This window comes from Mesorhizobium sp. USDA 4132 (assembly GCF_056279545.1).
In genome coordinates, this window is sequence record NZ_JBWCCP010000001.1 from 1 (window position 1) to 114,881 (window position 114,881).

At 61.4% G+C, this 114,881-nt stretch carries 97 protein-coding genes, 3 tRNA genes, 3 rRNA genes and 2 pseudogenes (1 of these 105 running past the window's edge); 70 read left to right on the plus strand and 35 right to left on the minus strand.

Translation table 11 applies throughout. The annotated features are described in order from the left end of the window. Positions 1-406 precede the first annotated feature (406 nt). The 7 genes from ACZ9IU_RS00005 to ACZ9IU_RS00035 all read left to right on the plus strand — a co-directional run bounded on the left by ACZ9IU_RS00005 (position 407) and on the right by ACZ9IU_RS00035 (position 7,960). Positions 407-1,887 (plus strand): 16S ribosomal RNA (locus ACZ9IU_RS00005). Between the two features lie 322 nt (positions 1,888-2,209). Next, a tRNA-Ile gene (locus ACZ9IU_RS00010) sits at positions 2,210-2,286 on the plus strand. 77 nt (positions 2,287-2,363) lie between these two features. Further along, a tRNA-Ala gene (locus tag ACZ9IU_RS00015) sits at positions 2,364-2,439 on the plus strand. Positions 2,440-2,957: 518 nt separating this feature from the next. Beyond that, positions 2,958-5,860 (plus strand): 23S ribosomal RNA (locus tag ACZ9IU_RS00020). A 235-nt stretch (positions 5,861-6,095) separates the two neighbouring features. Then, positions 6,096-6,210: ribosomal RNA gene (gene rrf, locus ACZ9IU_RS00025) — 5S ribosomal RNA — on the plus strand. Together the 16S, 23S and 5S rRNA genes with 3 tRNA genes alongside form the textbook arrangement of a ribosomal RNA operon. A 295-nt stretch (positions 6,211-6,505) precedes the next feature. Continuing rightward, positions 6,506-6,582, plus strand: a tRNA-Met gene (locus ACZ9IU_RS00030). 454 nt (positions 6,583-7,036) lie between these two features. Continuing rightward, on the plus strand, positions 7,037-7,960 hold the full coding sequence (locus ACZ9IU_RS00035; RefSeq protein ID WP_051899904.1) for a LysR family transcriptional regulator: 924 nt from the start codon (positions 7,037-7,039) through the stop codon (positions 7,958-7,960). A gap of 34 nt (positions 7,961-7,994) precedes the next feature. Here ACZ9IU_RS00035 and ACZ9IU_RS00040 read toward each other — a convergent pair whose 3' ends face one another. Beyond that, complete coding sequence (locus ACZ9IU_RS00040) at positions 7,995-8,966, minus strand: hypothetical protein (protein WP_038549873.1); 972 nt, start codon at positions 8,964-8,966, stop codon at positions 7,995-7,997. A gap of 309 nt (positions 8,967-9,275) precedes the next feature. On the opposite strand from ACZ9IU_RS00040, the gene ACZ9IU_RS00045 reads away from it, so the two are divergent. The 15 genes from ACZ9IU_RS00045 (at position 9,276) to ACZ9IU_RS00115 (ending at position 24,502) form a co-directional block, all read left to right on the plus strand. After that, the gene (locus ACZ9IU_RS00045) at positions 9,276-9,950 is read left to right on the plus strand and encodes a glutathione S-transferase family protein (RefSeq protein WP_038547498.1); all 675 of its coding nucleotides are present in this window, start codon (positions 9,276-9,278) and stop codon (positions 9,948-9,950) included. A gap of 425 nt (positions 9,951-10,375) precedes the next feature. After that, positions 10,376-11,035 carry an aspartate/glutamate racemase family protein gene (locus ACZ9IU_RS00050; RefSeq protein ID WP_038547500.1) on the plus strand — a complete coding sequence of 220 codons (660 nt, stop codon included), beginning with the start codon at positions 10,376-10,378 and terminating at the stop codon, positions 11,033-11,035. A gap of 4 nt (positions 11,036-11,039) precedes the next feature. Further along, complete coding sequence (locus ACZ9IU_RS00055) at positions 11,040-12,410, plus strand: dihydroorotase (RefSeq protein WP_038547502.1); 1,371 nt, start codon at positions 11,040-11,042, stop codon at positions 12,408-12,410. A 2-nt stretch (positions 12,411-12,412) separates the two neighbouring features. Then, complete coding sequence (locus ACZ9IU_RS00060) at positions 12,413-13,339, plus strand: dihydrodipicolinate synthase family protein (RefSeq protein WP_038547505.1); 927 nt, start codon at positions 12,413-12,415, stop codon at positions 13,337-13,339. A 123-nt stretch (positions 13,340-13,462) separates the two neighbouring features. Further along, positions 13,463-14,299, plus strand: coding sequence for an ABC transporter substrate-binding protein (locus ACZ9IU_RS00065; protein ID WP_038547508.1), 837 nt, complete (start codon positions 13,463-13,465; stop codon positions 14,297-14,299). A 17-nt stretch (positions 14,300-14,316) separates the two neighbouring features. After that, positions 14,317-15,024, plus strand: a complete 708-nt coding sequence (locus ACZ9IU_RS00070; protein ID WP_051899908.1) for an amino acid ABC transporter permease — start codon at positions 14,317-14,319, stop codon at positions 15,022-15,024. 25 nt (positions 15,025-15,049) lie between these two features. After that, positions 15,050-16,147: an NAD(P)H-dependent amine dehydrogenase family protein gene (locus ACZ9IU_RS00075; protein ID WP_038547511.1), complete on the plus strand. Its 1,098-nt coding sequence runs from the start codon at positions 15,050-15,052 to the stop codon at positions 16,145-16,147. Positions 16,148-16,151: 4 nt separating this feature from the next. After that, positions 16,152-17,648, plus strand: coding sequence for an amino acid ABC transporter permease/ATP-binding protein (locus ACZ9IU_RS00080; protein ID WP_051899910.1), 1,497 nt, complete (start codon positions 16,152-16,154; stop codon positions 17,646-17,648). 131 nt (positions 17,649-17,779) lie between these two features. Further along, positions 17,780-18,496 carry a GntR family transcriptional regulator gene (locus ACZ9IU_RS00085; RefSeq protein ID WP_051899911.1) on the plus strand — a complete coding sequence of 239 codons (717 nt, stop codon included), beginning with the start codon at positions 17,780-17,782 and terminating at the stop codon, positions 18,494-18,496. A gap of 29 nt (positions 18,497-18,525) precedes the next feature. Continuing rightward, positions 18,526-19,821, plus strand: coding sequence for an NAD(P)/FAD-dependent oxidoreductase (locus ACZ9IU_RS00090; RefSeq protein ID WP_038547514.1), 1,296 nt, complete (start codon positions 18,526-18,528; stop codon positions 19,819-19,821). 51 nt (positions 19,822-19,872) lie between these two features. Continuing rightward, the gene (locus tag ACZ9IU_RS00095; RefSeq protein ID WP_038547517.1) at positions 19,873-20,253 is read left to right on the plus strand and encodes a cupin domain-containing protein; all 381 of its coding nucleotides are present in this window, start codon (positions 19,873-19,875) and stop codon (positions 20,251-20,253) included. Between the two features lie 58 nt (positions 20,254-20,311). After that, positions 20,312-21,193, plus strand: a complete 882-nt coding sequence (locus ACZ9IU_RS00100; RefSeq protein ID WP_038547520.1) for a creatininase family protein — start codon at positions 20,312-20,314, stop codon at positions 21,191-21,193. A gap of 155 nt (positions 21,194-21,348) precedes the next feature. Next, positions 21,349-22,164 (plus strand): chromate resistance protein ChrB domain-containing protein, encoded by an 816-nt coding sequence (locus ACZ9IU_RS00105; RefSeq protein WP_038547522.1) that lies wholly within the window; start codon positions 21,349-21,351, stop codon positions 22,162-22,164. Position 22,165: 1 nt separating this feature from the next. Beyond that, entirely contained in the window at positions 22,166-23,566 is a 1,401-nt protein-coding gene (gene chrA / locus ACZ9IU_RS00110) for a chromate efflux transporter (RefSeq protein ID WP_038547525.1), read from the plus strand. 114 nt (positions 23,567-23,680) lie between these two features. After that, entirely contained in the window at positions 23,681-24,502 is an 822-nt protein-coding gene (locus tag ACZ9IU_RS00115; RefSeq protein ID WP_038547528.1) for a bifunctional allantoicase/(S)-ureidoglycine aminohydrolase, read from the plus strand. 49 nt (positions 24,503-24,551) lie between these two features. Here the strand turns inward: ACZ9IU_RS00115 and ACZ9IU_RS00120 are convergent, their stop codons facing one another. From ACZ9IU_RS00120 to ACZ9IU_RS00145, 6 genes are all read right to left on the minus strand, one after another. Then, complete coding sequence (locus tag ACZ9IU_RS00120; protein WP_038547531.1) at positions 24,552-25,388, minus strand: GNAT family N-acetyltransferase; 837 nt, start codon at positions 25,386-25,388, stop codon at positions 24,552-24,554. Continuing rightward, positions 25,385-26,131 (minus strand): aspartate/glutamate racemase family protein, encoded by a 747-nt coding sequence (locus ACZ9IU_RS00125; RefSeq protein WP_038547534.1) that lies wholly within the window; start codon positions 26,129-26,131, stop codon positions 25,385-25,387. The genes ACZ9IU_RS00120 and ACZ9IU_RS00125 overlap by 4 nt, the downstream gene beginning before the upstream one ends. A gap of 5 nt (positions 26,132-26,136) precedes the next feature. Further along, on the minus strand, positions 26,137-26,955 hold the full coding sequence (locus ACZ9IU_RS00130) for an ABC transporter permease (RefSeq protein WP_038547537.1): 819 nt from the start codon (positions 26,953-26,955) through the stop codon (positions 26,137-26,139). Positions 26,956-26,974: 19 nt separating this feature from the next. Continuing rightward, positions 26,975-27,889: an ABC transporter permease gene (locus ACZ9IU_RS00135; protein WP_038547540.1), complete on the minus strand. Its 915-nt coding sequence runs from the start codon at positions 27,887-27,889 to the stop codon at positions 26,975-26,977. Between the two features lie 173 nt (positions 27,890-28,062). Beyond that, positions 28,063-29,352 carry an ABC transporter substrate-binding protein gene (locus tag ACZ9IU_RS00140; RefSeq protein ID WP_038547544.1) on the minus strand — a complete coding sequence of 430 codons (1,290 nt, stop codon included), beginning with the start codon at positions 29,350-29,352 and terminating at the stop codon, positions 28,063-28,065. A 37-nt stretch (positions 29,353-29,389) separates the two neighbouring features. Then, positions 29,390-30,481, minus strand: coding sequence for an ABC transporter ATP-binding protein (locus ACZ9IU_RS00145; protein ID WP_038547547.1), 1,092 nt, complete (start codon positions 30,479-30,481; stop codon positions 29,390-29,392). A gap of 240 nt (positions 30,482-30,721) precedes the next feature. On the opposite strand from ACZ9IU_RS00145, the gene ACZ9IU_RS00150 reads away from it, so the two are divergent. After that, positions 30,722-31,450, plus strand: a complete 729-nt coding sequence (locus ACZ9IU_RS00150; protein WP_157885196.1) for a GntR family transcriptional regulator — start codon at positions 30,722-30,724, stop codon at positions 31,448-31,450. Here the strand turns inward: ACZ9IU_RS00150 and ACZ9IU_RS00155 are convergent. The 3 genes from ACZ9IU_RS00155 to ACZ9IU_RS00165 all read right to left on the minus strand — a co-directional run bounded on the left by ACZ9IU_RS00155 (position 31,447) and on the right by ACZ9IU_RS00165 (position 35,210). Beyond that, entirely contained in the window at positions 31,447-32,004 is a 558-nt protein-coding gene (locus ACZ9IU_RS00155; protein ID WP_038547550.1) for a nucleoside 2-deoxyribosyltransferase, read from the minus strand. The two genes, ACZ9IU_RS00150 and ACZ9IU_RS00155, sit on opposite strands and share 4 nt — an antisense overlap. Positions 32,005-32,113: 109 nt before the next feature. Next, positions 32,114-33,217: an NADH:flavin oxidoreductase/NADH oxidase gene (locus ACZ9IU_RS00160; protein WP_038547553.1), complete on the minus strand. Its 1,104-nt coding sequence runs from the start codon at positions 33,215-33,217 to the stop codon at positions 32,114-32,116. Positions 33,218-33,335: 118 nt separating this feature from the next. After that, complete coding sequence (locus tag ACZ9IU_RS00165; RefSeq protein ID WP_038547555.1) at positions 33,336-35,210, minus strand: adenine deaminase; 1,875 nt, start codon at positions 35,208-35,210, stop codon at positions 33,336-33,338. A gap of 267 nt (positions 35,211-35,477) precedes the next feature. Here ACZ9IU_RS00165 and ACZ9IU_RS00170 point away from each other — a divergent pair, with 267 nt between their 5' ends. The 12 genes and pseudogenes from ACZ9IU_RS00170 (at position 35,478) to ccoS (ending at position 47,485) form a co-directional block, all read left to right on the plus strand. Then, on the plus strand, positions 35,478-36,518 hold the full coding sequence (locus tag ACZ9IU_RS00170; protein WP_038547558.1) for an ABC transporter substrate-binding protein: 1,041 nt from the start codon (positions 35,478-35,480) through the stop codon (positions 36,516-36,518). A 90-nt stretch (positions 36,519-36,608) separates the two neighbouring features. Next, positions 36,609-37,433: an ABC transporter permease gene (locus ACZ9IU_RS00175; RefSeq protein ID WP_038547561.1), complete on the plus strand. Its 825-nt coding sequence runs from the start codon at positions 36,609-36,611 to the stop codon at positions 37,431-37,433. Next, positions 37,430-38,221: an ABC transporter permease gene (locus ACZ9IU_RS00180; RefSeq protein WP_038549887.1), complete on the plus strand. Its 792-nt coding sequence runs from the start codon at positions 37,430-37,432 to the stop codon at positions 38,219-38,221. The genes ACZ9IU_RS00175 and ACZ9IU_RS00180 overlap by 4 nt, the downstream gene beginning before the upstream one ends. Before the next feature lie 6 nt (positions 38,222-38,227). Then, positions 38,228-39,287 (plus strand): annotated as a pseudogene (locus ACZ9IU_RS00185) (ABC transporter ATP-binding protein). A gap of 137 nt (positions 39,288-39,424) precedes the next feature. After that, positions 39,425-41,047 (plus strand): cytochrome-c oxidase, cbb3-type subunit I, encoded by a 1,623-nt coding sequence (gene ccoN / locus ACZ9IU_RS00190; RefSeq protein ID WP_038547567.1) that lies wholly within the window; start codon positions 39,425-39,427, stop codon positions 41,045-41,047. Positions 41,048-41,059: 12 nt separating this feature from the next. Next, positions 41,060-41,791 carry a cytochrome-c oxidase, cbb3-type subunit II gene (gene ccoO, locus ACZ9IU_RS00195; RefSeq protein WP_038547570.1) on the plus strand — a complete coding sequence of 244 codons (732 nt, stop codon included), beginning with the start codon at positions 41,060-41,062 and terminating at the stop codon, positions 41,789-41,791. A gap of 12 nt (positions 41,792-41,803) precedes the next feature. Further along, positions 41,804-41,956 (plus strand): CcoQ/FixQ family Cbb3-type cytochrome c oxidase assembly chaperone, encoded by a 153-nt coding sequence (locus ACZ9IU_RS00200; protein WP_038549889.1) that lies wholly within the window; start codon positions 41,804-41,806, stop codon positions 41,954-41,956. A gap of 2 nt (positions 41,957-41,958) precedes the next feature. Further along, the gene (gene ccoP, locus ACZ9IU_RS00205; RefSeq protein WP_038547572.1) at positions 41,959-42,822 is read left to right on the plus strand and encodes a cytochrome-c oxidase, cbb3-type subunit III; all 864 of its coding nucleotides are present in this window, start codon (positions 41,959-41,961) and stop codon (positions 42,820-42,822) included. 145 nt (positions 42,823-42,967) lie between these two features. Continuing rightward, complete coding sequence (ccoG, locus tag ACZ9IU_RS00210; RefSeq protein ID WP_038547574.1) at positions 42,968-44,548, plus strand: cytochrome c oxidase accessory protein CcoG; 1,581 nt, start codon at positions 42,968-42,970, stop codon at positions 44,546-44,548. Continuing rightward, positions 44,545-45,054, plus strand: a complete 510-nt coding sequence (locus ACZ9IU_RS00215) for a FixH family protein (protein WP_051899915.1) — start codon at positions 44,545-44,547, stop codon at positions 45,052-45,054. Before ccoG ends, ACZ9IU_RS00215 begins: the two co-directional genes overlap by 4 nt. Next, positions 45,051-47,342, plus strand: coding sequence for a cation-translocating P-type ATPase (locus tag ACZ9IU_RS00220; protein WP_038547576.1), 2,292 nt, complete (start codon positions 45,051-45,053; stop codon positions 47,340-47,342). Before ACZ9IU_RS00215 ends, ACZ9IU_RS00220 begins: the two co-directional genes overlap by 4 nt. Next, positions 47,339-47,485 (plus strand): cbb3-type cytochrome oxidase assembly protein CcoS, encoded by a 147-nt coding sequence (gene ccoS, locus ACZ9IU_RS00225; protein WP_007757373.1) that lies wholly within the window; start codon positions 47,339-47,341, stop codon positions 47,483-47,485. Before ACZ9IU_RS00220 ends, ccoS begins: the two co-directional genes overlap by 4 nt. A gap of 107 nt (positions 47,486-47,592) precedes the next feature. On the opposite strand, the gene ACZ9IU_RS00230 is transcribed toward ccoS, so the two are convergent. Both ACZ9IU_RS00230 and ACZ9IU_RS00235 read right to left on the minus strand, forming a co-directional pair. Beyond that, entirely contained in the window at positions 47,593-49,515 is a 1,923-nt protein-coding gene (locus tag ACZ9IU_RS00230) for a hybrid sensor histidine kinase/response regulator (RefSeq protein ID WP_038547579.1), read from the minus strand. An 11-nt stretch (positions 49,516-49,526) separates the two neighbouring features. After that, the gene (locus ACZ9IU_RS00235; RefSeq protein ID WP_038547582.1) at positions 49,527-50,282 is read right to left on the minus strand and encodes a cyclic nucleotide-binding domain-containing protein; all 756 of its coding nucleotides are present in this window, start codon (positions 50,280-50,282) and stop codon (positions 49,527-49,529) included. Between the two features lie 119 nt (positions 50,283-50,401). Here ACZ9IU_RS00235 and ACZ9IU_RS00240 point away from each other — a divergent pair, with 119 nt between their 5' ends. Beyond that, entirely contained in the window at positions 50,402-51,127 is a 726-nt protein-coding gene (locus tag ACZ9IU_RS00240) for a response regulator (RefSeq protein WP_038547584.1), read from the plus strand. Here the strand turns inward: ACZ9IU_RS00240 and ACZ9IU_RS00245 are convergent, their stop codons facing one another. From ACZ9IU_RS00245 to ACZ9IU_RS00275, 7 genes are all read right to left on the minus strand, one after another. Next, on the minus strand, positions 51,128-52,279 hold the full coding sequence (locus ACZ9IU_RS00245; RefSeq protein ID WP_038547586.1) for a CapA family protein: 1,152 nt from the start codon (positions 52,277-52,279) through the stop codon (positions 51,128-51,130). 8 nt (positions 52,280-52,287) lie between these two features. Then, complete coding sequence (locus tag ACZ9IU_RS00250; RefSeq protein WP_038547588.1) at positions 52,288-54,192, minus strand: CocE/NonD family hydrolase; 1,905 nt, start codon at positions 54,190-54,192, stop codon at positions 52,288-52,290. Between the two features lie 109 nt (positions 54,193-54,301). Then, positions 54,302-55,876 (minus strand): ABC transporter substrate-binding protein, encoded by a 1,575-nt coding sequence (locus ACZ9IU_RS00255; RefSeq protein ID WP_038547590.1) that lies wholly within the window; start codon positions 55,874-55,876, stop codon positions 54,302-54,304. A 20-nt stretch (positions 55,877-55,896) separates the two neighbouring features. Then, positions 55,897-56,952, minus strand: a complete 1,056-nt coding sequence (locus ACZ9IU_RS00260) for an ABC transporter ATP-binding protein (protein ID WP_038547592.1) — start codon at positions 56,950-56,952, stop codon at positions 55,897-55,899. Further along, positions 56,949-57,920, minus strand: coding sequence for an ABC transporter ATP-binding protein (locus ACZ9IU_RS00265; protein WP_038547593.1), 972 nt, complete (start codon positions 57,918-57,920; stop codon positions 56,949-56,951). Before ACZ9IU_RS00265 ends, ACZ9IU_RS00260 begins: the two co-directional genes overlap by 4 nt. A 5-nt stretch (positions 57,921-57,925) precedes the next feature. Continuing rightward, a complete protein-coding gene (locus ACZ9IU_RS00270; RefSeq protein WP_038547596.1) occupies positions 57,926-58,825 on the minus strand; it encodes an ABC transporter permease in 900 nt (299 codons plus the stop codon). Further along, positions 58,822-59,796: an ABC transporter permease gene (locus ACZ9IU_RS00275; RefSeq protein ID WP_038547599.1), complete on the minus strand. Its 975-nt coding sequence runs from the start codon at positions 59,794-59,796 to the stop codon at positions 58,822-58,824. Before ACZ9IU_RS00275 ends, ACZ9IU_RS00270 begins: the two co-directional genes overlap by 4 nt. A 210-nt stretch (positions 59,797-60,006) precedes the next feature. Here ACZ9IU_RS00275 and ACZ9IU_RS00280 point away from each other — a divergent pair, with 210 nt between their 5' ends. From ACZ9IU_RS00280 to scpA, 7 genes and pseudogenes are all read left to right on the plus strand, one after another. After that, a complete protein-coding gene (locus tag ACZ9IU_RS00280) occupies positions 60,007-60,903 on the plus strand; it encodes a LysR family transcriptional regulator (RefSeq protein WP_038547602.1) in 897 nt (298 codons plus the stop codon). Positions 60,904-61,037: 134 nt separating this feature from the next. Then, complete coding sequence (locus tag ACZ9IU_RS00285; protein WP_038547604.1) at positions 61,038-62,570, plus strand: acyl-CoA carboxylase subunit beta; 1,533 nt, start codon at positions 61,038-61,040, stop codon at positions 62,568-62,570. Between the two features lie 7 nt (positions 62,571-62,577). Further along, positions 62,578-63,435: an Abi-alpha family protein gene (locus ACZ9IU_RS00290; RefSeq protein WP_038547607.1), complete on the plus strand. Its 858-nt coding sequence runs from the start codon at positions 62,578-62,580 to the stop codon at positions 63,433-63,435. A gap of 24 nt (positions 63,436-63,459) precedes the next feature. Beyond that, positions 63,460-63,561: pseudogene (locus ACZ9IU_RS00295) on the plus strand (propionyl-CoA carboxylase); the annotation flags it as partial. A gap of 52 nt (positions 63,562-63,613) precedes the next feature. Further along, positions 63,614-63,988 (plus strand): hypothetical protein, encoded by a 375-nt coding sequence (locus tag ACZ9IU_RS00300; protein ID WP_038549891.1) that lies wholly within the window; start codon positions 63,614-63,616, stop codon positions 63,986-63,988. Next, positions 63,988-66,000 carry an acetyl-CoA carboxylase biotin carboxylase subunit gene (locus tag ACZ9IU_RS00305; protein WP_038547610.1) on the plus strand — a complete coding sequence of 671 codons (2,013 nt, stop codon included), beginning with the start codon at positions 63,988-63,990 and terminating at the stop codon, positions 65,998-66,000. Before ACZ9IU_RS00300 ends, ACZ9IU_RS00305 begins: the two co-directional genes overlap by 1 nt. Before the next feature lie 480 nt (positions 66,001-66,480). After that, entirely contained in the window at positions 66,481-68,619 is a 2,139-nt protein-coding gene (scpA, locus tag ACZ9IU_RS00310) for a methylmalonyl-CoA mutase (protein WP_038547616.1), read from the plus strand. A gap of 3 nt (positions 68,620-68,622) precedes the next feature. On the opposite strand, the gene ACZ9IU_RS00315 is transcribed toward scpA, so the two are convergent. After that, the gene (locus tag ACZ9IU_RS00315; protein ID WP_038547619.1) at positions 68,623-69,561 is read right to left on the minus strand and encodes a sugar-binding transcriptional regulator; all 939 of its coding nucleotides are present in this window, start codon (positions 69,559-69,561) and stop codon (positions 68,623-68,625) included. A 150-nt stretch (positions 69,562-69,711) separates the two neighbouring features. Here ACZ9IU_RS00315 and ACZ9IU_RS00320 point away from each other — a divergent pair, with 150 nt between their 5' ends. The 11 genes from ACZ9IU_RS00320 to ACZ9IU_RS00370 all read left to right on the plus strand — a co-directional run bounded on the left by ACZ9IU_RS00320 (position 69,712) and on the right by ACZ9IU_RS00370 (position 81,185). Then, entirely contained in the window at positions 69,712-71,037 is a 1,326-nt protein-coding gene (locus ACZ9IU_RS00320; RefSeq protein ID WP_157885197.1) for an extracellular solute-binding protein, read from the plus strand. Continuing rightward, a complete protein-coding gene (locus ACZ9IU_RS00325) occupies positions 71,024-72,016 on the plus strand; it encodes an ABC transporter permease subunit (RefSeq protein ID WP_157885198.1) in 993 nt (330 codons plus the stop codon). The genes ACZ9IU_RS00320 and ACZ9IU_RS00325 overlap by 14 nt, the downstream gene beginning before the upstream one ends. 2 nt (positions 72,017-72,018) lie before the next feature. Beyond that, positions 72,019-72,939 carry an ABC transporter permease subunit gene (locus tag ACZ9IU_RS00330; RefSeq protein ID WP_038547622.1) on the plus strand — a complete coding sequence of 307 codons (921 nt, stop codon included), beginning with the start codon at positions 72,019-72,021 and terminating at the stop codon, positions 72,937-72,939. Between the two features lie 16 nt (positions 72,940-72,955). Next, on the plus strand, positions 72,956-73,708 hold the full coding sequence (locus ACZ9IU_RS00335) for a glycerophosphodiester phosphodiesterase family protein (protein WP_038547624.1): 753 nt from the start codon (positions 72,956-72,958) through the stop codon (positions 73,706-73,708). Continuing rightward, positions 73,695-75,218, plus strand: coding sequence for an alkaline phosphatase D family protein (locus ACZ9IU_RS00340; RefSeq protein WP_038547626.1), 1,524 nt, complete (start codon positions 73,695-73,697; stop codon positions 75,216-75,218). Before ACZ9IU_RS00335 ends, ACZ9IU_RS00340 begins: the two co-directional genes overlap by 14 nt. Before the next feature lie 23 nt (positions 75,219-75,241). Then, positions 75,242-75,925, plus strand: a complete 684-nt coding sequence (locus ACZ9IU_RS00345; RefSeq protein WP_051899917.1) for an HAD family hydrolase — start codon at positions 75,242-75,244, stop codon at positions 75,923-75,925. Positions 75,926-76,038: 113 nt separating this feature from the next. Further along, entirely contained in the window at positions 76,039-77,172 is a 1,134-nt protein-coding gene (locus tag ACZ9IU_RS00350; protein WP_038547628.1) for an ABC transporter ATP-binding protein, read from the plus strand. Between the two features lie 42 nt (positions 77,173-77,214). Continuing rightward, entirely contained in the window at positions 77,215-78,348 is a 1,134-nt protein-coding gene (locus tag ACZ9IU_RS00355; protein ID WP_038547630.1) for an ABC transporter substrate-binding protein, read from the plus strand. A 173-nt stretch (positions 78,349-78,521) separates the two neighbouring features. Then, positions 78,522-79,343 (plus strand): ABC transporter permease, encoded by an 822-nt coding sequence (locus ACZ9IU_RS00360; protein ID WP_038547632.1) that lies wholly within the window; start codon positions 78,522-78,524, stop codon positions 79,341-79,343. Then, positions 79,340-80,164, plus strand: a complete 825-nt coding sequence (locus ACZ9IU_RS00365; RefSeq protein WP_051899919.1) for an ABC transporter permease — start codon at positions 79,340-79,342, stop codon at positions 80,162-80,164. The genes ACZ9IU_RS00360 and ACZ9IU_RS00365 overlap by 4 nt, the downstream gene beginning before the upstream one ends. A 7-nt stretch (positions 80,165-80,171) precedes the next feature. Further along, positions 80,172-81,185, plus strand: coding sequence for a LacI family DNA-binding transcriptional regulator (locus ACZ9IU_RS00370; RefSeq protein WP_038547634.1), 1,014 nt, complete (start codon positions 80,172-80,174; stop codon positions 81,183-81,185). Here the strand turns inward: ACZ9IU_RS00370 and ACZ9IU_RS00375 are convergent. Genes ACZ9IU_RS00375 through ACZ9IU_RS00385 form a run of 3 tightly spaced genes read right to left on the minus strand, consistent with a single transcriptional unit; the run spans position 81,182 to position 83,345 of the window. Further along, a complete protein-coding gene (locus ACZ9IU_RS00375) occupies positions 81,182-82,057 on the minus strand; it encodes an amidohydrolase family protein (RefSeq protein ID WP_038547636.1) in 876 nt (291 codons plus the stop codon). The two genes, ACZ9IU_RS00370 and ACZ9IU_RS00375, sit on opposite strands and share 4 nt — an antisense overlap. A 25-nt stretch (positions 82,058-82,082) precedes the next feature. Beyond that, positions 82,083-82,538 (minus strand): MarR family winged helix-turn-helix transcriptional regulator, encoded by a 456-nt coding sequence (locus ACZ9IU_RS00380; protein WP_038547639.1) that lies wholly within the window; start codon positions 82,536-82,538, stop codon positions 82,083-82,085. 12 nt (positions 82,539-82,550) lie between these two features. Next, complete coding sequence (locus tag ACZ9IU_RS00385; RefSeq protein ID WP_038547642.1) at positions 82,551-83,345, minus strand: crotonase/enoyl-CoA hydratase family protein; 795 nt, start codon at positions 83,343-83,345, stop codon at positions 82,551-82,553. 133 nt (positions 83,346-83,478) lie between these two features. On the opposite strand from ACZ9IU_RS00385, the gene ACZ9IU_RS00390 reads away from it, so the two are divergent. The 9 genes from ACZ9IU_RS00390 (at position 83,479) to ACZ9IU_RS00430 (ending at position 93,892) form a co-directional block, all read left to right on the plus strand. Further along, positions 83,479-85,335, plus strand: a complete 1,857-nt coding sequence (locus ACZ9IU_RS00390) for a feruloyl-CoA synthase (RefSeq protein ID WP_038547644.1) — start codon at positions 83,479-83,481, stop codon at positions 85,333-85,335. Next, the gene (locus ACZ9IU_RS00395; RefSeq protein ID WP_038547647.1) at positions 85,332-86,093 is read left to right on the plus strand and encodes an SDR family NAD(P)-dependent oxidoreductase; all 762 of its coding nucleotides are present in this window, start codon (positions 85,332-85,334) and stop codon (positions 86,091-86,093) included. The genes ACZ9IU_RS00390 and ACZ9IU_RS00395 overlap by 4 nt, the downstream gene beginning before the upstream one ends. Before the next feature lie 6 nt (positions 86,094-86,099). Then, on the plus strand, positions 86,100-87,707 hold the full coding sequence (locus tag ACZ9IU_RS00400) for an acyl-CoA dehydrogenase family protein (protein ID WP_051899921.1): 1,608 nt from the start codon (positions 86,100-86,102) through the stop codon (positions 87,705-87,707). Between the two features lie 83 nt (positions 87,708-87,790). Beyond that, on the plus strand, positions 87,791-88,699 hold the full coding sequence (locus ACZ9IU_RS00405; protein WP_038547650.1) for a LysR family transcriptional regulator: 909 nt from the start codon (positions 87,791-87,793) through the stop codon (positions 88,697-88,699). A 181-nt stretch (positions 88,700-88,880) separates the two neighbouring features. Beyond that, positions 88,881-90,218, plus strand: coding sequence for an FAD-dependent oxidoreductase (locus ACZ9IU_RS00410; RefSeq protein ID WP_038547653.1), 1,338 nt, complete (start codon positions 88,881-88,883; stop codon positions 90,216-90,218). A gap of 10 nt (positions 90,219-90,228) precedes the next feature. Beyond that, positions 90,229-91,500, plus strand: coding sequence for an aconitase X (locus ACZ9IU_RS00415; protein ID WP_038547656.1), 1,272 nt, complete (start codon positions 90,229-90,231; stop codon positions 91,498-91,500). Continuing rightward, positions 91,500-91,940, plus strand: a complete 441-nt coding sequence (locus ACZ9IU_RS00420; RefSeq protein ID WP_038547658.1) for an aconitase X swivel domain-containing protein — start codon at positions 91,500-91,502, stop codon at positions 91,938-91,940. Before ACZ9IU_RS00415 ends, ACZ9IU_RS00420 begins: the two co-directional genes overlap by 1 nt. Before the next feature lie 91 nt (positions 91,941-92,031). Next, entirely contained in the window at positions 92,032-92,772 is a 741-nt protein-coding gene (locus ACZ9IU_RS00425) for an SDR family oxidoreductase (RefSeq protein ID WP_038547661.1), read from the plus strand. A 73-nt stretch (positions 92,773-92,845) separates the two neighbouring features. Further along, positions 92,846-93,892 carry an NAD(P)-dependent alcohol dehydrogenase gene (locus tag ACZ9IU_RS00430; protein WP_038547663.1) on the plus strand — a complete coding sequence of 349 codons (1,047 nt, stop codon included), beginning with the start codon at positions 92,846-92,848 and terminating at the stop codon, positions 93,890-93,892. Here the strand turns inward: ACZ9IU_RS00430 and ACZ9IU_RS00435 are convergent, their stop codons facing one another. From ACZ9IU_RS00435 to ACZ9IU_RS00485, 11 genes are all read right to left on the minus strand, one after another. Beyond that, positions 93,893-94,597: an AAA family ATPase gene (locus ACZ9IU_RS00435; protein ID WP_038547666.1), complete on the minus strand. Its 705-nt coding sequence runs from the start codon at positions 94,595-94,597 to the stop codon at positions 93,893-93,895. A gap of 116 nt (positions 94,598-94,713) precedes the next feature. Next, complete coding sequence (locus tag ACZ9IU_RS00440) at positions 94,714-95,796, minus strand: protein-glutamate methylesterase/protein-glutamine glutaminase (RefSeq protein WP_038547669.1); 1,083 nt, start codon at positions 95,794-95,796, stop codon at positions 94,714-94,716. A gap of 3 nt (positions 95,797-95,799) precedes the next feature. Beyond that, entirely contained in the window at positions 95,800-96,663 is an 864-nt protein-coding gene (locus tag ACZ9IU_RS00445; protein ID WP_038547672.1) for a CheR family methyltransferase, read from the minus strand. Positions 96,664-96,701: 38 nt separating this feature from the next. Next, positions 96,702-97,193: a chemotaxis protein CheW gene (locus tag ACZ9IU_RS00450; protein ID WP_038547675.1), complete on the minus strand. Its 492-nt coding sequence runs from the start codon at positions 97,191-97,193 to the stop codon at positions 96,702-96,704. After that, positions 97,193-99,118 carry a methyl-accepting chemotaxis protein gene (locus ACZ9IU_RS00455; RefSeq protein WP_038547678.1) on the minus strand — a complete coding sequence of 642 codons (1,926 nt, stop codon included), beginning with the start codon at positions 99,116-99,118 and terminating at the stop codon, positions 97,193-97,195. Before ACZ9IU_RS00455 ends, ACZ9IU_RS00450 begins: the two co-directional genes overlap by 1 nt. 174 nt (positions 99,119-99,292) lie before the next feature. After that, the gene (locus tag ACZ9IU_RS00460; RefSeq protein WP_038547681.1) at positions 99,293-101,104 is read right to left on the minus strand and encodes a methyl-accepting chemotaxis protein; all 1,812 of its coding nucleotides are present in this window, start codon (positions 101,102-101,104) and stop codon (positions 99,293-99,295) included. Between the two features lie 186 nt (positions 101,105-101,290). Then, positions 101,291-102,997, minus strand: coding sequence for a methyl-accepting chemotaxis protein (locus ACZ9IU_RS00465; RefSeq protein WP_038547683.1), 1,707 nt, complete (start codon positions 102,995-102,997; stop codon positions 101,291-101,293). Positions 102,998-103,021: 24 nt separating this feature from the next. Further along, positions 103,022-103,537: a chemotaxis protein CheW gene (locus tag ACZ9IU_RS00470; protein ID WP_038547686.1), complete on the minus strand. Its 516-nt coding sequence runs from the start codon at positions 103,535-103,537 to the stop codon at positions 103,022-103,024. Next, positions 103,534-105,573: a chemotaxis protein CheA gene (locus ACZ9IU_RS00475; RefSeq protein ID WP_038547689.1), complete on the minus strand. Its 2,040-nt coding sequence runs from the start codon at positions 105,571-105,573 to the stop codon at positions 103,534-103,536. The genes ACZ9IU_RS00470 and ACZ9IU_RS00475 overlap by 4 nt, the downstream gene beginning before the upstream one ends. Then, positions 105,570-105,938 (minus strand): response regulator, encoded by a 369-nt coding sequence (locus ACZ9IU_RS00480; RefSeq protein WP_038547692.1) that lies wholly within the window; start codon positions 105,936-105,938, stop codon positions 105,570-105,572. The genes ACZ9IU_RS00475 and ACZ9IU_RS00480 overlap by 4 nt, the downstream gene beginning before the upstream one ends. Beyond that, positions 105,935-106,264, minus strand: coding sequence for a hypothetical protein (locus tag ACZ9IU_RS00485; protein WP_051899923.1), 330 nt, complete (start codon positions 106,262-106,264; stop codon positions 105,935-105,937). The genes ACZ9IU_RS00480 and ACZ9IU_RS00485 overlap by 4 nt, the downstream gene beginning before the upstream one ends. A gap of 335 nt (positions 106,265-106,599) precedes the next feature. Here ACZ9IU_RS00485 and ACZ9IU_RS00490 point away from each other — a divergent pair, with 335 nt between their 5' ends. The 7 genes from ACZ9IU_RS00490 to ACZ9IU_RS00520 all read left to right on the plus strand — a co-directional run bounded on the left by ACZ9IU_RS00490 (position 106,600) and on the right by ACZ9IU_RS00520 (position 114,439). After that, complete coding sequence (locus ACZ9IU_RS00490) at positions 106,600-108,333, plus strand: methyl-accepting chemotaxis protein (RefSeq protein WP_051899925.1); 1,734 nt, start codon at positions 106,600-106,602, stop codon at positions 108,331-108,333. A gap of 173 nt (positions 108,334-108,506) precedes the next feature. After that, positions 108,507-108,914: a 30S ribosome-binding factor RbfA gene (gene rbfA, locus ACZ9IU_RS00495; RefSeq protein WP_038547695.1), complete on the plus strand. Its 408-nt coding sequence runs from the start codon at positions 108,507-108,509 to the stop codon at positions 108,912-108,914. Positions 108,915-108,926: 12 nt separating this feature from the next. After that, the gene (gene truB / locus ACZ9IU_RS00500) at positions 108,927-109,856 is read left to right on the plus strand and encodes a tRNA pseudouridine(55) synthase TruB (RefSeq protein WP_038547697.1); all 930 of its coding nucleotides are present in this window, start codon (positions 108,927-108,929) and stop codon (positions 109,854-109,856) included. Positions 109,857-110,007: 151 nt separating this feature from the next. Then, on the plus strand, positions 110,008-110,277 hold the full coding sequence (gene rpsO, locus ACZ9IU_RS00505; protein WP_038547700.1) for a 30S ribosomal protein S15: 270 nt from the start codon (positions 110,008-110,010) through the stop codon (positions 110,275-110,277). Between the two features lie 334 nt (positions 110,278-110,611). Then, complete coding sequence (gene pnp / locus ACZ9IU_RS00510) at positions 110,612-112,744, plus strand: polyribonucleotide nucleotidyltransferase (RefSeq protein ID WP_038547703.1); 2,133 nt, start codon at positions 110,612-110,614, stop codon at positions 112,742-112,744. A gap of 89 nt (positions 112,745-112,833) precedes the next feature. Beyond that, on the plus strand, positions 112,834-113,841 hold the full coding sequence (locus ACZ9IU_RS00515; RefSeq protein ID WP_038547707.1) for a class I SAM-dependent methyltransferase: 1,008 nt from the start codon (positions 112,834-112,836) through the stop codon (positions 113,839-113,841). Between the two features lie 16 nt (positions 113,842-113,857). Then, complete coding sequence (locus tag ACZ9IU_RS00520) at positions 113,858-114,439, plus strand: hypothetical protein (protein WP_038547710.1); 582 nt, start codon at positions 113,858-113,860, stop codon at positions 114,437-114,439. A gap of 3 nt (positions 114,440-114,442) precedes the next feature. On the opposite strand, the gene fabI is transcribed toward ACZ9IU_RS00520, so the two are convergent. Further along, positions 114,443-114,881, minus strand: partial view of an enoyl-ACP reductase FabI gene (gene fabI, locus ACZ9IU_RS00525; protein WP_038547712.1) — the 3' portion only. Its footprint extends 368 nt past the window's final position; the window shows 439 of its 807 coding nt (coding positions 369-807); the start codon falls outside the window, past its right edge — the gene reads right to left on this strand; its stop codon occupies positions 114,443-114,445.

The window sequence follows — 114,881 nt, forward strand, 5'->3', positions numbered from 1 at the left end:
CTGTTGACTTCAAACTGGGGTCGGCACTATAACCCGCTCACTGAACGAGGGCGGCGGCGCTGCTGGCGACGACGACTTTCGTTCTACAGAAATCACTGATTGATTGGCGCATGCTGGTTGGGACCGAGTTTCGGTTTGGTCTCTTGGGGTGTTGCTGTTTCGAGAAGTTTTGACGGTTTGGCCTTTTGGGTTTTGAAGCGTCGGTTATTTGACAATTGAAGATGAGAAGAAAGAGAAACGTGGTCGGCGGTTTTCGCGGATCGGGGTTTAGGCCTTGATCTATGGAAGACAAATGACGGTCACGTTTTGAACAAGAGAACACCTGGTTAGGTGCGCAGTGATGCGGACCTGATCATAGTGAGTTCTCGTCGATTCAGAACAAGAGTGATTAGTCGGATTGGATTCTCAACTTGAGAGTTTGATCCTGGCTCAGAACGAACGCTGGCGGCAGGCTTAACACATGCAAGTCGAGCGCCCCGCAAGGGGAGCGGCAGACGGGTGAGTAACGCGTGGGAATCTACCCATCCCTACGGAACAACTCCGGGAAACTGGAGCTAATACCGTATACGCCCTTTGGGGGAAAGATTTATCGGGGATGGATGAGCCCGCGTTGGATTAGCTAGTTGGTGGGGTAAAGGCCTACCAAGGCGACGATCCATAGCTGGTCTGAGAGGATGATCAGCCACATTGGGACTGAGACACGGCCCAAACTCCTACGGGAGGCAGCAGTGGGGAATATTGGACAATGGGCGCAAGCCTGATCCAGCCATGCCGCGTGAGTGATGAAGGTCTTAGGATTGTAAAGCTCTTTCACCGGAGAAGATAATGACGGTATCCGGAGAAGAAGCCCCGGCTAACTTCGTGCCAGCAGCCGCGGTAATACGAAGGGGGCTAGCGTTGTTCGGAATTACTGGGCGTAAAGCGCACGTAGGCGGATATTTAAGTCAGGGGTGAAATCCCAGAGCTCAACTCTGGAACTGCCTTTGATACTGGGTATCTTGAGTATGGAAGAGGTAAGTGGAATTGCGAGTGTAGAGGTGAAATTCGTAGATATTCGCAGGAACACCAGTGGCGAAGGCGGCTTACTGGTCCATTACTGACGCTGAGGTGCGAAAGCGTGGGGAGCAAACAGGATTAGATACCCTGGTAGTCCACGCCGTAAACGATGAATGTTAGCCGTCGGCAAGTTTACTTGTCGGTGGCGCAGCTAACGCATTAAACATTCCGCCTGGGGAGTACGGTCGCAAGATTAAAACTCAAAGGAATTGACGGGGGCCCGCACAAGCGGTGGAGCATGTGGTTTAATTCGAAGCAACGCGCAGAACCTTACCAGCCCTTGACATGCCCGGACAGCTACAGAGATGTAGTGTTCCCTTCGGGGACCGGGACACAGGTGCTGCATGGCTGTCGTCAGCTCGTGTCGTGAGATGTTGGGTTAAGTCCCGCAACGAGCGCAACCCTCGCCCTTAGTTGCCAGCATTCAGTTGGGCACTCTAAGGGGACTGCCGGTGATAAGCCGAGAGGAAGGTGGGGATGACGTCAAGTCCTCATGGCCCTTACGGGCTGGGCTACACACGTGCTACAATGGTGGTGACAGTGGGCAGCGAAGGAGCGATCCCGAGCTAATCTCCAAAAGCCATCTCAGTTCGGATTGCACTCTGCAACTCGAGTGCATGAAGTTGGAATCGCTAGTAATCGCGGATCAGCACGCCGCGGTGAATACGTTCCCGGGCCTTGTACACACCGCCCGTCACACCATGGGAGTTGGTTTTACCCGAAGGTAGTGCGCTAACCGCAAGGAGGCAGCTAACCACGGTAGGGTCAGCGACTGGGGTGAAGTCGTAACAAGGTAGCCGTAGGGGAACCTGCGGCTGGATCACCTCCTTTCTAAGGAAGCTGTGGAACGGTAAGACGACCGGCTCGTGTCTTCGGACATGCCCCGGTATGAACCTTCCCGTGCTTTTTAGAACAATAGATGGCACCAGTCAGGTGACCATCGAAACGCAATACGCCACGGAATGCTTTAAGCATCGGATGGTATGGCGAACCCGCCGACTACGTTTCTCTTTCTTCAAAAGGATATGAACCATTGAGCGCGCTCACGGGCTGTTCGCACCTTCGGTGCGGCCCTCCGCGAGGGCGCCGGACGACCGGCGACGGCCTCTGGCCTGTACGGGTGCCTGCTTTTAGGCGCTTCGCTCGGCGAGATGGGCCCGTAGCTCAGTTGGTTAGAGCACACGCTTGATAAGCGTGGGGTCGGTAGTTCGAGTCTACCCGGGCCCACCATTCTTGGTTCGCCACTGTTGGTTTGCTTGTTGGTTTACCTGATCCTGGCGTTTGTACGTCAGGTGTTTGTGATGGTTGGGGCTGTAGCTCAGCTGGGAGAGCACCTGCTTTGCAAGCAGGGGGTCAGCGGTTCGATCCCGCTCAGCTCCACCAATTCACTTTGGTGTCGAGACGAGCGGCAAAACATATCCTTTGAAGAAAATACAAGTTTGCATCACTTCGATGAAGTGCTGCCTGTTCTGCAAAAATCGTGAAGAGAAGATTGATCTGGAGGCTTCCAGGTATGGGTTTAGGCCCATGTCCGAAGCCGGTTCCAATGATGTCGTTGATGGCCTAGCCGGCCGGATACGAAAGAGGGATCGGAATAGGAAGGAAGCTTGTCACTCTGGTCGGTCGTTGTTGTCATTTTGAGGGACTTGTCCTGAAGAATGGCTCTGATGACTTACTGATGGCCGTTGCCTGACCGCGCGGTCCTGGATCACATCTCGAGAAGCTGGTCTTAAAGACAAGTTTGTGAAGCGGGTCGCTCGGCGTGACCCCAATCAAGCAAGCTTGTCGAACACGTCGATGGCATCATGAGAAGGGCTGGTTGTAAAAGGTAACCGGTCCGCCACGCATTGGGTCTGAAAGCCCGATGGGTGGCTATATTGATGAGCATTGGCAATGAGAACGATTAAGTGTCGTAAGGGCATTTGGTGGATGCCTTGGCATGCACAGGCGAAGAAGGACGTGATACGCTGCGATAAGCCGTGGGGAGCTGCGAATGAGCTTTGATCCATGGATCTCCGAATGGGGCAACCCACCTTAGATGCTTGGGAAATCATTTTGGTTGTCGAACCTTTGGTTCGACGTTGCGGCGAACGATCGCCGACGGCCTCTGGCCTGTATGGGAACTTCCCAATACAGCGCGGAGCGCGTCGCCGGTCGTCCGGCGTTAAAACCAAAAATGGTTTCCAAGCATTGTTAAAAGGTATCTTACCTTCGAATAAAATAGGGGTAAGAAGCGAACTCGGGGAACTGAAACATCTAAGTACCCGAAGGAAAGGACATCAACCGAGACTCCGTAAGTAGTGGCGAGCGAACACGGACCAGGCCAGTGGCAATCAGGAATAAAGCCGAACGCTTTGGAAAAGGCGGCCGTAGCGGGTGATAGCCCCGTAGGCGTAGAACACTGATTGTCCTAGAGTAGGGCGGGACACGTGAAATCCTGTCTGAACATGGGGAGACCACTCTCCAAGCCTAAGTACTCGTGCATGACCGATAGCGAACAAGTACCGTGAGGGAAAGGTGAAAAGCACCCCGACAAGGGGAGTGAAATAGAACCTGAAACCGGATGCCTACAAACAGTCGGAGGGGGCAACCCTGACGGCGTACCTTTTGTATAATGGGTCAACGACTTAGTGTAACTAGCAAGCTTAAGCCGGTAGGTGTAGGCGCAGCGAAAGCGAGTCTGAACAGGGCGTTCAGTTAGTTGCATTAGACCCGAAACCGAGTGATCTAGCCATGAGCAGGTTGAAGGTTGGGTAACACCAACTGGAGGACCGAACCCGCATCTGTTGCAATAGATTGGGATGACTTGTGGCTAGGGGTGAAAGGCCAATCAAACTCGGAAATAGCTGGTTCTCCGCGAAAACTATTTAGGTAGTGCGTCGATCGAATACCCCGGGGGGTAGAGCACTGGATGGGCTATGGGGACTCACCGTCTTACTGATCCTAACCAAACTCCGAATACCCGGGAGTACTAATCGGCAGACACACGGCGGGTGCTAACGTCCGTCGTGAAAAGGGAAACAACCCTGACCTCCAGCTAAGGTCCCCAAGTCATGGCTAAGTGGGAAAGGATGTGAGGATCCCAAAACAACCAGGATGTTGGCTTAGAAGCAGCCATCATTTAAAGAAAGCGTAACAGCTCACTGGTCTAATTAAGGGTCTTTGCGCCGAAAATGTAACGGGGCTAAAGCCATGCACCGAAGCTGAGGATGTACACGCAAGTGTATGTGGTAGCGGAGCGTTCCGTAAGTCTGTGAAGGAGGACCCGTGAGGGCCTCTGGAGATATCGGAAGTGCGAATGTTGACATGAGTAACGATAAAGAGGGTGAGAGACCCTCTCGCCGAAAGACCAAGGGTTCCTGCTTAAAGTTAATCTGAGCAGGGTTAGCCGGCCCCTAAGCCGAGGCAGAAATGCGTAGGTGATGGGAACCACGTTAATATTCGTGGGCCTGGTGGTAGTGACGGATCGCAAAAATTGTTCAACCTTATTGGATTGGTTGGGCAGTGGGGCGGTTCCAGGAAATAGCTCCACCGTATAGACCGTACCCGAAACCGACACAGGTGGTCAGGTAGAGTATACCAAGGCGCTTGAGAGAACTATGTTGAAGGAACTCGGCAAATTGCACGCGTAACTTCGGAAGAAGCGTGACCCCATTTTGGGCAACCATAATGGGGTGGCACAGACCAGGGGGTAGCGACTGTTTATCAAAAACACAGGGCTCTGCGAAGTCTAAAGACGACGTATAGGGTCTGACGCCTGCCCGGTGCTGGAAGGTTAAGAGGAGAGGTGCAAGCTTTGAATCGAAGCCCCAGTAAACGGCGGCCGTAACTATAACGGTCCTAAGGTAGCGAAATTCCTTGTCGGGTAAGTTCCGACCTGCACGAATGGCGTAACGACTTCCCCGCTGTCTCCAACATAGACTCAGTGAAATTGAATTCCCCGTGAAGATGCGGGGTTCCTGCGGTCAGACGGAAAGACCCCGTGCACCTTTACTATAGCTTTACACTGGCATTCGTGTCGGCATGTGTAGGATAGGTGGTAGGCTTTGAAGCGGGGACGCCAGTCTTCGTGGAGCCATCCTTGAAATACCACCCTTATCGTCATGGATGTCTAACCGCGGTCCGTCATCCGGATCCGGGACAGTGTATGGTGGGTAGTTTGACTGGGGCGGTCGCCTCCGAAAGAGTAACGGAGGCGCGCGATGGTGGGCTCAGACCGGTCGGAAATCGGTCGTCGAGTGCAATGGCATAAGCCCGCCTGACTGCGAGACTGACAAGTCGAGCAGAGACGAAAGTCGGTCATAGTGATCCGGTGGTCCCGCGTGGAAGGGCCATCGCTCAACGGATAAAAGGTACGCCGGGGATAACAGGCTGATGACCCCCAAGAGTCCATATCGACGGGGTTGTTTGGCACCTCGATGTCGGCTCATCGCATCCTGGGGCTGGAGCAGGTCCCAAGGGTTTGGCTGTTCGCCAATTAAAGCGGTACGTGAGCTGGGTTCAGAACGTCGTGAGACAGTTCGGTCCCTATCTGCCGTGGGTGTAGGAATATTGACAGGATCTGTCCCTAGTACGAGAGGACCGGGATGGACATATCTCTGGTGGACCTGTTGTCCTGCCAAGGGCATAGCAGGGTAGCTATATATGGAATGGATAACCGCTGAAGGCATCTAAGCGGGAAACCAACCTGAAAACGAGTATTCCCTATCAGGGCCGTGGAAGACGACCACGTTGATAGGCCGGGTGTGGACGTGCAGCAATGCATGAAGCTTACCGGTACTAATCGCCCGATTGGCTTGATCGTTCTCATTGTTCATGCTCATCAAGCTTTGCTTGATGATGCCAAAGACCTTTGTCCTGACGCTGTCGCATCCTTCGGATGCTGCGCTGCGGACGGCTCGCCAAACGATTGGCGACGGCCGCTGGCCTGTATGGGTGCCTCAAGCGCTCGTCAGGTCCGGAAAGGTTCAAAGACGTGTTCAAAGACTAAAAAATGAGGTTCGCCTCAACCAGCTTCTCACAATGTTGCGCTTCGCTGACCTGGTGGTCATTGCGGGGCGGCCGCACCCGTTCCCATTCCGAACACGGCCGTGAAACGCCCCTGCGCCAATGGTACTCCGTCTCAAGACGCGGGAGAGTAGGTCGCTGCCAGGTCTGCCAAACGCAACATATCTTCTCAATCCACGAAAACAAACGGCCCTTGGCCGAAACCAAGGGCCGCCCACAAGCGGCCTTTCGTCGTTTGAAAACCTGAAATACGAGGAAATCGCACCCCATATCTTCCAGTGCGACCCTCACAGGAGACAACTCGGCTTCGCCAAGTTGCTCAGGCAGAAGACATAACCGCTCGAAGCGGTTACGCCACCGCGACAAAACCTTCGGTTTTGCGCATCGCTATTTTGCCGCAGGCAAAAAGCTCTCAGGACGACGGTTCCCGTCGCCTGTACAACGCGGGGTGGAGCAGCCCGGTAGCTCGTCAGGCTCATAACCTGAAGGCCGCAGGTTCAAATCCTGCCCCCGCAACCAAAATTTGGCAGACTTCTCAAATGATTAAGCCCTCCTCGCCGGAGGGCTTTTGTGCGTTTGGAGGCTGGCACAAAACCTATGAAGTGCTCCCAATTTTGGGCAAGCGGGAGCTGGAATTTTCCGGGGCAGTCTCGCGCACGTCCAAGGTAAATAGGCCCTCAGGGCCAGCCGGCGCGTCGTCCACGGCTGATTGATCGGCAACGCCCGAGAAGGCGTGTCTGATGACCGGTACAATTGGAACACGCCGCCACTGGCCGCTTTCCCCAGATCGAGAGCGCAGCCATGCCACACGCCAAAAAATACATTCGCGGCCCCCTACCAGAGCAGAGCGGTCGATCCCGTAACGGACTTCGCAGTTAAATGTTATTGCTCTTGCCGGGCGTTAAGGCGCGATTGGCAATCGGATGTCCAATAGCCTTTGCTGGCAGCAACCATAGCATAACGGATACTTCACTTGAGCCAAAGAATTTCAGATTTTGACGTTGGCCTCCTCGTTACATTGGAAGCGCTTTTGGCGGAAAAGAACGTGACGCATGCGGCGGCGCGGCTGAACATAACGCAATCGGCACTATCCGCCCGACTGACGCGCTTACGACAGCTTCTGAACGATCCGCTTTTCATTCCGGCAGCGTCCGGTCGTGGAATGGTCGCGACGCCACATGCGTCTGCGCTGGAGCCGGAACTTGCCCGGCTGCTCGAAAGATTTAATGATTTCGTCAACACGGCTCACTCGTTTGATCCGGCCACCACCAAAAGGATTTTTCGGATAGCCGCGACAGACAACCCGGCGGCTATCTTGGCCCCGGATCTCATTCCGGTACTGCAAGCGAAAGCGCCATTCGCGAAAATTGCATTCACCTTGCCGAACAAGGCGCGGATCGCGGAGCACCTGGAGAAAGGAGATATCGATCTTTTCGTGGGAGCAGCGGAGGATGCGGCAGAAGAATTGATCGGGCAGACACTTTTCCAGGAAGAATTTGTAACCGCGCAGCGGCGCGGACATCCGCGCGGAAATAAGCCATTGACGATGGAAGAGTTCTGCGACGCCGACCACCTGCTGATTTCGACCAGCGGCGGCCATTTCGCCGGAATGATCGATGACGCTCTGGCCGAAATGGGGCGGGAACGTCGGGTCTCGGTATCGATTCAGAGCTACGGGCTTGCGCCTTTGGTGCTGGCTAACACGGATTGCATTTGTACTTTGCCAAAGCGCTTCCTAGAGAGATTCGAGGATACCCTCGACCTTTTCCCGCCGCCCCTTCCGATATCAACATTCAGTATGAATCTATTCTGGCATCCCAGGGTTCGAACGGACCCGGCACATATGTGGTTCCGCAAACTCGTCTTGTTGACCGCCAAGGCCACAACGGCGGAGTAGACGGGCCAAAGCGCCGCTCCGGCCCATTGAAATGTCAAAATTTCTGCAGCGTGAAGTCGCTCACCTTATCGGCCTTCGGATTGAAGAGGGTGTCGAGCCGCGAGTTCAGCACCCAGACGGCATTCCCGACCTTGGTTGGGGCAGTTGGCATGGATTGAACGCTCTTCACTTCGCGAGCGACTTTGGCCGTCTTCCAGTCGTCAGTCGACACCAGCTCAATCGTCTTATCGATCCCAAGGTTGACGGCCACATAAAGACGCTCACCGTCCGGGAGGCTGAACCCGTCCGCGCCCTTCAGCGATCCTGCAAGTTCGACCCGTCGGATATCTGTCGGATTCGAAATCGTCACCTTGAACAGGTCACCGGAATTGTATTTTCCGACAAGAAGATAGCCGCCCTTATGGTAGGCGATGCCGTTGAGGTTGAAACCTTCTGCATCTTTAAACAACGGGCTCTGCGCAAAGATGCTCGTTTTGCCGGTGGTATCGATCTTGTAGATGACCGGAGCGAAGCTGTCCGTGACATAGGCATTGCCTTCATCATCGAGCGCCAGGTCGTTCGCGAAGTGTGGTCCCTCGGTCAAGGGGCCGAGGTCGTAATATGCCAGGCGCTTGCCGGTGATTGCATCGTATTTGGCGATTCCCGCGAGCGTGCCTTGGGTCGCAGCGGCTGTGCGTGTGCCCGCACCCGGATCGGAGTTGGCAACCCAGAGTGTGTCGCGTGCATCATCGACCAGAATGCCGATAGTCGAGACAAGCTTGTCGTCCTCGATGAACGGCTTGTACTTGCCGTCCTGCGTTACGGTACCAACGGTCCCGTGGGTGACCGATCCAACAAAGAAGCGGTTCTGCTTAGACGACCAGCTCGCGCTTTCTGAGTAGTTCTTGTCGGCAGTGAAGACAATCTCAGACTTGCCGACGGGTGGCGCGGCACTTCCTGCGAAAGCCATGCTGGAGATAAGGATGGAAATTGCCGCGACGCCGGCGAGAAGTGTACGCGAGATCATGATTTGCTCCTTTCGATACTCGATAGCCAGCATCTACCGGGTCATCCGATCCCGCGGAAATCGTCTCTTGCGATCGCAGGCATCGACAAAAATCATACGTCTGTGAGGCTGAAAGCGTAGCCGGTGGGCTCGATCGCACACATCCCGGGCCGAACTGACAAAGAGTTCGGCCCGGGATGTGTGCGAGAAATCGAGCCGCATCATATGACCGATCGACCAAATCGATTGGTCGATCGGACGGCTGCCATGCATTTTTGTCGATGGCGGCCATCAGGCGATGGCGGTGCTCTCAATCAACGGATGCCTGAAATGAACCTGTTCTTCCACGCGACACCGAACTCCATGAAGGTTGCAGTATTGCTGCATGAACTTGACGAATCTTTCGACGTAACACCCATCGACATCTCCAAGGGAGAACAGCATACGCCCGAATTCCGCGCGGTTAATCCAAACGGTAAGGTGCCTGCACTCATCGATGGCGATGTCACCGTGTTCGACTCCCACGCTATCCTGCTTTACGTCGCGGAGAAGCGTGGCAAGTTCGTTCCCATGACTCCTGCAGGGAAGGCGGTAATGCTGTCCTGGCTTCAACTGGTTGCGACAGGGCTGTCGCCCTATTCGGGTCAGGTCATACATTTCATTCATTATGCGCCGGACGACCTGCCCTATGCCAAGAACCGTTATTTGAACGAAGTCATCCGGACCTATCGAGTTCTGGACGAGCGGCTGAGCAGGTCATCTTGGTTGGCAGGCGACGACTACACGATCGCCGACATGGCTTTGTGGGGTTGGGCGGCTTCGGCGGGCTACATCTTCGGAGAAAAGGGGCTCTCCGACTTTCCGGCCGTCAAGCGCTTCATGGAGACTATGGCGGCACGTCCGGCGGTGCAAAGGGCGTTGACGTTGAAGGCCTCGCATGCCTTCAAGACAGACGTGGACGAAGAGACTCGGAAGGCCTTTTTCCCGCAACAGTACGGCAAATAGTCTTCTCGACCGGCATCACTTAAAGCGCTCCGGCTGTATCCCCTGGGTCCAAGCCGGCCTTGCCGTCCTTAAGAGAAGTGAGCGTCTGTGGGACGAGGTGCGAGAACTGAACCGCCTCCGCGCGCCAGCCTCGTCTCGCGCGAACGGAACAGACGTATCATTGCTCGGCCCAACGGAGACGCGGCCTATCTGCAGGGTGCGACACCGGCGGCGCATAGCGTGGCCGAGAACCGCAGGCACGGGAAACTTGAAAAATCCTACGCCTGGTTAATTCACATAAGCATGATTTAAGGCACTTGCTCAATCAGCAACCACCTAAGCGCATGAAAAAGCGTGCATCTTTCGAAAAACCTCCTATAAAAATATCAGTTGACATATTACAGAAGATACCGGAGGCTCGTTGCGGTTATCGAGATAGGGTTCTGATGAAAATTCTTGTTCTCAATCCGAATAGTTCGGCGAAGGTGACCGAGGCAATCGCGGCGAGCATCGCGCCGTTGCAGGCGGTGACGAAGCACATGATCGTATGCGATCGCCTACCCGATGCGCCGATCGGCATCGAGACCGATGAGGATGTGGCGCTTGTCGCGCCTATGGTCGTCGATGCGATCGCTGCAAGCGATGCGGATGCCTTCGTCGTAGCCTGCTTTTCCGATCCCGGTGTTGCTGCGTCGCGATCGGCGACGAACCGACCGGTGGTTGGCATCGCGGAGGCTGCATATTATGCCGCGCTGCAGCTTGCGCCGCGCTTCGGTGTCGTCTCGCTCGGGGCTTCTTCGGTTGCTCGCCATGCGGCCCATATCGAACGGCTGGGCCTGACTGCGCGTCTCGCAGCGGACAGGGCCGTCAACATGTCCGTGGCGGAAGCGAACGACCTGAACCTGGCCGGCACATCGGTCGCGCGCACCGCCAAGCTGATGGCGGAAACGGACGGCGCCGGTGTCGTGATCCTCGGCTGTGCCGGCATGGGCGGTCATCGTCCCGTGCTGCAGCAGGAGTTGGGCGTGCCGGTCGTCGATCCCGTTCAGGCGGCCGTTGCGGCCGCGATCAACGCGCTCGATCTCCAATATTTTGCCAAGGGTTGATCCGATGGAGCTTGTCGTCAAGGGTCGCGTTGTGGTGCCGGATGGCACCCTTGAAAACGGCTGGGTAGCAATCTCCGGCGGTCGCATAGCCGCTGTCGGTACGGGCGAAGCGCCCTCAGCCGCGCGCATCGACGACCGTGGGAATGCGCTCATCCTCCCCGGTGCGGTGGATGGCCAAACCCATGCAACAAGCTACAAGGGCCTCCCCGGCATCGCCGACACGACGCGGTCGGCGATCGCAGGAGGGGTCACCACGCTGGTCGACATGCCTTATGACAATCCGGAGCCGCTTGATCGGCCGGAGCGTCTGGATGCCAAGGTCGCAGCGATCGCAGCGCATTCTCATGCCGACATGGCGCTTTATGGAACGGCGACCCGTGAGACGGGCACGGCCAACCTGGCGGCGCTGATCGAAGGCGGCGTGGTCGCCTTCAAAATCTCGTCGTTCGAGAGCAATCCCGTGCGCTTCCCGCGGATCGCCGAGGACCTCACGCTCGACCTGATGGAGTCGCTGGCTTCGACGCACATTCCGCTCGGGCTGCACAATGAGGATCAGGAGATCGTCATGGCCCGCATCGCACAGGCGAAGGCGGCTGGCCGCAACGGGATCGTCGCGCATGCGCAAGCACGGCCGGAGGCGGCCGAGCTGGCGGCGACCGGCCAGTTCCTGGCTCTCGGCCTTGCAAGCGGGGCGCATGTCCATCCGGTCCATCTGACGACGGAAGCGGGCTTTCGCCTGACCGGAGTGGTCGCCGGACTTGGTGCGGCGGCAACAGGCGAGCTTTGCGTCCATTATCTCTGGCTGGATGCCGCGCGCGACGGCGATCGGCTCGGAGCGAGGATGAAGGTGAACCCGCCCATCCGTTCGGCTGCGATCGATGGCTTGTGGCAGTCGATTTCCGACGACCTCGTGGCATTCGTTTCCTCCGATCATTCGAGCTGGCCGATCGACAACAAGTTGACCGACTCGATCTTCGATGCAGGTGCAGGCGTTCCCGGCCTCGAGACGCTCTTCCCGGCGTTCTTCACGGCTGCCGAAGCGCGTGGCTTCGACGCTGCGCGCCTCAGTGCCGAATATCTGGCTGAGCGTCCCGCCCGCTTCTTCGGCATCGACGACCGCAAGGGCGCAATCGTCGTCGGCCGCGATGCCGACCTGGTCGCACTCGAACAGGGTTCGTTCGTCTGGGACGAGGCGGCCTCTCATGACGGCCTGAACTGGAGCCCCTTCCACGGCGAGACCTTCACGGTCCGCGTGGCGGCAAGCTGGCTGCGCGGGCAGCTCGTCTGGGACGGCAAGGGCATTCTCAACAGCCCCGGCAGCGGACAATTCGTACCGCGCGCCACCGCCGGCTGGTATGCGACCGAAAGGGGCTAACGATGGCGCTTCTTGACGAAAAGGTGCGCGGCGTCTTCGTGATCTCGGTCACGCCGTTCCAGGATGACGGATCGCTCGATCTGGATAGCCTCGACCGCGTGACAGACTTCTACCTGGAGGCAGGTGCCGATGGTCTGACCGTTCTTGGTATGATGGGCGAGGCGCCCAAGCTGACGGGCACCGAGTCCCGACAAGTCATCCAGCGCGTCATCGCACGGGCGCAGGGCAAACCGGTCGTGGTCGGCGTCTCGTCGCCCGGTCTTGCAGCTCTCGCCGAAGTCAGCCACGAGGCGATGGCACAGGGTGCTGCTGGCGTGATGATCGCGCCGCCGATGAGCCTTCGCACGGACGCGCAGATCCTGAATTACTACCGCCAGGCCTGTGGCTTCCTGGGCAGCGACGTGCCGGTCGTGCTTCAGGACTTCCCGCTGGCGACGACAGTGCAGATCAGCGACGAACTGCTTGGCCATCTGATCGACGACCTTCCGCAGATCGTCATGCTCAAGCACGAGGACTGGCCGGGCCTGTCGAAAATCTCCAAGCTTCGCGGTGCGGAAAAGAAGGGTCGTCGGCGTATTTCCGTGCTTTGCGGCAATGGTGGCGTTTTCCTCCCCGAAGAGGTCGCGCGCGGCGCCGATGGCGCCATGACCGGCTTCGGTTTCCCGGAAATGTTGGTGCAGGTTACTGATCTGGCGGGCCGCGGCGAGATGGATCGTGCCCAGGACCTCTTCGATGCCTACCTGCCGCTCGTCCGTTACGAGCAGCAGCCGGGCGTCGGGCTTGCGGTTCGCAAATACGTGCTGGCCAAGCGTGGCGCCATTGCCTCGGCCGCGCAACGCCAGCCCGGTGCTAAATTGGATGCGCTGGCGCAGGCCGAAGTGGAGCGGCTGCTTCGCCGGCAGGAAAAGCGCCTCGCGGAGCTGGGCTGATGGACTACGGATTTACCGGACGCAAGGCGCCGGTTCCTGGTGCAAGCCGCGGCTTGGGCGCGGCGCGCAATACGTGGAAATAAATCGGCAAGTAAAATCGAACCAACAAAAAAGGGGAATGACATGATGAAAAAAACACTGTGCCTTGCTTTCCTTGCCATGACGGCGACCTCCGCGCTGGCGGAACCGACCCTCACCAAGGGAAAGATCTCGTTTGCCGCAGATTTCGCCGCGGCTCCGAACCAGTTCATCCGTACCGATGGCCAGAAGGACGGCCTCAATGTGGACATGTGCGGTGAGATCGGAAAACGCCTCGGGCAGGAAGTCGAATGGACCAACCTTGCGTTTCCCGGCCTGGTCCCCGGCCTCCAGGCAAAGCGCTTTGACAGCCTCTGCACCGCGATCTTCATCAACCCGGACCGCCTGAAGATCATGAACATGATTGCCTACGTCCAGTGGGGTGAAGGCATGATGGTGCCGAAGGGCAATCCGGGCGGTATTTCGTGCGAAGGCAAGATCGGCATGCCGGCCAGCTACAATGCCTGCTTTGATGGCCTGGCCGGCAAGGTCGTCTCGGTCGCAGCTGGCGGCACGACCAACAAGAACCTGCAGGCGCAGAGCGACCGCATGGTCGCCGCCGGAAAGAAGGCGATCGACATCCGCGCCTTCGATTCCAACTCGGAAGCCATTCAGGCGGCCGTGACCAAGCAGGTCGATGCGGCCTACCTGAACGACCCGCAGGCAGCCTATTACATCTCCACCAGCAAGGCGCCGTTCGAAATGGCGTTCACCGGCAACGCGGCCAACCGCCTTGCGATCACGACGCTGAAGGACAATACCGATCTGGCGAACATGATCGTCAAGGCGCTCGAAGCGATGCGCGCGGACGGCACCTACAACAAGATCGTCGAGAAGTGGGGCGTGGCTCCGGTCGATGCATTCGTCCTCAACCCGCAGTGATCTGATATAGGTTGACGATGCAGTTCTCGGTCGAGACATTCCTGCATTATCTGGCTCAGCCACGGTTTGCCACCGTGGCTGGCGTCACCCTGCTGGTCGCGATCGCAGCGCAGGCGATCGGAACCGTCATAGGGCTCATCTTGGCCCTGTGCGCCCTGTCGCGATCCAGAGCCTTGCGGATATTCTCCGGAACCTGGGTATGGTTGTGGCGTGGCACTCCGCCGCTGGTCCAGCTTTTCCTTCTCTATTTCGGCTTGCCCCAGCTCGGCATCCGGCTCGGGGTGCTGGAGGCCGGACTGATCGGCCTCGGCTGCTACTCCGGCGCCTACATGTCCGAGATCATACGCGGTGCACTGCAGAGCGTGCCGCCTGACCAGATGCAGGCCGCCCGGGCGATGGGCATGAGCTGGCTCGGCGCCATGCTGCACGTGATCCTGCCGCAATCGGTGCGGTTGATCCTGCCGCCGTTCGGCAACGAATTTTCGTCCATGATGCGCACCACATCGCTTCTGTCGGTCATTTCCTTCAGCGAACTTCTGCGCGTCACGCGAACCGCCATCAACGAAACCTACGCTGTCGTCGAGCTCTATGCGGTCGCCGCTTTCTGGTACCTGCTGATGTATTCCGCCTGGATCATCGTGCAGAGCCAGCTCGAGCGCTACGCCGCAGCCGGCAGCGTCAAACGAAACATGACCAACGTCGCGACCCCGGTGGCGAAAGGTTGAGACACTCGTATTCCGGAGAAACTGAATGAAGACCGCTGTTCTGTTCGGCGTCGGCGCCATGGGCGGGCGACTGCTGCGCGTACTCGAAGCCGACTATCCGTCCGTCGAGATAGTTGCCGCCATCGATACCGATGCCGCCAAGATAGGCCGCACGCTGGCCGACGTCACGGGCTACCAGCGTTTCGGCAGCTTAAAGATTGTCGGCGATCTCGCTTCGGCGCTCGCCGGAATTTCAGAGAAACCGGACGTGCTGGTGCACATGACGGAGTCCAAGCCTCACCTTATTAAGGAGCAACTGCTCGATGCCCTGAATGCGGGCCTCAACGTGGTGTCGGCTGCTGAATCCATGTTCTATCCCGGCCTTCGCTATGGCGAGTTTGCTGAAGCGCTGGACACCGCGGCGCGGGCTAACGGCGTGTCGATCACCGGCACCGGCATCAATCCCGGGTTTTCCTACGATGTGCTTCCGCTGGTTCTGGCGCGCGGCACCAGCGCCGTGAAGCGCCTGACCATCCATCGCTGCATCGACGTCACCGGCACGGGGCCGGGGGATATCGAGCATGTCGGATACGGTCTGACGCCCGAGGAGTTCAACCGCCGCATCGCCAATGGTCGCGTCGAGGGTCACATGGGTGCTCCGGAATCGCTGACCCGCATCGCAGATGCCCTCAATCTGGAAATCGACGAGATCACCGAGGCCTGGGACCTGGAAACGGCTGATTTCGAGGTCGACAGCGGCGATCCGACGCTCGGCATCCTGCCGCCCGGCCGCGTCATCGGCATCACCCAGCGCGCCCGGGCGCTACATCAGGGCAGGGAGGTGCTCAGCACCTCGCTTGCCATGTACTACCAGCCGGAAAAGTTCAACCTCGTCGAGGAAGACCGGATCGAGATCGATGGCGCTATGCCTGTCAAAATGTCGATCAAGCCTGCCATGCAGTCGCTATTCGGCGCGGCCAACATCATGGCCAACACGATCGTGCCGCTGGCCGATGCCGAACCGGGTTTGGTGTCTCCGCTGGATCTGCCTACGGGCGGCACCGTGCGCGGCGTTTCGCGCTACGCGGTGGATCCGTCGCGCCAGACCAGGCCCGGTTACCTGCCGGTTGTGAGAAGGGTCTGATTTCGTGGGTTTCGACACCGGCATATTCCTGGATATCCTTCAGTCGCCTCTGTTGCTGAAGGCGGCCTGGGTGACAATCTGGGTTGCCGTCGTCGCTCAGACGATTGGCACGGGTCTTGGCTTCGTCCTGGCAGGCATGCTGGCGGCGCCCAGGCTGCTGCGCTGGCCGGCACTCGGCTTCCTTTGGCTGTTCAAGGGCACACCGCTGCTCGCGCAGATCCTGTTCTTTTATTCCGCGCTGCCGCAGATGGGCGTTCCCTTGAGCCTGATCGCCACCGGCCTGCTGTCACTGGGCCTGAACGAAGGGGCTCGCATGGCCGATATCGTGCGCGGCGGCCTGATGTCCGTCTCGCGCGATCAGCGCGAGGCCGGCCTGGCGCTAGGGCTGCATCATTGGCAGATTTTCCTCAAGGTGGTGTTCCCGCAGGCGATACGGGCAATCATACCGCCGCTCGGCAACAATTTCAGTTACATGATCAAGGCCACGTCGCTGCTCGCTGCCATCTCTTTCGCCGAGCTCCTGCGCGTCTCCCAGCAACTCGCCCAATCGACCACCCGCGCGCTCGAAGTCTATCTGGCCGTCGCGCTCTGGTATCTCGTCATCCTGACGATCTGGACGCTCATACAGCACCGGATCGAAAAGGCGGTCGCGCTGAAGACGTCCAGTCACGTATCCGCACCGCCGCCGATCGTCGAGCGCACCGTAGTGCGAGGCGATCCGGGACCAGATGCGCCTTCTCGTCGCGCCCCGGTGCTCGAGGCGCACAACCTCACCCGCAGCTTCGGGCCGATCAAGGGACTGGACGATGTCTCGCTTTCTGTCGGCAGGGGTGAAGTCGTGGTGGTCCTCGGTCCATCGGGGTCGGGCAAAAGTACGTTGCTGCGCGCGCTGAACTGGATCGAGCCTGCGGATAGCGGTGATGTCCTGCTTGCGGGCGAAAGCCTGCCCTGGGCCGATGCGGTCCGTTGTATCGCTCGCCCGGAGCACATGCTGGACAAGCGTCGCCGTCGCCTCGGCATGGTGTTCCAGAGTTTCGCGCTGTTTCCCACGATGACGGCTCGGCAGAACGTGGCTTTAGGCCCTCGCAGGCTGCTCGGCATTCCGAAGACGCAGGCGCTTGCTGCCGCGGACAGACTGCTCGACAAGGTCGGGCTCAAGGACAAGCTGCACTCCTATCCCGTGGAATTGTCCGGTGGACAGCGCCAGCGCGTCGCCATTGCGCGGGCGTTGTCGATGAAGCCCGATGCCGTGCTCTTTGATGAACCGACATCCGCTCTGGACCCGGAATCCGTCGGAGGCGTCCTGGGCGTGATGGCGGATTTGGCCGGACAAGGTTTGACGATGGTGATCGTGACACACGAGATTGGATTTGCCCGACGAATCGCCGACCGCATCGCCTATATGGAGCGCGGCCGCCTGTTGATGGATTTGCCGCGCGATCAGGCTTTTGGCGATGATGCGCCGGATTACTTCCGCGCTTTTCTGTCTCGCGAAGGATAATCAGGGATAAGCCATGTGGAATTGGCCATCGGGTAAAAACGCCGCCTTTCGATTGTGTTTTGTACATGCATATCTGCCGGAGCGATCGTCGGATTGCGGGCTGAAAGGCCGACTTACAGATAGGAGAGCCCATGGCTGAGGTATCAGCAATCAGGAAGAAGCGTCGGGTGGTGCAACCGGCAAAGCCGGCATCGCTGATGGAACAGGTTCACGATGCGCTGCGAACCCAGATTCTGACATGCGCAATCCGTCCGGGTCAGGAACTGAACGAAGCTGAAATCGCGGAGCGCTTCAATATATCCAAGACGCCGGCCCGCGAAGCGTTGGCCGCCCTGCGGCAGGAGGGACTGGTCAGATCTTTTCCGCGCCGCGGCTACCAGGTCACGCCGATCACGTTTGCCGACATGGACGAACTGTTCGACGTGCGAACCATTCTGGAAGCAGGCGCCGCCGAACTCGCCTGCACCCGGCTGACGGGGGAGCAGATAGAACGTCTGAACTCCCTTGCAGATGCCACCTATAATCAAGGCGAGCAGCTCAGCCTCGCTACGTTCATAAGGTCCAACCGTGAATTCCACCTGGCGATTGCGGAAGCGACCGGCAATGGAAGGCTCGTCCAGCTGCTGACCCATCAGATCGATGCGCTTGAACGTTTCTTCTATCTCGGCGCCCAGCTGCGAGACGTGAACAACGAGACCAGCGTCTCACACCACCAGATCGTCGAAACCCTGGCCCGTCGTGACCAGGCGGCTGCACGGGAAATCATGATCCGTCACAACGAGCAGACCCGCCAGGGACTGTTCCAGGCGCTTGCGACAGGGCGGGGATACGATCTGATTAACCTCTAGCGCTGGGCCAAGGTCCCGCATGAACAGGAATGATGATGGAGATCGGGTCATTGTGGGAGGCGATCACGCCAGCTGCGCCCAGATGCGCAAAGCTGGCGGACGCGATCACCGCTGACGTGGTGGTGGTGGGTGCGGGGTTCCTCGGCCTTTCATCCGCCCTGCATGCCGCCGAGGCGGGGCTTGACGTGGTTCTGCTCGAAAGTCATCAACCTGGCTTCGGTGCATCCGGGCGCAATACCGGCTTCGTGGTTCCGAGCCTCAAGACATCGCTGGGGCCTGCCGAGGTCGTGGCGGCACTCGGCGCCGATCATGCGGGACGCCTGCTGAAACTCGTCGCCGAATCTGGCAAGGCGGTGTTCGACCTGATCGAGCGCCACGAGATCGACTGCGACGCCGTGCAGAACGGCTGGCTGCAGCCGGCGCATTCGCGTGCGGCGGAAGGGGTGCTTCATGGCCGTATGCCGCGGCTGCTGGACGCCGGCGTCGACGCCGAATGGCTCGATCGCGATGCCATGCTCAAGCGCACTGGACTTCCATCGCTGCATGGCGGAATCCGTGTGGCTTCCGGTGGCCAGATCACGCCGCTGGCCTATGCATACGGGCTCGCGCGTGCCGCCATATCGGCGGGCGTGCGACTGTTCGGCGACAGTCCCGCAAAGAGCATCGAACCCGATGGGCAGGGTTGGCGCGTGCGGACTGCCGCTGGCGAGGTTCGCGCCCGCCGCGTGCTCATGGCCACCAACGCGCTGATCGGCAACCTGTTGCCGGAGTTGCGTGCGTCGATCATTCCCGCTCGTGTGTTCCAGATCGCTACCCAGCCGCTGCCGCGGCCTCTTCGCGAGACACTGTTGCCTGACATGGCCCCGGTTGCCGATACGCGCCGTCATACGTTCGCATTGCGCTGGTCTCCGGACGGCCGACTGGTGACCGGGGGCATGGTGCCACCGCTGCCCGGACGAATGGCATTGGCCCGTAGGCTTTTTGCAAATCGTCTTCGCCGCATGGTTCCGGATCTCCCGGAAGTCAGAGTGGAATATTCATGGACCGGGATGATTGCCGGTACACCGGATTTCCTGCCGCGGATGATGCGCATCAAGCCGGGCATCGATGCGGTGATCGGCTGCAACGGCCGCGGCGTAGCGCTGACGACGGCTCTCGGACGAGAAATTGGTCCCTGGCTTGCCGGCCGGATGGCGGATGCGGACCTGACCTTGCCGCTGACCGCGCCGCGACCGGTTCCCTTCAGCCGCATATCCGGACTTGGACCGCATCTCATCCTGCCGGTCTGGGAGGCCCGGGACGCTTTCGAAGCGCGGTTCCGATAGAGCCGCCACACGTCTGGAAATTCAATTTTCTGCGAACCAAGGAGTCATGACATGAGCGAAGAAGCGGTTGGCGGCAAGATCAAGTGGTCGCGCCAGGAACAGGTCGCGCTGACCTGGGTGCATCCGGGCCAGGAGTTCAGCCACCGGCTGGTCACAAAGAAGCTGCACGGCTCGTCGATTTCCTTCCACATCACCACTTACATGCCGCACTTCGACACCATGGTCGAGGGTGATGGCGTGCATGAGGTGATCCTCTATTGCCTGCATGGCTGGTCCAAGCAGATCGTTGAGGAGACCGGCGAGGAGCACATCTTCAAGCCTGGCGATGCGATGTACCTGCCCGTCAATTACCGCTACCGCCACATCATCGGCGAGGCCGGCCTCGTGATCGCCGTCTGCGCCAACCCTTCGAAAGAAGCGGGCGACATGTAATTTCCGTGCGGGCGGGGATAAGCTACCGCCCGCTACTCCAGCCGCGAGGGTTCCGGACATGACAGGCATTGCACCCAGGCATTTTGCGCCGTCTTCATTCATATGGGCCGAATTGACGCGTGCAGAGCTGGCGGCGAAGCGGGATGCCGGTGCTTTGGTCGTCGTGCCGACGGGTGCGATCGAGCAGCACGGCGACTTCCTTCCCGTGGAGACCGATACGCTGCTTTCGGCCGCGGTTGCCGAACTCGCAGCAAGCCGCGTAACCAGGGTGGAAATTGTCGTGGCGCCCGCTGTTTCCGTTGGCTTCTCGCCGCATCACCTCAGCCATCCGGGCACGATCAGCCTACGGCTGGAAACCTATCTGGCGGTTCTTTCCGATACCGCGCGATCAATCCTGGATTCTGGATTTCCGCGCGTCGTCTTCGTCAACGGTCACGGGGGCAACTCGGCGCCGTTGCGCTCGCTCTGCGCCCAGATGGTCACCGACGGATATGCGGTTGGCATGGTCGATTATTTCGCACCGGGCGAGAGGGACTGGTTGCCGCTTCTGAAAGGCGCACTGCCGCGCACCGGCCATGCCTGCGAACAGGAGGCGGCGTTGACGATGGCATTGGCCTCTCCGGAAGCGAGCGAACGGGTCCGATCGGCAATCAAGGGGCTTCCGGCGCGCCTGGTGCAGCCCTGGATCGCGCCAGGTCCCACGGACGATCCGATCACCGCGTTCGGGGCAGGCTGGCCGCCGATCTTCCAAGCGGACGACTGCGGTTATTTCGGCGATCCGGCAAAGGCTACCATGGAAAACGGCGCCTTGATCCTCGAAGCGACGGTTGCGGGTCTGGCGGCATTTTTGGAAGCATTCGCCCGTACACCGTTGCGGCTGGGAATCGCTCGTGACGCCGCCTCGCCGAGGCTGGCGAGAGAAATTCGAGAGCGGACGTAAGCAAGAATGACCGTGTCAATATCGCGGCCAGACGTGGTAGTCGCTTGACAGTCGTCGCGCACGCGGTCACCATCTCACAATGGGGTTGCGATCACCCCACGAGGCGTCAGCCGAAGAATCGCGTCCATTCAACCCAAAACCAGGGAGGACGCGTTATGCCGTCATTTCTCGAAATTTCTCCTGAAAAACTCAACCGCCTTGTCGGTACGCCCGGCGCACCGCTCATCATCGACGTCCGCACGGACGAAGACTTCGCGCTCGATCCGCGGCTGGTACCGGGATCCGTCCGCCGCAAGCACGAGAATGTCACAGAATGGAGCGGAGCCGTCGACGCTGAATCTGTCGTTGTCGTCTGCCAGAGGGGTGGCAAGCTTAGCCACGGCGTCGCCGCCTATCTCAGGCACGAAGGGGTGGTGGCCGAAAGCCTGGAAGGCGGCTTCGAGGCCTGGGCCGCCGGAGGGATGGCGGTTCCGGAGGACAAGCTGCCTCCCCGCGACGACCACGGTCGAACCGTCTGGGTGACGCGCGCCCGGCCGAAGATCGACCGTATCGCCTGTCCCTGGTTGATCCGGCGTTTCATCGATCCGGACGCAGTGTTTCTTTATGTGCCGGCTTCCGAGGTTTCGATGGTTGGCAGCCGGTTCGGTGCGACACCCTTCGATATCGAGGATGTATTCTGGAGCCACCGGGGCGAGCTCTGCACGTTCGACGTCATGGTCGAGGAGTTCGGGCTGACCTGTGATGCGTTGCTGCGTCTTGCAACCATCGTCAGGGCGGCCGACACCGCGCGACCCGACCTTGCCCCAGAGGCGCCAGGGTTGCTGGCGGCGTCGCTCGGTCTGTCGCGGATGTATAACGATGACCTTGAGCAGCTTGAGGCTGGCATGCTTCTCTACGACGCCTTCTATCGCTGGTGCCGCGATGCTACCGAGGAGACCCATAACTGGCCTTCGGTGAAGAAGGGAGCTTAAAATGGCGGTCATCAGAGATGCGTCCGCGGATCGCGAGAAAAGCGAATATATCCATGGAGTCTCCTTCGGCGAGGCCTTCAAGGTTTGGGTCCGTATCGCCGCTCTCAGTTTCGGTGGACCGGCTGGACAAATCGCCGTCATGCATCGGATCATTGTCGACGAGAAGCGGTGGATCGGCGAAAACCGCTTCCTTCATGCCCTCAACTACTGCATGCTTCTGCCCGGACCGGAAGCCCAGCAGCTCGCGATCTATATCGGCTGGCTGATGCATCGGACCGCGGGCGGACTGGTTGCAGGCATCCTGTTTGTGCTTCCCGGATTTCTGGCCATCCTTGGCCTGAGCTACATCTACGCCGCCTTCGGAAGCGTAGGCGTTGTCGCCGGACTGTTCTTTGGTCTGAAGGCGGCCGTTCTCGCGGTCGTTGTCCAAGCCGTCTTCCGGATCGGCAGCCGGGCCCTCAAGAACAATGCCATGGTGACGATCGCTGCTGCCGCCTTCGTCTCGATCTTCTTCCTGCATGTCCCGTTTCCGTTGATCGTTCTGACTGCGGGCATCGTCGGTTATTGCGGCAGCAGGTTCGGTCTTGCGTCTTTCAAGGTCGGGGGCGGCCACAAGACGGCCGGTGGCCCCACACTTTCAGACGCCGACTCACTCCTCGGAGAGGGGACGCCGGCTCACGCGCGCTCCAACCTCTCATGGTCGCTTCGCATCTCGGCGATCCTTCTCGCACTCTGGATCATACCAATCGGCTTATTGTGGTGGGTCCTGGGTTCGAATGACGTCTTCACCCAAATCGGGTTTTTCTTCAGCCAGATGGCAGTCGTCACCTTTGGCGGGGCCTATGCGGTTCTCGCTTATGTGGCGCAGGAGGCCGTCCAGCATTATGGATGGCTGAAACCTGGGGAGATGCTCGATGGCCTTGGCATGGCAGAGACGACACCCGGACCGCTGATCATGGTGGTGCAGTTTGTCGGCTTCATGGGCGCCTTTCGCGATCCCGGAGCGCTCAACCCGATGATCGCGGCGACCCTCGGCGCCATCCTGACCACATGGGTCACCTTCGTTCCATGCTTCCTCTGGATATTCCTCGGCGCGCCGTTCATCGAAAAGCTGCGTGGCAACATCGCGCTTGCCGGAGCGATGTCGGCGATCACGGCGGCGGTGGTCGGGGTCATCCTCAACCTCGCCATCTGGTTTGCGTTGCATACGCTGTTTGAAGAAGTCCACGTGGTCCGTCTGGGAGCGTTTTGGCTCGACATACCGGTCATCGGTTCGATAGTCCTTCCGGCCGCTATCCTTTCGACCGCGGCCGCAGTTGCGATCTTTCGGTTCAGAGTCTCGGTGATTACCACGCTGCTCGCCTGCGCACTCGCTGGCATGGCGTGGACGCTCGCGACATGAGCGGAAATATCGGAGCCGTGGCATCCGAGGTCGAGTTTTTAGTTGCTTAGAGATGCGCGGCGCTTAAAGCATATGCGTATCAGACGCCGCGAAATTGGACCGCAAAACAGACCCATGACCAACAGAGATTATTATTCGAAACTCGGTGGCCTGCCGCCGCAGACCGAACTGCTTTCCAGCAAGGCTGTTTTCACGACATCCTACGCCGTCATCCCCCGAAGCGTCATGTCAGACATCGTGGCCAGCCTGCTTCCCCATTGGCAGGGAACCCGGGCATGGATCATCTCCCGACCGATGACGGGGTTTTCGGAGACGTTCTCGCAATACATCATGGAGGTTCAACCTGGAGGCGGAAGCGACCGGCCGGAACCCGATACCCGCGCCGAGGCGGCGATCTTCGTCGTCGAGGGCGAGATGTCGATCGAGTTCGCCGGAAGCGATCATGCGCTGAGGGCCGGTTCCTTTGCATATATCCCGGCCGGATCGCCATGGAAGCTGCGCAATCGGGCCACGGCGCCCGTCAAGTTCCATTGGGTCCGCAAGGCCTTCCAGGCGGTCGAGGGGCTGGATGCTCCGCCGGCGGTCTTCACCCATGAAGACGAGCATCCGATTTCCTGGATGCCGGACACGGGCGACCGCTGGGGAACCACCCGTTTCCTCGATACGTCCGACGTCCGTTACGACATGCATCTCAACATCGTCACGTTGGAGCCGGGCGCGACCATCCCCTTCATGGAGACCCATGTCATGGAGCACGGCCTCTACGTGCTCGAAGGCAAGGCGGTCTACCGGCTCAATCAGGATTGGGTCGAAGTGGAGGCCGGCGACTACATGTGGCTGCGCGCCTTCTGCCCGCAGGCCTGTTATGCGGGTGGTCCGGGACGTTTCCGTTATCTGCTCTACAAGGATGTCAACCGGCACACCCAGCTCTGGTAGTCGCTGGTTTTCGTGAACGCGAGCGGCGTCCGGGCGTTGGGACGCCGCCTCAGCCGAGTTCGAGAGTGGTAATTCCGAACACGCCCGGCATACGCACCGCCGGCGCCGTACCGCGATACATCCGCGCGGTCGTGAAGCCTTTCACGAAACGATGCGCCTCCAGATAGGTGGAAAATTCCGTCTGCGAGGCGGGTACGTCGACGTGCAGCATTTCGTCGCCGATCTCCGCGGCGCAGGCGCTCAGCAGCGTTTGCGCGTCGTCAGCGGTCTGCGCAAACAATGGGCCGATCTTATAACCGTCATGGCATTTGCGGCAGACTGCATAGCCGCGGATATCGCTGTCGCGGACGAGGACCTTGGCGGCACGCGGCGGCTTCAGCCAGGCGGTCAGGAAAGCATCGCGCTGTGCAGGGAAGAAAGCTTGGTCATAGCCAAGAATGGCAGGCACAAGATCATCGGTAATCGCGGCCACATCGGCATTGCGGCTTCCAGCAAGGCTGCCGCTCCAGCGAAACGTCTCGTAGGCCGGCTCGAAGCCCATGCTGCCATAGTTTGCCTGCTGTTCCGGCACGCCGTCGAGGCCGATCGTCCGACCGTCGAGATGCGCCATGCCGGCATCCCAGACCTTTCTGCCCAGACCCCTGCCGCGAAAATTCGGGTGGGCGATATAGAGGCCGATGAAGCCGAAATCGGAACCGTAGCGGACTGCGGATATGCCGGCTGCCATCTGGCCGTCCACGAAACAGCCGATGAAACCTTGAGGATCGGCGGCATGAAGAGCCGGCGCATCGGCAAGGCCCGGGTTCCAGCCCTCGATCCGCGCCCAGTCGACGAGCTGTTCGACCTCGGAGGTGGTGAGCGCGCGAATGGTCGAGTGAGTCTTCATTGGGCGGCGAGTTTCCCGGGCTCGAAATCTTCGAGCAGGCCTTTATAGGGTTTGCGGACCGGCGAAGCATAGGCTCCACGTTTGGCGGTCGACAAGCCCAATGTCACCAGCGCCTCGGCCTGTTTCACCGCCGCCGCGACGCCGTCTATCACAGGCACACCGAATTCGCGGCGCAGTTCGGCGGTGAGATCGGCCATGCCGGCGCAGCCGAGCACGATTGCCTCCGCCCTGTCCTCGCTGAGCGCAGCCGAGATCTCTTTGAGCAGCCGGTCGCGGGCGTTGGAATTCGGATCTTCCAGTGACAGGACCGGAATATCGGCGGCCCGCACCTTGCAGCGTCCGGCCATGCCGTAACGATGAACCAGATGTTCGAGCGGCAGGCGCGAACGTTCCATGGTGGTAACGATGGTGAAGCGCTGAGCGATGAAGGCGGTGGTCGCGAGTGCCGCTTCGCAGATGCCGACCACAGGAATGTTGGCCAATGCCCGTGCGGCGTCGAGGCCCGTATCGTCGAAACAGGCGATGATCGCCGCGTCTGCACCGGCCTTCTCGCCCCTGGCGATCTCGATCAACAGGCCGGGCACTGCGAAGGCCTCGTCATAATAGCCCTCGATCGAGACAGGCCCCATGGACGAGGTGACCGCAAGTATCTCGGTGCCGGCATTTGCCACGCGGGTTGCGGAATCGGCGATCGTCGCCGTCATGCTGGCGGTGGTATTCGGGTTTACGACAAGGATGCGCATTCTGTTCACGACTGCAGGCGGCGGCGATTGAGGTGGACGATCAGGCCGAGCGTGCCGGCGATGACGAGGAAAGAGAACACCGTCGTCACCGTGCCGAGCGCATAGAGCACCGGCGTCGTGACATTGGTCGTCATGCCGTAGATTTCGAGTGGCAGCGTGTTGAACGAGCCTGCCGTCATCAGCGTGCGGGCGAATTCGTCATAGGACAGCGTGAAGCCGAACAGGCCGACGCCGACGAGGCTCGGCGCGATCATCGGCAGCACGACGTGGCGGAAGGTTTGCCACGACGAAGCGCCGAGATCGCGCGCGGCTTCCTCGTAGGCCGGAGAAAAGCGGTTGAAGACGGCGAACATGATCAGGACGCCGAAGGGCAGCGTCCAGGTGAGGTGCGCACCGAAGGCGGACGTATACCAGGACGGCTGGAAACCGAGCTGCTGGAAGACGACGCCGATGCCGAGCGAGATGATGATCGAGGGCACGACGAGGCTCGCCACCGCGAGATAGAAAAGGGCGGTCGAGCCGATGAAGCGGCGGCGGAAGGCAAGGCCCGCCAGCAGCGAAACGACGACAGTGACGATCATCACCATGATGCCGAGCATGGCGGAACGGCGGAACGAACCGCCGAAATCGCCGACCGCCTGGGTTTCGAACAGGTTGGCGAACCAGCGCAGCGATACGCCGTTCAACGGGAAGGTCAGGCCGCCGTTCGGCCCCTGGAAGGAGAGGATCAGGATCGCCGAAAGCGGGCCGTAAAGGAACAGCACGAAGATGGCGAAGAAGATGGCGAGAAGGTAGAATTCGCGGCCGCGCTTGTCGCTGTGCATCTCAAAGCTCCCCCTTTTCCTAAAGTTCTTTGCGGATATCGACGATGCGCAGGATGCCCGCGACCATCAGCAGAACGAGGACGAGCAGCACGACCGCGTTGGCTGCTGCTGCCGGATATTGCAATAGCGACATCTGGTTCTTCATCATCAGAGCCACCGAAGCGCTCTGGCCGCCGGACATAACCTGAACGGTGGAGAAATCGGCCATGACAAGCGTCACGACGAAGATGGTGCCGATCGCCATGCCGGGCTTGGCAAGCGGAATGATGACGTTGGTGAGGATCTGGGTGCTCGTGGCGCCGGCATCGCGCGCGGCTTCGACCAGCGATTTGTCGATGCGCATCAGCGTGTTGAAGATCGGCGTCACCATGAACAGCGTGTAGAGGTGCACCATGGCAAGCACGACGGCAAAATCCGAATAGAGCAGCCATTCGATCGGTTCTGGGATGATCCCCGCATTGATCAGCGTCGTGTTGACAAGGCCGTTGCGCCCGAGCACCGGAATCCACGAAATCATGCGGATGATGTTCGACGTCAGGAACGGCACCGTGCAGACGAGGAAAAGCACCATCTGCATTGCGGTGGTGCGGATGTGAAAGGCCAGAAAATAGGCGACCCAGAAGCCGACGAACAGCGTGATCGCCCAGACCAGCAAGGCGAATTTCAACGTGTTCAGGTAGGTCTTCCAGGTCACCCACGAACCGAGCGTCTCGGCATAGTTCATCGACAGGAAGTCCGGATACATCTGGGCGAAGTCGTAATCCCAGAAGCTGACGACTGTAATCATCAGGATCGGCAGCAACAGGAAGGCGCCGAGGATCAGCGCCAACGGCGTCGCCTGGAGATAGGAGATCAGCGCCGGCGACAGACGAAAGCTTCTGGGCTTTGTGTTCTCTTCGGCCGTTTCCGGCTCGGATGATGCGATCGTCGCCATGTCTTGATGTCTCCCTGGGTTTGCCCCTCATCCGCCCTGCCGGGCACCTTCTCCCCGTCGGGACGGGGAGAAGGAGACTAGTGGTAAGCCGCTCGGTCCTCTTCAGTGCCTGCTCGGGGCACGTCCCCTCTCCCCGCGAGCGGGGAGAGGGCTAGGGTGAGGGGCAACTTTGTTTACGCAGCGATGAACTCGTTCCAGCGGCGGACCATGTAGCGGTCCTCGTCCATCACCGAGTTCCAGCAGGCCACGTGGCCCATGCGTTCTTCGAAGGAGCCGCCATCGCGCACGGCGCCTGCCTTTTCCATGATCTTGCCGTCCGGAGCGACGATATCGCCCTTGGCCGGCTTGCCTTCGATCCAGTAGCCCCATTCGTCAGCGGACATATGTGCCTTGGCGGTTTCCATGGCGGCCGAGTAGTAGCCCTGGCGATTGAGATAGGCGCCGACCCAGCCGGAGGTGTACCAGTTGATATATTCATAGGCAGCGTCGAGCTTGGCGCCCGAGAGATGGGCTGCAAGGCCCAGACCGCCGCCCCACGAGCGGTAACCTTCCTTGAGCGGCTGGTATTTGCAGGCGATGCCCTTGGAACGGACGGCGGCGACAGCCGGCGACCACATGGACTGGATGACGACTTCGCCCGAGGCCATCAGGTTGACGCTCTCGTCGAACGACTTCCAGAAAGCGCGGAACTGGCCGGCCTGCTTGGCCTTGATCAGGAAATCGATCGTCTTGTCGATTTCCGCCTTGGTCATGTTGCCCTTGTCGACATACTTGATGTTGCCCATGGCTTCCATGATCATCGCGGCATCCATGATGCCGATCGACGGGATGTTGAGGATCGAGGCCTTGCCCTTGAACTTCGGGTCCATGATGTCGGCCCAGGTCGAGATTTCGCGGCCGACCAGGTCGGGGCGGATGCCGAGCGTGTCGGCGTTGTAGATGGTCGGAACCATCGTGAACCACTTGGTTTCTTCCTTGGCGAACGTCTTGTCGCCGGGCTTCGCGACATAACCGACCGTGTGCGGCGCGGTGCCCTGGGCGATCACGCTGTCCGGCTTCAGCTTGCCATTTTTGAACAGCGGCACGATCTTGTCGTAATATTTGAGTTTCGTCGTATCCATCGGCTGGATGACGCCGGCCGGATAGACCTTCTTCAAGATCCAGTACTCGATATCGGCGATGTCGTAGGAGTTCGGCTGGGTGACGGCGCGCTGGGCCGCCGCGTCAGAGTCCGTCGCGGTCATTTCGAGCGTGATGCCGAGGTCGGCCTTGCACTTCTCGGCGATCGCATTGAGGTTCGAAACGCCGGTGCCGAACTGGCGCAGCGTGATCGGGTTCTGGGCCCAGATGGTCGGGAAGCCGGTGATGGCGCCGGAGCCGGCGGCAAGACCGGCGGCCGCGGACGCCGTCTTCAGAAGCGTGCGGCGCGAAATGCCCTTGGTCGGTTTTTTGGTCTCAGTCATTGCCATGTTCTCCTCTGTTGAGTTTTTGTGTTTGGCATCAGTTCTTGAGGCGTCCGAGGACGATCGCGTCCTCGCGGCCCCAGGAAAGCGGGATCGCTTCTCCGACCTTGACCGGATTGGCGAAAAATTCAGCGTCGGTCAGGATCGCGGTGAAATCCTCGATCCCGGCGCCGTTGACCGAGAGCTTCACCGAGGAACCGCGGTATTCGACGTTGGAGACCGAACCGGTGAAGCCGAGGCCTTTTTCGGAAGGCTGGCCGATACGGACATGGTCCGTGCGGATGGCGATATCGGCCACGTCGGTCAGCCCGGCGGCGCCGTCGTCGGTGGCAAGGAAGTCGCCGCCGGCGGGCACCGACAACATCAGCTTGTCGCCGGAGCTCTGCGTCACCCGGCCGGAGATGACGTTGTGGTCGCCCATGAACTTGGCGACGAACGCGGTTGCCGGTTTTTCGAACACCACGCGGGGATGGGCGGCCTGCTCGATGCGGCCGTCGTTCATCACCACGATCAGGTCGGCGAGCGCCATCGCCTCTTCCTGGCTGTGCGTCACATGCACGAAGGTAATGCCGAGCGAGGTCTGCAGCTTCTTCAGTTCCGCGCGCATGCGAATCTTCAGGAAGGGATCGAGCGCCGAGAGCGGCTCGTCGAGAAGCAGCGCTTCCGGATCGGTGATCAGCGCGCGGGCAAGCGCCACGCGCTGCTGCTGGCCACCGGAAAGCTGGGCCGGGCGGCGGGTCGCATAGGCTTCGAGCTGCATCAGCCGCAGCATGTCCATTGCCTTGGCGCGCCGCTCGTCCTTGTCGACGCCCTTCATCTTGAGGCTGAAGGCGACATTGTCGACGAGGTCGAGATGCGGAAAGAGGGCGTAGGACTGGAACATCATCGCCGTGCCGCGCTTGGCCGGCGGTAGGTCGGTGACGACGGTATTGCCGAGGCGGACGTCACCCGAGGAAATGCTCTCGTGCCCGGCGATCATCCGGAGCGTCGAGGTCTTGCCGCAGCCGGAAGGGCCGAGCAGGCAGCAATAGGTTCCGGCGGGAATCTTCAGGCTGATCGCATGAACGGCAGTGGTTGTTCCGTAGATCTTAGAGACTGAAGCGATGTCGATTTCGGCGGCTTTGCTCATCAGGCGCTCCCTTGCGTCTGATATTGTTATGCATCAGCCATGCCAACTGGATTAAACCTCTAGAAAGACTTGCGTTTACCTGAAAGGGTCAGCGGCGGGGTTTTGCCGGTGCGCAAAAATCAGGCGATCGTTTTCGATCCCTTGGGCAAATCGTATGCAATCTTGGCATTGGATCAAAAACAAGTCGCTTGGCATCCTGTAGACACTCGGGTTACAAAGGCCGTACATTGGACCGCAGCAATGAATATCAGCGAAAAGATCAATCTTACCGATACGACGCCCGAGGATCGCTCCCCGGAAGATCGCTCCATGGCGATCCGGGAGACTTTACGCAACGCTATTATCGATCGGCGTCTTGCGCCCGGCACCAAGCTGTCGGAAAGCGAAGTCGGCTCTCTTTTCGACGTCAGCCGCACGGTTGCCCGCGCCGCGCTGCAGATGCTCGCGTTCGAAGGCCTGGTGAAGACCGAGCGTAATCGCGGCGCTTTTGTTTCCAATCCGTCACCGGAAGAAGCGCGTCAGATTTTTGCCTCCCGCCGGCTAATCGAACCCGGCATCGTCGCAAGCGCGGTCGAGCGCATCACGCCCGAGGATATCGCGGAATTCCGCCGTCAGCTCGATGAGGAAGAGCGTTATCTGAACGAACGGGGTCCGGCTGCACGGCGCGCCGAGATCAAGGCGTCCGGCGATTTCCACCTGATGCTGGCTTCCGTTGCCGGCAATGTCATCCTGCAGCGTTTCATGGATGAACTGGTTGCACGTTCGTCGCTGGTGATCGCGCTTTACGGCCGTTCCGGCGTCTCAAGCTGTGGGCATGCCGAGCATAGCGCCGTTCTCGACGCCCTGGAAAAGGGCGATGGCGCGCGCGCCGCCAAGCTCATGATCCACCACATCGACCATATCGAAGCCGATCTCGATCTTCAGCTGAAGCAGGGTCTTGGCCTTAAGGACGCCTTGTCGCTCGCCTAACCGCGCAAGTGTCGCAAGGCCTCGGTATAAGCGGCCAGGTCCCTTTCGGGATCGGCTGGCAGTGCCGCGGCGCGAATGACCCGGCCGCCACCTTCCTCGATGCCGACATCGATCATCAGATTGTCAGCCTTGCCATGGTTCTCGATCGACAGCCCGTCCGGGCCGCGAGGACGACCGCTGCTCTCGTCGATATCGAGCCCGGAATACCAGATCGACCGCACCCGCGTGCCATAGTCGTCGGGATGGTTGGTATAGGCCCAGACCCGTTTGCCGAGCGCGATCATGAAGCCGATTTCATAGACGGTGCCGGGATCGGCACTGATGCCGCGAAACGGCGTGATATTGGCAAGGCAGACATCCGCGCGCCGCATCGCGCCGTCGTTGCGCTGGTAGATCGCGGCTGCCGTCAGCTGGCCTACCGGCGCCTGGTTCTCATCGCTGCCGGGACCGGTCGGCTCAAAACCGAAGCTGCGGGCAAGCCGGCGTTTTTCGCCCATCACGGTCTGGGCATCGGGCAAAAATACTTCGGGGCCGGCGAGATAGATGGTGGGCATGAAAATCCTTTGATGAATCGGTCAGCACCAATGTTCCATAACGTCCTGTCCGGCGCATTGCGAGTAAGAATGCGCCGGCCGACCGCTTGAGCCGAGGAGGCCTGAGCCCTCAGGAGGTAAACAGGTTCCTGAGTTGCGACGGTTGGCAGCGGAGATATTGCGGTGCGGGCTTCACCTGGGCGCCGAGTTCCGCCGCGGCATGCCAGGGCCAGCGCGGATCGTAGAGCACCGCACGGGCGATCGCGACGATATCCGCGTCGCCGGTCGAAACGATCGCTTCCGCCTGGGTCGGTTCGGTGATCAGCCCGACTGCCACGACCGGCATCTTCACGGCAGCCTTGACGGCACGGGCGAGGGGCACCTGGTAGTTCGGGCCGAGCGGGATCTTCTGTTCGATATGCAGCCCGCCGCTCGACACATGGATCGCATCGCAGCCTTTTTCGTCAAGCATCTGGGCAAACGCGATGGTCTGGTCGATGTCGAGGCCGCCGTCGACCCAGTCGGTCGCCGAGACGCGCACCGTCACCGCCTTGTCGGACGGGAAGGCCTGACGCACGGCATCAAAAACTTCGAGCGGAAAACGCGCCCGGTTCTCCAGCGAACCGCCGTACTCATCTGTGCGCTGGTTGGAGAGCGGCGACAGGAACTGGTGCAGCAGGTAACCATGCGCCGCATGGATCTGGATCGCATCGAGGCCGATCCTTGCCGCCCGGACCGCGGAAGCCGCAAACGCGTCGCGCACCTCGTTCAGGCCTTGCCTGTCGAGCGCAACGGGGGCCACGTATTTCGGATTGAAGGGGATCGCCGAAGCCGACTGGGTCTGCCAGCCGTTGGGATGATCCGGCGCGATCTGGCTGCCGCCGAACCAGGGCTTGTCGGTCGAGGCCTTCCGGCCGGCGTGGGCGAGCTGCACCGAGATCGGCATGTCCGACCATTTGCGGATGCTGTCGATCGTGCGGCCCATCGCCTTCTCGGTGGCATCGTCATAGAGCCCGACATCTGCATAGGTGATCCGGCCTTCCGGGGTGACCCCCGTAGCCTCGATTGTCAGAAGCGCTGCGCCGGAGAGCGCGAGTTGGCCGAGATGGATAAGGTGCCAGTCGGTCATGCAGCCGTCCTCGGCCGAATATTGGCACATGGGCGCGATGACGATGCGGTTCGAGAGTTCGAGATTGCGGATGCGGATCGGAGTGAAGAGAGCAGGCTGGGCCATGATTAGGTTCCTTTGCGCAAGCGACGCCGAGGCGGGAGGATCGGTGGCGCCGAAAAATCAATCCCGGCGTTTTGGCAAATCAACCGAACCTCATCAAGTCACGCTGACGAGAGCAGTCCTACCAGGCAACCGGGTGCGTTTCGCCGGTCAGCACGTTGACGAACCCCTCAGGCGCCCGCTCCGATGGCGCCACCAGCACCCAGCGCCATGGCGAGCAGGTCAGCGTCGCAAATGACAGCCGCTCCGGGAAGCCCGGCCACCAGCGCGGCGAGAAGGTCGGCTCGTACATCCAGTCGATCGTTTCGCCGGCCTTGTAGAGCGCCTGCATTTCCGCATCCAGTTCCTCCGCCGAGCGCGCCGTCATAAGCCCGCCGACCTCGTAGTGGACGCGGGCGATCACCTTGCCGCCGGAAACCAGAACCCAGCCGCCCTGCTGTTCGGCAAGCGCATTGGCCACCATCGCCATCGCCTCGTCGGAGGAGCCGACTACCCAGATATTGTGCTTGTCATGCCCGAGCGTCGAACCGAGCGCCGTATCCGGCGTGCGCGGTCCGGTGCCGAGCCAGAACATTTTTGACACTTTCGCCTCGCCGGAGAACCGGTCGACGATCGAGAATTTCGTGACGTTGCGGTCATGGTCGCGCTGCACGGCGCCATCCCTGACCGGCAGTTCCATGGTGATGAATTCGTCCGACCAGTGGAAAGGGCGCAGCAGGGCTGCATTCGCCGTGGCGCGACCGGCCGGCACCTCGATGCGGAAATCAGCGGCGGTCACCTGGCGGTCGATTTTCACCGTCTTGGTCGCCCATTCGGGCCAGTCGATCTTCGGCCGCGCGCCGGTAAATATCCTGCCTTCCGAAACCGGCGTGCCATCCGCCCAGACCTTGGCGATCGACAGCTTCTGCACATCGTCCAGCAGCACGATATCCGCGAAACGGCCAGGCGCGATCGACCCGACCCAGGGCGTCAGCCGCATATGCCGCGCCGGGTTGAGCGTTACGCACTGGATGGCGATTTCCGGCGAAAGGCCGTTCCCGATCGCAAGGCGGACATTGTAGTCCGTCGCGCCCATCTTCAGCGTGTCGGAGGCGCTGCGGTCGTCGGTGACGAAAGCCACCTGCGACCAGTCGGCGAGGTTCTTCTCGATGAGCCCCCGGATGACCTCCGGCAGCGAATGCGGTCGAAGCTCGATGAACAGCCCGTGCTGCAGCTTCTGCCAGATTTCTTCCAGGAACCAGCCTTCGTGATCGGATGCGAGGCCGGCGGCGGCGAATGCATTGATCGAGGCCAGGTCGCGCAGGCCCGCACCATGACCCTCGACCACGCCGCGCTGTTCGAAGGTCGCGCCAATCATGCCCCAGAGGCGGTCGTAGGAGGGATTGGATGGGTCGGAGATCGACGGCCAGTCCATAACCTCGTCGAGGCCGGCGACCATCAGGCTTTCGCTCATGAACTGCTTCTGCTCGTCATAACCGAAATAGCCGCCGCCCCACTCATAGGCCGTCGGCGGCACGGCCGAGCCCGGCAGCGGAAAAATCTTCATCGGCGAGCCGCGGCGGCGGGCTTCCAGCCAGAATTCCAGGTTGCGGGCACCGTTGACGTTCGAGAATTCGTGGCTTGCCTCACAGGTCCAGGTGACGCCATGCGGCATGACGAGCGCTGCCTCCCATTCCGGCGTCAGGTGCGAGCTCTCGATATGTTTGTGCGCCTCGCCGAAACCGGGAACAGCAGAGAGATCAGGCTCGTGGCTATGTTCCGTCACCTCGCCCGCAAAACTGCCCGCCGGTCCCACATAGGCGATCCGCCGTCCCTTGATGACGATCTCCTGATCCTCGAGCCAGGTCCTGCTGTGGACGTCGAGCAATCTGCCAACCCTCAGCAGCCGGTCCGCCGGCCGTTTGCCAAGCGCGGTCAGCACCAGGTCCTGGCGGATACGGACTTCGTCGGCCGCGTTGATCAGCAGGTCGTCGGGGAGGGGAGCGGAAACTGTCATCGGAGGAATGCCTGTCGGTTCTGGTCGCCGGACCCTAAAGACGATGCCCGGATGTGTAAACCATCGCAAACCGTGCATCGGCTGCCGCCTGATGCCCGAAATCAACCTCCAGTATGAGATGGTTCAAGCCTAAAGAAATTTGGGTCTTGAATGCCTATGCCTAATAATTGGGCTTGCGGGCGGGCCGTTCAAAAAATAGTATCGCCCTCAATTCCCGGGGGTGCCCCAGGGGAGCATCAACGCCGCTTTCGCAAAAGGACCCGCCTCATGAAGGCCACTCGTTTCACCCAATTGGCAACCCTTGCTCTCCTGGCGACGCTCGGCGGCACAGCAACGGCAAGTGCCCAGTCGAAGACTCTCACCATTTCCTGGTGGGGCTACAACGGCGAGAAGATGACCGCCAACATCATCGATCCGTTCAAGAAGATCTGCGGCTGCGACATCGTTTTCGAAACCGGCAACAATGCCGACCGCCTCAACAAGCTGAAGCTGCGTGACGGCAAGGGCGTAGACGTCATCTACCTGACAGACAGCTTCTCGCAGCTCGGCATCGAGCAGGGCCTGTTCCAGACGGTCGATCCGGCGAAGATCCCGAACCTCTCCGACATCTACGAACTCGGCCGCGCGCCGCAGGGCAAATACGGCCCGGCCCATACGATCGGCCGTATCGGCCTCGTCTACGACTCGGCCAAGGTGAACCCTCCGATCACCTCCTGGAACGATCTGTGGCGCCCGGACCTGAAGAGCTCGGTCTCGCTTCCGGGCATCACCACCACGGCCGGCCCGATGGTCGTTGTGCAGGCCGGCAAACATGCGGGCGTCGATCCCTATGCCAGCACCGACAAGGCGTTCGAAGCCGTCGAAGCCCTGAAGCCGAACGTGGTCAAGAACTACAATACCGGCTCCGAACTGGTTAATTTGATCTCGACCGGCGAAGTGCGCGTCGCAATCGGCCAGGATTTCACGCTCGCCTCGATGCAGGCGGCGGTGAAGACCATGACCTGGGCGAAGCTCAAGGACGGTGATATCGCCACGCTGAACACCGTCAACATCCCGAAGGGCTCGACAAATGTCGAACTGGCCCACCAGTTCATCAACTTCATCCTCTCGAAGGACGTGCAGCAGAAGGAAGCCGAACAGGGCGTCGATGCGCCGATCTCCACCAAGGTCGAGCTCACCCCGGACCAGGCAAAGATCTGGACCTACGGTGCCGACCAGGTTTCGAGCCTGAGCCGTGTTGACTATGCCAAGATGAACGCCGCCAAGACCGATTGGGTCGACCGCTGGAACGAGGTTTTCGGCAAGTAATCCCGGATGTCGCCTGACCGGCCACATGGTTGAAATGCAAACGGAGCGCCGCTATCAACGCGGCGCTCCTGCCTTTGAAAGAGACTGTCGATGAACAAGCTTGCCAGATGGAGTTTGACGATGCCGGCGACGATCGCCGTCGTCCTGCTTCTGGTCATCCCCGTCGTTCTGACGATCGCCACCACCTTCGGCGAGGCGGGCGGGCCGTTCTCCACCTATGCGGCCTTCTTCAAGAGCGGTTTCCGCATGGCGGTCCTTTACCGCACCCTTCAGATCGCCCTGATCACTACTGGCATCTCGCTGGTCGTTGGTTTCATTACCGCCTATGTCATCGCCCAGATGCCGGGACGGTTGAAGAGCATCATGATCATCGCCGCAGTGTTTCCGCTGCTGACCGGCGTCGTCGTCCGCTCCTTCGCCTGGCTGATCATCCTCGGCAAGAACGGCATCATCAACAATGTCCTGATGTCGGTCGGGCTGATCGGCGAGCCCCTGTCGATGCTCTACACGCAAGGCTCCGTCATCGTCGCGATGGTCTATCTGTTCGTACCGCTGATGATCCTGACACTGGTCGGTGTCTTGGAGGGAATCCCGCGCGATCTCATCGAGGCGGCCACCTCGCTCGGTGCCCGACCGATCCCGACTTTCCTGCAGGTCATCCTGCCGCTCGCAGCCCCCGGCCTCATCGTCGGCGCGGTGCTGGTCTTTACCGGCAGCTTCACCTCCTATGCGACACCGCAGCTTCTCGGCGGCGAAAAGCAGATGATGATGGGCACGTTCCTCTACCAGCGCGCCATGGTGACCTTCGATTGGGTCGGCGCGTCGACGATCGCCGCCATCATGGTGGTCATAACCATCGGCGTCGTGCTCATCATGAGCCGCATGGCACGCCGTCTCAACCCGATGGCGGTCTGATGGCGACGCGTATTCATCCCCTGCTCGGCGCTTTCGCCATTCTCGTCTTTTTCTTCCTGCTCGCGCCGCTGGTGATCATCATCGGCGCGGCCCTCAGCGACACGACATTCCTCACTTTCCCGCCACAGGGACTGACGCTGCGCTGGTTCGCCAACATCTTCCAGATCGAGGCTTTTCGGCGCACAGCAATCACCAGCCTGCAGGTCGCCATCCTCGGCACCGGCCTGTCGCTGCTGATCGGCATTCCGGCCGCTTACGCGCTCAATCGTTATCGGGTCGAGCTGCCCCGCTGGCTCTCGACGCTGTTCGTGCTGCCGATCCTGGTACCGGAAATCGTCTTCGGCTTCGCGCTCTTGAAGTCGATCACGATAGGGCTCGGCCTGCCGGTCTTCATCAGCCTCGTCGTCGGGCATGCGCTGCTGATCCTGCCCTACTCGGTGCGCGTCGTCGGCGCCAGCCTCGCCTCATTCGATTTCTCGATCGAGGAGGCCGCGAGAAGCCTCGGCTGCCCGCCGCTCAAGACCTTCATGACCGTGGTGCTGCCGAACATCCGTGCCGGGGTCATCGCCGCCTTCATCCTGGCCTTCATTACCTCCATCAACGACGTCTCGGTTTCGGTCTTCCTGACCGGGCCCGGCATTTCGACGCTGCCGATCCAGATCCTCGCGCATATGGAGCAGTTCTTCGACCCGACGATCGCTTCCGTTTCCGTGCTTCTGATGCTGGTGACCGTCGGCGTCATGGCGATCGTCGAAGCGACGCTCGGCCTCACATTCCTCACCAAGTAGGTTCCCGTGACCGTATCTCTGACCATCGAAAACCTCTCCGCCCACTACGGAACCACCCAGGTTCTGAAAGACCTGTCGATTTCCGTTGCCGCCGGTGAACTGGTGTCGCTGCTCGGCTCCAGCGGCTGCGGCAAGACGACGACGCTGCGCCTGGTGGCGGGTTTCCTGCAGCCGACCAGCGGCCGGATCAGGCTCGGCGATCGCGATCTGACGACGCTCCCCGCTCATGCACGCGATATCGGCCTCGTCTTCCAGAACTACGCGCTTTTCCCGCACCTGACCGTGCTCGACAACGTCGCCTTCGGCCTGAAGCAGCGTGGCCTTTCCAAACCGGACCGGGCCAGGCGGGCGATGGCGATGCTCGAGCGCGTCGGTCTTGCGCCGCTCGCCGACCGTCTGCCGGCAGCGCTGTCCGGCGGCCAGAAACAGCGTGTTGCGCTCGCCCGCGCTCTTGTCATCGAACCGCCGCTTTTGATGTTCGACGAGCCGCTCTCCAACCTCGATGCCAAGCTCAGGATCGACATGCGCGTCGAGATCCGCCAGCTCCAGCGCGCCAACGGCACGACCTCGCTCTACGTCACCCACGACCAGGAAGAAGCGTTTTCGATCTCCGATCGCGTCGCGATCATGAATGCCGGCCGCATCCTGCAGCTCGATACGCCCGAAGTGCTCTACCAGAAGCCGGCCAGCGCCTTCGTCGCCCGCTTCGTCGGCTTCGAAAACCTGATCCGCATGAGGGTCGTCGCGCGCCAGTCGGCCATCGTCACCGCGGAAGCAGCCCGGCGGTACGCGACTTCATCTTTCCCAGGACCTGTTCGGCCCGATCAAGGACGATTTCATTCTGGCTTGCCGCGCCGACGGGCTTGCGGTCCGCCGCGAGGGCGAAGGCATCCCGGCGGTCCTCGGGACGCGCACCTATCTCGGTCGCGCCTACCAATACAAATGCGAAACGGCCGCCGGCGAAATCACCGCCAATGGCCCGCTTTCCGACCCGCTGGATGCCGGCGCCCGGGCGATCCTCGCGCCGCTGCCGGAGCAGTGCTGCATCCTCGATCCGGAAAACTGAACCCGAAATAGAATTCGAACGGGGCCGTTTGCCGGGGGCGTTGACGCAAGTCAAACCCCCGAAGCGGTCCCTATGTCAGCACATCATGGTCACAATCCTTCAACCGGCAGCGTATTTGCGCTGTGAGGCCAAAGACCATGAATTACGTCTCAGAAACGATCTGGCTGGCGATCGGCACCTTCCTGGCATTGCTCGCCGCCGCCTACACCCACGATAGCCTCTTCGCATCCCATATGTGGGTCCTGTTCTTCGTGCTGCTGATCAGCACGGTCATTTTGATGCGCAGGATTTCCTTCGCGCCGGCGTCCGCGGCGAGCCTGCCGGCAAAATCCGAATATTTCGACGAGGTGGTGAAATACGGCACCATCGCCACGGTTTTCTGGGGTGTTGTCGGTTTCCTGGTCGGCGTCGTCATCGCTCTTCAGCTTGCCTTTCCGGACCTGAACATCGAACCCTGGTTCAATTTCGGCCGCCTGCGGCCGCTGCACACATCCGGTGTCGTCTTCGCCTTCGGCGGCAATGCGCTGATCGCCACGTCCCTCTTCGTGGTTCAGCGCACCTGTCGGGCCCGCCTTTTCGGCGGCAATCTCGCCTGGTACGTGTTCTGGGGCTACCAACTCTTCATCGTCATGGCGGCGACCGGCTACCTGCTCGGTATCACGCAGGGCCGCGAGTATGCCGAACCGGAATGGTATGTGGACCTCTTCCTGACCGTCGTCTGGGTCGCCTATCTCGTCGTTTTCCTCGGCACGATCCTGAAGCGCAAGGAGCCGCATATCTATGTGGCGAACTGGTTCTATCTCGCCTTCATCGTGACGATCGCCATGCTGCACGTGGTGAACAACCTCGCGGTCCCGGTCTCCTTCCTCGGCGTGAAGAGCTATTCGGCCTTCTCGGGCGTGCAGGACGCGCTGACCCAGTGGTGGTACGGGCATAACGCGGTGGGATTCTTCCTGACCGCAGGCTTCCTCGGGATGATGTATTATTTCGTGCCGAAGCAGGTCAATCGCCCCGTCTATTCCTACCGGCTGTCGATCATCCATTTCTGGGCGCTCATCTTCCTCTATATCTGGGCCGGCCCGCATCACCTGCATTACACTGCGCTGCCCGACTGGGCGCAGACGCTCGGCATGGTCTTCTCGATCATGCTCTGGATGCCCTCCTGGGGCGGCATGATCAACGGCCTGATGACGCTCTCGGGCGCATGGGACAAGATCCGCACCGATCCGATCGTGCGCATGATGATCATTGCCATCGCCTTCTACGGCATGTCGACCTTCGAAGGCCCGATGATGTCGATCAAGGCCGTCAATTCGCTCAGCCACTATACGGACTGGACGATCGGCCACGTGCATTCCGGCGCACTCGGCTGGGTCGGCATGATCACCTTCGGCGCCGTCTACTATATGACGCCCAAGCTCTGGAATCGCGAGCGTCTCTATAGCCTCGACCTCGTCAACTGGCACTTCTGGCTCGCCACCCTCGGCATCGTTGTCTACGCCGCCGTCATGTGGGTCGCGGGCGTGCAGCAGGGCCTGATGTGGCGCGAATACGATAACCAGGGTTTCCTCGTCTATTCCTTCGCGGAAACCGTCGCGGCCATGTTCCCCTACTACCTGCTGCGTGCGGTCGGGGGCGCCATGTATCTCGCTGGCGGGCTCATCATGGCCTTCAACGTCACCATGACCATCCTCGGTTACCAGCGGCAGGAGCGGGTTCGGGGCGGTATATCCCCCGCCGCTCTCCAACCGGCCGAATAAGGAGGGATACCCATGTCCATTCTCGACAAACATCACTTCATCGAACGTAATGCAACCCTGCTCCTGGTCGGCTCGCTGCTCGTCGTCTCGATCGGCGGCATCGTGGAAATCGCACCGCTCTTCTATCTCGAAAACACTATCGAGAAGGTGGAAGGCATGCGGCCCTATTCCCCGCTCGAGCTGGCCGGGCGCGACATCTACATCCGCGAAGGCTGTTATGTCTGCCATAGCCAGATGATCCGCCCCTTCCGCGACGAGGTGGAGCGTTACGGTCACTACAGTCTGGCGGCCGAATCCATGTACGACCACCCGTTCCAGTGGGGATCGAAACGCACAGGGCCAGACCTTGCCCGCGTCGGCGACCGTTATTCGAACGAATGGCACGTGCAGCATCTGACCGAACCGCGCGACGTCGTTCCGGAATCGGTGATGCCGAGCTATTCCTTCCTCAAGACGACGCCCCTCAAGATCGCTGACGTTTCCATGGATCTGAGGGCGAACCGCGCCGTCGGTGTCCCCTATTCGGACGAGATGATCGCGAGCGCCAAGGCGGATCTGTCCGCCCAGGCGGATCCGAATGCCGACACGTCCGGTCTGCTTGCCCGCTATCCCAAGGCCAAGGTCGGCGATTTCGACGGCAACGCCCAGAGCCTCACCGAGATGGACGCGCTGGTCGCCTATCTGCAGATGCTCGGCACGCTGGTCGATTTCTCGACCTATGACGATGCCGCCGGTTACCGCTGAAGGGACAGGATGATGGAATTCTACACGGCCATGCGCCACTTCGCCGATAGCTGGGGTCTGCTCGCCATGACCCTGTTCTTCCTCGGCGTTCTCGTCTTCACCTTGCGCCCCGGCGGAAAAGCCTCTGCAGACGAGGCCGCGCGGATCCCTCTGAAGGAGGATTGAACATGGCGGAAAAACATATCGACGAATTGAGCGGCATCGAGACCACCGGCCACGAGTGGGACGGCATCCGCGAGCTCAACAACCCGCTGCCGCGTTGGTGGCTCTGGACCTTCTACGCCTGTATCCTGTGGGCGATCGGCTATGCGATCGCCTATCCGTCCATTCCTCTCCTCACCAATGCGACAAAAGGCCTGCTTGGATATTCGAGCCGCGCCGAGTTTGCAGCCGATCTCAACGGTGCGAAGATTGCCCAGGGCGGCATCCTGGAGAAGATCTCGACCTCTTCGCTGGAAGACATCGTCGCCGATCCGCAGCTCAACCAGTTCGCAACGGCCGGCGGCGCCGCGGCTTTCCGCGTCAACTGTACCCCGTGTCACGGCACGGGTGCGACCGGCGGACGGGGTTATCCTAACCTCAACGACGACGACTGGCTTTGGGGTGGCGATATCAACGCCCTCTACCAGACGATCGCCCATGGCATCCGTGATCCTGCCGACGGGGAGACCCGCATCTCCGAAATGCCGGCCTTTACCGACATGCTGAAGCAGGACGAGGTGCGCCAGGTCGCCGCCTACGTGGTGAGCCTTACCGGAACCCCGCGCGATCCATCGATGGTCGAGCCCGGAAAACAGCTCTTTGCCGACAATTGTGTCGCGTGCCACGGTGAAAAGGCCGAGGGCAAACGGGACCTCGGCGCGCCGAGCCTTGCCGACGCCATCTGGCTGAAGGTTCACGGAGAAGCGGAGATTGCCAGACAGATCCAGACCCCGAAACACGGCGTCATGCCAGCCTGGCAAGGCCGCTTGGGCGACGTGGCCGTGAAGCAGCTCACGGTCTACATCCACTCGCTCGGCGGCGGGGAATAAGAATAACCGTTGCTCCATTCGATCTGACGAACGGCCGCCCGTCTGTCATCAGCGGGCGGCCGTTTTGTCACATCAGCGCGGTTGACTTGCGTCAAGGAGTGGCCGTCGCCGAGATGAGAAAACATGGACCAAAGGAACTGGTCCCATGAATCTCTATACGTCCCCCGCGCTTGGCCCCAGCGACGCCTCCGTCGAACGCATCGATGTCCAGCCCGTGCATTCGCCGAGCAACCCGCTTTACGAGAAGCGCAAGAAGATATTTCCAAAACGCGCCGAAGGGCGCTTCCGCCGCTTCAAATGGCTGGTGATGCTGATAACCCTCGGCATCTATTACCTCACTCCCTGGATCCGCTGGGACCGCGGTCCCTTCGCACCCGATCAGGCGGTACTCGTCGATCTTGCGAGCCGTCGTTTCTATTTTTTCTTCATCGAGATTTGGCCGCAGGAATTCTTCTTCGTCGCGGGACTTCTGGTCATGGCTGGTTTCGGCCTTTTCCTGGTGACGTCGGCTGTCGGTCGCGCCTGGTGCGGTTATACCTGTCCGCAGACGGTCTGGGTCGACCTTTTCCTGGTCGTCGAGCGGTTCTTCGAGGGCGACCGCAATGCCCGCATCAAGCTCGACGCCGCGCCGTGGAGCCTCGACAAGCTCTGGAAGCGCGTCGCCAAACACGCCACATGGCTGGCGATCGCAGTGGCGACCGGCGGCGCCTGGATTTTCTATTTTGCCGATGCGCCCTCGCTCGCCTTCGATTTCGTCACCGGCCAGGCGGCGCTGGTCGCCTATTCGACCGTGGCCACCCTGACGGCCACGACCTACGTGCTCGGCGGACTGCTACGCGAACAGGTCTGCATCTACATGTGCCCCTGGCCGCGTATCCAGGCCGCCATGCTCGACGAGAGCTCCCTGGTCGTCACCTATAACGACTGGCGCGGCGAGCCGCGCAGCCGGCATACCAAGAAGGCGGCGGCAGCCGCGCAGCCGGTCGGCGATTGCGTCGATTGCAATGCCTGCGTGGCGGTCTGTCCCATGGGAATCGACATTCGCGAGGGGCAGCAGCTGGCCTGCATCACCTGCGCGCTCTGCATCGATGCCTGCGACGGCGTGATGGACAAGATCGGCAAGCCGCGCGGCCTGATCGCATATGCGACACTCGACGAATACGACGCCAACATGGCGCTTGCGACAAACGGCAGCACGACGGCGATCGACCCGGTACGGGTGCGCAATCCGGACGGTTCCTTCATCGACAAGATCCGCCACTTCGACTGGAGGGTGATCTTCAGGCTCCGCACGCTGATCTATTTCGGCGTCTGGTCGGCCGTCGGTCTCGGCCTCGTTTTCGCGCTGCTGTCGCGCGACCGGCTGGAGGTCAACGTGCTGCATGATCGCAACCCGCAATTCGTGCTGGAATCGGACGGTTCCATCCGCAACGGCTACACGATCCGGCTGCTCAACATGATCCCGGAGCCGCGCACGATCCTGGTTTCGATGGAAGGCTTGCCCGAAGCGACGATGAAAATTTCCGGCATCACGGATGTTCCGGGTCGTCTTTTCGCGGTGCAGGTGGAGCCCGACAAGACGCTCGCCCTGAAAGTCTTCGTGACCCTGCCCAAGGGTGCAGTTTCCGCCGAGGCCGCCGATTTCCACTTCATCGCCGAAGATCGGTCGAGCCACGAAAAGGACAGCTATTCAGCGGTCTTCAACACGCCGGGAGCCAGAAAATGAGCACGACGAAAATGGATACGATCCCAGCAAAACCTTTCGTCTTCACCGGCTGGCATATGCTCGGTGTGCTGGTGCTCTTTTTCGGCACCATCATCTCGGTCAATTTCTACATGGCCTATAACGCGGTCACCAGCTGGAGCGGACTGGTGGCGGAAAATACCTATGTCGCCAGCCAGCAGTTCAATGGCAAGGCAGCCGAGGCGCGGACGCTGACGGCGACCGGCGTCACCGGCCGCATCACCATCGACGGCTCCGACGTCCGTTACGAGGTCTTCCACCCGAAGAACGGGCCGGTCGCGGCCGATACGCTGACGCTCAAGTTCAAGCGGCCGGTCGGCGAACACCAGGATTTTGAACTCGACCTCGTTCCCGTCGCCAAGGGTGTCTTCGCCGCCACCCATGAAATCCTGCCCGGCCATTGGATCGTCGATGCGAGCGCCATCAGGAACGGCAAGCGCATCCTGCATCAGGCCGAGCGGATCGCGGTTTTGAGGAGAGCGGAATGAGCTGCTGCGCGCCCGGAGCCGAAGGATATTCGGGTCATTCGCTTCCGTCCTCCGAGGAATTGACGCTGTCCAGCCGGATGATCGGCCCCGGCCTCCGCCAGACCGATCTCAGCGTTCCACAGGTCCATTGCGGCACCTGCATCGCGACGATCGAAAAGGCGCTCAATGCCTTGCCATCGGTGGAGCGGGCGCGGGTCAATCTTTCCACCAAGCGCGTTTCGATCGTCTGGCGGGAGAAGGCCGGAGACGACGCCACGGATCCGGTTGAACTGGTCAGGGCCATCGTCGATGCGACCGGCTATGATGCACATCTTTTCTCGAATGCCGAGGAGGTCGGCGAAAAACTGCAGCGCGATCTGATTCGCGCCGTCGCCCTTTGCGGCTTCGCGGCAGCGAACATCATGCTGCTCTCGGTCTCCGTATGGTCGGGCGCCGATGCCTCGACCCGCGACATGTTCCATTGGATATCGGCGTTTATCGCCGCGCCGGCGCTGATCTATGGCGGTCGCTTCTTTTATCAATCCGCCTGGAATGCGCTCAGCCGCGGCCGCACCAATATGGACGTGCCGATCGCGCTCGCCATCACGCTCTCTTACGCGGTGTCGCTCTGGGAAACCATGCATCACGGCGAACAGGCCTGGTTCGATGCCACCGTCTCACTCTTGTTCTTCCTGCTGATCGGCCGCACGCTCGACCATGTTATGCGCGACCGGGCCCGCGCCGCAATCAGCGGTCTTGCGCGCCTGTCGCCTCGCGGCGCCACGATCATCGGTCTGGACGGCTCGCGTGAGTATCGCCCCGTGGACGAAATCCGGCCGAGCGACCGGGTGGCGATTGCTGCCGGTGAGCGGGTGCCGGTGGATGGGTTCGTGGAGAGCGGCGCAAGCGACATCGACGTCTCGATCGTTAACGGCGAAAGCGCTCCAAGGCCGGTCCATGTCGGGGATATGATACAGGCAGGAACGCTCAGCCTCACCGGTTCGCTGGTGCTGAAGGCGACGGCTGCCGCGAAGGATTCTTTCCTGTCCGAAGTCATTTCGCTGATGGAGGCGGCCGAGGGTGGACGGGCACGGTATCGCCGCATCGCCGATCGCGCGGCGCAATATTATTCTCCGGCCGTCCACTTTCTGGCGCTTACGGCCTTCGTCTCATGGGGCTTCGTCGGCGGCGACTGGAAACACGCTATGCTGGTCGCCATCGCCGTGCTGATCATCACTTGTCCCTGCGCGCTCGGCCTTGCGGTGCCGGTGGTGCAGGTGGTTGCGGCTGGCCGGCTGTTCCGGAACGGCATCATGGTCAAGGATGGTTCGGCCATGGAACGGCTTGCCGAAATCGACACGGTGTTATTCGACAAGACCGGCACGCTGACCCTCGGCCGGCCGCGGCTGCTGGATGTCGAGCGGTTCGACAGGAAGCAGCTTGCCCTGGCCGCCGGCCTCGCCGCCCATTCGCGTCACCCTCTCTCCCAGACGCTCGCGATGGCGGTATCCGGTCCGATTGCGGTCTTCGAAACGGTCACCGAAATTCCCGGTCGGGGCCTGGAAGCGGTGACGCCGGCAGGCGTCTACCGCCTCGGCAACCGCCGCTTCGCCCTGTCGGGGCCGGATGACGGAAACCCAGGCAATAGCGTGACCGAAACGGTTCTCTCGCTCGACGCCAAGGAGATCTCCACCTTCCGCTTCGACGATTCGCTTCGCCCCGGCGCCCTGGCCGCCACGGCATCCCTCGCGGCCAGCGGTTTCGAGACGGGCATTCTGTCGGGCGACCGGCGCCGAGTAGTTGCCGATCTCGCCATCCGCCTCGGCCTCGAACATTGGCAGGCGGAGCTTTCGCCGAAACAGAAGGCGGAGTTCTGCGCCTCGTTCGAGGCGAGCGGCCGCAAGGTGCTGATGGTCGGTGATGGCATCAACGACGCGCCGGCGCTTGCCGCAGCCCACGTCTCGATCGCACCGGCGACGGCGGCGGACGTCGGCCGTCAGGCCGCCGACTTCGTATTCATGCACGACAGCCTCGAAGCAGTGCCGCTGGCGATCGATATTTCGCGGCGCGCTGGCCGGCTGATCCGCGAAAACTTCGCACTCGCCATCGGCTACAATGTCATCGCCGTGCCGATCGCGCTGGCCGGTTATGCGACGCCCCTGATTGCCGCCGTTGCCATGTCCACGTCCTCGATTATCGTCGTCGCCAACGCCCTCCGGCTCAGTGGATCGCGAAGCGCCGCCGAGGCCGATGCGGTGGAGAGCAACAATGAAGCAAAAATACCTCCCGGTAAGGCCCGTATCGCATGAACATGCTGATCTATCTCATCCCGATTGCGCTTTTCCTCGGCGGTCTTGGCCTCTTCGCCTTTCTCTGGTCGCTGAAGAGTGGCCAATATGACGACCTCGAAGGCGCCTCATGGCGTGTGCTGCAGGACGATCCGCCGGAATGAATCAGGAGTATTGGACAAACGCAGGCTTCGACGCGGGTGCCGTCAGCCACTCAGGCATTTCTCGAGCGATTGTAAAAAGGCTGCAGACGCAGCCTTTTGAAGTCTACTCAGTCCAGCAGTTCCCGAAGCCGCACCGCGAGCTCTCTGGCGGTATACGGCTTCTTTAGCCAGCTACCGGATTGGGCGAGCTCGCGCCCGGCGATCGCCGGTTCGGCGTAGCCGGAGGTGAACAGCACTTTCATGCCGGGCCGTCTTGCGCGCACTTCAGCCGCCAGCTCGTCGCCCGTCATGCCGCCTGGCATCACGATATCCGTGAAAAGAAGGTGGATGCCGTCGTGCAGGCCGAGCTGGTCCAGCGCTTCCTGGCCGTTCGAGGCCTCGATGACGCCGTAACCGAGCTGCGTCAGCCGGGACACGGCGATGCGCCGGACCCGCGGGTCGTCCTCGACGACGAGGATCTTTTCGTTGCCGCCGGGAATGGAGGCTTGCTTCGAGCCAGCCTCGACGGCAAGCGCACCCGCCGCCTCCGCCTTGTGTGCCACCGGCAGGAAAATTCTGACGCTCGTGCCCTGTCCCGGCTCGCTGTAGAGCTGGATGTGCCCGCCGGATTGCTTGGCGAAGCCATAAACCATGCTGAGGCCGAGGCCTGTTCCGGCGCCCAGGCCTTTTGTGGTGAAGAATGGCTCGAAAGCCTTGTCCTTGACGTCGGGAGGCATGCCGATGCCCGTGTCGGTGACGGAAATCAGCACGAAATCGCCGGTGCGGACATCGGGATACATCTGCGCATAGTCGACATCCAGCCTGACGCGGGAGATCTCGATCGACAACTTGCCGCCACGCGGCATCGCGTCCCGGGCATTGAGCGTCAGGTTGAGAAGCGCGTTCTGGAGCTGCGATGCATCGACCAGCGCTTCGTTGGAAACGCCGGTCACAGTGGTGCGAAGCTCGATCGTTTCGCCGAGCGTTCGCCTGAGAAGCTCCGAGAAGCCGGACACGAGGTTGCCGACATCTGCGAGCTTCGGGTTGAGTGGCTGGCGCCGTCCGAAGGCGAGAAGCTGGCCCGTCAATTTGGCGCCGTCTTCCGCGGCCCCCTGGGCCTCATGCAGCAGTTCGAGCAGTCCCGCATCCGCGAGCTTGTTCTCCATCATTTCGAGATTGCCGCTGATGACGGTGAGAAGATTGTTGAAATCGTGCGCCAGGCCGCCGGTCAGCTGGCCGATCGCTTCCATCTTCTGGGCCTGGCGCAGCTCTTCTTCAATCTTGTGGCGGCTGGTGAGGTCGCGGACGAAGCCGGTAAAAATGCGTTTTCCATTGGTGACGGCCTCGCCGACCGAAAGCTCCATCGGAAATGTGCTTTTGTCCTTGCGCTGCCCGGTCACGACGCGGCCGTAACCGATGATCCGGCGTTCGCCGGTGTGGAGGTAGCGCGAGATATACCCGTCATGGGCTTCGCGGTCGGGGGATGGCATCAGCATCTTGACATTCTGCCCGCAGACTTCGTCGGAAGAGTAGCCGAACAGCTGCTCGGCTGCGGTGCTGAAGGAGGAAATGCAGCCGACTTCGTCGATGACGATCATCGATTCCGGCACGGTGTCCAGAATGGAGCGCAGATGCGCTTCGCGTCCGGCAAGATCGTTCTGCACCCTTTTCATCTCGGTGATATCGTTGTTCGTTTGAATGATGATCGAAGGCCCGTCGCTCGACGGATTGACGGCCACCCAACGGCTCGCCACAACGACCGTGTGACCATTCCGATGCCGATGAACGACTTCCCCTTGCCAGGCATGATAGGTCTGGACATGACGACGGATCTCGTCGAGCGGCTCTGGAAACTGCGTCGCCAGAAGATCGTGGACGACCTTTCCGAGAGCTTCCTCCCGGCGCCAGCCGTAAAGCTGCTCGCAACCGCTCGTCCAGCGGCTGATGATGCCGTCCACGCCATGGACGATGAGATTGGCATCGTCGAGAAGAAGAGTGACGGCATCGAGCTGGCTTTCCGTCGTGGCTTCGGATCCTGTATTGCCGATCATGTCTATTCCGTCTAATGGCGCCGTCGCTCGCCGAGAGCGATCAGGTCGCGCCGCATGTCTCCACAGTCATCGTCGTCTCCGGCAAGTTGCGCAAGCATTCCCGGCCGTTCGATTCTTATGGAATGACGGGCGGCCGGGTCCAGAACATTCAGCACGCCCTTACCGATGAGCCTGGTGATCGTACGCGAAACGGTCTCGATCGTCAGGCCGAGATAGTCGGCCATGTCCTGTCGGCTCATGGAGAGTTCGACGATCGGTTGCGCATTGCCTTCGGCCAGCGCACGTTTCAGGTATTTCAGCAGGAACGTGCAGATCCGTTCCTCCGCGCTCTTGCTCGACAAGAGCACCATCTGGTCCTGGGCTGCGGCCATTTCGTCGCAGACCCGGGCAAAGACCTTGGGCCTCAGGCTCTCGGAATTGATGATCGCCGCTTCGAACTGTCGGCGCGACAGCCGACGGACTTTCGCCGTCGTGATGGCCTCTGCGGTGTAGATATAATTGTCCCGGAGCGAAACGCCGATCATATCGCCGGCGTGCAGAAATCCGGTAATCACCCGCCGTCCTTCCGAAATGATCCGGAAAACCCGCAAATTCCCTTCGATGACTTCGAAAATATGCCTGGCCTCGTCACCTTCGAAAAAGAGGGGCTGGCCGGCCGCGAGATATTCGACAGGCTGCTTTGCAAACAGCGAATGCAGGCAGTCCGGCTCGTCTAGCGGTCTTGCTGCTGCCGAGTTGAAGGTCTTCGCATTATCCGTGACAAACATGAAACTGCCCCTATCCGTTTGGTTGAGGCAGTTGACCGAATCCCGGTAACGCGCGAATGCTAGTCGTGTGAAAGACGGTTCTAATTGGTAACAATCTGTAACACGCCGGTTCCCTGTTGATGTCATCCCCCGCCAGTTCCGCAAATATCCTCGTCGTCGACGACGACCCTCGAATCCGTCAGATGCTGACGCGATATTTCGAGGGCGAGGGGTATGCCGTCAGCGCGGTGTCCGACGGGCAGGAAATGCGCGTTCAGCTGAAAAGGCAGGAGATCGACATCATCCTTCTCGATCTCTCGCTTCCCGGTGGCCAGGACGGCTTCGATCTTGCGCGGGAAATCCGGATGCAATCGGACATTCCGATCATGATGCTGACCGGCCGCGACGACGTGGTCGACCGGATCATCGGCATCGAGATCGGCGCTGACGATTACATCGCAAAACCGTTTCACCTGCGCGAAGTGCATGCGCGGCTGAAATCGATCCTCAGGCGCCGCCAGCCGGCTCAGCCGAAGCCGGAGGAGAACGAGGAGAAGATCGTTCGTTTCGAAGGATGGACGCTCAATCTTTCCAGACGCCAGCTGCTGTCTGCCGGAGATGGCGAAGTTGAACTGACAACCGGCGAATTCGACATGCTGGCGGCTTTCGTCCAGCACGCCGGCCGCGTGCTGACGCGCGATTTCCTGATGGATGCGACAAGGGGACGGCAGCTCGACGCCTTCGACCGCACGATCGACGCCCAGATCGTCCGGTTGCGCCGCAAGATCGAGGCGGATGCCAAGCATCCCCAGCTGATCAAGGCCGTCCGCGGCGTCGGTTACATTTTCACCGGCAAGCTTGGTTGATCAGACGACGCGTTGCCGGTCTGCCGCCAGAAGCCCGGCGAGCGCTCTTTCCCTGATCTCGTCCGCATCGGAGCCCTGCAGCGGAACCGGCCCCAGAGGCAGACCTTGGTCCGTCGGCCTGCCGACGGAAATCGGCAGCAGCTCAAGTCTTTCGCACGTACCATCATCGGCAAGCGTCAGGCGGAGCGCGGCGCTGCGCCAGACATCGACACCTTTTTCGTCATAGGTCGCCGGCCGCCGCGTATGGAAAACGAAGTTGCCGAGACCGGCGATGATCGCTCGCCCGCGATGAAAGGTGATCGGCTGCATGACCGGTGCGCCGGTGCCGAGAACCAGGTCCGCGCCGCTGTCGATCAGGCCGCGGCACAGATCGAGCAGCCACTCGGGCGCCGTTTTCCAGTTCGCATCCCAATGGTGGCCGTGGATTGCAACCGCGACCAGGTCGCCGATCGCCTTCGCGGCATCGACGCCGTCGACGAGCCGCTGCATGTCCTTTTCGTCGGCAGTCCAGCGGGCGCCGATCGCATCGCCGGCAACGACGGGCGTACCGAAGACGTCCAGCTCCGGGCGTTCGCCGAGGTCATAACCGACCGCAGCACGCGCCGCGCCGCGCTTGTCGTCACCGAGCGTCCCGACGATCCGTTTGAGCGTCTCGAATTCCGCAGGCGGCGCGGTTACCGTCCGCCTCATCCGCAAGGGTGTTATGCCGCTGCGATCGACTGAGGCGTAGTTGATGTCCGGCTGTGGTCCGAGATCGACGGAGAAGATAGCCAGCGATCTATGAGGTCCCGGCACGATCGCCGGCGCCGCGGCTTGCTCGATATCCGACCCGCTGCCGGCAAGCTTCAGCCCGGCCGCTTCCACGGCGGCGCGCGTCGATGCGATGCCCGGCGGGCCGAGGTCGAAGGCGTGGTTGTTGGCATGCGTCACCGCATGAAAGCCGAGTTCCCGTACCGAAACGAGAGCATCCGCCGAGGCCAGATGCAGCGTTTTCGTCTTGGTCGGCCATGCCCCTGCCGTCTCCACCGTCGCTTCGAGATTGCCGAAGGCCACATCCGCCTCGAGGAAATCCCGAACCTCGGCCTGCCCCTCGCCACAGAGGTCGAGGGGGCCGTGGATCAGGATTTGGCCGGTAACGGCGACGGTCAGCATGGCCTAGTTCATTTCGCGATGGGCTTCAGCCCCACCATTGCCGCTCCACCGACGATCGGCAGCCGGATGGCAGATGCACGCGTACCATCGCAGAAAACCGTGTTGCGGGCCACTTGGCTTGTGCGTCCGCGGCCCTCCGGCGCATAGCTATTTGGATTTATATCGTACTTCGGGAAGTTGGATGATGAGATATCAACCCTGATGCGGTGGCCCTTGGCGAACAGGTTGGCGGTCGCGAACGGCTCGATCGTCACCTTGAACACCTCGCCCTTGACGATCGGTTCAGGCTTTTCGAAGGAATTGCGGTAGCGGCAGCGGATAATCCCGTCGGTGATATTGAGCGCGTAACCGGTCGGATAATCCTTGCTCGGCGGGTAGACGTCGACGAGTTTCGCGGTGAAATCGGTGTCCGGTGCATCGGACGAGACGTAGAGCTCGACCGTGATCGGCCCGACTACGGTGACATCCTCGGCGAGCAGCTCTGTCTCGAAGGAGAGCACGTCGGCACGCGCCGAAAGTGGCAGGCCCGGATGTTTCGAGCCGTAGAATTTCTCTCCCTCGCGCTGGTCGAAACCGCCGCCTTCGAAAATTGGTTGGCCGCTTGTCAGCGATCCGCCGATGGTCGGAACCGGGTTCTTGGGGTTGAAATCGTAGGTGAAGGGCGCGGCGCCCGTTTTCGGCTTTTCGGTCGAAAGCGAACCGTTCTCATGGATGTAATAGTTGCGGAATTCCGTTCCCGGCAGCGGCCAGTCGCTCGCTTCGATCCAGCGCCCGCCGTGATCGAGGCGGCCGTCCGCGTTGCGCATGCCGGACCCGCCGCCCATCACGAAGGCGCGCACCACCGGTTCCTGCGCAACCGTATTGTCCTTGCCCTTCAGCCAGTGGTCGAACCAGTTTCGGCGGAAGCATAGCCAGCTTTCCACGACGTTCCCGCCGAGCGGCGCAGTCGGCCCGAAAGATGTATCGCCGGCGAGCGTCGTGTTGCGGTTGCCGTGCAGCCACGGTCCCATGATCAGCTGTAGCGGTCGGCTGTCCTTGCCGGAAAGGCCGCGATAATTGTCGAGCGTCGACTTCACATAAGCGTCGTACCAGCTCGACATCAGCACGATGGGCACTTCCGGAAAAGTCTCGTAGAAACCCTCCATATAAAGGCCGACACGACGCCAGCTTTCGTCGAACGTGCCGCTGCGCCACTGGTCGAGCAGATAGCTTTCGTATTCCGGCATCCAGCGCACCGGAGAATTGCCTTCGCTCCAGGGCATGACGTTGAACCATGCGTGAAGATCCTCCGCTTCGATCGCCGCACGGGCAAATTCATTGCCCTCGCCGATCGCCTGGTTGTAGGCCCAGGTCGCCTGCTTCAGCTCGAATGCGCCGCCCTGGCGGATGCCGCATTGATAGGCGTTGGAAAAACCGCCCGAATCCATCACCATGCAGGCGAGCCCCGGAGGGTTGAGGCACGCGAGTGCGGCCTGCGTATGCGCAGCATAGGAAAGGCCCATCGTGCCGAACTGGCCGTTCGACCAGGCCTGTTCCACCAGCCAGCGGGCGGTATCGTAACCGTCCGCAGCTTCTGAAATGTATTTGCTGAATTCGCCCTCGGAATTGTAGCGGCCGCGGCAATCCTGGTAGATCACGGCATATCCGGCCCGGACGAAATAGCTTGCAACCTCATGGCGTTTCATCGGCTCGGTCATGCCCGCCTCGATCTCGGATCGCGAGCGTTCCGCCTTGCCGTAGGGCGTGCGTTCCATGATTGCCGGAAGCCGGCCTTTGATCGCCTTGCCGTCCTTGGCCGGCCGGTAGACGTCGGTCGCGAGCTTTATGCCGTCGCGCATCGTCACCATCACATCGCGTTCGACGATCACGTCATCAGCAATCACCTCCAAGCGCGATGGCGTCAGGGTATCCATGTCCATATCCTCAAAATTGGCAAATCAATACCCGGGCCGGCCCCACCACACGTCAGGCCGGCCCAGGATGCTGCGGCTCCTGAAAAAGGGGCCGCAGCAAAGAGCAGGCCTACTTGGCGATGCCGGCAAGCGTCGCGCTGGTGTCTTCCGTCATGTTGGCGACATAGGAGACATTCGCCTTGCCGGCCCAGTGAACCTTCTGCCAGTAGAGCGGGATGACCGGCACGTCGGCGAACACCATCTTGGTCGCCTTCTGCAGCAGCTCCACGCGCTTCTTGACGTCGAATTCGGCGGTGGCGGCACGCATCGCATCGTCAAAGGCCGGGTTCGAATATTTCGTCCGGTTGAACGAGCCGGTACCGGCATCTTTGTTGGCCGTCATCAGCAGGTTGCGAAGACCGGTTGCCGAGGTCGGAGTAGAGTTGCCGAGCGAGAAGATGAAGGCGGAGAATTCGCCGGCTCCGGCGCCCTTGGTGTAGACGTTATAGGGCTGGGCGACGACGCCGTTCACCTTCAGGCCGCCGCGCGCAAACATCTGGCCGAGGGCCTGTGCCACTTCCGAATCGCCCGGGAAGCGGTCGTTGGAGGTGTGGATGGTGATGCCGAAACCGTCCTTGTAGCCGGCCTCCGCCAGCAGTTTCTTGGCGTCCTCGGCGTTCATGGCTGGAGCCGTGATCGACGGATCGTTGCCGGCGACGCCATTTGGTACCAGCTGGCCAGCGGCTTCGGCCGAGCCGTCGAGAATGCGGTCGATGATCAGCTGGCGGTTGACCAGTTCCGAGAGCGCCTGGCGGACCTTGACGTCCTTCAGCGGGTTCTTGTCGAGCGGCTTGCCCTCTTTGTCGGTGATGAAGGGGCTCTTGTCGCGGGCGCTGTCGAGCGCGAGGTAGATCATGCGGGACGAGGCGATCGAGAAGACCTTGAGGCCGGAGATTCCCTGGAGGGTCTTCACATCGCCCGGCGGCACGGCGTCGATCAGGTCGACGGCGCCGGAGCGAAGCGCGGCGACGCGCGATGCATCGTTGGAGATGAACTTTATCGTGACGTTTTCGAAATCCTGTTTCTTGCCCCAGAAGGCATCGTTGCGGGTGAGTGCCAAGTTGTCGCCCGGGGTCCAGGACTTGAACTTGTAGGCGCCGGTGCCGATCGCCGCCTTGCCGCTGTTGAAGTCCTCGATCGAGGCGCCTTCCGCGACCTTCTTCTCGACGATGTAGACGAAACCGACCTGTTCGATGAAATCGGGCGTCGGCTTCTTGGTCTTGAATTCGACGGTCAGGTTGTCGACCGCCTTCATGCTGTCGATTGCCCCGACATTGCCGGAAAACGGCGCCGGGCTGTTCGGGATGTCCTTGGCGCGGGTGAGCGAGAAGATCACGTCCTCTGATGTCAACGGGTTGCCGTCATGGAATTTGACACCGTCGCGCAGTTTGATCTGCCAGGTCAGCGGATCGGTATTGGTCCAGGAGACGGCAAGCGCCGGCTCGACATTGATTGCCGGGTCGGTCTGCACCAGGCGGTCGAAGACCTGCATGGCAATGTTCTGGTTATTGCCGGTGCGCGAAAACTGCGGATCGATCGCTGAGGGCTCGGTGGCGCTGCCGAGTATCAGGTTCGCGGCCTGAGCCGAGCTCAGCGCGAGGACCGAGGCCGCAACCCCGGCCAGGAAAAATTTCATCGGTTTCATTATGTTCGTTCCCTTCCTTTTTAGATGACCGGTTCGGCCGTCGCATGTGTTGCCTGATGGGCGGCAAGATCGTTCAGGTGGCAGGCGCTGACATGGCCTGCGGCGTTTTCCTTCAAGACCGGCCGTTCAACGCGGCAGCGGTCGAAAGCCATTGGACAGCGGGGATGGAAATGACATCCCGGTGGCGGATGGAGCGGCGAGGGAATCTCGCCTTTGATCGGCGTGAACACCCGGCGGCGGTCGGTGACCGACGGCAGTTCGCGGATCAGCGCCTGGGTATAGGGATGTTTCGGATTGTCGAAGAGCTCGTCCGGCGTGGCGCTTTCCACCACGCGGCCGAGATACATGACGACCACCCGATCGCAGATGTGTTTCACGACGCCGAGGTCGTGGCTGATGAACAGATAGGTCAGCCCGAACTCCCGTTTCAGGTCCATGAACAGGTTGAGGATCTGCGCCTGGATCGACACGTCGAGGGCAGCGACCGATTCGTCGCAGACGAGCAGTTTCGGCTTTACCGCCAGCGCCCGGGCAATGCCGATGCGTTGCCGCTGGCCGCCGGAAAACTGGTGCGGGAAACGGTCGAGATAGGACGGATCAAGGCCGACCCGCTCCGCGAGCGCGGCGACGTAGTCGCGCATCTCCCGGCCCTTGACGATGCCGTGCACTTTCGGCGCCTCGCCGATCAGGTCGATCACCCGCTTGCGCGGATTGAGCGTCGACATCGGGTCCTGGAAGATCATCTGCGCGGAGAGCCGCATCGCGCGTTTGTCGTCACCCTGCAGCGATGTCAGCGGTCGGCCCTTCCAGCGTACCTCGCCGCCGCTCGCCGGCATGATACCGGCCATCACCCGCCCGAGCGTCGATTTCCCGCAGCCCGATTCGCCGACGAGGCCGACCACCTCGCCCGGATAAACGGCGAGATTGACCTCGTCGACCGCATGTACGGTCTTTTCCTCGAGACCCGCTCCGAACAGGTTGGCGATCTTCTCCGCATAATCGAGCTTGCGGGAAAAACGCCGGCTGACGTCCACGGCTTCTATGAGCGGTACGGTTTCCACGAGCGGGTTCGTCATGCGGCGCTCCAGAGATGGGGGTGGAAACAGCGGAATTCGCGATCGGCGGCGATCTCGAGCATCGGTTCGGTGGCGCAGATATCGGTCGCGCGAGCGCAGCGATCGCGGAAGGCGCAGCCGGAGGGGCGCGACAGCGGCGAGGGCGCAAAGCCGGGGATCGGCCGAAGCGGCTCGCCGCGCGGCACGGCGGCCGGCACGGCGCTGAGCAGGCCGGACGTGTAGGGATGCACCGGGGTCGTCAGCACTCCGTCGACCTGTCCCGCCTCGACGATGCGCCCCGCATACATGACCATGATCCGGTCTGCGAGTGCCGCGACGACGCCGAGATCGTGGCTGATCCAGATCAGCGCCATGCCGAACTCGCCGGCCAGCCGCTTGATCTCGAACAGGATCTGCGACTGGATCGTCACGTCGAGCGCCGTCGTCGGTTCGTCGGCGATGATCAGGTCCGGCCGGTGCAGGAGTGCAATCGCGATCGCCACGCGCTGGCGCATGCCGCCGGAAAACTGGTGCGGATAGGAATCGAGCCGCTCCTCCGGCGAAGGGATGCCGACAAGGCCGAGCGCATCGCGCGACCGGGCGCGGGCTTCTGCGCGCGAGACCCGATCATGCGCCTGCACAGTCTCGATCATCTGGGTGGCGACCGAGAGAACCGGGTTCAGCGTCATCATCGGATCCTGGAAGATCATCGCGATGCGTTTGCCACGGATAGCCCGCATCGCTGTCGGCGATTTCGTCAGCAGGTCTTTGCCATTGAACAGGATCTGGCCGTTGACCACCCGGCCGGGCGGATCGACGAGGCCGAGGATCGAGAAACCGGTGATCGATTTGCCGGAGCCGGATTCGCCGACCAGGCCGACGATCTCCCGCTGGCCGACCGTGAAGCTCACGTCGTCGACCGCCTTCAGCACGCCGCGACGGGTCATGAAATGGGTGGAAAGGTTCTTGACTTCGAGGACGGGTGTCATCGCGCTCACCTTTCACCAAGTCGGGGGTTCAGCACTTCGCGCAGCCGGTCGCCGACGATGTTGATCGAGAACACCAGCACGAGCAGCAATACGCCCGGATAAACGCTGATCCAGTATTCGCCGGACATCAAAAGCTGGTAGCCGTTGGCAATCAGCAGCCCGAGCGACGGTTCAGTGATCGGCAGGCCGATGCCGAGGAAGGAGAGCGTCGCTTCCGCCGAAATGGCGTTCGCCACCTGCAGCATGCCGATGACGATCAGCGGCGGCAGACAGTTGGGCAGGATATGGCCGATCAGGATACGCGGCGTACCGATGCCGAGCGTCACCGCGGCCTCGACATAGTCCTTGTTCTTCTCGACCAGTGCTGCACTCCTGACGGCGCGGGCAAATGTCGCCCACTGCACCAGGATCAGCGCGAAGATCACCTTCCAGAGGCCCTGGCCGAGAAGCGCCAGCAGCATCAGCGCCACGAGAATGGTCGGAAAACCGAGCATCAGGTCGACCACGCGCATGATCAGCGTGTCGATGCGCCCGCCGAAATAAGCGGCGATCAGGCCGAGCACCGTGCCGACCAGTAGCGCGACGATGCCGGAAAACACGCCGACGCCGAGGCTGGTGCGCAGGCCGTAGATCATCGCCGAAAACATGTCGCGGCCCTGGCCGTCGGTGCCGAGCCAGTAGTTCATGCCGTCCATGCTCTGCGAGCCGGGCGGCAGCTTGGAATCGAGGATGTCCAAGACCGCGAGATCGAACGGGTTCTGGGGCGTCAGGTAAGGTCCAATGACTGCGGCAAACAGCAGGATGATGCAGACGATGGCGGCAACGACCGCCTTCGGACTGCGGCCGATGCCGGTGACGAGGCGGCCGAGCAGCATGTCTTCGGCGAAAAGAGCGCGTGCGGTCATTGGGCGCCTCCGAGCCGGACGCGGGGATCGACCAGCGAATAAAGCACGTCGACGACGAAATTGATGAAGATGAACAGGCTGACGATGACCAGCAGGTAGGCGACCACGACAGGCCGGTCGAGCCGCATGATGCTGTCGATCAAAAGCTTGCCGATGCCCGGCCAGGCGAAGATCGTCTCCGTCACCACCGCAAAGGCGAGCATGCTGCCGAGTTCCAGGCCGATCACGGTGATCAGCGGGATCAGGATGTTCTTGAACACATGCACGAAGACGATGCGCCGTTCGGAAATGCCCTTGGCGCGCGCGAACTTGACGAAATCGAGCGGCATGGTTTCGCGCACCCCGGTGCGGGTGAGGCGGATGACCAGAGAGAGCTTGAACAGCGACAGGTTGATTGCCGGCAGGATGAGATGCGTCAGGCCGTCCAGCGTGAAGAGGCTTGAATGGAGCCCAAGAAATTCGCCCATCTGGCCGCGTCCGGTGGAGGGCAGCCAGCCGAGCCAGACGGAGAAGATCATGATCAGCATCATGCCCTGCCAGAAGCTCGGCAACGAGAAGCCGAAGATCGAGCCGGTCATGATCACTTCGTCGGTGGCGCTGTTCGGCTTCAGGCCGGACAGCAGGCCGAGCGGAATGCCGAGCAGCAGCGCGAAGACGAGGCCGGTCAGCGTCAACTCCAGCGTCGCCGGCAAGCGCTCGAAGATCAGGCTGATGGACGGGCGATTGAAGACGAAGGAACGGCCGAGATCCCCATGCAGCGCATTCCAGGCGAAGGTAAAGAACTGTTCCCAGAGCGGCTTGTCGAGGCCGAGCGAGGCGACCACCTGGGCGCGTTCCGCAGGGCTGGCATCCGGTGCGATCAGCATTTCTGCCGGGTCGCCGATCGCGTAGATGCCGATGAAGACGATGATCGCGGTCACGATGAGGACGGCGATGCTCTGCAGGAAGCGGCGGATGACGAAAACCGTCATAGCATGCGCTCCCGCTTATCCTGCGTCCCGCAGGGACAGAGAATTTTCATGAAAGACGTTCCCTTTTTCTCTTTGTTGACGCAGACGATAGCGGTCCGGGAAGGATGCGCAATATTATGCGCGGAACGCATGGTCCTATGCGTTTTGCGCGTGGAAACCTTGTTCGATGTCTTTGCTTGTGTTCGCCGTCGCCTTCCGTAGGATCGCGACATGAATTTCAAGCAACTCGAAATCTTCAAGACGATCATGGATACCGGCTCGACGATGGCAGCCGCTGCCCAGCTCGGCCTGTCGCAGTCGGCGATCAGCCGTCAGCTCGCGTCGCTGGAAGAGGAGATCGGGCGCGAACTTTTCCTGCGCGACAAGGGTCGTCTGATCCCGCGGCCGGAAGCGCATCTCTTGGTCGACGAGGTGGATGATGTCGCCGAGAGCGTTGCCCGGTTGCGCGTCAAGGTCGGAGACGTCCGCTCCGGCGCCTTCGGCGAGGCGCTGATCCGGGTGGCCTTCCCACACAGCCTCGCGACCACCATGCTGCCGCCGATCCTCGCCCGCTTCAAGGCCGATCACCCGCGCGTCACGGTGGAAATCCTGAGCGGCCCCTATGATGCGATCGAGCGGATGGTGCGCGGCCGCGTCGCCGATCTCGGCTTTGTCCGGCTGCCACCGGAGGAACATTCCTTCGACGCCCGCCCGCTCTTTGCCAGCGGCACGACCTGCGTGATGCCGGCCGGCCATCCGCTGGCCGCCAAGCAAGCGATCGACGTCAACGATCTCGCCCGCAACGACCTGATCCTGCTCGGTCGACAGCGCGTCAACCGCAACGAGCTGGAACACGAACTGCGCCGTATGGTGCCGACCTACCGCTGCAGCCTCGAAGTCCATTCGGTCGAAACGGCCTGCGCCTGCGCAGCCCAGGGCCTCGGCATCGCCATCGTGCCGTCGCTGATCGCCGAATTCTTTCGCAGCGATGCGCTCGCCATGCGGCCATTCGTGCCGGACAAGATCGCCGATTACGGGATCATCACCATGCCCGGCGCGCCGCTGTCCTGGACGGCCGAGGCCTTCATCAACATCATCAAGACGAATTCGGGCGAAGCCGCGCTCTAATCGCCGTCGTATGTTTTCCGGCGTTTTGCATTTTCCGGTTCACGCTCTTATCAATTCGTATAGATGCGCGTTCCGCGGTTTCCCGTCGGGACGCAAGACGCTAAGTAATGCCTAAGGGAATACCGGGAGCAGACATGCGAGCAGTTCTGGGTGAGGTCGAAAAGCGCCGGGCGGAGGCAAGACTTGGCGGGGGGAGCAAGCGTATCGAGGCGCAGCATGCCAAGGGCAAGCTGACGGCCCGCGAGCGCATCGAGGTCCTGCTCGACGAGGGCTCGTTCGAGGAGTTCGACATGTACGTGACCCACCGCGCGGTGGATTTCGGCATGGCCGAACAGAAGGTCGCGGGCGACGGCGTCGTCACCGGTTGGGGGACGATCAACGGCCGCCAGGTCTATGTTTTCTCCCAGGACTTTACCGTTCTCGGCGGCTCGCTCTCCGAGACCCATGCGCAAAAAATCTGCAAGATCATGGATATGGCGGTGCGCGTCGGCGCCCCGGTGATCGGCCTGAACGACAGTGGAGGCGCCCGTATTCAGGAAGGCGTCGCGTCGCTCGCCGGTTACGCCGAAGTCTTTCGCCGTAATGCCGAGGCCTCCGGCGTCGTGCCGCAGATTTCCGTCATCATGGGGCCCTGCGCCGGCGGCGCGGTCTATTCGCCGGCCATGACCGACTTCATTTTTATGGTGCGCGATTCATCCTACATGTTCGTCACAGGTCCGGACGTGGTGAAGACCGTCACCAACGAGATCGTCACCGCCGAAGAACTCGGCGGCGCGGGCACCCACACGAAAAAATCCTCGGTCGCCGATGCCGCCTTCGAGAATGACATCGAGGCGCTCGAAGCCGTCCGCCAGCTCTTCGATTTCCTGCCCCTGAACAATCGCGAAAAGCCCCCGGTCCGGCCCTTCCACGACGATCCTGCCCGCGTCGAGAGCCGCCTCGACAGCCTGATCCCAGACAGCGCAGCAAAACCCTACGACATGAAGGAACTGATCTATGCGATCGCCGACGAGGGCGATTTCTTCGAGATTCAGGAAGCCTATGCGCGAAACATCATCACCGGCTTCATCCGCCTCGAAGGTCAGACGGTCGGCGTCGTCGCCAACCAGCCGATGGTGCTGGCCGGGTGCCTAGACATCGACAGTTCCCGCAAGGCCGCCCGCTTCGTGCGTTTCTGCGACGCTTTCTCGATCCCGATCCTGACGCTCGTCGACGTTCCCGGCTTTCTCCCCGGCGTTGCCCAGGAATATGGCGGCGTCATCAAGCATGGTGCCAAGCTTCTCTTTGCCTATTCCGAAGCGACCGTCCCGATGGTCACGCTGATCACCCGAAAAGCCTATGGCGGCGCCTATGATGTCATGGCTTCGAAGCATATCGGCGCCGACTTCAACTATGCTTGGCCGACAGCCGAAATTGCCGTGATGGGCGCCAAGGGAGCGACCGAAATCCTCTACCGCTCCGAACTCGGCGACCAGGACAAGATCGCCGCCCGAACGAAGGAATACGAGGAGCGTTTCGCCAATCCGTTCGTGGCGGCCGAGCGCGGTTTCATCGACGAGGTGATCATGCCCCATTCGTCCCGCCGCCGCATCGCCCGGGCGTTCGCCTCGCTGCGCAACAAGCAGGTGACGACGCATTGGAAAAAACACGACACGATCCCGCTGTGAGGGTCTAATGATGACAAATAATGAAATCGAATTATCAGCCGGCGAAAGTAACGTGGCAGTCAAACTGCGAGGTAGTTCGGTTGACAGACTTACCGCAAGTCTAGCTGACTTGATTGCGCCGTTTTCAGAAATGGCAGGAGCGATAGCCGATCAGGTGAGGCTCTATAGGGAACAGAATGCCCTGCGCGGACTAGCCGCGGCTCGTGAACTGGCGAAGGCGCTTAATTTGGAAATAAAGCCAGTTGCGCCCAAGTTCCTTGTCAAATGGACGGAGGCGGTTTCTCTTGAGGAGACTGAAGGATTTCAAAAATTGTGGGCCGGCCTTCTTCTATCCGAAAGCATCTCCTCTTCGCCGGCGCACGCTCTATACCATAGAATACTGACGGAGATGACTGTTAGGCACGTCGAATTGCTTCTTTACATACTGGGAGTTGGTCATAAGAATTTAAGCGCCGTTATCTTTAGCGAATTAAATCCGATCGAGAAACTGCGACGCTGGATGGGAGAAAGTTACTATAGAAACTATCCTGCGGATACCGATCCGAGTGACATTATGAATGATATAAAAGATTTAAGATCTGCTGGGTGTATTTCTTATGAGTTAGTTTTAGAGGAAAAACAAAAGACCGGGCAAAAGACAGAGATATTCAAATGGAAAGATCCCGTTATTGACGAGTTTCAGCGCGACTATACCTATAAATTGCTCGAAATGTCCGGAATATTGGAGTCTTCTTCTGTGTATGTCTCGGTTGATTCTGAGAAAGTGAATTATAGTAACAGTGTTTCGGGTTTTGTACGGAGTATTTATATTTCTTCTCTAGGGCTTAATTTCCTTTCGGCATGTGCTGGAAAAGCTAAATTATGACTCCTAAAATCCTCGTTGCAAACCATGCCCCATTCGTCGCGCCGCCGCATTGCCCGGGCGTTTGCCTCGCTGCGCAACAAGCAGGTGACGACGCATTGGAAAAAACACGACACGATCCCGCTGTAGTGCCCCCTGTGACAAGAGCGGCCGCAGCCATGAAATATTCCAGGAGTCTATGATGCCCAAAATCCCCGAAATGACCAAACATCGTGGCTTTCCGTCGGGCTTAACTGGAACGCAATGGCAGTTTACCATTCGCCGCGCGAATCCCAAGGTGACGGTGCTGGGACAATGGCCGCGCCATCCCAGCCGGGATCAGACGGTCGCCCTGGCCGATACCGCCTTCATGCATTCCCTTTGGCATTATTTCGGAGCGGAACCCTTTGAGCGCGGCAATCTCGATGGCGAACGCTTATCGCGTTTGCTGGGACGGGAAGTGATCCCGGCAGACCGCGCGTTCGACCCCGCCTCCTACCAGGCGATGTTGCGTATCAACGAGAGCCTGGCGCGGAAAAACTTTCCCCAGGCTTTCGAAGACGTCCTGGAGGTTTGATGGCGGCGTTTAAAAAAATCCTCATCGCCAACCGTGGCGAGATCGCCTGCCGGGTGATCAGGACCGCAAAAAAGATGGGCATTGCGACGGTCGCCGTCTATTCCGATGCGGATGCAGAAGCGCTGCATGTACGGATGGCCGACGAGGCGGTGCATATCGGCCCGGCGCCGTCCAGCCAGTCCTATATCGTCATCGACAGGATACTCGAGGCAATTAGGAAGACCGGTGCCGATGCCGTGCACCCCGGTTATGGGTTCCTGTCGGAAAACGCAGCGTTTGCGCAGGCGCTGGAAAAGGCAGGCGTCGCCTTCATTGGCCCGCCTGTCAAAGCCATCCAGGCGATGGGCGACAAGATCACCTCGAAGAAGATCGCAGCCGAAGCCGGCGTCTCCACCGTTCCCGGCCATATGGGCCTGATCGAAGATGCCGAGGAGGCGGTAAAAATCTCCGCCTCGATCGGTTACCCGGTGATGATCAAGGCCTCTGCCGGCGGCGGTGGCAAGGGCATGCGCATCGCCTGGAACGATGCCGAAGCGCGCGAGGGTTTCCAGTCCTCCCGCAACGAAGCGAAGAACTCGTTCGGCGACGATCGCATTTTCATCGAGAAATTCGTCGACCAGCCCCGCCATATCGAAATCCAGGTGCTTGGCGATCAACACGGCACCACGCTCTATCTCGGCGAGCGTGAATGCTCGATACAGCGCCGCAACCAGAAGGTCATCGAGGAGGCGCCGTCGCCCTTCCTCGACGCGGCAACGCGCAAGGCCATGGGCGAACAGGCGGTGGCACTCGCGAAAGCCGTCGGTTATTTCTCGGCCGGCACGGTGGAGTTCATCGTCGACGGCGCCAGAAATTTCTATTTCCTCGAGATGAACACCCGCCTGCAGGTCGAGCACCCGGTGACCGAACTCGTCACCGGCATCGATCTCGTCGAACAGATGATCCGCGTTGCGTCAGGCGAGAAACTGTCGCTCAGTCAGGACGACGTCAAGTTGAATGGCTGGGCGATCGAAAGCCGGCTATACGCTGAGGATCCCTACCGCAATTTTCTGCCCTCGATCGGCCGGCTGACCCGCTACCGCCCGCCCGCCGAGGGCCGGCAGGACGACGATACCGTGGTGCGCAACGATACCGGCGTCTTCGAAGGCGGCGAGATCTCCATGTATTACGACCCGATGATCGCAAAACTCTGCACCTGGGCGCCTGATCGTCTGACGGCGATCGACGCAATGGGCAAGGCGCTCGACGATTTCGAGGTGGATGGCATCGGCCATAACCTGCCTTTCCTGTCGGCCGTCATGGGGCATGGCCGATTCCGCTCCGGAAACATCACCACCGCCTTCATCGCCGAAGAGTTCCCGGAAGGCTTTTCCGGTGTGCATCCGGACGAGGCGGCGGCAAAGAAGCTCGCCGCCATCGCCGTCCTGGTCAATCAGGCCCTGCAGGAGCGCGCGGTGCAGATCTCCGGCACGATCGGCAACCATCGCCGGGTGATCGGCAAGGATTGGGTGGTAACGCTCGCCGATTTCGAGGAAGCCGTAACGCTCGAAACCGGGTCTGACGGCACCGGCGTCCGCTTTGCTGATGGAACGCAGCTTTCCGTCGCCGGTGGCTGGCTTCCGGGCCAGCAACACGCCCGCTTCCAGGTCGGCGGCGAGACGATGGGCGTCAAGGTCAACCTCGTCGGCTCGGCCATCCGGCTGCGCTGGCGGGGCATAGACGTAACCGCCCGCGTCCGTTCGCCCCGCGTTGCCGAACTTGCCCGCCTGATGCCGAAAAAGCTGCCGCCGGACACTTCGAGAATGCTGCTCTGCCCCATGCCCGGCGTCATCACCTCCGTCTCGGTGAAAGTCGGCGACGCCGTCGAAGCCGGCCAGACGCTGGCGACTGTCGAGGCGATGAAGATGGAAAACGTGCTGAAGGCGGAGAGGAAGGGCGTGGTCAAACGGGTCGCCGCGAGCCAGGGCCAAAGCCTGGCGGTGGATGAGTTGATCATGGAGTTCGAGGGGTGAAGGCGCGGGTGAAACGAGAGGCCAAGATTATAGCTTCAATGCTTGGCGGATTATTTGGCACAGCAGTGGCAATCTTCGCGCATTTTTTCATATGGATGGGCTTTCCACCGCTGAACTCAGACGTTGCGTTTCTTGCTACCTCGCTGCTCATCGGTCTCCCGACGCCAGGTGGAGCTCCGTACGGAATTCATTTATACAACAGCGGAATTTGGGCCTTTTGGGGCGCAGTTTTCTTCAGCTTAATCATGCGAATTTGCTTTGGGCACCTTCGTGTCTCCAGGGTCTTTCTCATTTACGTCGCGGGCATGGCGCTAATCGCTGTTGGGGGGAAACTGGCCGAGCACGCGATCGTAGAAGGATCAGCGCTCGGCAACGGATTCCTTATAGCTTATGTTGTTGTCGGTCTTTTCGGAGTACGCGACTGGCCTGCCCAGAGCCCGCGTCCCGCCCTACAGCATGCATCATCGGAGGCATGATCTCATGACCAATAAGACAATCGCTGACTGGGCATCCCTGGCGACAAAAGAAATCAAAGCCTCGCCCGACACGCTGACCTGGCACACGCCCGAGGGTATCGACGTCAAGCCGCTCTATACGGCTCAAGACCTTGAGGGCATGGACCATCTCGACAGCCTGCCCGGCATGAAGCCCTTCGTGCGAGGCCCGCGCGCCACCATGTATGCCGGCCGGCCCTGGACCATCCGCCAATATGCCGGTTTCTCGACAGCCGAAGCCTCGAACGCCTTCTACCGCCGCAATCTCGCCGGCGGTCAGAAGGGCCTGTCGGTCGCCTTCGACCTCGCCACTCATCGCGGTTACGATAGCGACCATCCGCGCGTCGAGGGCGATGTCGGCAAAGCGGGCGTTGCGATCGATAGCGTCGAAGACATGAAGATCCTGTTCGATGGCATTCCGCTGAAAGACATGTCCGTGTCGATGACCATGAACGGCGCGGTCATCCCGATCCTCGCCTCCTTCATCGTCGCGGGTGAAGAGCAGGGTTGTTCCCGCGCGGAACTTTCCGGGACGATCCAGAACGACATTTTGAAGGAGTTCATGGTCCGCAACACCTATATCTATCCGCCCGAGCCCTCGATGCGGATCGTCGCCGACATCATCGAATATACGGCAAAGGAAATGCCGAAGTTCAATTCGATTTCGATATCCGGCTATCATATGCAGGAAGCGGGTGCGACGCTCGTCCAGGAACTCGCCTTCACGCTGGCCGACGGCCGCGAATATGTCCGTGCCGCACTTGCCAAGGGTCTCAGCGTCGACGAGTTCGCTGGCCGGCTGTCGTTTTTCTTCGCGATCGGCATGAATTTCTTCATGGAGGCGGCCAAGCTGCGCGCCGCCCGGCTTCTATGGTCGCGGATCATGGAGGAGTTCAAGCCGCAAAAGGCGTCCTCGCTGATGCTGCGCACCCATTGCCAGACGTCGGGCGTCTCGCTGCAGGAGCAGGACCCCTACAACAACGTCATCCGCACGGCCTATGAGGCCCTGTCAGCGGTGCTCGGCGGCACGCAATCGCTGCACACCAACGCGCTGGACGAGGCGATGGCTTTGCCGACCGATTTTTCCGCCCGCATCGCCCGCAACACCCAGCTGATCCTGAGCCACGAAACCGGCGTGACGAAGGTCGTCGATCCGCTGGCCGGCTCCTATTATGTCGAGAGCCTGACCAACGAGCTTGCCGAAAAGGCCTGGGCCCTGATCGAGGAGGTCGAGGCCATGGGTGGCATGACCAAGGCGGTCGCCGACGGCCTGCCGAAACGGTTGATCGAGGAGGCCGCCACCCGCCGCCAGGCCGCCGTCGACCGCGGCGAGGAAATCATCGTCGGCGTCAATAAATACCGGCTGGAAAACGAGGACGAGATCGACATCCTGGCGATCGACAATTCCGCGGTCCGCAAAGGCCAGATCAAGCGGCTGAAGGAGGTTCGCCGGCAGCGGGATCCGAAGCGGGTGGCGGCGGCGCTCGCGGTCCTCGAGGAAGCCGCGGAAACCGGCGAGGGAAACTTGCTGCAAGTGGCGATCGAAGCGGCCCGCGCCCGCGCCACCGTCGGTGAAATCTCCGACGCGATGCGGCAAGCCTTCGGCGATCATTCCGCCGTGCCGGAAGTGGTCAGCGATATCTATGGACCCGCTTACGAGGATGATCCGGAATACAGGACGATCGTCTCGCGGCTTGGCAGCTACGCTCAAACGCTTGGCACCAAGCCGAAGATCATGGTCGCCAAACTCGGCCAGGACGGACATGACCGCGGCGCCAAGGTGATCGCATCGGCCTTCGGCGATATCGGCTTCGAGGTTCTTGCCGGCCCGCTGTTCCAGACGCCGGAGGAGGCGGCCGACCTCGCAGTCAGGCAAAACGTCCAGGTGGTCGGCATGTCGTCGCTCGCGGCCGGTCACAGGACCCTTGCACCCCAGCTCGTCGAAGCGTTGAAGGCGAAAGGCGCCGAAAACATAATCGTCGTGGTCGGCGGCGTCGTGCCGCGACAGGATTACGATTACCTGATGGAGCACGGCGTTGCCGCCGTCTTCGGCCCGGGCACCAATGTGCTTGATGCCGCCAACTCGATCATCGACCTGCTCGAAGGCAAGCGAAGGAATATCTGACGGCTACTTCGCCGCCAGCATCGCCTTGGCGCTGTCGGCATCGGTGATCAGCACGTTGATCAGTCCGTTCTGCGCCACCGCCTGCAGGATCTTGTGCTTGTGCGGTCCGCCCGAGGCGACGATGCGGCAGCCGATGCGGCGAAAATCCTCCATCTCAGGGGCCAGCACCTGGCGGTTCAACGGATGATCGATCTCCTTGCCCGCAGCATCGAGATAACGGCCCATCAGGTCGCCCACCGCGCCGGCTTGTCTGAGGATCTGCTCGGTCATGCCTTCCGGCAGGCCGTAGCGCACCTGCAGCGACTGCTGCGACACGTCGCCGACGCTGAGGTAAGCAACATCGACCTCGCAGATCTGCTTGAACGTCCGCTGGAACACTGCCTGGGAGATGATCGCGTCGCGAGATTCCGGGCTCTCGGCATAGATCGGCGCCACGAAATAGCGGCACTGGGCGTTCAGTACCTGCGCAAAGCCGCGGACGATCTCGAACGTGTTGATTTCGGAGCCCTGCGTCAGTCCGCCCATCATCGAGCGCACCTTGATCTGCGGTTCGTTGAGCGAGGGGATGTGCTGGATCGTCTCGCGCAGCGTCGAGCCCCAGCCAACGCCGATCGAGGCGGGTTTCTGTGTCTGGATCAGCCGGCCGAGAAAGCCGGCGGCCCCGCGTCCGAGCACCGAATGCAGAAGCGCCGGATCCGTCGGCGTCGGCACCACGACTGCATCCTGCAGGCCGAACCGCTTGCGCAATTTCGCCTCCAGCTCGACGCTTTCGGCCAACACGGAATCGAAGCTGATCCTGACGACGCCCGCCTCCAGCGCCTCCGATAGGATCTCGTTGACACGCCGCCGCGTGATGTTCATCCGTTCGGCGATCTGCTGCTGGGTAAGGCTTTCCACGTGATAGAGCCACGCGGCCCGCACCATCAGCTCACGATATTCCATTGTCCCCACCTTTGAAGTATCATATGTCACATGTGTGTAACATGTGTAACCTAACCCATCCAAGTCATGGCTAACCCAGACTGATGGAGATGGCCAGAACCGAAACAGGGCGGGTCGCGTGAAAGACCCGATTATGGAGGGATCCGAAACATGGCTTCGACATATGTGAAATCGATAACCGGCCTTCTTGCCGCCGGCGCGCTGCTGATGGGCGCGACGGGTGCGACCGCCGCCGACCGAGTCAAGATCGAATGGTGGTATGCGATCTCCGGCAAGCTCGGCGATACCGTCCAGCAGCTGATCTCCGACTTCAACAAGTCGCAGGACAAGTACGAGCTCGTCGGCACGTTCAAGGGCAATTACGAAGAGACCATGGCGGCCATGGTCGCCGCATACCGCGTCAATCAGCAGCCGGCTATCCTCCAGTCTGCCGAGCGCGGGTTCATGACCATGCTGAATTCCGGCGCCGTCATTCCGGTCGATCAACTGATGGCCAAGCAAGGTTACAAGATCGACTGGAACGATTTCGTCAAGCCGGTCGCAGGTTTCTATATCGTCAACGGCAAGCCGGCGGCGCTTCCCTTCAACTCGTCGACGCCGATCCTCTGGTACAATGCCGATGCCTTCAAGGCCGCCGGCTTCGACGCGCCGTCCGACACCTGGCAGGGCCTCGAAAAGCAGCTTTATGCACTGAAGGAAAAGAAGATCACCGATTGCTCGATGGCGCTGCCGGGTGATTTCCAGTGGAGCCTGATCGAGAACTATTCGGCGATCAACAACTATCCCTTCGCCACCAGAGCCAATGGGTATGCCGGCCTCGACACCGAATTCGTCTACAACAAGACCGGTGTTGTCGGCCAGGTTGCCCGTCTCAAGAAGTGGGTTGATGACGGCGTGCTGAAAATCGCCGGCCAGGGCGTCGCCCCGATCAGCCTCTTCACCTCCGGCACTTGCGCGACGATCATCAATTCCACCGCCAGCCATTCCGGCGTCGAAGCCGACGCCAAGTTCAAGTGGAGCGCCGCGGTCATGCCGCATGAGGAAGGCGCCGATGTCAGGAACGGCACGATCGGCGGTGCATCGCTCTGGGCTGTCAAGGGCAAGTCGGAAGAGGTTCAGGCAGGCGTCGCAGCTTTCTTCAACTTCGTTGCCCAGCCTGATACCCAGGAATGGTGGAGCAAGGCGACCGGCTACGTTCCCGTCACCAATGCGGCCTATCAGAAGATGAAGGCTGAAGGTTATTTCAAGGATCACCCGACCCGCGAAATTGCCATCGAGCAGCTGTCGCGCGGCGAGCCGACCGACAATTCCCGCGGCTTCCGCTTCGGCAACCACAACCAGTCGACCGCCATCCTGATCGAGGAAATCCAGGCCGTGTGGACCGGCAAAAAGACGCCGCAGGAAGCGCTCGACAGTTCCGTCAAGCGCGGCAACGAAATCCTGCGCCAGTACGAGAAGCTCCATGCCGGCAAGTGATGCCATCATGATGGAGAACGAGGGCGTGGCGACAAGCCCCCGTTTGCCCTTGCGGCGGAGCCTCAGCTCCCTGGTCGGGACGTCGGAAGCGGGGCTGAAGGCCTCGCATTTCCGGCGGCCCTGGCTGGCCGCCGGCCTTCTCGCGCCGCAGCTGCTGATCCTGCTCTTCTTTTTCTTCATCCCCACCTGGAAGGCTCTATCGCTCGCCTTCGTGCAGGTGGATCCGTTCGGCGGCACGATGATCTTCGTCGGGCTGGAAAACTTCACCACCCTGTTTTCGAGCCCCGAATATCGAGACAGTGCCATCCTGACGCTGTGGTTCACGGTTGTGCAATGTATCGCCACGCTCGCCATCGCCGGGCTGTTGGCCTTCGCCACCGACAACGTCATGCGCGGCCGGGCGATCTACAAGGGCGTCATCCTTCTGCCTTATGCGATCGCGCCGGCCATATCCGGCGTGCTCTGGGCTTTCCTGTTCAACCCGACCGTCGGCCCGCTCGCCCAGATGCTGCATCAGTTGGGCTTCGCATGGGACCCGAACCGCCGGCCGTTCGACGCGCTGCTGCTTGTCTCGGTCGCGGCGGTCTGGAAACATGTCTGCTACGACTACATCTTCCTCGTCGCCGCGTTTCTGGCCGTGCCCGCCTCGGTGATGGAAGCGGCCGCCATCGATGGCGCCCGTCCGGTCCGCCGCTTCCTGACCGTGACGCTGCCGATGGCGGCGCCCACCATTTTCTTCCTGATCGTCATGAACTTCGTCTACGGCCTGTTCGAGACCTTCGGCATTATCGACACGGTGACGCGCGGCGGACCCGCCGGCAGCACCAACACCCTGGTCTACAAGGTTTATCAGGACGGTTTCCGCCAGCTCGATCTCGGCTCGTCGGCCGCCCAATCGGTGATCCTGATGGCGATTGCCGTGCTCTTCACCATCCTGCAGTTCCGCGCCGTCGAGCGCAAAGTCAATTATCAGGTGTGACCATGGTCGAACGTCATACGGGCCTGTCTATCTTCTGCCATGTCGTTCTGCTGATCGGCGCAGCCGTCGTCTGCATGCCGCTCTATTTCGCTTTCGTCGCCGGCTCGCTGACGGTCGGCGAAGTGCAGCAGGTGCCGTTTCCGCTGGTTCCGGGCCGGCATTTCGTCGAGAACACGATCCTTGCCTGGAACGAAGGCCAGTTCAGCCGACTCTACGTCAATTCCTTCATCGTCACCGTCGGCATTGTCGTCGGCAAGCTGACGGTCTCGCTGATAGCCGGCTTCGCAGTCACCTATTTCCGCTTTCCCTTCCGTATGACCGCTTTCTGGTTGATCTTCATCTCGCTGATGCTGCCGGTCGAAGTCCGCATCATCCCGACCTATGAGGCGGTGGCCGATGCTGGCGGCCCGCTGCGGTCGTTGTTCGACGCTATCGGCCTGACGGGCTTCATAGCCGACAGGACCGGCTATCAGCTCGACGCGGCGCTGCAATGGAACATGATCAACAGTTACGGCGGCCTCATCCTGCCGCTGATCGCCTCGGCGTCCGCGACCTTCCTGTTCCGGCAGTTCTTCCTGACCGTACCGGACGAACTCTGCGAGGCGGCCAAGCTCGATGGCGCCGGTCCGTTGAAATTCTTCTGGGATGTGCTGTTGCCGCTGTCTCGCGCCAATATCGCGGCGCTGTCGATCATCCTCTTCCTCTACGGTTGGAACCAGTATCTCTGGCCGCTCCTCTTCACCACCGAGAAGTCGATGGCGACGGCGATGATTGGATTGAAGGACCTGATCCCGGTTGCCGACGCCCAACCAGCCTGGAACATCGCCATGGCCGCCTCTTTTTTTGTGATGGCGCCGCCCGCGCTCGTCATCCTTCTGATGCAACGCTGGTTCACCAAAGGTCTGGTAGACTCCAGCAAATAGAAATGAGGTATTTCCAATGACCAGTCCCATCATCGTCGGCCATCGCGGCGCCCGCAATCTCTGGGCGGAGAACAGCCTGACCGGCTTTCGCAACCTTCTCGACCTCGAAGTCGAATCGGTCGAATTCGACGTGCATCTGAGCGCCACCGGCGAACTCCTCGTCATCCACGACGCGACGCTCGACCGCACTACCGAACGCTCCGGCTGGGTAAGCGAACTTGCCGCCGGCGAATACCGCTCGGTGATCCTCAAGGGCACCGATGAGCACATTCCGACGCTCGAAGACGTGCTCGAAATCTACGCGCCGACCGGCCTCGAACTGCATGTGGAACTGAAGGCCGACGCCGACGGCACGCCCTATGAAGGCCTCGAAGCCAGGGCTGCCGCGATGCTCGATCGTTTCGGCGTTGCGGAGAATTCCTTCCTGACCAGCTTCAGCGGCGACGTCCTGAAGACGATCGGCGAAGTCGCGCCGCATATCCGCCGGCTTTCCTCGCTTAATCACAAATCCGTCCAGGCTCTCGGCCTGCGCCAATCCGTCGAAGCCATGCTGTTGGTCTCCGACGTGCTGGCGATCGAAAAGGCGTTGCTGCTGGAGGAATGGGAATTGCTCTCCGCGCTCGTCCCGGCCGAAAAGCTCGGCGTCTGGGTTCCGAACGAGCTGGAAGAGCTGTCCTTCTGGCTGAAGCGGCCGCTGCGCCAGATTACCACTGACCGCCCGGACCTTGCGGTCAAGGCTCGCGAAGGACTGTTCGATGCCGCTCATTGATCGTCGAAGCCTGCTGCTGGGCGGATTGGCGGCGGCTGCCATCTGGCGGCCGCTCGGCTCCGCACGGGCGGCAAGCTTCAGCACCGATCCCTTCGCTCTCGGCGTCGCCTCCGGCGCGCCGAGAGCCGACAGCGTTGTCCTTTGGACGCGGCTGGTCCTGGAGAACGCATCGCCCGCCGCCGCCGATCCCTTTGCCCCGGCGCCGAAGCAGAACCTTGATCCGATCGACGTGGAGTGGACGGTCGCCGAGGACGAGGCTTTTTCAAAGCCGGTTCAGTCCGGCCTATTCCGTGCAGTCCCCGATTTCGCCCATTCCGTGCATGTGGAGGTGAAGGGCCTTCAACCCGGCCGCTGGTATTTCTACCGCTTCCGCTCCGGCAATGCGACGAGCCCGGTCGGCCGCACCCGAACAGCACCGGTCGACAGCGTCAACACGCTTCGCCTCGCCTTCGCCTCCTGCCAGCAATACGAGCAGGGTTTCTACAGCGCCTATGCCGACATGACCGGCCGCGACCTCGATCTCGTCGTCCATCTCGGAGATTACATCTATGAGCGGAGTTATGGCGCGCAGCTCGTGCGCAAGCACGAGACCGGCATACCATCGATGCTCTACGAATTCCGCGACCGTTATGCTCTCTACAAATCCGACCCGCAACTGCAGGCCGCCCACGCCGCCTTTCCCTGGCTCGCCGTCTGGGACGATCACGAGGTTACCAACAACTACGCCAATGACCGCGCCCCCGACGCGCCGAATCCGGCGGAGTTTCTCACCCGCCGCCGCGCCGCATATCAGGCCTGGTTCGAGCACATGCCGGTACATCCGAGCCTTGCCGCCGGGTTCGATGCGCTCCGCATCTACGATCATTATCGGTTCGGCAATCTGGCTGGCGTGACGCTTCTCGACACGCGGGAATACCGCTCGCCGGAACTCGAAGGGTCTGCGGGCGATGACCGGCCGGAGCGGACCATGCTCGGCCCGGCGCAGGAAGAATGGCTCGGCAAGACGCTCGGTACCAGCCAGGCGAAATGGAACATCATCGCCCAGCAGACCCTGCTTGCCGAACGCGACATTAGGGCCGGACCCGCTACGGCATACAATCTCGACGGCTGGGACGGATATCGCGCCGCCCGCGGTCGTCTGCTGGAGGCGGTGCAGACCTCGGCGGTCGAGAACCCCCTAATCATCGGCGGCGATCTGCACGCCTTCTATGCGGCCGACGTGAAGCGCGATTTCGCCGACGAAAAGGCCCGGGCCATCGCCAGCGAATTCGTCTGCGGCTCGATCACCTCGGACGCGCCGTCTGCCGCAAGCCTTGCGACCGCACTTGCCGAAAACCCGCATCTCAAGTTTGCCTCGGACAAGCATGGTTATGCGATCATGCGCTTGAGCGAGAGGTCGGCCGAGGTGGATTTCATCGGTGTCGCCGACCGCAAGCAGCAGAATTCCCCCGCCTCCGTTTTCCAGAGCTTTGCCGTCGCCGACGGTGCGGCCGGCGTCAATCGGCTTTGACGCTTCACCCAAGTTGGACTTTCATGCAGATAGATCTCCTGATTTTCGATTGTGACGGCGTCCTGATCAACAGCGAGCCGATCGCCAGCCGCACGCTTGCCAAGGCCCTGCAGGATGCCGGCGCCGCGATCACCACCGAAGAGGTGCTGGTCCGCTTCACCGGCAATTCGGCGAGCGTCATCCGCCGCATCTGCACCGAAGAGCTTGGCATTGCCGATCTGGATACGGTCTTCGAGGCCTGGCATCTCGATATCTATCCGGAATTCGCCCGCTCGCTGGAACCGATGCCCGGTATCGAAAGCCTCGTTCGCTCGTTACCGCATCGCAAATGCGTCGCCTCTAACAGCTCGACGGACCGGCTGTCGAAAAGCCTTGGTCTTTTGCCCCTCTGGAACGCTTTTGCGCCCTCCATCTTCAGCGCCGACATGGTGGCACGGCCGAAACCGGCGCCGGATCTCTTCCATCTCTGCGCCGAAACGCTCGCCGTCGATGCGGCCCGTTGCGTCGTGATCGACGACAGCGCCCACGGGATCACCGGGGCGAGGGCGGCGGGCATGACGGCGATCGGTTTTGTCGATCCTGCCGATCCGCGGCCCGGCCGCGCGAAAATCCTGGCGGAGGCCGGTGCCGTTTTCGTGGCGACCGGCGCCGACGAGCTTCAGGAAGCGCTCGCCCGGCTAGAAGCCCCGCTCTCCGTGGAAGCCTGAGCGGCCACCTTCCGAACATCCGGCAATAAAAAATCCAAGGTGTCATCCGCCTGTAAAACTCCGGCCCTAAGAAACGCCCAGCAAGATTGCACGGCTGTGCAAAAGGGGGTTCGATGGAACGGGACGGTTTTCTGGAATTGCGCGGTGTCGCCAGCCGTTATGGCGCCACGCAGGTTCTGACCGATATCGATCTGTCGATCGCCAAGGGCGAATTCGTGGCGCTGCTCGGGTCGTCCGGCTGCGGCAAGACCACGCTTCTGCGTCTGCTTGCCGGTTTCATCAGCCCGTCGGCGGGCGAAGTGAAGGTGCGCCATCGCGACGTGACCCACCTTCCGCCCGACAAACGCGGCATGGCGCTGGTTTTCCAATCCTATGCGCTTTGGCCGCATATGACGGTGGCGCAGAACATCGGTTATGGACTGAAGTTGAAGGGCATTTCTCGAACCGAGATCGCGGCCCGGGTCGCCGCGATGCAGTCGCTGCTCGGCCTCGACGGTCTGGAGGCGCGCAAGCCGCAGGCGTTGTCGGGCGGCCAGCGCCAGCGTGTCGCGCTCGGTCGGGCGCTCGCCATCGATCCGGAAATCCTGCTGCTCGACGAGCCGCTGTCGAACCTCGACGCACGCATCCGCCTGACTGTGCGCCACGAGTTGCGGGCGCTGCAGAAGCGGCTGGGCATCACCGCCATCCACGTCACGCACGATCGCGAGGAGGCCATGGTGATGGCCGACCGGATCGTCATCCTCAATGCCGGCAGGATCGCCCAGCAGGGCACGCCGGAGGAAGTCTATAACCGTCCCGCCTCAGCCTTCGTCGCCGCCTTCATGGGTGCCGAAAATGTGCTTCTCCTGAACGGTGCGCCGCAGAGTGACCAGTTCGCGATCGCCGTCGGCCCGGCCAATGCGGCCTGTTCCGTGCCGCTCCTCGGCCGTCCGTTGGCCGCCGGTCCGGTCGAAGCTCGCTTCCGCCCGGAGGCCGCGCGCCTTTTTTCGACCGACGATATCGCCGTGATCGGCCCCGGCATCACCTTCGGGGGCGAGGTCGCCGCCGTCAGCTATCCCGGCGGCCATTGGCGTCATGTAGTCAAACTCGGCGATCACGAGATCATGGCCGATGCCGAGCGCGCCTTCGAGCCGGGCACCCGCGTCGCCGTGTTCGTGCCGGCTGAGGCGCTCTTTCTGTTCGGTTCGCCGGAGGCTGCTTCGGCCTCCCCTATTTCCCGGGCGCCATCCGGGAAAGTCCACGCCTGACCTTTCGATACCTCTGCCTTTTCAACTCACGGAGAAGCACTCATGAACAAGATGTCCTACGCAGCCTTCGCCGTCGCTTTCGCAGCCCTTCCGGTTCATGCCGAAGAGCTGACGGTTGCGACCGCCGGTGACCAGAACATGGTCGATTACATCAACCAGTATCTCGGACCGCTGTTCGAAAAGACCTATCCGGGCAACACGGTTCGCGCCGTCGGCACCGGTCCCGGCGATGCAGGCTCGCAGAAGATTCTCGAGCGCTTCGACGCCCAGTCTGCCGCCAAGTCCGATAAGTGGGACGTCGACGTTGCCGTCGTCCACGAAAAATTCGTCGGCCCGATGGTGACCAAGAGCTATCTCGACAAGTATCGCGGCGACATCGACACCGGCAAGCTCGTCTCGCGCGACAACGCCAAGATGGCGCTCGGCACCAATGTCGACGGTTATGTCATGCCGATGTTCAACAGCCAGACCGCGATCGCCTACAACCCTGCGCTCGTTCCGAACCCGCCGAAGTCCTACGCAGAACTCGCAGACTGGGCCAAAGCCCATCCGAAGCAGTTCGGTTATAACGGCATCAAGGGCGGCGCTTCCGGCGTTTCGTTCGTCATGGGCTGGATCTATGCCTTCGGCGGCGGCGATGCCAACACCCTGATGAACGGTCCGTTCAAGGAAGAAGAAACCAAGAAGTGGGATGCGGCCTTCAAGAGCCTCGCCGACTTCACCACCAATGCCACGCTGACGCCCGGCAATGCCGGCACGCTCGACCTCCTGTCGCGTGGCGAAATCGCCATGGGCCCGGTCTGGGTCGACATGTTCTACTCGTGGCAGGCCAACGGCCAGCTGCCGCCGACCATGAAGCTGGTTCTGCCGGCCCCCGGCATGCCGGGCCAGCCGATGCACTACGTCCTGCCGGAAAAGGCGGCTCACAAGGCGCTGGCGGAGAAGTTCATTGCGCTTGCCACCAGCCCCAAGGTCCAGGCCGAAGGCATCGTCAAGCGTTTCAACTGGTATCCGGGCATCGACGCAGACAAGGTGAAGGTCGAACTCGACGACGCAACGTGGAACAAGCTGTTCGTCGACATCTCGCCGGCCGACCTTGCCGCCAAGGGCAAGCCCTTCCCGATCGCGCCCTACAACACCGCGATCCTCGAAGCTTATGAGAAGTCTGTGAAGTAAACAGTCAGCGTCTGCCCCTCATCCGCCTGCCGGCACCTTCTCCCCGCTCGCGGGGAGAAGGACCAATGCCGCGCCCTCTCCGCCCGATTGACGGTCGGGTGGGGCACGTTCCCTCTCCCCGCATGCGGGGAGAGGGTTAGGGTGAGGGGCAAACTTCAGCGAGCGTGAACCCCATGCCAAAACGCCTTCTCGGTCTCCTTCTCGTGCTGCCGGCACTCGCGGTGATCGCCTTCCTTTTCATCCTGCCGCTGATCATGTCGGCGGTTGGTGCCTTCCAGGTGGAGGGGGCTTTCGGCTGGGGCAATTTCACCAAGACTTTCGACCTCTATACCAAGGACATCATTTTCACCGTCGTGATCGTCAGCCTATCGACGGTGCTGATCGGCATCGCCTCGATCGCGATCGGCGGGTATCTGACGCTCGGCGAACATCCGGTCGCGGTGGCGATCCTGCGCTGGCTCTATCGTTGGCCGATGTTCATTCCCTTCATCGTCGTCGGCCAGATTCTCCGCACGTTCCTCTCCAAGAACGGCATGATGAACAACACTTTCATCAATCTCGGCCTGCTGACGCCGCTCGATGCGGTGAGCTTCCTCGACTGGCGCGGCATCGTCATCGCCTTCGTCTGGAAGCAGACGCCATTCGTGGCGCTGCTCGTCGCCGGCGCCATGGCCTCCATCAACCGCGACACGATCGAGGCAGCCCGCAATCTCGGGGCCTCACGGCTGCGGCTGCTCTTGGAGATCGTCGTGCCGCAGGTGGCGATGACGCTGACGGTCGGCCTCATCCTTTCCTTCGTCACCATGATGTCGGTTCTCTCGGTGCCGCTGATGATCAACGCCCAGTCGCCGACCATGTTGACCGCCGATATCGCCTTCCGGGTCAATTCCTACGGGGACTACGGTGTCGCCAATGCGCTTGGCCTGATCTCGCTCGTGCTCGCCGCCTCCGTCGCATGGATCTACCTGCGCGCCAGCCTGAAGGAGCGCGCATGACCGCCGCCCGCAATCCTCTCGCCGCGCTCTGGTGGGTGCCGCGCGGCATCATCTTCGGGCTGATGGCCTTTTTCATCTTCGGGCCGCTGTTCAACCTGCTGCTCTGGACGGTGGCCGAGAAGTGGTATTTCCCCTACAGCCTGCCGCTGGAATACGGCTTTAGTTCCTGGGCAAAAGTGTTCGCGCCGCGCGGCGGCGCGATGGAATCGCTCACCAATTCGCTGATCGTGGCGCTGCTCACCGTCGTGGTCTCGCTGTTGCTGGCTATCCCGGCCGGCTACGCGCTGGCGCGGCTGAAACTGCCGTTCCGCGGCTTCATCCTGCTCGCCTTCCTCATACCGCAGGCCTTTCCGAACCTGACGGTCTATGTGAACATCGCCCGCATATTCTACGAGATCAGGCTCAACGGCACCATTCCGGGTGTCGTGCTGGTCCACGTCTCGCACGGCCTCGTTTATGCGGTGTGGATCGCGACGGCCGCCTTTTCGGCGATCGACGCGGAGCTCGAACAGGCGGCGCGCAATATCGGCGCCGGAGCCTTCCGGGCTTTCCTCGACGTGACCCTGCCGCTCGCAGCACCCGGCCTGATGGCGAGCGCCATCTTCGTGTTCCTGGAATCGCTCGACGAGTTCACCGGCAGCTATTTCGTCGGCGCGCCTGATGTGAACATGCTGCCGCTATTGCTCTATACGACCGCCGCCGGCGGAAATTATCAGATCGCATCGATCACCGCCCTCTTGCTGCTCGTTCCCTCTCTGGTGTTCATGTTGATCGTCGAGCGATTCCTGAAGGCGGACGTCCTTTCGCGCGTGGGGCATTGAGGAAAGCATGAAGGACGAAAAACGGATGCGCTTTGTCAGCGCCGAACAGGTCGCCCGCCTTGCCGGCGTCTCCCGGTCGGCCGTTTCCCGCACGTTTACGCCAGGCGCCAGCGTTGCGCCGGCGACGCGCGAAAAGGTGCTGCGGGCGGCGGAAGAGCTCGGCTATCACGTCAACGACCTTGCCCGCGGCGTGCTTGCCAACCAGAGCCGGCTTGTCGGCATCGTCGCCACCAAGCCGGAACTCGGCTTTCGCGCCCATCTGACCGCGGCTTTGGCCAAAGCGCTGATCCAGCGTGGCAGCATCCCGATCCTCATCAATACTGGACAGGCGGAAGAGGAATTGCTGGCGGCCCAGAAAATGCTGATCGGCCACCGCGCCGAGGCGACGATCATCCTTTCCGGCTCGCCCCCGGCAAGCTTCTTCGATCTCGCCCAGCGCAACGGCCAGCCGCTGGTGGTGATCGGCCGTTCGGAACCGGGTGCCGATCATGTTCGCGCCGGCAATTCCGAGGCCTCCCGCAAGGCCGCCAATGCCTTTTTCGATGCCGGCCGTCGGCGCCTCGCCGTTGTCGGTTCGCAATCGGGGACGCCGAGCATCGTCGAACGCGAAAATGCCTTTAGGTCGGCGGCGCTGGCGCTCGGCGCCGAGGTCCGCTCCGCCGGCGGGCCCGATTCCGATTACGACAGCGGCATCGCCGCCGCCCGCGAGCTGTTTGCCGGTGGCGAACGCCCGGACGCGGTGTTCTGCGCCAACGATCAGATCGCCTTCGGCCTGATGGATTTCATCCGCATCGAGACAAAACTGCGCATTCCCGAAGACGTTGCGGTGATCGGTTTCGACGACGTGCCGGAAGCGGCCTGGCTGAGCTACAGCCTCACCACGTTCCGCCAGGACCCGGTCATCATGGCGCTGCGGGCCGTCGAGCTTCTCGAACGACGCCTCGAAAACCCGGACGCTTCGCCGGGTTACGAGCGGGTCATCCCCGAACTGGTGGTGCGAAAGAGTTTTGTTCCGGTTTAAAGCTTCAGCAGCTTGCGGGCGTTTTCCTTGAGGATCAGCGGCCGCACCTCGTCCTTGATCGAGATTGCGGCAAAATCCGCCATCCAGCGGTCCGGCGTGATCGCCGGCCAGTCCGAGCCGAACAGCATTTTGTGCTTCAGGATCGAGTTGGCGTACTGCACCAGGATGGCCGGAAAATATTTCGGCGACCAGCCGGACATGTCGATATAGACGTTCGGCTTGTGGGTCGCGACCGAAAGCGCCTCTTCCTGCCAGGGGAAGGAGGGGTGCGCGAGGATGATCGGCATGTCGGGAAAATCCGCCGCCACGTCGTCCAGATAGATCGGGTTGGAATATTTGAGCCGCATGTTCATGCCGCCGCGCATGCCGGCGCCGACGCCCGTCTGGCCCGTATGGAATAGTGTGATCGCACCCTCTTCGGCAATCGCCTCGTAGAGCGGATAGGCCATCCGGTCGTTCGGATAGAAGGCCTGCATGGTCGGGTGGAACTTGAAACCCTTGACGCCGAATTCCCGCACCAGCCGGCGCGCCTCGCGGGCGCCCATCTTGCCCTTGGCGGGGTCGATCGACGCGAACGGGATCATGATGTCGCTGTTTTCGGCGGCGATCATAGCCACTTCTTCGTTGTTGTAACGCCGGAAACCGGTCTCGCGCTCGGCATCGACCGGGAAGATCACACAGCCGATCTTGCGCTCGCGGTAATAGACGGCGGTCTCGTTCACCGTCGGCAGCATGCCCTTGTGGCCGGCCGGGTTCTTGAAATATTTGGCCATGCCGGCCTGGAATTGGTCATAGCCGTCGTCGCGCGGGCCGCAGCAGGGCTCTTCCGCATGGGTGTGGACGTCGATGGCGATCAGCTCGTCGATGTTCAAGGTTCGCTCCTCCCGATCCTTAAATTCAGCCCAAGCCTACGAATTTCCGCAGCAGGGACGTCAGTTGTTGGCGCTCGTCACCGGTAAGGTTGGCGCCGACCGACTCTTCGTAGGTGAAGAACCATTGGCTCGCCTGCTTCACCCTTGTAACCGCTTCCGGCGTCAGCGTGATCTCCACGGCGCGGCGATCTCCATCCGGCACCTTCCGAGAAACGAGGTTCTGATCCTCCAGCGCCCGGATCAGCTTGGTCATATGAGCCCGCTTGATCATCAGCCTTTGGCCGAGCACGCTTTGGCGGATGCCGGGATTGTGGAGGATGACCCAAAGCACGGAGAATTCCCCCGGCTTCAGATTATGCTCGCCGACCTCTTCGAAAAACCGCTCGTAGATCTTGAGCTGCGCCAGCCGCATCAGGAAACCGAGCGCAGAATTGAGCCGGTCGAGTTCGACCTCGTCTGCGGTGCGGATCGGCATGTCCATGGGCGTCTCCCCTTATGCCGAGCCCGGCGCCTTCAGCCGCGCGGCGCGTTTTTCCAGGAAGGCGCGCAGACGCTCTTCGGCCTCCGGGCTGGTGGCGGTGAAGGAGGCGATGAAGGATTCGACGAAAAGTCCGTCTTCCTTGGCCATGTCCTGGATTCGCGGCAACGCGTTGAGCACCGCGTAGTTGGAAATTTCGGCGTTGCTGGCGGCGGCTTCCGCAAGCTCATGCGCCTTTTGCCGGGCCATGCCCTTTTCGACGACGTATTGCGCCAGGTTCCAGCGCTCCGCCTCTTCCGCCGAAGCGACACGGCCGGTCAGCATCATGTCGGTCATGCGGGCGACGCCCATCAGCCGTGCGGCCCGCACCGAACCGCCGCCGCCGACGAAGATGCCGCGCTGGCCTTCCGGCAGGGCGAAAAAGGCGGACTTGTCCGCAACCCGGATATGCGTGGCGGACGCCAGTTCGAGGCCACCGCCGACCACCGCCCCATGCAGGGCTGAAATCCACGGGATCGTGCCATGTTCGATGCCGGCAAACACCGCATGCCAGCGGCGCGAACCGCGCACGCCTTCGATCGGCGTCTTCTTCACATGTTCGGCAAGGTCGAGCCCGGCGCAGAAGTGATCGCCATGGCCGAACAGCACGACGGCTTTCGCCTCGCTTTCGGCGCGCGCCACGGTCTCGGCGATCGTTTCAACGAAACGGTCGCTGATCGCATTGCGCTTTTCCGGACGATTGAGACCTATATGGGCAACATTGCCCTTGAGCTCATAGGTCACGAAGCTGGTTGCCGTATGATCGGCCATTTTATGCATTCTCCTCCAGCAACGGACGCTCCCCAGCCCGTCATCAGTTTTTGATCGTTTACAGGGAGATTGTTTCTTTGTAAACAAATTTTGGGAGCCCGATAGGGAGCATTGACGTCTGGGAGGAGAAGTCATGAGCGGAAAACCTGTGCGTGACGTGAAGCTGTGGTCGCCTGTGGTCGGCTGGGAAGAGCGGCCGAACGGCGAGTTCGTGGTCTGGCGTGAGGATCCGCTCGGCCCTTATCCCGACAAGCTCAACGAGCGGCTGATCCATTGGGCGAAAACCGCGCCCGATCGCACCTGGATGGCGGATCGCGAAGGCGCCGGTGAATGGCGCAGGGTGAGTTTTGCCGAGGCGCTGGATCAGGTGCGCCGCATCGGCCAGTTCCTGCTGGACATGAATCTCTCGGCCGAAAATCCGCTCGTCATCCTTTCGGAAAACTCGATCGAACATGCGCTGATGGCGCTCGGCGCCCAGCATGTAGGCATCCCGTCCGCGGCGATCGCCCCTGCCTACGCGACCATCTCCTCCGACTTTTCCAAGCTGCACGACATCGCAAAACAGATCACCCCCGGCCTGATTTTCGCAGACGACGCGGCTGCGTTCCGCAACGCTGTCGATACGGCTTTCGGGGCGGATATTCCGTTTGCCGGGATGCGTAACCTGCCCGAGGGCCGGTCCTGCACCTATCTCCTCGACGACATCCTCAAGACCGAGCCGACAGTGGCCGTGGACAAGGCTTTTGACGCAGTCGGGCCGGATACGGTTGCGAAATTCCTGTTCACCTCGGGCACGACCGGCTCGCCCAAGGCGGTGATCCAGACCCAGCGCATGCTCTGCTCCAACCAGGAAATGGTCACCGACTGCTATTCCTATTTCCGGGACGAGCCCCCGGTTCTGGTCGATTGGGCGCCCTGGAACCATACCGCCAGCGGCAACAAGGTGTTCAACATCGCCATCTATAGCGGCGGCACCTACTACATCGACCGCGGCAAGCCGAGCCCGGCGCTGATGGCCCAGACGATCGCCAACCTGAGGGAAATCTCGCCGACCTGGTATTTCAACGTGCCGGCCGGCTACGAAATGCTGATCCAGGCGATGCGCGAGGACGAAGGGCTTCGCAAGACCTTCTTCAAGGACCTGAAGCTCTTGATGTATGCCGGCGCCGGCATGGCGCAGCATACCTGGGATGCGCTGATCGAGCTTTCCGAAATGACGATTGGCGAACGGGTGCCGCTCGGCACCGGCATCGGCTCGACGGAGACCGCGCCGTTCGCGATCTTCTGCACGGAACCGCAGGAAAAGCCCGGCAATATTGGCGTCCCCGGCCAGGGCGTTACCATGAAACTGGTGCCGATCGACGACAAATACGAACTGCGCCTCAAGGGCCCGAACGTCACCCCAGGCTACTGGCGCAACGAGAAGCTGACGAAAGAAGCCTTTGACGAGGAGGGCTTCTATCGGATCGGTGACGCAGTGAAATTCGCCGTGCCGGGCGATCCGCGCCAGGGGTTCTATTTCGACGGCCGCACGGCCGAAAACTTCAAGCTGCAGACCGGCACCTGGGTGGCGGTGGGCGTGTTGCGGGCACAACTCGTCAATCAGTTTGGCGGGTTGATCCGCGATGCAGTCATCACCGGCGAGAACCGGGCCGAGCTCGGGGCGCTGGCGGTGCCCTTCATGCCGGCGCTGCGCGAACTGATCGGCGGCGACACTGCCCTTTCCGACGAGGCGGTGGTTGCCCATCCGAAGGTGAGGGCGGCGATCATCGAGCGGCTGAAGGAACATCAGCGCCAGTCGAGCGGTTCGGCAACGCGCGTCATGCGCATGATGCTGATGACCCAGCCGTTGCGTTTCGAAAAGGGCGAGGTAACCGACAAGGGTTCGATCAACCAGCGCGCCGTGCTCGCCCATCGTGGTGATCTCGTCGAGGAACTGTATGCGGATGCGCCGGGCGTCATCCGGGTCGGCAAGGAGCTGGCGGCATGAGGATCGAAGGAACAAGCGCCGTCGTCACCGGTGGCGGATCGGGGCTCGGCGAGGCGACGGCACGGCTGCTCGCGAAACTTGGGGCCGTGGTGCATGTCTTCGACCGCAACCAGGCTGCAGCCGAAAAGGTCGCGACCGAGATCGGCGGCGTGGCGCTTTCGGGCGACGTGACCAGCGAGGACGATGCGGCCAGGGCGCTCGATGTTGCGGCGAAGGCAGGTGACGGCTTGCGCATCCTCGTCAACTGCGCCGGCATCGGCACGGCGGGGCGCATCGTCGGCAAAAATGGCCCGATGCCGCTTGCCGATTTCGAGCGGGTCATCCGCGTCAACTTGATCGGCACGTTCAACATGATGCGGCTTGCGGCCGATCGCATGTCTGGCCTGCCCGAGCGCGACGACAAGGCACGTGGCGTCATCGTCAACACGGCGTCGGTCGCCGCTTTCGAGGGACAGATCGGCCAGGCGGCCTATGCGGCCTCCAAGGGCGGCATCGTTTCGCTGGCTTTGCCGGCGGCGCGCGAATTCTCCCGCTTCGGCATCCGCGTCAACACGGTGGCGCCCGGCATCTTCCTGACGCCGCTGCTTCATGAGCTGCCGCAGGAGGCGCAGGACAGCCTTGCCAGCGCTATCCCCTATCCGTCCCGGCTCGGCGATCCCGGCGAGTTTGCCGACGCGGTGCGGTTCGTGATCGAGAACCAGTATGTCAACGGCGAAGTGATCCGGCTCGACGGCGCACTGCGCATGCAGCCGCGGTGACCGGCGATGTCGTTTGCGGATCAGGCCGACCGAACGCTGGACATCCTGGCTCTGACGCCGGGCTGGCACCGGCTCAAGGAACTCCGTGAGGATTGCGACGACGAGACGGTTGCCGCAATTATCGAGGAGGCAGCGAGTTTTGCCGAGGGCGTGCTGGCGCCGCTGAATGCGGTCGGCGACCGGCTCGGCGCGAAGGTGGTCGACGGCCGGGTGAAGACGCCGGACGGTTTTGCCGATGCGTTTCGGCAATATGCCGAGGCTGGCTGGCTCGGCATGGACATGGCCGAGAAATTCGGCGGCCAGGCCGTGCCGCTGACCTTGCATGCCGCCTGCGCGCCGTTGTTCGAGCGCGCCTGCGTGGCGCTGATGATGGCGGCCGGCTCGACCCGTGCGGCGGCCCATCTTCTGGCGGAAGCCGCCGACGAAGCGACCGCAAACGAATGGGTGCCGAAGCTTAGCACCGGCGAATGGGCGGCGACGATCTGCATTTCCGAACCGGAAGCGGGTTCCGACGTCGGCCGGCTGCGCACGAAGGCCGAACTCAGCGATGGCGAATGGCTGATCACCGGCCAGAAGATCTGGATCTCCTTCGGCGATCACGACATGGCGGACCGCATCGGTCATTGCCTGCTCGCCCGCACCAACGACCAACCGGGCACGCGCGGCATCAGCCTGTTTCTGGTGCCGAACCTCATCGATAGTCAGCCGAATGGGGTTTCGGTCGATCGAATCGAGGAGAAGATGGGCCTGCACGGCTCTCCCACCTGTGCCATGCGCTTCGACAATGCCCGGGGCATCATGCTCGGCCGCGAAGGGCGCGGCCTGCCGCAGCTTTTCACCATGATCGAGCTGATGCGGCTGCTCACCGGCTGCCAGGGGCTTGGCATCGCCTCCGCCGCGGCCGACATTGCCGAAGACTATGCCAAGGAGCGCCGCCAGGGCGGACGGCCTGACCAGCCGCCGGTGCCGATATCGAGCCATCCGGATGTGCAGCGCCAGCTGCATGAGATCCGCAGCTCCACGGAAATCCTGCGCGCCGCCATTCTCGAACTTGCCACGACAATGGATATTGCCCGGCTGGAGCCCGAGTCCGGCCTGGAGGACTTTACCGGCTGGATGCTGCCGCTGATCAAGAATTTTGGCGCAGCGGCGGGGTTCGAGACAGCGAATGCGGCGATCCAGGTGCTTGGCGGCGTCGGCTACACCCGCGACTGGCCGCTCGAACAATATCTGCGCGATGCCCGCATCATGACCATTTATGAGGGCACGACGGGCATGCAGGCGCTGGATTTCCTGACCCGCCGCCTTTGGCGCGACGAGGGGCGGGGGCTCGCGCTTTTCCTCGAGAAGGCACGCGACGAAATTGACGCCTACATCGCCGAACATCCGGCGGCATCGGAACAGGCTCTCGCGGCCCTCGATGGGTTCGAGCGCTTGAGCGGGCGGATGACGGAGCTTCAGAGCGATCCGGATGCCGCCCTCTACCGAGCCGACAGCTATATGCGGGCTGCCTGGTCGGCTGTATCGGTGTGGATGGCATTGCGCATCTCGGAAACCGGTGCGGTCCGGAGACTGGCTGCGGAGTTCGATTTCCATAGCGCACGTTGCGGCTGATATGGAACGCGGCCGGAGTTGCGGAACCTCGAAAAATATGCGTGTGATGCCAGCTCGGATTTTTTCTCGAAACGAGAAAGATAGTGAACATACTTCTCGATATCGGTGCGTTCCTGGCGACCGCCCGCGCCGGCAGTTTTTCCGCCGCCGGCCGTGACCTGGGCGTCGCGACCTCGGTCATCACCAAGCGCGTCAAGCGGCTCGAAGAGCATCTGAACACGCAGCTTTTCGTGCGCACCACAAGGCGGCTGGCGCTGACGCTCGATGGCGAACGGCTAAGGCCTCGCCTGCAGCTCCTAGTCGGCGAGATCGAGGAGACACTGGCGACGCCGAACACCCACGAACTCGGGCTGACCGGTTCGCTGCGCATCAAGGCGCCGACGACGCTGACCTCGATGTTCTTCGGCGATATCTGCGCCGCGTTCCAGGCCGCCAATCCGCGGGTGAAGATGGAGATCGTGCTGATCGACCGTTCGGTCAATCCGCTCGAGGAGGGGTTCGACGTGGCGATCGGCGCGCTGCCTCAATCCTACGCGTACGTGATCGACCACCCGCTTTGCCCATATCCACGCGTCCTCTGCGCATCGCGGGACTATCTGGCAAGCCGCAAGCGGCCCAAGACGCCCACCGAACTCGTTGGCCACGAATGCATCACCTTCCACACGATCGGCACGACCTGGACCTTCCAGATGGAGACGAGCACGATCAATGTGGAGATCACCTCGAATTTCACGGCCAATGACAGCCGGGTCCTGCTTGCCGCTGCCCGTCAGGGGCTGGGACTGGCGATCCTGCCGAGGTTCCTCGCTCGATCGGATCTCGATAGCGGCACGCTCGAAGAGGTGATGCCGGAATTTCCGGTCGAGCCGCTTTGGGTCAAGGCGTCGGTGCCCAGGATCAAGATGAACAAGGTCGTGGTGTCGGAGTTCATATCCTACGTGCAGAAGCGGTTTTCGGAAGGGGTGCCGGATCAGGTCATTCCGATGTTCTGAGAAGAAATCCGGACCTGCCTCAAGCTCGCCGTTTCGCTGACGCCAAAACCGCTGAAATCCGGCGGGACCTTTCTCGAAACAAGAAAGCTGATCGCATCACTTGCCGGGTTCAAGGCGAGGCGGCTTGGGTTACGATCATCTCCAAAGCGCCAGGAGGGCGCAGGCTGTACGGGAGGGTTCGATGGCGGAGACGCTGAGCAGGGAAACGCGGATTGTCCGGCGCGAGAAGTCGGCGCCGTTCCGCAAGCTCAAGGCGGATATCTGCGTCGTCGGCGCCGGCATTGCCGGCATTTCCGCAGCACTTGAAGCCGCGAAGCTCGGTCGCAAGGTGGTGATTGTCGATGGCCAGGCAGCGCTCGGCGGGCAGGCCGTCAACTCGATCATAGCCACGTTCTGCGGCCTGTTTTCGAACGGCACGCATGGCTACCAGTTCACCTATGGCATCGCCGACAGGCTGCTCGCCCATCTCGAAAGCCAGGACCGGTCGATCTATTATCGCCACGGCCCGAACACCACGGTCGTCTATTACGACGAAGTGGTCCTCGGCCGCTGGATGGAGAGTAGCATTCTGGACGCCGGCATCGAGGTCATGCTCGGTGCGCAGATCCTCGACGTGCATGTCGAAGGCCGCCGCGTCGTCCAGACCGATTTCATGACCCGCTATGGCGGCGTCTCGATCGAGGCGACGGGCTGGGTGGAGGCGAGCGGCGACGCTGCGCTCGTCTGGCAGGCCGGTTTTGCCTGCCGCCAGCCGGAAAAGGGTGGCGTCTTCGGCACCCAGATGGTCGTGCTGGAAAACATCGACGAAGCCAGACAGCCGACCCGCTACGAGATCGGCGACCGGATGAAGGAGAAGGCAGCAAGCTACGGCCTGCTGCGCCGCGAAGGCCTCGGCTTCACCATTCCCGGCCGCGGCATTGCCGCCATGAACATGACGCATGTGGAAACTCCGCTCGATCCGGTAGAGGCCTCGAAAAAGGCGCTGGAAGGCAAGGACCAGGCGGCCCGCGCCGTGGAGTTCCTGAAGACGGAATTCCCGGAATGTTTCGGCAATGCCCGCATCCGCTCCTTCGGCCTGCCGGGCATCCGCCAGACCCGCTGGATCGCCGGCAGCCATCATCTGACCGTCGACGAGATCAAAGCCGGCACCAAGTTCGACGACGCGGTTGCCCGCACCGCCTGGCCGATCGAGCTGCATGACCATGGCGACGGCCACCACTGGATCACCTTCGACGAAGAGCATGCGCACTACATTCCGCTCGGCAGTCTGACGCCCGACGAATGCGATAACATCGCCGCCGCCGGCCGCTGCGTCGATGCGGATTCGGCTGCCCTCTCGAGTATCCGGGTCATGGGGCCATGCATCGCCATGGGCATGGCCGCCGCCAACGCGCTCGACCTTGCCGGAACCGGCAGCGTGCACCAGATCGATCGCGATGCGCTGCGCCAGCGGGTTTCCGACAACGTCGAAAAGAAGCATTATCGGTGGGCCGACGCGAAAATGCGCGCCGCATCGTGAGGAGGATGCGATGAACCTGACGGATCACGAAAAGGCCATGTATGACGGCGAGCACGGCCGCGCCAAGGCGCGCGCCATGGACCTGCTGGTTCGTTACGGCGAAGCGCTCGGCGCCGAACGGCTGGTCGAAACCAACAACGTCGCCGGCGCTTTCAACGCCTCGACGCCCTCGGTGCAGGCGATTGCCGAAAAGGGCATGGAGCACGTCTATTCCGAACTCAACCTCGATAGCGACGAGGTCGTCGAGGTGCCGCATATGGTGGCGCATACCTGTCAGTTGATCACCGGCATCGACAACGACAATTGGGAACTGCAGGGCGTCGACAAGGCGCTGGTGGACATGCAGCGCGCCAATGAGAAGTACCTGGGGCGGCGCGGCGTCAACATGTTCGCCACCTGCACGCCCTATCAGGTGGGCAACGTGCCGGTGAAGGGCGAACACTGCGCCTGGATGGAATCGTCCGCCGTCATCTACTGCAATTCAGTGCTCGGCGCCCGCACCAATGTCGAAGGCAAGGAAAGCACGGGCGCTGCAGCGCTCACCGGCCGCATTCCCTACTGGGGTTTCCACATCACCGAAAACCGCCGCGGCACCCATCTGGTCGAGCTCGATATCGAGGTCGACGACATGATGGATTGGGGCCTGCTCGGTTATTACATCGGCGAGGTGATCGGTGAGGAGATCCCTGTCCTGAAGGGCGCCGGCCGCCAACCCGACCTCATCAAGCTCAAGCATTTCGGCGCAGCCGCCGCGTCGTCCGGTGGGGTCGAGATGTACCATATTCCGGGCATCACGCCGGAGGCGGATTCGATCGAGGAAGCCTTTGGCGGCCGCAAGGTCAAGGGCACGTTCCGCTATGGTGCGAAGGAACGGCGCGAGACCTACGAGAAACTGCAGAGCTCGACCGAGAAAAAGGTCGACTTCATCATGCTCGGCTGTCCGCACAATTCCATCGACCAGATGGCCCTGATCGCCCACATGCTGGAGAACAAAAAGATCCATTCGGATGTGCAGCTCTGGGTGCACACGCCGCGTGCCATCAAGCAGGTCGCCGAGCGCAACGGCTATATCGACGTCATCCGCGAAGCCGGCGGGGTCGTCATGAGCGATACCTGTCCCGCCATTTCCCGCCGGCTGCCGGCTGGGACCAAGGTCATCGCCACCGATTCCGCCAAGCAGGCGCATTACCTGCCGGCGATCACCGGCGTGCAGGGCTGGTTCGGCTCGGTCAGCGATTGCGTCGATGCGGCGTTGACCGGCCAGTGGAACGGGAGGCTCTGATGGATATTTCGGCCGAAGCAAAACCCGGAACCATCGAGCTCAAGGGCCGCAAGGTGGTGGCCGGCCGCGCCGAGGGCGAGGCGCTTGTCACCACCGAGACGATCTCCGGCTGGGGTGGCATCAACGAGCGCACCGGCACGGTCATCGAGCGCCGGCATGAAATGCGCGGCGTCTCCTTCGCCGGCAAGATTCTGGTTTTCCCCGGTGCCAAGGGCTCGTCCGGCTGGTCGGCCTATTTCCATATGACCCGATTGAACGGCGTGCAGCCAGCGGCGATGATCTTTACGCGGATGACTACCAAGATCGCCCTCGGCGCCGTCGTCACCCGCGTTCCGGCGATCACCGAGCTCGATCAGGACCCGCTCGATGTGATCGAGACCGGCGACTGGGTAGTGGTCGATGCCGATGCCGGCACGGTGACCGTGACCAAGAAATCCTGAAAGCGATGTTCGCTCTCGCAGGCCTGCCCACTCGACGGCCATACCCATCGCCGACTATAAGATGCGGCGAAACGGACAAGGAGGAGTGGACATGTCGAAAGTAGCGATCGTAACCGGCGCCGGCTCGGGCGTTGGCAGGGCCGTCGCCATCGGGCTTCTGAACGCAGGTTATAGGACCGTGCTTGCCGGCCGGCGCGAGAGCGAGCTGCAGGGCACGGCGGAACTGGCCGGCGGGAAGTCGCTGGTGGTGCCGACGGATGTCACCGATCCGGCAGCGGTCGACGCGTTGTTTGCGGCGACGCAGGAGGCCTATGGCCGCCTTGATCTTCTGTTCAACAATGCCGGACGCGGCACGCCGGCCGTTCCGATCGACGAATTGCCGCTTGAAACCTGGCGCGCCGTCATCGACCTCAACCTCAATGGCGCCTTCTATTGCGCCCGGGCGGCCTTCGGGATGATGCGGCGGCAGAGCCCGGGCGGCGGGCGGATCATCAACAATGGCTCGATTTCGGCCCATGTGCCGCGCCCGTACCAGGCCGCCTATACCGCTACCAAACACGCCATTACCGGCCTGACCCGCCAGATCGCGCTCGACGGGCGGCCGCTGAACATCGTCTGCGGTCAGGTGGATATCGGCAATGCCGACACGCCGATGACGGTGCGGATGAAGGAAGGCGCGCTGCAAGCCGATCTGACGACTGCCGTAGAACCGGTCATGGACCCGAAACACGTGGCCGATGCGGTGCTCTATATGGACGGATTGCCTTTGGAGGCCAATGTCCTGTTCATGACGGTGATGGCAAACGGCATGCCCTACGCCGGCCGCGGCTGAGATCGGCCGCCGGCCGCCTTGATCTTGCCCGGAAGCTCGCCCAGCGTCAGAAATAATCGGAAGGAAACATCCCATGCAGCAGGCACTGGTGCTCGAGAAAAAAGGCGTCCTCTCGTTGAGGGAAATCGATCTTCCGACCGAGGTCGGGCCGGGCGACGTGAAGATCGCCATCGATACGGTCGGCGTCTGCGGCAGCGACGTTCATTATTACACCCACGGCGCGATCGGGCCCTTTGTTCTGCGCGAGCCGATGGTGCTCGGCCATGAGGCGGCCGGCATCGTCGTCGAGGTCGGCAGCGAGGTGAAGACCTTGAAGGTTGGTGACCGCGTCTGCATGGAGCCCGGCGTGCCGAACCTTTCGTCCCGCGCTTCCAAGCTCGGTCTCTACAACGTTGATCCAGATGTCCGTTTCTGGGCGACGCCGCCGATCCACGGGGTGCTGACGCCGGAAGTCATCCATCCTGCGGCCTTCACCTACAAGCTGCCGGACAATGTTTCCTTTGCCGAAGGCGCCATGGTGGAGCCGTTTGCGATCGGCATGCAGGCCGCCAGCCGCGCCCGCATCCAACCCGGCGATGTCGGTGCGGTGATCGGTGCCGGCCCGATCGGCATCATGGTGGCGCTGGCGGCACTCGCGGGCGGTTGCGCCCGCGTGTTCATTTCAGATCTGAGCCCCGACAAGCTGGAGATCGCCGGCCAGTATCCGGGCATCATCCCCGTCAACATCACCGAACGGCCGTTCGCGGAAGTCATCGCCGCGGAGACCGGCGGCTGGGGCGCGGATGTGGTGTTCGAGGCGAGTGGCAGCCCGAGAGCCTATGCCGGCATGTTGGACCTGGTACGGCCCGGCGGCGCCTTCGTGCTGGTCGGCCTGCCGGTCGAGCCGGTGCCGTTGGACGTATCGAGCGCCATCTCCAAGGAGGTTCGCTTTGAGACCGTGTTCCGTTACGCCAACATCTTCGACCGGGCGCTGGAACTGATCGCCTCGGGCAAGGTGGACCTGAAGCCGCTGATCACCGGCGTCTTCGATTTCAAGGATTCGATCAAGGCCTTCGAGCGAGCCGCCGCCGGACATCCATCGGACGTCAAGCTGCAGATCGTGCTGAACAGCAAGGCCTGATCAGGCGGCGCGGGTAAAGCGCTTCGAAAGCGATGCCGGCTTGTGAAGCGGCACGCGGCGGAGCATTTCGAGCGCGAACAGGCGGGCGTTCTGCCGGGCCTTGTCGAGATTGCTGATGCGGTTTTCGTCCATCGTGTAGAGCGTGCCGCCGAGATCGAAGATGTCGCGGAAAGCGGCGCGTTCGATGATCGGCGTGTCCAGCACTTCGACCTTGCGCTCGGCAAGCAGCATCTTCACCGCCAGCAGAGCACGGGTGGTGACCATCGAGTTGACGCGGGTCAGAACGACCGAGTGCGGCACGTGAAGATTGGCTTTTTCTTCGAGATAGCGCAGCAGTTCGAGCACGTTTGCACCGCCCTGGGCATCCATGGCGCAGCCCTGGATCGGGATCAGCACGTGGTCGGAGAGGCCGATCGCCTTGGCGAGCAGCGGGCTCTGCGCGCCGGGAAGGTCGAGCACGAAATAATCGGTCTTGTGGCGGTTTTCAGAAATATGCCGGTCGATCGAGGCCTGCGTCACGTAGGAAATGACGTTGAGCTTGTCGTTATGCGGCGAGAGCATGTGCCAGCGGGTGATCCAGTATTGCGGATCGGCATCCAGGATCGTAACGCGGTAGCCCTGCTCAACGAGTTCTGTTGCAAGAAGGAGTACAGCGGTGGTTTTGCCTGCTCCGCCCTTGGTGTTGGCAAAGGTAATGACTGGCATCTTGGGTCCCTGTCCGGCTACGAGCGTAAGATTGCTCTCTCACCGCACCCTCATGATGCGTTGCCCCATTCTTGCCAAACATGGTTAACGAGACGTGAAAAATCCGTTGCCAGATCTTACCGGCGGCGATCGGCGGCGAGAATTTCCCGGGCGATCTGTTCGAGCGACACGACCTTGTCGACGCCGCCATGGGCGATGGCTTCCTTGGGCATGCCGAAGACCACCGACGACGCCTCGTCCTGGGCCACCGTATAGGCTCCCGCCTGATGCATCTCGTTCATGCCGCGGGCTCCGTCGTCGCCCATGCCGGTCATGATCACGCCCATCGCGTTGGCGCCGGCCGAGCGGGCGGCGGACCGGAACAGCACGTCGACGGAAGGGCGATGGCGGCTGACGAGCGGACCCGAGCGGACCGAGACTTCATAACGCGCGCCGCGCCGTTCGAGCAGCATATGTTTGTCGCCGGGGGCGATGAGCACATGGCCGCGCAATACAGGATCGCCTTCGGCTGCTTCCTTGACCTCGACTTCGCAAAGGCTGTTGAGACGCTTGGCGAAGGCGGCGGTGAATTTTTCCGGCATGTGCTGGACGATGACCAAGCCCGGAGAATTGGCCGGCAGGGCTTCGAGAAGTTCGCGCAGCGCTTCGGTTCCGCCGGTCGAGGCGCCGACGCAGACGACCATTTCGGTGGTCTTCGCCATGGCTCCGAGCTTGGGAGGCGGAAGCATCGCATCGGCCGTAAGCTTGGCGGTCGTGCCGCCTTCGGAGATGCGCGACGGACGCAGCCGGCCGACGCGGGCGCGCGCGGCTCCCTTGACTGCGGTGCGGATCCTTTCGCCGGACTCGGCGAGGTGGTCGGCCGCGCCGATCTTCGGTTTCAGGATAACGTCGACGGCGCCCGCTTCAAGCGCCTGCATCAGCGTTTCCGAACCGCTTTCGGTCAGCGACGAACACATCACCACCGGGATGGGATGCTGCGCCATCAGCTTGCGGAGAAAAGTGATGCCGTCCATCTGCGGCATTTCCACATCGAGCGTGATGACGTCGGGAATTTCCTCGCGCAGCTTGCGCGCCGCCATGAAGGGATCGCTGGCCGCGCCGATGACTTCGATATCCGGATCCGCCGACAGGACGGCCGTCAGGGTCTGGCGGACGCTGGCTGAGTCATCGATGATCAGAACTCGAATTTTGCCGGTCATGGTTCATACCCGCTTGAACACAGTATTTGCCACCTGCCGGATCGGCAGATCGAAGCCGGTCACGGTTTCCGAGTGACCGATGAACAGATAGCCTCCCGGAAGCAGGGCTTCGCAAAGACGCGACAGCACGTGCTGCTGAGTCGGCTTGTCGAAATAGATCAGCACATTGCGGCAGAAGATCATGTGCATCGGATCGCCGATGGGATAGGCCTCGTCCATCAGGTTCAGCCGGGCGAAACCGACGCGGGAGCGCAGTTTCGGCGAAATTCGCATCTCCTGCCGCCGCTTGTCGGATGGCCGCATGACATATTTGTTCATCATGTCTGCCGGAACGGGTGCCAGGAGATCGCTCTGGTAGATGCCGCGCTGGGCCTTCTGCAGCACGTCGGTCGAAAGATCGGTAGCAAGCACGAAATAGTCGCGTTCCGGCGTCGACGAACTCAGAAATTCCGAAAGCACCATGGCCATCGTATAAGGTTCGGCGCCCGTCGAGCAGGCGGAACTCCAGGTGCGGATGCGCCGGTCGGCATAGGTCTTCAGGATGTCCGGCAGCGCCGTCTGTACCATGTAGTCGAAATGCTTCGGCTCGCGGAAGAAATCGGTCTTATTGGTGGTCACCGCATCGATGAGGAAGATCGACTCCGCTTCAATGCCGCCGTGCTTGAACAGATAGTCGCAATAACTGTCGAAGGTCGGCATGGCCGTGACCCGCAGGCGCCGGCGAAGCCGCCCCTCCAGCATCGTCATCTTGCTGTGCGGCATCTTGATGCCGCTATAGTCGTAGATGTACTTCGAAAGCAGATCGAAGTTGCGCTTGCTCAGCCGATCATCGAGCGGCTGGCTTCTCATTGCTGCATTCACGCACATGCCCCCGTACAAGAACCTATTCGGTTATGCCAATTCCGTCATGCGACCTGAGACTGCGGCCCCACGTCGGCGAGAGCCGATCCGGAATCCGAAAATAGCCGTGCAAGATCGACGACGACGACGAAACCACTCTCCCGCCGCACCACGCCGGCGATATAATCGGAGCGCCAGCGCACGCCGATATCCGGTGCCGTCTCGATCTGTTCCTTGCGAAACGGCACGACCTCGAAGACCCGGTCTGCGACGAGGCCGAGCACCAGGACGCGATCGGCGACCGGCACGTCGAGCACCAGGATGCGCGTATGTGGCGTCTTAACCGTCCTCGTCATGCCAAGGCGAAGACGAAGGTCGATCACAGGCACGCCCTGTCCGCGCACATCGCGCAGGCCGAGCAGGTATTCCGGGCCGTGTGGGATCTTGAAGGGTTCCTCGTGGTCGAGAATCTCGCGGACCACCTCGACGGGGACCGCAAAAATCTCGTCGCCGAGGCTGAAGGTCACGAATTGGGATTCGGAGGATATGACTGCCATTACGCGCTCTCCCTGAAATCGTCATCGTCCGCGTCCGGGCCGCCCATCGACAGGTCGAGGGCAAAACCTTTCACGCGGGCCTGTTGTGCGGTCACCGAGTGGCCGGCCGAATAAGCCTTGGCCGGCGGCTGGGTCTTGGCCTTCGCCGGTGCGGGCTTGGCGGTCGGGGCCGGCTGGTTTCGCTGCTTGGACCCGGCCCGTTCGACCTTGAAGAAGGCGATCGAGGCCTGCAGTTCTTCCGCCTGAGCGGCGAGTTCTTCCGAAGTCGCCGACATCTGTTCGGAGGCGCCGGCGTTCTGCTGGGTCACCTTGTCGAGTTGCTGGATCGCTTCGTTGATCTGGCTGGCGCCGATATCCTGTTCGCGGCAGGCGGCGGAGATTTCCGACACGAGTTCCGCGGTCTTGTGGATGTCCGGCACCAGCTTGTTGAGCATCTCGCCGGCTTCGGTGGCAACCTGCACGGTCTCACCTGAAAGCGCGCTGATCTCGGCGGCGGCAGCCTGGCTGCGTTCGGCAAGCTTGCGGACTTCCGAGGCGACGACCGCAAAACCCTTGCCGTGTTCCCCGGCACGGGCGGCTTCGACCGCAGCATTCAGAGCAAGAAGGTCGGTCTGACGGGCGATTTCCTGGACGATCGAGATCTTCTGGGCAATCGTGCGCATGGCGCCGACGGCGCGTCCGACCGCCTGGCCCGACGCTTCGGCGTCACGCGACGACTGGCGGGCGATCTTTTCCGTCTGGGCGGCATTATCGGCATTCTGTTTGATGTTGGCTGCCATCTGCTCCATCGAAGAGGAGGCTTCTTCAGCCGATGAGGCCTGTTCGGTGGCGCCCTGGCTCAGCTGTTCCGAACTTGCCGACAGTTCCTGGCTGCCCGAAGAGACGTTGTTTGACGCTGCAAGCGCGTCGGCCACGACACCCCGAAGACGTTCCACCATGCTCTGCAGCGCAAGACCGAGCGTGTCCTTCTCGGAGAGTGGCTTTGGCGAAATGGTCAGGTCGCCATTGGCGATCTGGTCGGCCACGTGCGCCGTGGTCCGCAGATTGGCGACCATGCTCTGCATGGCGAGCCCAAGCGTATCCTTGTCGGAAAGCGGCTTGGCATCGACCGAAAGGTCGCCCTCGGAAATACGCTCGGCGATCGCCGCCGTATTGCGGAGATTGCCGGTCATCACGTTGACCGTATCGATGAGGTCCTTGATCTCGTCATTGGTCTTGACCTCGACCTTCTGGTTGAGGTCTCCGATCGCCACGGCATTGGCGATCAAGGATATCTTTCTCAGGCCTCGGCTGATGCCGAAAGCGATCCAGAGGGCGGCGGCGATCGCCACGATCGTTGCCAGAGAGGCGATGGCGAGGACAAGATTACGCGTGCTGTTGTATTGTTCGTCCGTGGCCTGATCCGTTGCAGCCATTTGGTTCTTTGCGGCCTGGACGCGCTTGTCGATGGCGCTTTCGATCTCGTCGATCAGCTCTCGGCCTTGGCCTGCGATGATCACGACCGCTTCGTTGGACTTGCCGGCCTTGACAAGATCGCGGATTCGGGTGTCGAGAGTCACGATCTGCTGAAACTTGAGGCCGACATCTCTCCAAGCCTGCCTGCCTTCCTCTGTAGAGGCAAGGCCGGCAAGTTTCTCAAGTATCGTCTTGAAGTTCTGCTGGTTGCGGTCACTGGCTTCGGCATAGGTGTCGAAGTCCTTGGGATTGCTTGCATTTACCATATTGAGCTGCGCCCGGGTCAAGCGAAGCTGGATATTGCCTAGGTCCTGCGCGGTTTCCAAACGCGCCGCCGGCCCGGCGATCAGTTTGCCGATCGCGTCGTTCAGGTTGGACAAGCTGTATATTCCGAAGCCCGCCACGCCGATTAGTAGCGCTATGACCAAGCCATAAGTGAATGCCAGCTTCAATTTGATAGTAAACCGCATTTTAAGGTCTCCGAAATCCTTCAGGTCGGGGAATGCTTCATCTCGGATGCGATCGAGAAAGCCTCACGATCAGGATACTTCCTAACGGCAGTCGTTTCGTTGCTCGCACCAACGCAATAACGCTGGCTATCGCGGGGCCGCCTGACGGCCCCGCTCATTGGTTGGGGTGAGCGCTCAGGCGCTTTCCCGGAAGTCGTCGTCATCACCGTCGGGACCGCCCATCGACAGATCGAGGGCAAAACCCTTGGCGCGTGACTGCTGAGCTGCGACGGAATGGCCGGCCGGACGGGACGCAGGAGCCTTCGACGGTTGTTTTGGGCCAGGCTTTGCTGTTGTGTGAGCCTTGGCGCCCGGCTGCGGCCGCGCTTTTGCGCCCGCCCGTTCGACCTTGAAGAAGGCGATCGAGGCCTGCAGTTCTTCCGCCTGAGCGGCGAGTTCTTCTGAAGTCGCCGACATTTCTTCCGAGGCGCCGGCGTTCTGCTGGGTCACCTTGTCGAGCTGTTGGATCGCTTCGTTGATCTGGCTGGCACCGACATCCTGCTCACGGCAGGCGGCGGAGATTTCCGAGACCAGCTCGGCGGTCTTCTGGATGTCCGGCACCAGCTTGTTGAGCATCTCGCCGGCTTCGGTGGCGACCTGCACGGTCTCGCCCGAAAGCGCGCTGATTTCGGCGGCGGCAGCCTGGCTGCGTTCGGCAAGCTTGCGGACTTCCGAGGCGACGACCGCAAAACCCTTGCCGTGTTCCCCGGCACGGGCGGCTTCGACCGCGGCGTTGAGAGCAAGAAGGTCGGTCTGACGGGCGATTTCCTGGACGATCGAGATCTTCTGGGCAATCGTGCGCATGGCGCCGACGGCGCGGCCGACGGCCTGGCCGGACGCTTCGGCGTCACGCGACGACTGCCGGGCGATCTTTTCCGTCTGGGCGGCGTTATCGGCGTTCTGCTTGATGTTGGCTGCCATCTGCTCCATCGAAGAGGAGGCTTCTTCAGCCGATGAGGCCTGCTCGGTGGCGCCCTGGCTCAGCTGCTCGGAGCTTGCCGACAGTTCCTGGCTGCCCGAAGAGACATTGTCCGCCGCCGAAAGAGCGTCGCCGACCACGCCGCGCAGGCGTTCCACCATGCTTTCAAGCGCAAGACCGAGCGTGTCCTTGTCGGAGAGCGGTTTCGGTGAAACGGTCAGATCACCATTGGCGATCTGATCGGCAATGGTCGCCGTGTTGCGCAGGTTGGCCGTCATCGTGTTGATGGTATCGACCAGATCCTTGATCTCGTCATTTGTCTTGATTTCGACGTTCTGATTGAGATCGCCGATCGACACGGCCCGGGCGACGCCCATGATCTTGGTAAGGCCTCTGCCGATGCCCAGGGCGATCCAGAACGCTGTCGCCGCTGCCGTAATGACGGCAACGACCGCGATTGTGATCATCAGGCTGCGCGTGGTCCAATAGGTGGCTTCGGCTTCATCATTGGCCTTCTGCATCCGGTCGCGATTGATTTGGACGGATTCATCCAGCTGCGCGGAGAGTTCGGTGATCGCCTTGCGGCTTTCTCCAGCCGAGAGAGCGAGTGCTTGCTGCATGTCGCCGCGCTTGGCGGCGGCATCGACCTTGTCGTTCGCAGCCTGGTTGGTCGTCGCGAGACCGCGCGTTTCATCCCAGAACGGCTTCTGGTCTGCCGATGCGGTCGAAGCCAGTTCGTTCAGCAGCGTGATGAACTGCAACTCCAGCTTGTCGCCGTCGCCGAGGAACTTTTCGATCTCCTGCGGCGAGGTGGCAAGCAGCATGTTCTTCTGCGCGCGGATGCGATTGAGCGACAGGATGTTCATCTGCTGGACTTTATCGAGCCGCGTCGCCGCGACGTCCGTGACGTAAGTCATGGCCTCATTGGCGGCGCCAAGGCTATATATTCCGTAGCCGGCCGTACCAACCAGCATGCTGACAAGAAAGCCGAAGGCCAATGTCAGTTTGGCTTTGATCGTAAATCGCATAGCCCTATCCCCTCAAGGCAATGAAGTGCATCAGTCGATGCGTCCCTCCAGGCGGGGGGACGCGGTTGAAAACGAGAAGACCGATACATTCACCCTTCTGCGATAGTCCGGTTGCCCGGATATTCTCCCGCCTACATGCAAGAGACGATCCCGAATTCCTGTCAATCCGGGATCGGTTCAGTTCCCTCAGGCGCTTTCGCGGAAGTCCGCGTCATCGGCATCCGGCCCGCCCATCGACATGTCGAGGGCAAAACCCTTGGCGCGGGCTTGCTGGCTGAGGACCGAATGGTCGCCCTTGTGGTGTTGTCCCGCAGCGCGTGCCTGCGTGGGCTTTGCCATCGGCTTGCGGGTGGTGGAGGCGACCGGAGCGCGCTTTGCCTGTTTGGCCTGTTTGCTGCCGGACTGATCCACCCGGAAGAAGGCGATCGAGGCCTGCAGTTCTTCTGCCTGCGAGGCAAGTTCTTCCGAAGTCGCCGACATTTCTTCCGAGGCGCCGGCGTTCTGCTGGGTCACCTTGTCGAGCTGCTGGATCGCTTCGTTGATCTGGCTGGCGCCGACATCCTGCTCGCGGCAGGCCGCGGAGATTTCCGAGACCAGTTCCGCGGTCTTCTGGATGTCCGGCACCAGCTTGTTGAGCATCTCGCCGGCTTCGGTGGCGACCTGCACGGTCTCACCTGAAAGCGCGCTGATTTCGGCGGCGGCAGCCTGGCTGCGTTCGGCAAGCTTGCGGACTTCCGAAGCGACGACCGCAAAACCCTTGCCGTGTTCGCCGGCACGTGCGGCTTCCACCGCAGCATTCAGAGCAAGAAGGTCGGTCTGGCGAGCGATTTCCTGGACGATCGAGATCTTTTCCGCGATCGTGCGCATTGCATGGACGGCGCGTCCGACAGCCTGGCCCGACGCTTCGGCGTCACGCGACGACTGGCGGGCGATCTTTTCCGTCTGGGCGGCGTTATCGGCGTTCTGCTTGATGTTGGCCGCCATCTGCTCCATCGAGGCGGATGCTTCTTCGGCCGACGAGGCCTGTTCGGTGGCGCCCTGGCTCAGCTGCTCGGAGCTTGCAGAAAGTTCCTGGCTGCCCGAGGAGACGTTGTCGGAAGCGGCGAGCGCATCGCCGACGACGCCGCGCAGGCGCTCGATCATGGTGTTGACGAAGCCGAGCAGTTCACCGATCTCGTCCCTGCTGGAGATGGCGGCGAAGCGGGTCAGGTCGCCGTCGGCGACGTTCTGCACTGCCCCGATCGCATTGCGCAGGCCCTTGTTGATCGAAAGGGCGATCCAGAGGGCGGCCAGCAAGGCGATCAGGAAAGCGGTTGCCGCGACCGAGATCATGATCAGTCGGGTCTGAGCATAATCCACATCCGACTGTTTGTTGGCGTCGTCGAGCCGGCCTTCTTCGAGTTTGACCACGTCGGAGAGCAAAGCATCGATCTCGTTGGTGACGGTGCGTGCCTCAGCGGTTGAAATACGCAGTGCCGAGCTTGTATCTCCACCCAGCATCAGGGTGCGGATGTGGTCATCCTGCTTGCGGAATTCCGCTGTGAAGGCGGAGAGTTTGCCCCAAAGGACTTTGCCCTGTTCGGTCGCGCGGGCTTCAACCGCCTTGAGCGTCTCGTCGAATACACGGCGGGCCTCGTCACTTTTCGCGATATATCCCTGCATCTCGCCGGGATTCGCCGCCAGAAGCAGGTTCTTCTGCTGGCGGATCTGCTGAAGCTGCTCGTTGTTCAGGTTCTGGGCAAGTTTCAGTCGCAGGGCTGGCCCCTGCAGCACATTTTCGAGCGTGTCGTTCAGGCTGCCGAGGCTGAAAATGCCATAGGTAGCAGTCGCCAACAGCATGATGATGATGAAACCGAATGCTGAAGCCAGCTTAAATTTGATTGAAGCGTGCATTTTTTGAGTCCATCAAAAGGGTGATCAACCGTGGGAGGCCCCGGTCGCGGAATGGTCGTGTTGGGCGGAGAAGATCACCTGGAGGTTCGGGAGGATGATGAATTCCGCCCCCCGCTTGACGAGGCAATCGATGAAATCTGGTCGCCAGCGCATCCCCACGCTCGGCGGCGGCTCGCCGGCGGTGCGAAGCAGCGTTGTCACTTCGTGGACTTTGTCCGTGCGGATGCCCGTCAGAACCGATTCGCCGTCGATATCGATCGAGATGACGATGATGCGGCTGTCGATCGTCGGCTTGGTCGCTTCCATGCCGAATGCGAGACGGATATCGGCAAGCGGGATGACCTTGCCGCGGAAGTTGATGACGCTGCCGACAAAGGCCTTGGCGCCCGGAACCATGGTCTCCGGCAGAAGATCGAGGATCTCCTGCACGATGAAGGCTTCCAGCGCGAAAACTTCGCCGGCGATGTCGAATGTCAGGACTTCCAGCTCGTCGCGGCCGCCCCAAAGGTCCTGAGAAATCTTTCTGACTGCTTCGTTCATCCGGCCGCGCGCAGATGCGCCTCCTGTTGTTGCCCCTCGGCCACCAGATGACCGACGTCGAGGATCAGCGCCACGTCCCCGTCGCCGAGGATGGTCGCACCCGAGAAAGTGGCGACGTCATGGTGCAGTTTCGACATGCCCTTGATGACTGTCTGGTGATCGCCAATGATCTGGTCGACGACCAGGCCGACCCGTTCGGAACCTGTCGAGATGACGACCACCTTCTGGAAGGGATCGGGCTTCGTGCCGGTGCGGAAGAGATCGCGAAGCCTGAGAAATGGCACGAGGCTGTCGCGCAGCGAGATGAAGCTGCGGCCGCGTGAGCGCATGTCTTCTTCGATCGAGAGCTCGAGGCATTCCTCGACCGCCGAGAGCGGGATGACATAGCGGCCGTCGCCGACCCGCACGAGCAGTCCGTCGATGATCGCGAGCGTCAGAGGGATCGCCAGCGAAATCTCGGAACCTTCGCCAGGATGGCTTGCAACGTTGATCGTGCCGCGGAGTGCATCGATGGTCCGCTTGACCACATCCATGCCGACACCGCGGCCTGAAAGGTTGGTGACCGTCTGGGCTGTCGAGAAGCCGGGGTGGAAGATCAGCTGGTAGAGTTCCTGATCGGTGAGGCTGGCATTCGGCGGGATGAGGCCGGAGGATTCCGCCTTGGCGCGCACCCGTTCGCGGTTGATGCCGCGACCGTCGTCCTTGATGGTGATAATGACTTCGCCAGCCTGCTGGCGGGCGGAAAGCAAGATATGCCCCGCTTGTGATTTGCCGGCGGCAAGCCGTTCCTCGGGGGTCTCGAGACCGTGGTCGCAAGAGTTGCGCACCAGATGCACCAGCGGATCGGCTAGGCGTTCGATGACGCTCTTGTCGACTTCCGTGCTTTCGCCCTCGGTGACCAGTTCGATCGTCTTGCCGGTTTCATGCGAAAGATCGTGCACCAGCCTGCGGAAGCGGCTGAAGAGGTGCGCGACCGGTACCATGCGCAGCACCATCATCGTATCGCGCAGCTCGCCTGAAAGGCGTTCCACATCTTCCGAGACGGCCCGCAGCTGCAGATCGCCGCTGCCGCCTGCAAGTTGGCTGAGGCGCGACTGGGCGATGACGAGTTCGCCGACCCGGTCCATCAGCTCGTCGAGTTTTTCGGCGGGCACACGGACGTTTTCGGACGCCTTGTTCTGCTTCGTCTCGACGGGAGCTGCAGCGATCGGCGCAGGTGCAGCCGCATGCAGGACGACAACCGGTGCCGCCGCAGGCTGGGGTGCCGCGGCGGGCTGCGATGCCGCGGCGGGCTGCGATGCCGTAACCGGGGCTTCCGTCTTGGCTGGTGCCTTGGCGGCGACCGAAGTCTCGACGGTTATGACTTCGAGCTGCATCTCGTCCATGACGAAGATGAATACGTCGTCGATCGCAGACCGCGGCTGGGTGGTCAGAAGCTCGACTTCCCAGGAGACATAAAGATCGGTCGGCGCGAGAAGGTCGAGCGATGGGATGGCAGAGCGGTCTGCCACGATCCGGCACTCGCCGAGCTCGCGCAGTTCGTCGAGAAGCGGCAGCGGATTGGTGCCGTTTGCCATTGCGTTCTGCGGCAAGCTGAAGCGGATCTTGAAATGGTTCTGGCCCGGAGCAGTTTTGGCAGGGCCGGAAGAACCGGCGTTGTTGGCGCCATCGACGGCAGCGCGCAGGCTGGCGAGAAGCGCTTCGCCAGTCGCCTCATGGTCGCCATTCGGCGTGTCGACCAGGGCACGCATGTGATCCTTGGCCCCGAGAACCGCCGTGACCAGCTCCTGTGTTGCCGGAACTTCGCCCTTGCGGACGCGGTCGAACGCCGTCTCGCAATGATGGGTGAAAGCAGCCAGGGCATCGAAGCCGAACATGGCTCCCGATCCCTTCAAAGTGTGGAGTCCGCGGAAGACCGCGTCCACCTGATCCTTGTCGCCGAGGTTTACGTTCAGGTCGAGAAGCCCAGCTTCGATCTGTTCCAGAAGCTCGGCAGCCTCTGTCCTGAAAACCGCGATAGGATCGGGAAAGCTCATCTGCCGAGTACCTTTCGGACGATCTTGACCAGGCTTTCCGGGTCGAAGGGCTTGGTGAGCCAACCGGTGGCACCGGCGGCCTTGGCTTCCTGCTTGATGTCGTTGTCGGATTCCGTCGTCAGGAAGATGACCGGAACGCCCATATGAGCCGGCATCTTGCGCAGTTCCCGGATCATCGTCAGGCCGTCCATGTTCGGCATGTTGAGATCGGTGACGATCAGGTCGAACTGGCTGGCGCTAAGCTTGGCGATGCCGTCCATGCCGTCGACTGCTTCCGTGATCTGGTATCCGGCATTGCTGAGGGCGACGCGCGTCGTCAGCCGGATGCTGGCGGAATCGTCGACTGTTAAGATGCTGGCGCTCATTGAATACCCCCTTGATGAAGCCAGAATTTCAGGTCTTCAGCGGACATCCCGTCGAGGAAGCCGCTGCGCTTCAAGACATCGAGCGTTGGGCCGCTGGCGGGACGGGCTAACGCGATTTGCTTTCCGGCTGCGACGGCGTAGATGCGCGCCGCTTCCATGAGTTGAATGAAGCTGATGTCCACTTGGCAATCATCATCGAGTTCGATGGTTGCGGACGCGGTTTTGTCCAGAAACTGCAGTATTTCCCGCTGCACGGTTGCAATCGTGCGAACAGTCAGGTTCTGCGGCGGGCGAAAGTAATCCTCTTGAACATCGGAAGCAGGCATTCTTACCTCAATATAATTCCGAAAACGCTGAAATAGCTGGCCGAATGTGGACTTGCATCGTTAATGCGGAGTTAACCAACCATGGCCATTTCTCACGAAACAAAACTGATAGGTTGCATTTTGCCGCGCTAATGAGCGGGAAAATTAACCACAAGTCGCAAACGACCGCCGCTATTCTGCGGGAATTAACTCATCGTCCCTCAGAGTAGTTCTCGCGCAGGACAAAACCGTGCCCGAACTTGCTGGTGCGGAACTGTCCCAAAACAATGCAGGCGAGTTCATCGTCGTATCTTCAGCAGGCAGAGGTCCCGTGGGGACCTGAAAGGTGAGGCAAAGTGGCTGTCAGGGCATCCATTTTTGACATCGTGAGTAGCTCGACTGGCGTTCTCGCCTTCGTCGACCGGATGGAAACGGCACGCTCGCGTATTGAGGAGCGTTTTCTCGATGGTGGCGCGGCGCTCCTGTCGATCCTCGATGTGCTGAACAAGCTGATCACCTCCCTCGACCAGTTGACCGGTTCGCTGGACGAAGGAACGGCGAACGCCACGATGACCGAGCTGAAGAGCACGGTCGAGCGGCTGTCGCACCTGACCAGGCTCGAATCCGGACGCCAGGTTGGCTTCCAGGAAATCGCCTCCGCGGAAAGAAAACTGCGGCCTCAGATCGAGGACATGCAGGAAACGCTGCGCTACCTGCGCACCTTCGCTGTGACCGCCAAGATTACTGGTGCCGGTATTGCCGATTTCGCGGGCTTCGCGGAAGAGATTCTCGCAAAGATCCAGGAGGGATCACGCCAGGTCAACGATCTGGCCGGCAAGCTGAGCACCCTCGGTCATGGCCTAGGGCCAGTGATGATCAAGGGAAAGGCGATCCTGGCGAGCTACGACGAAACGGTGCCGCAAATCGTTTCCGGCCTCTCCAACGGCGCGGCTGAGATCGGCAAACACCGCAAACTGCTCGTCGAGCGCGCAGCAAGGGTGCGTACCGTCGCAAGCGGCATCCAGTCGAAGCTCGCCTCGACGCTGTCGGCCATGCAGGTCGGCGATATCACCCGCCAGCGTATTGAACACTGCCAGTCGAGCCTGCGCATCCTTTCGGATTATCTGGAAGCGCCTGGGGCCGCAAAACTAACCGGCGGCCAGCGCGAAAGCCTGTCTCTGATCATCCGCAAGCTCGTCTCGCTGCAGCTCAATCAATCGATCTCCGACTTTGAACGCGATACTGCAAAGATCGTCGCCATCGTCGCAAGCTTCCGGTCCGATCTGTCGCAGATCGAGGCCCTTCGTGCGGCGATGACCGATGCCGACAGCGGCAACAACAACAATGCGATCCGACAACTTGAAACCGGTGTGGCCGCCGCTCGCGGCGCCGTGCGCGAAATCGAGGATGTCGCCCATCGCGCCGGCGAGCTCAGCCGGGCGACCAGCGACACTGTCAGGGAACTTCTCGACGGCATCGGCACTGTCCAGATCGTGCGCACCGACATTCATTATATGGCACTCAATACCAACCTGCGCTGCAGCAAGATAGGCGAAGAGGGCAAGGCTATAAATGTCGTGACCGCCGAACTGCGCAACTTTGCAGCAGCGCTCGACGGAACGGCTGAAAAGATCCTGACTGAACTCCAGACGCTGGAAATCGCCGCCAACAAGCTGACCAGCGTGCATGGCGAAGAAGGTGAACAAAGCCTCGATCAGCGCCTCGAAAACGCGCTTGAGAATATCCGCTCCGTCGGCGACCGGATGGATGCTCAGATGCTGGCGCTCGGCGATCAGAGCAGGACGGCCGTCGGCGAAATGGATATCGCGCTCGCCCGGTTGAACTTCAACGCCGAACTCGGCGAAGTGCTGCGCGCCTGCGCAGACGAGATGGAACTCGATGAGGACGTCTTCGAAGCGCCGGGCCTTGAAGAGGCGCTTGCGGAAGTCGGTGGCCGTATTGCCCGTCTTTATACGATGGTGACCGAACGCGAATTGCATGCCGCGGTGCTCGGCACGCCGCCGCCGATGGTCGCCGCTGCTGCCGCCACCACCATGTCGGATGAAGACATCGACGATGCCCTGTTCTGATCGGCCGGCGCCTGCGCGGACCGGCGGGGGCTGCATTCAGCGGCTTGTCCTGTTAAGATAAAGCGAAGGCCGCGCCTTGACCTTTGGGTGCGCCTGGGTCATGTGACCGCCTTTACTGACGCAGCGCTTGGAATACGGGACGAACCCCGCAAGTGCTCTAGAAGAGAAACACAATGAGCAAGCCAACATCCTCGGCGCCCTCCCAGCGCATGCTTCGCGTTGGCGAGCAGGTCCGCGCCGCCATAACCCAGGTCCTGCAACGCGGCGAAGTGCGCGACGACCTCATCGAAAAGACTGTGATCTCGGTGTCCGAAGTGCGCATGTCGACAGACCTTAAGGTCGCCACGGCCTACGTGACACCCCTCGGCCTGCCGGATCATGCGGCAATCATCGAGGCGCTGAACCGCAACGCCAAATACATTCGCGGCCGCATCGGCGGTCAGCTCCGGCAGATGAAATACATGCCGGAAGTCCGCTTCCGCGACGATACCAGCTTCGACAACTACAAGAAGATCGATGAGCTGCTGCGCTCGCCGGAGGTCCAGCGGGATCTCGACGGCGGCAATGAAGACAAAGAATAATCAAGAGAACGCATGTCAAAACCCCGCAAACCAAAGGGCCGCCCGATTTCCGGCTGGCTGATCCTCGACAAGCCGGTCGACTTCGGCTCCACCGAAGCCGTCTCCAAGATCAAGTGGCTGTTCAACGCCCAGAAGGCGGGACATGCCGGTACGCTCGATCCGCTCGCTTCCGGCATGCTGCCGATTGCGCTCGGCGATGCGACCAAGACCGTGCCTTACGTTATGGACGGACGCAAGATTTATGAATTCGCCGTCAGCTGGGGCGAAGAGCGTTCGACCGACGACCTCGAAGGCGAAGTCACAGCCGCTTCGGATATGCGTCCCGACGAACAGTCCATCCGCGATCTGCTGCCGAAATACACCGGCACGATCAGCCAGATCCCGCCACAGTTCTCGGCGATCAAGATTGCCGGCGAACGGGCCTATGACCTCGCTCGCGATGGCGAGACGGTCGATATCCCTTCCCGCGAAGTGGAGATCTTCCGGCTGACGCTGCTCGGCGTCACCGCGGACAAGGCGCATTTCGAGGTGGAATGCGGCAAGGGCACTTATGTGCGCGCGCTGGCCCGCGACTTCGGCCGCGATCTCGGCTGCTATGGTCACATTTCCGAACTGCGCCGCACCTTCGTCGCGCCGTTCGCCGAGGAAAAGATGGTTCCGCTCGCCGATCTCGTGGCGCTTGAGGAGATCGAGGACCGCGACGAACGCCTGGCGGCGCTCGATGAGTTCCTGATCGACACTGCCGAAGCGTTGTCCAGCCTGCCGCATCTGCCCGTCACCGACGATCAGGCGCACAGGCTGAAAATGGGCAACCCGGTCATTCTGCGCGGCCGCGATGCGCCGCTTGCGGAGGCCGAGGCCTATGCGACGGTGCGCGGCAAGCTGATCGCCATCGGCGAGATCGGCCAGGGCGAATTCCGGCCGAAGCGGGTGTTCGGCTGATCGGCGGACGCCTCTTCCAATTGCAACGTGAATGGTCTATAGGCAGCGCCAGCATCAGGAGCCTATAGGCATCCTACTGCATTCATGGCCGAAGCTGAACGACATCTCGGCTTCTGGCGTCTCGTTCTCCTCTTTACGAAAGGATCGTAAGATGTCGATCACTGCCGAGCGCAAGACTGCGCTGATCAAGGAATATGCAACCGTCGAAGGCGACACCGGTTCTCCGGAAATTCAGGTCGCAATCCTGACGGAACGCATCAACAACCTGACGGGTCACTTCAAGGATCACAAGAAGGACAACCACTCGCGTCGTGGCCTTCTGACCATGGTTTCCACCCGTCGCTCGCTTCTTGATTATCTCAAGAAGAAGGACGAGGCCCGTTACAGCAAGATCATTGCTGCTCTGGGTATTCGCCGCTAAAAATTTCCGGCGGGCGCTCTTGGGGTGCCTGCCGGTTCTTTATTCGGGCCAAGGTCCGATGAAATGTTTGCGCTACGCCCTAGTTCGCGTGGTGACTGCCCGCAGACCCGGATGGGCCGGATCTGCCAAACAAACCGTTGACCTGTCATGGGGCAGGATTGCCGGATGCTTTCGGCCAAAGCCCTCGGGGCTTTAGCCGCGGCTCCTTTCCAGGATGCCGGTGATGCAAAGCCTCCCGTTGTCTTGCCCATGATGTGTCACATTGATTGCGGTCGACTGTACGCTACGCCCGATATCGGCGATGCGTGTGCTCCCGCATTGAAGGACAAGACATATGTTCAATACTCATTCCGTCGAAATCGAATGGGCCGGCCGCCCGCTGAGGCTGGAAACGGGCAAGATCGCCCGCCAGGCTGACGGCGCGGTTCTCGCAACCTACGGCGAGACCGTCGTTCTCGCGACCGTCGTTTCCGCCAAGGCTCCGAAGCCGGGCCAGGACTTCTTCCCGCTCACCGTCAACTACCAGGAAAAGACCTACGCCGCCGGCAAGATTCCGGGCGGCTATTTCAAGCGCGAAGGCCGTCCGTCGGAAAAGGAGACGCTGGTTTCCCGCCTGATCGACCGCCCGATCCGCCCGCTCTTCCCGGAAGGCTACAAGAACGACACCCAGGTCGTCGTTACCGTCGTCCAGCACGACCTTGAGAACGATCCGGACGTCTTGTCGATGGTTGCGGCATCTGCTGCGCTGACGCTCTCCGGCGTTCCGTTCATGGGCCCGGTCGGCGGCGCCCGCGTCGGTTACATCAACGGCGAATACGTCCTGAACCCGCATCTCGACGAAATGGACGAGTCGGTTCTCGATCTCGTCGTCGCCGGTACGGGCGATGCCGTCCTGATGGTCGAATCCGAAGCCAAGGAACTCAACGAAGACATCATGCTCGGCGCCGTCATGTTCGGCCACCGCGGTTTCCAGCCGGTCATCGACGCGATCATCAAGCTCGCTGAAGTCGCCGCCAAGGAACCCCGCGAGTTCGAACCGGAAGATCATTCCGCGCTCGAGGCCGAAATGCTCCAGCATTTCGAAGCCGAGCTTCGCGAAGGCTACAAGATCACCCAGAAGGCTGACCGTTACGCAGCCGTCGACGCCGTCAAGGCGAAGGTGAAGGCCCACTTCTTCCCAGAGGGCGCCGAGCCGAAATACAGCGCCGAAGTCATCGGCGCCGTCTTCAAGCACCTGCAGGCCAAGATCGTTCGCTGGAACATCCTCGACACCAAGAGCCGCATCGATGGCCGTGATCTCGAGACCGTCCGCCCGATCGTTTCGGAAGTCGGCATCCTGCCGCGCACCCACGGTTCCGCCCTCTTCACCCGCGGCGAGACCCAGGCGATCGTTGTCGCCACGCTTGGCACCGGCGAAGACGAGCAGTACGTCGACAGCCTGACCGGCATGTACAAGGAGCGCTTCCTGCTCCATTACAACTTCCCTCCCTACTCGGTTGGTGAAACCGGCCGCATGGGCTCCCCGGGCCGCCGCGAAATCGGCCATGGCAAGCTCGCATGGCGCGCCATCCGCCCGATGCTGCCGACTGTCGAGCAGTTCCCCTACACGCTGCGCGTCGTTTCCGAAATCACCGAGTCCAACGGCTCATCTTCGATGGCGACCGTCTGCGGCACCTCGCTCGCACTGATGGACGCCGGCGTACCGCTGGCCAAGCCGGTTGCCGGCATCGCCATGGGCCTCATCCTCGAAGGTGAGCGTTTCGCGGTTCTCTCCGACATCCTCGGCGACGAAGACCACCTCGGCGACATGGACTTCAAGGTAGCGGGTACTGCCGACGGCATCACCTCGCTGCAGATGGACATCAAGATCGCCGGTATCACCGAAGAGATCATGAAGGTCGCGCTCAATCAGGCACAGGGCGGTCGCAAGCACATCCTCGGCGAAATGGCCAATGCCATCACCGAGAGCCGCGGCCAGCTCGGCGAATTCGCACCGCGCATCGAAGTGATGAACATCCCGGTCGACAAGATCCGTGAAGTCATCGGTTCGGGTGGCAAGGTCATCCGCGAAATCGTCGAAAAGACCGGCGCCAAGATCAACATCGAGGACGACGGCACCGTCAAGATCGCTTCGTCTTCGGGCAAGGAAATCGAAGCGGCCCGCAAGTGGATCCACTCGATCGTTGCCGAGCCGGAAGTTGGCGCTATCTATGAAGGCACGGTCGTCAAGACCGCCGACTTCGGCGCTTTCGTGAACTTCTTCGGCGCCCGCGACGGCCTCGTGCACATCTCGCAGCTCGCTTCCGAGCGCGTTGCCAAGACCCAGGACGTAGTCAAGGAAGGCGACAAGGTCTGGGTCAAGCTGATGGGCTTCGATGAGCGCGGCAAGGTTCGCCTGTCGATGAAGGTCGTCGACCAGGCCACCGGCCAGGAACTCAAGAAGGCTGAAGGCGAAGCCGCCGAATAAGGCCTTCGTCTTCCCGAGACATCGAGGCGCGGAAGCTCTTCCGCGCCTTTTGTTTATCTGCTTCACGAGACGAACCCACGAGACTAGCCATGAGCCGAGACGCCCTGAAGACCCTGTTCCACCCCTTCGACACCGAGGCTGTTCCGATGCCCGGCGAAGGCGAGCGCGTGCTCTTCCTGGGCGCCGAGGCAGGCAATGCCTTGCCCGAGGGGTTTGCGGCGGAAATCACCGCGGTGCAGCCGTTCCGGCCGCTGTTCCGGACCTTGCGCGAAGGCGCCTTTCCCGAGGCCGAGGGCGACGGTTACGATTTTGGGCTGGTGCTCTGCGGCAAACATCGCGGCGAGAACGAGAACCGTGTCGCCGAGGCTCTCGAGCGCGTCAGAACGGGAGGCGTCATCATCGTCGCCGGCGGTAAGGAAGATGGCATCCAGCCGCTTCGCAACACGCTCCTGAAGCTTGGCATCGAACTCGATTACACCCCGAAATATCACGGCGTCGCCATATGGTTCGCCAGGCCCGCCAATGCCGACGCAGCGATCAAGGCGCTGAAGAAGTCGACCGTGGTGATCGACGCCCGGTTCGAGGCTGCACCCGGCATGTTCTCCCACGAGCGCGTGGATGCAGGCTCGGAACTGCTCGCAGGCCGCCTGCCGACCGATTTCGACGGCAACGCCGCCGACTTCGGCGCCGGCTGGGGATATCTCTCGGTGATGCTGGCTGAAAAGTCGAAGCGTGTGAACCGCATCGATCTCTTCGAAGCCGATTACCAGGCGCTGGAATTTGCCAAGCGCAACATCGCGCGCAATTGCCCGGATCTCAACGCCCGTTTCTACTGGCAGGACCTTGGCGCCGAGCCGCCGAAGGAAAAATACGACCTCGTCATCATGAACCCGCCTTTCCACGAGGCGCAGGCGACGGATCCGGAACTCGGCAAGACGATGATCCGCACTGCCGCTGCGGCACTCAAGAACGGCGGCCGCCTGATGCTGGTCGCCAATCGCGGCCTGACCTACGAGCCGGTCCTGGCCGAAGGTTTCCGCGAAAGCGGCGAGACTTGCCGCAACGCCCGCTTTAAGGTTCTATGGGCGAAGAAGTAGCCTCGCAAGGACCGATATGCTCGATCGAGATCCGATTGTCATCGCTGACGCAGGGCCGTTGATCCGCCTCGCAGCGGCGGGGCTCCTCGATTGCATGCGGCTCACCAATCGCAGGATTGTCATCGTCGATCGGATCGAGGAGGAAGTCTGCAGTGATCTCTCCAAACCTTATGCGCCGGAGATCGAGGCCTGGATGACGTCCATGAACGGGGCGATCGAGCATGCAGAGACGTTGGAGGGCATCGCGATCGCGGCATTGCGCGATCGTGCGACAACGCCGGAAGCGCAGGACAAACTCAAGCGGGCATTGAGGAACAGCGGCGAACGCGCCATTCGCGAATACATCGAAGCAATGGACCCGCAGGATACGGATGAGGCATTGGTCCTTTATGAGGACGGCGCCGTTCCGAATCTGATGGCAGCAGCAACGGTTCCGATGACGCTTTTGACGACCCGCGCCTTCGTCAGGGAAATCGAAGAGCGTGGCTACAATCTCGATGCCGTTCAGGCGCTTGAAGCCGTTCCATACAATCTGAAGCCGGCAATACGCACCGTTATCGATGCGAACAGCGGGCCTTCAGAAGGTTTCCCAAAATAGCGCTTACTCCGAATCCGCGTTCCGCAGCCGGTCGAGGCTCGGCAGCGACGTGATGTTGTAGCCGGCATCCACGTAGTGGATTTCGCCGGTCACGCCGCGGGAAAGGTCCGAGAGCAGGTAGAGGGCCGAGCCGCCGATATCCTCGATGGTGGCCGTGCGACGCAGGGGCGCGTTCTTCTGGTTCCAGGAATAGATCGCGCGTGCATCGGAAATGCCCGCACCCGCAAGCGTGCGCACGGGGCCTGCGGAGATTGCGTTGACGCGGATGTCGCGTGGGCCGTAATCGGCGGCGAGATAGCGCACCGAGCTTTCCAGCGCCGCCTTTGCAACGCCCATGACGTTGTAGTTCGGGATGACCCGCATCGAGCCGCCGTAGGTGAGCGTCAGGATCGTTCCGCCGTCGATCATCAGGTCCGCCGCCCGTTTGGAAATCTCGGTGAAG

What these genes read in the sequence shown, in the direction of transcription:
- ACZ9IU_RS00040 (WP_038549873.1), bottom strand. Translation starts at nt 8,966, where the DNA reads ATGATCTCGCGTACACTTCTCGCCGGCGTCGCGGCAATTTCCATCCTT.
- ACZ9IU_RS00045 (WP_038547498.1), top strand. Translation starts at nt 9,276, where the DNA reads ATGAACCTGTTCTTCCACGCGACACCGAACTCCATGAAGGTTGCAGTA.
- ACZ9IU_RS00050 (WP_038547500.1), top strand. Translation starts at nt 10,376, where the DNA reads ATGAAAATTCTTGTTCTCAATCCGAATAGTTCGGCGAAGGTGACCGAG.
- ACZ9IU_RS00055 (WP_038547502.1), top strand. Translation starts at nt 11,040, where the DNA reads ATGGAGCTTGTCGTCAAGGGTCGCGTTGTGGTGCCGGATGGCACCCTT.
- ACZ9IU_RS00060 (WP_038547505.1), top strand. Translation starts at nt 12,413, where the DNA reads ATGGCGCTTCTTGACGAAAAGGTGCGCGGCGTCTTCGTGATCTCGGTC.
- ACZ9IU_RS00065 (WP_038547508.1), top strand. Translation starts at nt 13,463, where the DNA reads ATGATGAAAAAAACACTGTGCCTTGCTTTCCTTGCCATGACGGCGACC.
- ACZ9IU_RS00070 (WP_051899908.1), top strand. Translation starts at nt 14,317, where the DNA reads ATGCAGTTCTCGGTCGAGACATTCCTGCATTATCTGGCTCAGCCACGG.
- ACZ9IU_RS00075 (WP_038547511.1), top strand. Translation starts at nt 15,050, where the DNA reads ATGAAGACCGCTGTTCTGTTCGGCGTCGGCGCCATGGGCGGGCGACTG.
- ACZ9IU_RS00085 (WP_051899911.1), top strand. Translation starts at nt 17,780, where the DNA reads ATGGCTGAGGTATCAGCAATCAGGAAGAAGCGTCGGGTGGTGCAACCG.
- ACZ9IU_RS00090 (WP_038547514.1), top strand. Translation starts at nt 18,526, where the DNA reads ATGATGATGGAGATCGGGTCATTGTGGGAGGCGATCACGCCAGCTGCG.
- ACZ9IU_RS00095 (WP_038547517.1), top strand. Translation starts at nt 19,873, where the DNA reads ATGAGCGAAGAAGCGGTTGGCGGCAAGATCAAGTGGTCGCGCCAGGAA.
- ACZ9IU_RS00100 (WP_038547520.1), top strand. Translation starts at nt 20,312, where the DNA reads ATGACAGGCATTGCACCCAGGCATTTTGCGCCGTCTTCATTCATATGG.
- ACZ9IU_RS00105 (WP_038547522.1), top strand. Translation starts at nt 21,349, where the DNA reads ATGCCGTCATTTCTCGAAATTTCTCCTGAAAAACTCAACCGCCTTGTC.
- chrA (WP_038547525.1), top strand. Translation starts at nt 22,166, where the DNA reads ATGGCGGTCATCAGAGATGCGTCCGCGGATCGCGAGAAAAGCGAATAT.
- ACZ9IU_RS00115 (WP_038547528.1), top strand. Translation starts at nt 23,681, where the DNA reads ATGACCAACAGAGATTATTATTCGAAACTCGGTGGCCTGCCGCCGCAG.
- ACZ9IU_RS00120 (WP_038547531.1), bottom strand. Translation starts at nt 25,388, where the DNA reads ATGAAGACTCACTCGACCATTCGCGCGCTCACCACCTCCGAGGTCGAA.
- ACZ9IU_RS00125 (WP_038547534.1), bottom strand. Translation starts at nt 26,131, where the DNA reads ATGCGCATCCTTGTCGTAAACCCGAATACCACCGCCAGCATGACGGCG.
- ACZ9IU_RS00130 (WP_038547537.1), bottom strand. Translation starts at nt 26,955, where the DNA reads ATGCACAGCGACAAGCGCGGCCGCGAATTCTACCTTCTCGCCATCTTC.
- ACZ9IU_RS00135 (WP_038547540.1), bottom strand. Translation starts at nt 27,889, where the DNA reads ATGGCGACGATCGCATCATCCGAGCCGGAAACGGCCGAAGAGAACACA.
- ACZ9IU_RS00140 (WP_038547544.1), bottom strand. Translation starts at nt 29,352, where the DNA reads ATGACTGAGACCAAAAAACCGACCAAGGGCATTTCGCGCCGCACGCTT.
- ACZ9IU_RS00145 (WP_038547547.1), bottom strand. Translation starts at nt 30,481, where the DNA reads ATGAGCAAAGCCGCCGAAATCGACATCGCTTCAGTCTCTAAGATCTAC.
- ACZ9IU_RS00150 (WP_157885196.1), top strand. Translation starts at nt 30,722, where the DNA reads ATGAATATCAGCGAAAAGATCAATCTTACCGATACGACGCCCGAGGAT.
- ACZ9IU_RS00155 (WP_038547550.1), bottom strand. Translation starts at nt 32,004, where the DNA reads ATGCCCACCATCTATCTCGCCGGCCCCGAAGTATTTTTGCCCGATGCC.
- ACZ9IU_RS00160 (WP_038547553.1), bottom strand. Translation starts at nt 33,217, where the DNA reads ATGGCCCAGCCTGCTCTCTTCACTCCGATCCGCATCCGCAATCTCGAA.
- ACZ9IU_RS00165 (WP_038547555.1), bottom strand. Translation starts at nt 35,210, where the DNA reads ATGACAGTTTCCGCTCCCCTCCCCGACGACCTGCTGATCAACGCGGCC.
- ACZ9IU_RS00170 (WP_038547558.1), top strand. Translation starts at nt 35,478, where the DNA reads ATGAAGGCCACTCGTTTCACCCAATTGGCAACCCTTGCTCTCCTGGCG.
- ACZ9IU_RS00175 (WP_038547561.1), top strand. Translation starts at nt 36,609, where the DNA reads ATGAACAAGCTTGCCAGATGGAGTTTGACGATGCCGGCGACGATCGCC.
- ccoN (WP_038547567.1), top strand. Translation starts at nt 39,425, where the DNA reads ATGAATTACGTCTCAGAAACGATCTGGCTGGCGATCGGCACCTTCCTG.
- ccoO (WP_038547570.1), top strand. Translation starts at nt 41,060, where the DNA reads ATGTCCATTCTCGACAAACATCACTTCATCGAACGTAATGCAACCCTG.
- ACZ9IU_RS00200 (WP_038549889.1), top strand. Translation starts at nt 41,804, where the DNA reads ATGGAATTCTACACGGCCATGCGCCACTTCGCCGATAGCTGGGGTCTG.
- ccoP (WP_038547572.1), top strand. Translation starts at nt 41,959, where the DNA reads ATGGCGGAAAAACATATCGACGAATTGAGCGGCATCGAGACCACCGGC.
- ccoG (WP_038547574.1), top strand. Translation starts at nt 42,968, where the DNA reads ATGAATCTCTATACGTCCCCCGCGCTTGGCCCCAGCGACGCCTCCGTC.
- ACZ9IU_RS00215 (WP_051899915.1), top strand. Translation starts at nt 44,545, where the DNA reads ATGAGCACGACGAAAATGGATACGATCCCAGCAAAACCTTTCGTCTTC.
- ACZ9IU_RS00220 (WP_038547576.1), top strand. Translation starts at nt 45,051, where the DNA reads ATGAGCTGCTGCGCGCCCGGAGCCGAAGGATATTCGGGTCATTCGCTT.
- ccoS (WP_007757373.1), top strand. Translation starts at nt 47,339, where the DNA reads ATGAACATGCTGATCTATCTCATCCCGATTGCGCTTTTCCTCGGCGGT.
- ACZ9IU_RS00230 (WP_038547579.1), bottom strand. Translation starts at nt 49,515, where the DNA reads ATGATCGGCAATACAGGATCCGAAGCCACGACGGAAAGCCAGCTCGAT.
- ACZ9IU_RS00235 (WP_038547582.1), bottom strand. Translation starts at nt 50,282, where the DNA reads ATGTTTGTCACGGATAATGCGAAGACCTTCAACTCGGCAGCAGCAAGA.
- ACZ9IU_RS00240 (WP_038547584.1), top strand. Translation starts at nt 50,402, where the DNA reads ATGTCATCCCCCGCCAGTTCCGCAAATATCCTCGTCGTCGACGACGAC.
- ACZ9IU_RS00245 (WP_038547586.1), bottom strand. Translation starts at nt 52,279, where the DNA reads ATGCTGACCGTCGCCGTTACCGGCCAAATCCTGATCCACGGCCCCCTC.
- ACZ9IU_RS00250 (WP_038547588.1), bottom strand. Translation starts at nt 54,192, where the DNA reads ATGGATACCCTGACGCCATCGCGCTTGGAGGTGATTGCTGATGACGTG.
- ACZ9IU_RS00255 (WP_038547590.1), bottom strand. Translation starts at nt 55,876, where the DNA reads ATGAAACCGATGAAATTTTTCCTGGCCGGGGTTGCGGCCTCGGTCCTC.
- ACZ9IU_RS00260 (WP_038547592.1), bottom strand. Translation starts at nt 56,952, where the DNA reads ATGACGAACCCGCTCGTGGAAACCGTACCGCTCATAGAAGCCGTGGAC.
- ACZ9IU_RS00265 (WP_038547593.1), bottom strand. Translation starts at nt 57,920, where the DNA reads ATGACACCCGTCCTCGAAGTCAAGAACCTTTCCACCCATTTCATGACC.
- ACZ9IU_RS00270 (WP_038547596.1), bottom strand. Translation starts at nt 58,825, where the DNA reads ATGACCGCACGCGCTCTTTTCGCCGAAGACATGCTGCTCGGCCGCCTC.
- ACZ9IU_RS00275 (WP_038547599.1), bottom strand. Translation starts at nt 59,796, where the DNA reads ATGACGGTTTTCGTCATCCGCCGCTTCCTGCAGAGCATCGCCGTCCTC.
- ACZ9IU_RS00280 (WP_038547602.1), top strand. Translation starts at nt 60,007, where the DNA reads ATGAATTTCAAGCAACTCGAAATCTTCAAGACGATCATGGATACCGGC.
- ACZ9IU_RS00285 (WP_038547604.1), top strand. Translation starts at nt 61,038, where the DNA reads ATGCGAGCAGTTCTGGGTGAGGTCGAAAAGCGCCGGGCGGAGGCAAGA.
- ACZ9IU_RS00290 (WP_038547607.1), top strand. Translation starts at nt 62,578, where the DNA reads ATGATGACAAATAATGAAATCGAATTATCAGCCGGCGAAAGTAACGTG.
- ACZ9IU_RS00300 (WP_038549891.1), top strand. Translation starts at nt 63,614, where the DNA reads ATGCCCAAAATCCCCGAAATGACCAAACATCGTGGCTTTCCGTCGGGC.
- ACZ9IU_RS00305 (WP_038547610.1), top strand. Translation starts at nt 63,988, where the DNA reads ATGGCGGCGTTTAAAAAAATCCTCATCGCCAACCGTGGCGAGATCGCC.
- scpA (WP_038547616.1), top strand. Translation starts at nt 66,481, where the DNA reads ATGACCAATAAGACAATCGCTGACTGGGCATCCCTGGCGACAAAAGAA.
- ACZ9IU_RS00315 (WP_038547619.1), bottom strand. Translation starts at nt 69,561, where the DNA reads ATGGAATATCGTGAGCTGATGGTGCGGGCCGCGTGGCTCTATCACGTG.
- ACZ9IU_RS00320 (WP_157885197.1), top strand. Translation starts at nt 69,712, where the DNA reads ATGGCTTCGACATATGTGAAATCGATAACCGGCCTTCTTGCCGCCGGC.
- ACZ9IU_RS00325 (WP_157885198.1), top strand. Translation starts at nt 71,024, where the DNA reads ATGCCGGCAAGTGATGCCATCATGATGGAGAACGAGGGCGTGGCGACA.
- ACZ9IU_RS00330 (WP_038547622.1), top strand. Translation starts at nt 72,019, where the DNA reads ATGGTCGAACGTCATACGGGCCTGTCTATCTTCTGCCATGTCGTTCTG.
- ACZ9IU_RS00335 (WP_038547624.1), top strand. Translation starts at nt 72,956, where the DNA reads ATGACCAGTCCCATCATCGTCGGCCATCGCGGCGCCCGCAATCTCTGG.
- ACZ9IU_RS00340 (WP_038547626.1), top strand. Translation starts at nt 73,695, where the DNA reads ATGCCGCTCATTGATCGTCGAAGCCTGCTGCTGGGCGGATTGGCGGCG.
- ACZ9IU_RS00345 (WP_051899917.1), top strand. Translation starts at nt 75,242, where the DNA reads ATGCAGATAGATCTCCTGATTTTCGATTGTGACGGCGTCCTGATCAAC.
- ACZ9IU_RS00350 (WP_038547628.1), top strand. Translation starts at nt 76,039, where the DNA reads ATGGAACGGGACGGTTTTCTGGAATTGCGCGGTGTCGCCAGCCGTTAT.
- ACZ9IU_RS00355 (WP_038547630.1), top strand. Translation starts at nt 77,215, where the DNA reads ATGAACAAGATGTCCTACGCAGCCTTCGCCGTCGCTTTCGCAGCCCTT.
- ACZ9IU_RS00360 (WP_038547632.1), top strand. Translation starts at nt 78,522, where the DNA reads ATGCCAAAACGCCTTCTCGGTCTCCTTCTCGTGCTGCCGGCACTCGCG.
- ACZ9IU_RS00365 (WP_051899919.1), top strand. Translation starts at nt 79,340, where the DNA reads ATGACCGCCGCCCGCAATCCTCTCGCCGCGCTCTGGTGGGTGCCGCGC.
- ACZ9IU_RS00370 (WP_038547634.1), top strand. Translation starts at nt 80,172, where the DNA reads ATGAAGGACGAAAAACGGATGCGCTTTGTCAGCGCCGAACAGGTCGCC.
- ACZ9IU_RS00380 (WP_038547639.1), bottom strand. Translation starts at nt 82,538, where the DNA reads ATGGACATGCCGATCCGCACCGCAGACGAGGTCGAACTCGACCGGCTC.
- ACZ9IU_RS00385 (WP_038547642.1), bottom strand. Translation starts at nt 83,345, where the DNA reads ATGGCCGATCATACGGCAACCAGCTTCGTGACCTATGAGCTCAAGGGC.
- ACZ9IU_RS00390 (WP_038547644.1), top strand. Translation starts at nt 83,479, where the DNA reads ATGAGCGGAAAACCTGTGCGTGACGTGAAGCTGTGGTCGCCTGTGGTC.
- ACZ9IU_RS00395 (WP_038547647.1), top strand. Translation starts at nt 85,332, where the DNA reads ATGAGGATCGAAGGAACAAGCGCCGTCGTCACCGGTGGCGGATCGGGG.
- ACZ9IU_RS00400 (WP_051899921.1), top strand. Translation starts at nt 86,100, where the DNA reads ATGTCGTTTGCGGATCAGGCCGACCGAACGCTGGACATCCTGGCTCTG.
- ACZ9IU_RS00410 (WP_038547653.1), top strand. Translation starts at nt 88,881, where the DNA reads ATGGCGGAGACGCTGAGCAGGGAAACGCGGATTGTCCGGCGCGAGAAG.
- ACZ9IU_RS00415 (WP_038547656.1), top strand. Translation starts at nt 90,229, where the DNA reads ATGAACCTGACGGATCACGAAAAGGCCATGTATGACGGCGAGCACGGC.
- ACZ9IU_RS00420 (WP_038547658.1), top strand. Translation starts at nt 91,500, where the DNA reads ATGGATATTTCGGCCGAAGCAAAACCCGGAACCATCGAGCTCAAGGGC.
- ACZ9IU_RS00425 (WP_038547661.1), top strand. Translation starts at nt 92,032, where the DNA reads ATGTCGAAAGTAGCGATCGTAACCGGCGCCGGCTCGGGCGTTGGCAGG.
- ACZ9IU_RS00430 (WP_038547663.1), top strand. Translation starts at nt 92,846, where the DNA reads ATGCAGCAGGCACTGGTGCTCGAGAAAAAAGGCGTCCTCTCGTTGAGG.
- ACZ9IU_RS00435 (WP_038547666.1), bottom strand. Translation starts at nt 94,597, where the DNA reads ATGCCAGTCATTACCTTTGCCAACACCAAGGGCGGAGCAGGCAAAACC.
- ACZ9IU_RS00440 (WP_038547669.1), bottom strand. Translation starts at nt 95,796, where the DNA reads ATGACCGGCAAAATTCGAGTTCTGATCATCGATGACTCAGCCAGCGTC.
- ACZ9IU_RS00445 (WP_038547672.1), bottom strand. Translation starts at nt 96,663, where the DNA reads ATGTGCGTGAATGCAGCAATGAGAAGCCAGCCGCTCGATGATCGGCTG.
- ACZ9IU_RS00450 (WP_038547675.1), bottom strand. Translation starts at nt 97,193, where the DNA reads ATGGCAGTCATATCCTCCGAATCCCAATTCGTGACCTTCAGCCTCGGC.
- ACZ9IU_RS00455 (WP_038547678.1), bottom strand. Translation starts at nt 99,118, where the DNA reads ATGCGGTTTACTATCAAATTGAAGCTGGCATTCACTTATGGCTTGGTC.
- ACZ9IU_RS00460 (WP_038547681.1), bottom strand. Translation starts at nt 101,104, where the DNA reads ATGCGATTTACGATCAAAGCCAAACTGACATTGGCCTTCGGCTTTCTT.
- ACZ9IU_RS00465 (WP_038547683.1), bottom strand. Translation starts at nt 102,997, where the DNA reads ATGCACGCTTCAATCAAATTTAAGCTGGCTTCAGCATTCGGTTTCATC.
- ACZ9IU_RS00470 (WP_038547686.1), bottom strand. Translation starts at nt 103,537, where the DNA reads ATGAACGAAGCAGTCAGAAAGATTTCTCAGGACCTTTGGGGCGGCCGC.
- ACZ9IU_RS00475 (WP_038547689.1), bottom strand. Translation starts at nt 105,573, where the DNA reads ATGAGCTTTCCCGATCCTATCGCGGTTTTCAGGACAGAGGCTGCCGAG.
- ACZ9IU_RS00480 (WP_038547692.1), bottom strand. Translation starts at nt 105,938, where the DNA reads ATGAGCGCCAGCATCTTAACAGTCGACGATTCCGCCAGCATCCGGCTG.
- ACZ9IU_RS00485 (WP_051899923.1), bottom strand. Translation starts at nt 106,264, where the DNA reads ATGCCTGCTTCCGATGTTCAAGAGGATTACTTTCGCCCGCCGCAGAAC.
- rbfA (WP_038547695.1), top strand. Translation starts at nt 108,507, where the DNA reads ATGAGCAAGCCAACATCCTCGGCGCCCTCCCAGCGCATGCTTCGCGTT.
- truB (WP_038547697.1), top strand. Translation starts at nt 108,927, where the DNA reads ATGTCAAAACCCCGCAAACCAAAGGGCCGCCCGATTTCCGGCTGGCTG.
- rpsO (WP_038547700.1), top strand. Translation starts at nt 110,008, where the DNA reads ATGTCGATCACTGCCGAGCGCAAGACTGCGCTGATCAAGGAATATGCA.
- pnp (WP_038547703.1), top strand. Translation starts at nt 110,612, where the DNA reads ATGTTCAATACTCATTCCGTCGAAATCGAATGGGCCGGCCGCCCGCTG.
- ACZ9IU_RS00515 (WP_038547707.1), top strand. Translation starts at nt 112,834, where the DNA reads ATGAGCCGAGACGCCCTGAAGACCCTGTTCCACCCCTTCGACACCGAG.
- ACZ9IU_RS00520 (WP_038547710.1), top strand. Translation starts at nt 113,858, where the DNA reads ATGCTCGATCGAGATCCGATTGTCATCGCTGACGCAGGGCCGTTGATC.